Raw genomic sequence first — 115343 nt, forward strand, 5'->3', positions numbered from 1 at the left:
ATACCGACAGATGTGAAGACAGCCTCGCGCCGGAACTGTGGACCGAAGTCGACCTGCACCAGTCGCAACTCGAATTTTCCCTTGCCCCGCGGAGTGGGGCGCTGATCTTGAGCGACCTCGAGCACGCGTTCGGACCGGGTATCGGCGCCTTCAAGCGGGTGACGCTGCTGTCGCCCGGCGCCGATGACGTGGTGCGTAGCGAGGCCCTGCCGCTGGTCGCCCAATCGCTCGCCCTGCGTCGGCGCTTCATGCCGCTGCTGGTTGACCATGTCGAATGGAACGACCCGGCCGACAGGGATAACACCGCCGGTCCGCTGGTCCTTGTGGCCACCGCAGAGCATCTTGCGAGCTTGCTGGGCGCCGAGGCGCCGGCGGTCAATGGGCCGACGCTGGAGATTTCGCACACCCCGGTGGTGAGCGATGAAGCTGGCCGGGTGGTGATGCCGTCGCGTGTGCAACTCATCGTCTCGGGGCGCACAGCGGACGAGGTGCTCGAAGCTGCCCGTGTGCTGTCGATCATGGATGACGCCCTCAACCCGGTGCCGGCCGCGACCGTGGTTGAGCGCGACCAGACGCCGACGCATTTCTCTTCGCTGGCACGCCTGGTGCTGCATCCGGAGCGAACCTACCGCTTCGCCGATCTCGGTCTGCCGACCCAAAGCATGCGCGGATTCGGTGCCCATGGCCTGAGCCTGGACGTGCGACTGCCAAGCGACTTCTACACCCATGACTCGGCCCAGGTGGAGCTGCTGCTCGATCTGAGCTACGGTGCCGGCATGGGTCCGGGCTCGGTTGTGAACATCTTCCTCAACGGTGACTTCGTTCACGGACGCTTGCTCGACGAGTCGCATGGCACGATGTTCCGTCGTTACCGTATCGCGCTGCCGGCGCGTCGCTTCATGCCGGGCAACAACCGGGTCGACTTCGAGTTCATGCTGCGCCCCGAGGTAATCATGGGCGAATGCGCCGGCCTCGATGGGCGCCATCTGGTCGCGCAGGTCATGGGTTCATCGACAATCGAACTGCCCAACTTCGGCAGAGCCTCTTCGCAACCCAATCTCAGGCTGTTCGGCAACACGGGTTTCCCGTTCAACAGCGAGCAGGGCGCAACCCGGCTCGACCTGTTCGTCGCCGATCAGGCACAGGTCGGCCCGGCTTTGACGCTGGTCGGACGCATTGCCCAAGCGGCAGGCGTGGCGCATGATGGCTGGCGTTTGCACAGCGGCAGCCTGGACGAGCTCTCCGGTAGCGCCCGCAGTATCGTCGTGGCACCCACCTCGGCTTTGCCCGAGTCACTGTTCGACGGCTGGTCGGTCGCCTTTGGCCGTGTCACGCGCTGGCCTTATGCCGCCATCAACGACACCCGCAGCGCCACCCAGCCTCCCGGCGGCGGGTTCGCCGCCTGGCTGGTGAACAGCCTGGGCCTGCGACCGGTACCGGAGTACGGGGGGGCGTTCGACGATATGTTGCGCGGCAGTGTGTCACAGGTGTCCGGTCTCGGCCCGATGGGTGGGCTCAGCTTGATGCGTAACCCCCTGCACGGAGCGAGTGGAGCGGTATTGGTGGTCACTGCCGAGGACGATGCACGTCTGGCGGCGCGGATCGAGTCTCTGATCCAGCCGCGGGTGTGGTCGCAACTCGATGGTGGTCTGGTGCTGTGGCACGACATCGACACCCCGGTGGTGAGCGCCCGGGTGGTGGATCGTTTCGAGATAGGCGACGGTTCGGACTGGCTGCTGCTTCGCCTATGGTTGTCGAACAGCCCATGGTACTGGCTGGCGTTGGTGGTGGTCGGTGCGTTGCTGCTGGTGATATCGGCCAGCTGGCTGCTACGGCGGCGTCGCCGTGGCTTTGAGGCGCAAACCTGAGGTCGCACGTATGAGCGCAAGGCTACAGTTTTTTGTGCCGGTGCTGGCGGCGTTGTTCATGATTGCCGGTTGCGACCCACGGGTTGAGACGCCACAACCTGCGGTCGAGCATGTGAGTGCCGGGGCGCCTTTCGAGAGGCTCTGGCACCACTACAAGGCGCGCTTCGTGCGTGATGGGCGGGTACTCGATGTGGACAACGGCAGTATCAGCCACAGCGAGGGTCAGGGGTACGGCATGCTGCTTGCGGTGGCGGCGGATGACCGCGAAACTTTCGATGCCCTAATGGCCTGGACCTTCGACCATCTGTTACGTGCCGACGGCCTGCTTGCTTGGCGCTTCGGCGAGTGCCCGGCCGAGGCCGAGCGTGCGCGGATCGCCAAGGCGATGGAACGGGCACCGGTGGTCGAGGGCGGGGAATGCGTGAATGACCCTAACAACGCCAGCGATGGCGAGATCCTGGTTGCCTGGGCGCTGCTCCGCGCCGCCAAACGCTGGAACGAGCCGGCCTATCTGGCTCTTGCCGATGCTCTGGCACGCGCTACCGTCACCCACTCGCTGGTCGATTGGCATGGCCGGACGATATTGCTGCCTGGCGTGGACGGATTTGTACATGGCGAGGACGGCGACACCCCTGCGCGGCTGGTGGTCAACCTGTCCTACTGGGTATTTCCGGCCCTCGACATGCTTGCGGAGCACTTTCCGGAACAGCCTTGGGCAGCACTGGCCGCGGACGGGCAGGCCCTGATGCGTGAAGCGCGCTTCGGCACGCATGCCCTGCCGCCGGACTGGCTCGCACTCGGCCTGGAATCGGGTGCGTTGCTGGGACCGGCTGCGGATTTTGATCCGGTCTATGGTTTCAATGCGGTGCGTATCCCACTGCATCTGGTGTGGGGTCGGGTTCGCTGGCAGAGCGACGATCTGGCGCCCTTCATGGCCTGGTGGAACGCGCGTGAGGACGGACGTTTTTCCGCTTGGGTGGACCTCGAAACCGGGACGGAAGCGGATTACGATGCATCGGCCGGGGTACGTGCGATCGCGCTCGTCACCCGCGCCCTCGACGACGGGGTATCGGTCGACGCCGATCAATGGCCCGATTTCTCCGACGATGACGGATATTTCTCCTGGAGCCTCGGGCTGCTCGCGCGGGTCGCCGCGCAGGACGCATCGAGATGAAAAAACCCATGTCCCTGGTGTCCCACCCGCAGCTGAAGGCCTGTGCGTTCGCCTTGGCGCTGGTCATCGGCACCGCTGATGCCCGGGCCCAGGTCGAAGTTGAGCGCAAGCCTCCGCGTATCGAACCTCCTGCGGTGATCGATGACGTCGACGGGTTCCAGGAGACGCCGCCGGCGTCCGGTCCGGATGAACGCAGCCTGTGGTACCACCTGCAACGCGGCAACATCCGGATGGTGACGCTCGAACTCGAACGATTGAAGGCGACCCATCCGGGTTGGGTGCCGCAAGGCGACCTCGCCCGTGCAATCGAGGACGCGATGCGGGCTAATGAGCTGCCGGGACGGGTCGCACCCGGTCGACCGCTGGATCCATGCGACGACCCGGCTACCGCGTGGCGTGATGCGCGCGGTTCCCGCAGTGTGCTGATCACGATGCTGGTGCGCTGCAACGATGTCGGCGTGGCGCAGGGCACGTTAGCCGAATTGCTGCGTGGCGGGTCACTGGCTGCTCAACTCACCCAAGTCGAGGATCTGGCGGATCACCGCTTGAGCCGCGCCGGTCGTTCTGTGGTCATGGAGCGTCGCTACAACCTGCGTCTCGAGGCGCTTGGCAGCCCCGACATCACGTTGAGTGCAGTGCAACTCGAGGGTTTGCAAAGCGAAGCTGAATACCGCCAGGATGGCGCAGCCGCCTTGCTACTCGGGTGGTGGGCGCTGGATCTCGGTGCGGCCGACGAAGCGCTCGCCTGGTTTGAGCGCGCACGCCACTGGGGACGCGCCGAATCGGCCCGCGAGGGGCTGGCACTCGCGCAGGGGCAACGCGCCCGAGCCCTGATTCTCGACGCCGGAGATCTGTCGGCGGGCATCGCGGCGATCCGCGCCAGCCAGTCGGCCGGAGGAGCGCCTGCTGAGGCGATCGCGTGGGCACTGTTCGAGCGTGAGCGCTGGGCGGAGGCCAGGGAGGTGTTTGCCCTTGTGGCCGATGCCGAGGTGGCGCGCTACGGCCGTGCAGTGAGTTGGCAGGCCTCTGGTGAGCTTGAGCGCGCCGAGGCGCTTGCCTGCGAGGCCGGCGTGTCGGCGCGCCTGGATGCCTTGTGCAACGATCTGCAGATGAGCGCGTTTTATCGCGCCTGGGAAGCGCACGATATCGATGCCACGATCGCACTTGGGCGAATCATCGAGCAGCGCGGGATAATACTGCCGGAAGTCAGCGAGATCATGGCCTGGGCGCTGCTTGAGGTCGGTGGCTACGACGAGGCCGCGCTGCGTTTTGAGCGTCTTGTTGGTCCGGCCATGCGCGCCGGACTGGAACCTGGCGTGGTGCGTAGTTTCGAGCACGCCGGACGGCAGCGTGAGTTGGATCGACTGGCCGAATCATCGCCGGCGCTCGCGCGATATTTACGCGAGCAGCGTGCCACACGTGCATTCGCACGCGGACAGTACGATCTGCACGAGACCTTGTCCGAGCCCGAGCGGACAGGCATCCGTCACTGGACCCTGAGCACCGGATTCGATGCCTCGGGCAGCCGGGGCACTCGCGGACTGGACCGCGCCGAGATCGGGCGCGCCCATGTCGGCCTCAGTTCGGTGCGCGACGGGTTGCAGGTCGATCTGGGTGCGCGCTACTCCCATTTTGATGCTGGCATGCCGGCGGCCGATGCGGCGTTGGGGTTTCGTGGGCGGGACGGGGTGATCGATGCCTTCAACCCGCATCGCACGGCGAACATCGACGAGTGGCTGCTGCGGTTGCGGCGCGAGCAGCTCGATTACACGCTGCAGGCCGAGATCGGCAGCGGCGGGCGCGGCGGGGCGGTGGATGGCCGTCCAACCTTCGGTGTGTCGGCAACCTGGTTCACCGAGTCAACCACCACCCGGGTCGCCCTCGTCGGCGAGGCGCGCGAAGACAGCCTGCTCTCCTTCACCGGGCAGCGCGATCCGGTTTCCGGCAGGCGCTGGGGAGCAGTGCACGAGACCCGGATCGAACTCAACCCCTACGTTGCCACCGGCGAACATCAGGGGGTGTCGTTCAAGGTCGAGCACGGCTGGCTCAATGGCAGGCACGTCCGCTCAAATCAGCGCTCGGCCGTGCGCATCGACTACAGTCGCGACCTCTGGCCGGGCGACGGGGGGAACCACCTGCGTGCCGGCCCTTTCGCCTCCTGGACCGGCTACCAGCACAACCTGAGCCATTACACCTTCGGCCACGGGGGCTATTACAGCCCCGAACGCGATGTTCGGGTCGGGTTGCAGTTCGACGCGCTCACCGGCGGCGACCGCGACTGGCTCGCCCAGCTGCGGGGCGCGACTGCCTGGGGCAGTGTGCGAGAGGCCGCGGCGCCACGCTTTCCCGGTCAGGGCTTGGACGGTGCGGATTACACTGAGTCACGTAACACCGGGGTGGGCGGTGACGCCGAATTCCGCGCTGCATGGCGGGTGTCATCGCACCTTATTGTCAGCGTCAATGCCGGGGTGGCGAGTGCCCCTCGTTTTGACCAGTGGTGGGTTGGCGCCGGGCTGCGGATTCCGCTGGAAGCCCGACATCGACTACGCCCGGACGATCTCTATGGCGTGTTCGACCGGCGCGACTGAGCCACTCGCGCCCTTGCCGGGTCCAGGGATACAGTGATGGTAGCGGTCTTTTGAGTGCTGGAAGGCGAGGGGGCCAGTTTTCTGGAGCATCTGGCCGCCGGCGTGGCCCGGTTGCAGCAGGTCGGTACCGACCCTGCCGTGGACTGATCCGCCACGGGGAAAGGTTCATGGCTGCGAAATGCCTCATGCCTTGATTTGTCAAACGAAATCAAATCGGCTACGCTAACCGGCCGCCACGGCCGCCCTGATGCGGTCGGTTCATCGTAAACGTAATCATCGCAGCCCATGATCCTCACCCTCAACCAGCTTGAGCGGCACCTGTTCAGGGCCGCCGATATCCTGCGCGGGCGCATGGATGCCTCCGAGTTCAAGGAGTACATCTTTGGCATGCTCTTCCTGAAGCGCTGCTCGGACGTCTTCGAGCAGCGCCGGGAGGAGGTTCGTGACCAACTCAGGCAGGCGGGGGTGGGGGAGGCTGATATGGCCCCGCAGATCGAGATGCCCGACTGGTACCGCGCCACCTTCTATGTGCCGCCCCGGTCCCGCTGGACGTATCTGCTCAAGGAAGCCCATCACGGAGTGGGCAGCGCCCTCAACAAGGCACTGGCCGGCCTGGAAGAACACAACCCCAGCCTGGCCGGGGTGCTGGAGCACATCGACTTCACCCGCAAGGTGGGTTCCACCACCCTGCCGGACAAGAAGCTCCGGGATCTGATCGTTCACTTCAGCGAATACCGCCTGCGCAACGAGGACTTCGAGTTCCCCGACCTGCTGGGCGCGGCCTACGAGTACCTGATCCGCGACTTCGCCGATTCCGCCGGCAAGAAGGGCGGTGAGTTCTACACCCCGCGCCCGGTGGTGCGCATGATGGTGCGGCTGATGAATCCCCAGGAGGGCCACAGCGTGTACGACCCCTGCATGGGTTCCGGTGGGATGCTGATCCATGCCAAGGAGTACCTGGAAGAGCAGGGCGGCAATCCCCGCCTCCTCAACCTCTTCGGCCAGGAAGCCTCCGGCTCGGTCTGGGCCATCGCCAAGATGAACATGCTGCTGCACGGCGTGAATAGCGCCGACCTGCGCAACGAAGACACCCTCACCGACCCACAGCATGTGGAGGGCGGCGAACTCAGGCGTTTCGACCGCATCCTCACCAATCCGCCGTTCTCCATCGGCTACACCCCCAGCCCGCACTTCCCCGAGCGCTTCCACTACGGCAGCGTGCCGGAGGGGGCCAAGAAGGCCGACCTGATGTTCCTGCAGCACATGGTGGCCTGCCTCAAGTCCGATGGCCGCCTGGCCACCGTCATGCCCCACGGCGTGTTGTTCCGGGGCGGTGACGAGAAGCGCATCCGCGCCGGTCTGCTGGAGGATGATCTGGTGGAGGCGGTGATCGGCCTGGCGCCCAATCTCTTTTACGGCACCGGCATCCCCGCCAGCGTCCTGGTGCTGCGGGCCAAGGGGGCCAAGCCCGACGAGCGTCAGGGCCGGGTGCTGTTCATCAACGCCGACCGGGAATTCTTTGAAGGCCGCGCCCAGAACCATCTGCTGCCGGAGCACATCGAGAAGATCGCCAGCACCTATGATGCCTTCGAGGATGTGCCCGGCTTCGCCCGGGTGGTGCCGCTTTCGGAGTTGCGGGACAACGACTACAACCTCAACATCCGCCGCTACGCCGACAACACCCCGCCGCCGGAGCCCCAGGATGTACGCGCCCACCTCCTGGGTGGCGTGCCGGTGGCCGAGATCGACGCCAAACGCCCGCTGTTTGATGCCCAGGGCCTCGACCCCCTGGCGCTGTTCACCCCGAGGGCGGATGACCCCGACTACGTGGATTTTGCCGGGCATCTGACCGAAAAACGCGACCTCAAACCCGCCATCGAGGCCGATGCCGGCCTCACCGCCAAGGAAGCCCGAGTGATGGCCGCCTTCGAGTGCTGGTGGAGCGAGCACGGTGGCAGCATCACCGGCCTGTCCGGTAACGGGGGCCGCCTCACCCAACTGCGGGACGAACTGCTGGGCAGTTTCTCGTCAGCCCTGGAACCCACCGCCATGCTGGATCGTTTTGCGGTGCGCGGCATCATTGCCGGCTTCTGGTTCGACAACAAGAACGAGTTCCGCACCCTGCAGGCCCGTGGTTGCCTGGGCGTGGTGGACGCCTGGCGCACCGCCATCGTGAGCCTTTTGGAAGACGAGCAGAGCAAGGCCAATCCCCTCGACCACCGTTTGGTCCACTTCCTGATGGAGGACTATGTGGCGGAACTGGAAGAGCTGGCCGCCCGCAAGGCCGAACTGGACGCCCGCATCAAGGCGGCCGAGGCCAAGCCCGAGGGCGATGACGGCGACGAGTCAGAATCCGACAACGGCGAGGACGACGACGCCCCGACGCCGGAGCAGATCAAAGCCTGGAAGAGCGAGCGCACCCAGGTCAGGAAGCAGCACAAGGCCAAGGTGGCCAGCTTCGAGGCACACCTGAACGCCGCCGTGGACGCCCTGGACGAGCCGGCCGCCGCCGAACTGGTGGGCACCATCCTGCACAACGACCTCAAGGGCATCCTGGAGCGCTACATTCGCCAGCAGCGCCAGCAGGTGATCGCGGCGTTCGAGACCTGGTGGGACAAGTATCGGGTGACGCTGGGGGAGATTGAGGCCGAGCGGGATGCGGCTGCGAAGGAGTTGCGGGGGTATTTGGAGGGGTTGGGTTATGTCTGATTATCCGCAGCTACTTTCTGAATTGCCAAGTGACTGGAGCATTCTTTTCATCGAGGAGATTGGGGAAGTTATCAGCGGCGGCACCCCTAGTCGAAGTAATCCCCGGTATTGGGGGGGTGATATTCCATGGGTCACTCCTGGTGAGGTGACAGGGCTTGGAAGGAAGTGCTTGGAGAAAACGAATGAAAAGATTACCACTGAAGGTCTGGTGCGAAGTGGCGCAAAGTTGCTGCCGCCCAATAGCCTGCTGATCACAACGCGCGCCTCGTTAGGTGCAGCGGCTCTCAATGCGGCTCCGGCAACGACGAATCAAGGCTTCAAGAGCATAGCTTTTACCAAGGATTTTAGTGCTGACTATTATTATCACTGGTCAACGAAGTTAAAAGATGAGTTGGTGCGCCTCGCATCTGGAACAACTTTCCTTGAAATATCCGGTTCTCAGTTCCGAAAGATCTGTGTGCCGGCGCCACCACATGCTGAACAGCTAAAAATCGCCCGCATCCTCGACACCCTCGACACCCAGATCCAGAAAACCGAGGCGCTGATCGCCAAGCTGGAGAAGGTCAAGGAGGGCCTGCTCCACGACCTGCTGACCCGCGGCATCGACGAGAACGGCCAGCTCCGCCCCAGCCCCGAGCAGGCGCCGGAGCTTTACAAGGATTCGCCGCTGGGGTTGTTGCCAAAGGATTGGTCAATTAATAACGTGGCCTCCATTGGCCAAGTGAAAGGCGGAAAGAGACTTCCATATGGACATGACTACAGCTCGCAAGAAACATGCTTTAGATATTTAAGGGTTACCGATTTTTATGGTAAACCATACTGCGCGGGTCGCCTGGAACCTCTTGACGAAGCCACATTCAATATTCTCTCACGCTACGAGATACAGCCGGGTGACGCATTCGTATCTATAGCGGGCTCCATAGGCTATTTCGGTATTCACTCCCCTGCTGATGCCGAAAGTTATCGAGTGATATTGACGGAAAACGCTGCACGCATCGTGTTGAATAGCAGCATTCACCCCGAATACTTTGCCTTCGCCATGAACTCCGAAACCTCCCAGAAGCAGGTCGAGGCAGAGAAAGGGACAGGGGGTGGCGTGCCAAAGTTGGCTCTTTTTCGCGTTGAGCAAATACTTTTTCCCACTCCTGACTACGGTGAGCAAAAAGAGATCGTCAAGAGAGCTACGTCTCTTTCAAGCCGCATCGCTAACGAGAGGCTTAGATTAGACAAAATGAAGGCTCAAAAACAGGGCCTCATGAACGACCTCCTCACCGGCCGCGTCCGCGTCACCCCGCTGCTCGACCAGGCCCAGACCCCCACCCCGGCATAGACCGAGACACCCGCAACATCAGGATCACATCACACAGGGAGTCGCAATGACCACCTTCGACAGTACCAAGCGCTCTCTCCCGGAACTGCTCAAGGACATCACCACCGGCAAGATCCAGCTCCCCGATTTTCAGCGCGGCTGGGTGTGGGACGACGACCACGTGCAGAGCCTCCTGGTCAGCATTGCCCGCTCCTTCCCCGTGGGCGCGGTGATGCTGATGGAGACCGGTGGCGAAGTGCGTTTCGAGACCCGCCCGGTGGAGGGCATCGACCCGGACAGGGTGACCCAATCCCCGGATCAGCTGATCCTCGACGGTCAGCAGCGCCTCACCAGCCTGACTCAGGCGGTGGGTCTGGACACTCCGGTGAATACCCGTACCAGCAAGGGCAAGCCCATCAAGCGCCACTACTATTTTGATATCCGCACCGCCCTGGAGGGGGAGGATCGCCTGGAGGACGCGGTGATCGCGGTGGACGAGCATCGCCAGACCCGCAAGAACTTTGGCCGGGACGTGGATATCGACCTGTCCACCCGCCAGTTGGAGTGCGAGCAACTGTACTTCCCCTGCGACAAGCTGCTGTCACCCAACGACTGGGCCGGTGACTTGTTCAAGTACAACAAGGACGAGATCGGCACCTACTTCCAGTTCCAGGAAAAGATCATCAGTGCCTTCTCCGCCTATCAACTGCCGGTGATCGAACTGAAAAAGGAGACCTCCAAGGAGGCGGTCTGTCTGGTGTTCGAGAAGGTGAACACCGGGGGTGTGCAGTTGTCGGTGTTCGAGTTGATCACCGCCAGCTATGCCGCCGAGGGCTATAACCTGCGGGACGACTGGTTCGGCTCCGACATCCGCAAGGTGGCCTCCCGCAAGGCCCGTTTCGAGGCCCACGAGTTGCTCCGGGACGTGCAGAGCACCGACCTGCTTCAGGCCATCACCCTGCTGCACACCCGGGAGCGCAAGCTGGATGACCTCCGTGCCGGCAAGACGGGCAAGCAGGTGCGCCCGGTCAGTGCCAAGCGCGCCTCCGTCCTGGACCTGCCCCTGGAAGCCTACCGGCGCTGGGCCGATGCGGTGGAAAAGGGCTTTGTCGAGGCTTCCTATTTCCTCAAGGGCGAATGTTTCTACAGCCGCCGCGAGCTGCCCTATGCCACCCAGCTGGTGCCCCTGGCCGCAGTGATGACCTTGCTGGGCAAGCGCTGGCGGGAGCCGCGTATCCACGCCAAGCTCTCCCGCTGGTTCTGGAGCGGTGTGCTGGGGGAGCTTTACGGCGGCGCCGTGGAAACCCGCATCGCCCTGGACCTGGAGGAGCTGATGATCTGGTTCGAGGATGATGCCGAACTGCCTCGCACCGTGATCGATGCCTCTTTTGATCCCACCCGCCTGGAGTCGCTGCGCAGCCGTAACAGCGCCGCCTACAAGGGCATCAATGTGCTGATCCTTCGCGAAGGCGCCGAGGATTTCTTCTGGAAGGGTGACATCCAGGCACTGGATAACCAGGGCGTCGAACTCGACATCCACCATATCTTCCCCCGCGCCTGGTGCCAGGCTCAGGGCCTCTCCTATCGCGTCTATGATTCCATCATCAACAAGACGCCGATCTCCGCCAGGACCAATCGCATGATCGGCGGTGATGCGCCTTCGGCCTATCTGGCCCGTCTGCAGGGTCATCAGCAGGTCCAGCTTGACGATGGGGCGATGAACGCCATCCTGGAAGGCCACCGCATCCCCGCCGAGACGTTGCGCGCCGATGATTTTGATGCTTTCTACCAGCAGCGCAAGCGCCGTCTGCTGGAGATCATCGAGAAGGCCATGGGCAAGAAGTCGCTGGTGGGGTCGGATGAGGGTGGAGACGTGGTGGAGGATGCTCTCATTCAGTAAAGGTCTAAAGGTCGAGATGGGGTACTTCAGGAGCTACAATCTGATCGAGGTTCATTTTCCGGGAGAGGCCCATGACAACTCTGACCATTGATTTGCCGGATGGCTTGGCCAAAGCGGCCAAGGACGCCGGATTGCTCGACCCGCATGCCATTGAAGCGATGTTGCGCGAGCACTTGCGCCGCCACGCGATCGACGACCTGTTCACCGCCGCCGATAAGCTGGCGGCAGCAAATTTTCCATCAATGACCATGGAAGAGATTCAACAGGAAGTAAACGCGGTGCGGGCGCAGGGGCAGAAACGTGCGTCTGGTGCTTGACACCAACATCGTGGTGTCAGGTTTGATTTGGGGCGGTGTGCCGCGCCAATTACTCACCTGGGCAAGGGATGGTCGCGTAACACTGTATACCAGCAGTGCATTGCTGGATGAACTGGCTGATGTTCTTTCCCGCGACAAGTTCGCGGAGTTACTCGAATCCCAAGAACTCAGTCCGACCTTCCTTATGCAGCGTTACGGCATGTTGGCCAAGTTGGTTACGCCACAACCCATTGAGCGCACCGTCCGGGATGTGGACGACGATGTGGTGATCGCCACGGCATTGGCTGCTCAGGCCGATATCATTGTGACCGGCGACAACGATTTGCTGGTGCTGCATCCCTGGCAGGGAATCCAGATTCTTAATGCCACCAGCGCTTTGAACATTTGCACCACTGGGTCTCAGGGCAGCGCCGCCCCGGTTCAGGTGGCCGGGTGAGGGCCAACAAGCTCGGAACCACCGAACCACGGAGCAGCCGCAACATGACAGGTCCCGAGTATAAGGACGTCGAAAAGCCCTTCATCGACCAGTTGGTGGGGCAGGGCTGGGACTTCCTGGCCGGCTCGGTGGACGACCCGGCCGTGACCCACCGCGACAGCTTCGCCCAGGTGGTGATGGAACCGCTGCTGCGGGAGCAGCTGCGCGCCATCAACCTGCGCGACGGCAAGCCCTGGCTCGATGATGGGCGATTGGACCAGGCGGTGGCGGCCATCACCCGGCTCCCCGCCAGCAAGGTGCTGGAGGCGAATCAGCAGGCCACCGATCTGCTGCTCAATGGTCTGTCGGTGGAGGGCCTGGAAGGGTGGGACGGGGGCCGTGGCCAGACGCTGCGATACATTGACTGGGATGAACCTGCCAACAACGTCTTCACCGTGGTCAACCAGTTCAAGGTGAAGTGCCCGCCCGGCCATGATGGCGCCAAGGGCCATGTGATCCCCGACCTGGTGCTGTTCGTCAACGGCATCCCGCTGGTGGTGGTGGAGTGCAAGAGTCGCAGTGCGCCGGAGGGGATCAGTCAGGCGGTGGACCAGTTGCGTCGCTACCATGATCAGCGCTGGCTGGACGGAGAAGTGGGAGAGCACGAGGGGGCACCGGCCCTGTTTGCCACCACCCAGTGCCTGGTGGCCAGCAACTTCGACGATGCCCGGGTGGGCACCGTCGGTGCCCGCTTTGCCCACTACCTGAGCTGGAAGACGGTGGCTCCCCGGCGCGAAGCGGAGGTGGCCCTGGACCTGGGCGTGGCGGATCTTTCCGCCCAGCAGCGCCTGATCGCCGGGATGCTGACCCAGGCCAATCTGCTGGACATCGTGCGCCATTACACCCTGTTCATGAACCTGGGCGGCCAGACCATCAAGCTGGTCTGCCGCTATCAGCAGTTCCGTGGGGTGACCCGGGCCGTGGAGCGGCTGAAACAGGGCAAGACCCGGCGACAGGATGGAGAAGCGGATCGCCGTGGCGGCATCGTCTGGCACACCCAGGGCAGCGGCAAGAGCCTGTCCATGGTATTCCTGGTCCGTAAGCTACGCACCGACCCCGCCCTGCGCCGCTTCAAGGTGGTGGTGATCACCGACCGCAAGGATTTGCAGACCCAGCTTTCCGATACCGCCAGACTTACCGGCGAGAGCGTGGAGAAAGCAGGCAACACCACCGAACTCAAGAAACTGCTGGCCCGGGATGGCCCCGGTCTGGTGTTCGGCACCATCCAGAAATACCGCGACCCGGATGCCGAAGGGGAGGGCGATGCCTATGAGATCCCCGAGGGCCGGGGGCTGGACTGGGCGCACCGGGATGTGGCCGAGCCTGACCCCTTGAGTGGCGGTCGTACCCCGAAGAAGCCCAGCCTGAGCGCGCCATTCGAAGTGCTCAACACCAGCGAGGACATCCTGATCCTGGTGGACGAGGCCCACCGCACCCAGGCCGGCGACCTGCACGCCAACATGATGCGTGCCCTGCCCAACGCGGCCCGCATCGGCTTCACCGGCACGCCCATCATCATGGGCGACAAGAAACGCACCCACGACATCTTCGGCGAGTACATCGACCGCTACACCATCAAGGAGGCGGAGCAGGACGGCGCCACCGTGCCCATCCTCTATGAGGGACGCACCGCCAAGGGGGCGATCAAGGACGGCGCCAGCCTGGATGGTCTGTTCGAGGACCTGTTCCGGGACCATAGCCCGGAAGAACTGGAGGCGATCAAGAAGAAGTACGCCACCAAGGGGCAGATCTTCGAGGCACCACAACTGGTCCGGGAAAAGGCCCAGGACATCCTGCGTCACTACGTCACCCATATCCTGCCCAACGGCTACAAGGCCCAGTTGGTGGCCTACAGCCGCCGCGCCGCGTTGCGCTACGTGGAGGCCCTGGAGGCAGCCCGCACCGAACTGCTGGAGGAAGCCCTGGCCCTCTCCCCCGAGGACAAGGCACTGGATGATGCCCAACTGCTCACGCGGCCCCCACGGGTGAAGGCGTCGATCCAGGCCTGGCGCCATCGCCAGGTGCTGCGCCAGTTAGCCTTTGCCGTGGTGTTCAGCAGCGGCAACAACGATGACCCCGCCTGGGCAAAGTGGAGCGACCGGGCCGCCGTCGAGCGCCATATCCTGCGCTTCAAGAAGCCCCTGCCGCCGCTGGACGGCACGCCGCCCACCGATGCCGCCAAGCACGATCCGCTGGCCTTTTTGATCGTCAAGAGCATGTTGCTCACCGGTTTCGATGCCCCCATCGAGGGGGTGATGTACCTGGACCGGTCCCTGCGGGAGGCGGAGTTGCTGCAGGCCATTGCCCGGGTCAACCGCACCGGCCACGGCAAGACCCACGGCATCGTGGTGGACTACTTCGGCGTGGCCAACCACCTCAAGGAGGCCCTGGCCGCCTACAGTGAGGAGGACATCGAGGGTGCCCTGCGGAGCCTCAAGGACGAGATCCCGCTGCTGCGGGACCGCCATCTGCGAGTGATTGATGTGCTGCGCGGGCAGGGCGTGGATGACCTGGACGATACCGAGGAAGCGGTGCGGGCGCTGGCGGACGAGCGGGTGCGGGCGGAGTTCGTGGTCAAGCTCAAGGCGTTCAATCGCGGCCTGGACGACGTGCTGCCGCGTCCCGAGGGGCTGGAGTTCGTGAATGATGCCAAGCGGCTTGCCTATATCCACGCCCTGGCCCGCAACCGTTACAAGGACACCCCGGAACTGGGCCGGGACATCGGCAACAAGGTGCGCAAGCTGATCGACGATTACGTGATCTCGCTGGGCATTGATCCGCGCATCCCGCCGGTGCAACTCACCGATGCCGAGTTCGATGCCCACCTGGGCCGCCAGGTGGGCGATCGCGCCAAGGCCTCGGAGATGGAGCACGCAGTTCGCTCTCACGTGCGCAAGCACATGGACGAAGACCCGGTGAAGTACGGGCGGCTCAGCGAGCGCCTGGAGGAGCTGCTTCAGCAACTGGATGGCCAGTGGGCCGAACAGGTGGAAGCCCTGGAGGGCCTGATCCACCAACTCCGTGAAGGCGCCGCCATCGACGGTGAGGCGATCCCGGACATGCCCGCCCATGCCGAGCCCTTCTGGCGGGAGCTGGTGGCCAGTAGCGGCCTGACACCGGAGTCCCTGGACGCGGCCCAGGCCAACAGGCTGCTGGAAGCCACCGAGGAACTGGTGGCCCGGATCCAGCAGGACATCACCATCCCCGACTTCTGGAAGCCCTCGCACATCCCGGATCAGGAAGCCCTGCGTCAGCACCTGTTCACCACGCTGATGATCCGGCGGCTGGTTCCCTTCGACCGTGCCAGCGAGGTGGCGCAGCGGTTGCTGGACCTGGCCCGGAGCAATCACGACAAGCTGGCGAACGCATGATCCGGTTGTCCGTGGATGATCTCACCTTCGAGGTACGGGAAAGCGCCCGCCGCAAGACCCTGGAGATCACCGTGGACCGGGGCGGCGAGTTGATCATTTCGGCGCCCTCGGGCACCGATGAGCAGCACCTGCGCGACTTCGTGGTGGAAAAGCGGCTGTGGATCTACCGAAAGTTGGCGGAGAAGGCCGAGAGCCGCCGCCGGTTGCCGCAAAAGCAGTACGTCAACGGCGAGGGATTCCTCTACCTTGGCCGCAGCTACCGGCTCAAGCGCGTACCCGATGATGCCCAGGACGCCCCGCTCAAGCTCGTGGCGGGGCGCTTCCAGCTTCGCGAGGACGCCCTGCCCAATGCCCGGGAACACTTCATCCGCTGGTACAGCGCCCGCGCCACGGACTGGCTGACCGCCAGGGTGAAGGCGCAGGCCCGGCGCATGGGGGTGGAGCCGGCGGGCGTGAAGGTCCAGGACCTGGGCTATCGCTGGGGCTCCTGCGGCAAGGGAAACCGGGTCTACTTCCACTGGAAGACCATCCTGCTGCCCCGCCCTATCGCCGAGTATGTGGTGGTGCATGAACTGGTTCACCTGCACGAACCCCATCACACCCCTGCGTTCTGGCGTCGCCTGGAGCGGGTCATGCCGGATTATGAGCAGCGCAAGGGCTGGCTGGCCCGGCATGGGATCGAGGTGGAGGGGGTTTGAACAGGTGAGCCGCTTCAGAACGCGTTCCGCCACCCCCCTGGACGGCGCCGATACCGACCCGTGTCAACGGAATCTTGCGCCGGCATGAAAATCCTCCCACAGTCTATGCTATCTTCGGCAACGGGCTTGGCCGTCTGGGACATGGCAGTCTCTCGGGGTGGCCCGAAAGATCCAAAACCATCAAGACATCCCAGGCAACCCTCGATGGTTGCCCGTACTCCCAGGAGGAGTGTTGCCATGTTGAGAAGTTGTTTCCGCTGGGCGGGTGTTGCCGCCCTGAGCTGCATGCTGATGACCGCGGGGGCGGCGTCGGCACAGGATCGTGCCGGGTGGCCGAATTCGGTCAACATTGGTACGGCATCCCAGGGTGGGACCTACTTCATCTACGGTGCCGGCTGGGGCGGCATGATCCAGGAAATGGTGGGTGTCAATGCCTCCGCCGAGGTGACCGGTGGCCCGACCCAGAACATGGTGCTGGTGCATCAGGGTCGTCTGGAATTCGGCATGACCACCATGGGTCCCGCCCGCGAAGGCTGGGACGGTCAGTTGGAAGTGGCCCGTGGTCTGCAGACCCGCGACGTGCGTGCCCTCTTCCCCATGTACCAGACCCCCCTGCAGGTGGTGGCACTGAAGCGCTCCGGCATCAGCAGCATCTCCGACCTGGACGGCAAGCGCGTCGGCGTGGGTCCCCGTGGCGGTACCGCCAGCGTATTCTGGCCCCGTTTCTTCAACGACCTGGGCCTTAACGTGCGTGTCCGCTACGGCGGCGCCGCCGACCAGGTGGGTCAGGTGCAGGACGGCATGCTGGATGCCTTCGCCTTCGCCGCCGGCGTACCCATCTCCGCCTTCAGCCAGATCGAGGCCCAGCAACCGGTGAACATCTTCTCCCTTAACGAGGAAGAGATCGCCAAGGTCACCCAGAATCATCCGGTGAGCCGCTTCGTCATCCCCGCCAACACCTACCGCACCGTGGCTGAAGAGCAGCCCACCGTGGCCCTGTGGAACTTCGCCATTGCCAACAAGAACATGCCGGAGTCCTTCGTCTACGAGATCATGAAGGCGGTGCTGGACAACAACGATCGCATGGTGACCATCCACCGCTCCGCCGAGGAAACCCTGGCCGAGAACATGGTCCACAACACCTTCATGTGGTTCCATCCGGGGGCGGTGCGTTACTACAAGGAGCGGGGCATCGAGGTGCCCGAGCACCTGATTCCGCCCGAGTACAAGGACTGATCGAGGACTGATCGAGAACCCGGAAAGGTTCGCTGCTTTGGGCCGCGCTGAGCGCGGCCCAAAGTGTTTTATCCGGAAAACCGGCTGACTCAACCTGTACGTTCAGAAGATCCTCCCCATGACGAGCTCCGAAAAATCGGGCCCCATTGATGCTGCGTCCCTTGCCGATGCCGAAGAGGGCATGTCATCACAGCGGAATCTCACCCGCTGGCAAAAGGTGCTGCTGTTCTTCCTCGGCCTGACCTATACCAGTTTCCACCTCCTGGTCCTCAACGTCATTCCCATGGAAACCTGGGCTTTCCGCATCGTCCACGTGGCGGGTGCCCTGGTGATCGGTTTTGCCATCGTGGCCGCCTGTGTGCCACCGGCGGATCCACGAAAACGACGATGGTTCCTGGAGTTGCTGCCCATGGTATTGACCGTGGGTCTTGCCCTCTACGCCCTGGCGGCCATGGCCGTCGCGCTGTACATGAAGTTGCGCCTGGGCCACGACACCTACAGTCTGCCCGGGTGGATATTCCAGACTTTCAGCTGGGCGCTGCTGGCCAGCGTCGTGCTGGGCATCGTCTTTGCCTGGATGTTCAAGCCCCGTTCCGATCGCATCGGCTGGTATGACTGGTCCCTGATGGCGGCCAGCATCTCGGTCTGTGCCTACCTGCTGTCCAACCTGGACGTGCTGCAGTTCCGCATGGGCGTGATCCCCGAGCAGACCGATTTCTGGGTCGCCACGGCCGGTATCCTGCTGATCCTGGAGTTGACCCGGCGGGTGGCGGGCATGGCCCTGGTGGTGATCGCCGGTATCTTCATTCTTTACGGTTTCGTCGGCCCCTGGCTGCCGGGCGTCCTGGAGCACAGCGGTTATGATGCCGACCGTTTCATCACCTACATCTACACGGACAACGGCATCCTTGGCCCCACCACGGCGGTGTCCTCCACCTACATCGTGCTGTTCATCGCCTTTGCTGCCTTCCTGCAGGCTTCCAAGGTGGGTGACTACTTCGTCAACTTCGCCTTTGCCGCCGCCGGTCGCGCCCGCGGTGGCCCGGCCAAGGTGGCGGTGTTTGCCAGCGGCCTGATGGGCATGATCAACGGCACCTCCGCGGGTAACGTGGTGGCCACCGGTTCCCTGACCATCCCCCTCATGAAGCGGGTGGGGTACAAGCCCCGCAGCGCCGGCGCCATCGAGGCGGCGGCTTCCACCGGCGGGCAGATCATGCCCCCGGTGATGGGGGCGGGTGCCTTCATCATGGCGGAGGTGACGGGGATTCCCTATACCGACCTGATCATTGCCGCCCTGATCCCGGCCCTGCTGTACTTTGCCTCCGTCTACTTCATGGTGGACATGGAAGCGGCCAAGACCGGCATGAAGGGGCTGCCCTCCAAGGATCTGCCCCAGATCGGTAAATTGCTGCGTCAGGTCTACCTGTTTGCCCCCATCATCATCCTCATCGGTGCCCTGTTCATGGGTTACTCGGTCATTCGCGCCGGTACGGTGGCCCTGATGAGTGCCGTGGTGGTGAGCTGGCTGACGCCGTTCCGTCTCGGGCTGTTCGGGTCCGCCCGCGCCCTGGAACTGGCGGCCCGCATGTCCATCCAGCTGATCGCCGTCTGTGCCTGTGCCGGGATCATCGTGGGTGTGATCGGCCTGACCGGGGTGGGTCTGCGCTTCTCCTCCCTGCTCCTGGGCGTGGCCGAGAACAGCCAGCTGCTGGCCCTGCTGTTTGCCATGTGCATCTCCGTGTTGCTGGGCATGGGCATGCCCACCACGGCGGCCTACGCGGTGGCGGCATCGGTGGTGGCACCGGGTCTGATCCAGATGGGCGTGGCCCCGTTGGTGGCACACTTCTTCGTGTTCTACTTTGCGGTGATCTCCGCCATCACCCCGCCGGTGGCCCTGGCGGCCTACGCGGGGGCGGCGATTGCGGGTTCCGAACCCATGCGCACCTCGGTGACCGCCTTCAAGGTGGGCCTGGCGGCGTTCATCGTGCCGTTCATCTTCTTCTATCATCCGGCCCTGCTGATGGAAGGTGAGTGGACCGAGATCGCCCAGAGCTTTGCCACTGCCATGATCGGCGTCTTCATGCTCGCGGGTGCGGCCCAGGGCTGGTTCTTCGGGGCGGCGGGATGGCCCATCCGCGTACTGCTGTTTGCCGGTGCGCTGATGGCCATCTCCGGGGATCTGCTCACCGACCTGGTGGGTCTGGGGCTGGCGGTGATCCTGTTCCTGTGGCAGCGAAAGATGGCCAGGAGCAAGCCGGCGCCGGCTACTGATTCCTGAGCCATGTCGCCGACGGTCCGGCCCCGTTGCGGGGCCGGACCAGGCACTGAAGGTGTCGCTCCGAATCGAATCCGAATCGAAAAGGAGAAATTAACAGTTGCTTGATTTATTATCAAAGCAATCCATAATTACTCATTATGAGTAGCAGATACAGCATAGGTGAGTTTGCCAAGCGCATTGGGCGGTCAGTACAGACCGTGCGGCGTTGGGAGCGGGAGGGGAAGTTGCAGGCCAAGCGCCTGCCCTCTGGGCATCGGTATTTCGATGAGTCCGATGTTCGCCTGATGCTGGGTGGGGTACCCAAGACGCGCGATGTGGTGGTGTATTGCCGGGTCTCCAGCGCTGGGCAAAAAGCCGATCTTGCCTCCCAGGTCAAAGCAATGGAAACCTACTGCCTGGGCGCGGGGATCGCGGTGGATGAGTGGGTTCATGAGATCGGCGGGGGGCTGAACTTCAAGCGCAAGCGTTTTCTCGGCCTGGTCGATCGGATTCAGCGCGGGGAAGTGCGCCTGTTGCTGATCGCCCACAAAGACCGTCTGATGCGCTTTGGGTTTGATCTGTTTGCGCACATCGCCGAGGAAAACGGCTGCGAAATTGTGGTGGTCAATTAGGACTCCCTCTCCCCCGAGCAAGAGATGGTCGAGGATTTGCTGGCGATTGTGCATACCTTCAGTTGCCGGCTGTATGGAATGGGCAAGTACAAACAACAGATCAAGAAGGATTTTCCTGACGTGTCGATCCATGCACCCAAGGACACCTGCGAATGAAGGTCACGCGGATTCTGCATGCCAAGCGCCCGAACCCGGGCAAGGTCGCTGCCTTACGCGAGCAAGCGCGCAGGCTTGGGCAGGTGCGCTCCGAGGTCTGGCAGCGGTTTGGGTCTGTCGGAGGCGTGGGCATGTCGGATCGCCAGATTCGTGACCAATGGCTGAAGGACAAGCGGGTTTTTCCTGTCTCGGCCAATGCCTGGAAAGAGACTCTGCGCGATGCCAAGGGCGACATCACCGCTTGCATGGAAGCCGCCAAGGTCAAGGCGCGCCGCTGCATCTGGCACCACACCCAAGACAAGACCGAGCAAAAGCGCCTGTTCACCGCGCTCAAGGCCAACGACTGGACGAGCGACGCTTATTTGCGCCGGATCATGCGCCGGACTTGGGCGCGCGGGCACACCCACACCCACAACCAGATCATCGTCCGGTCGGACAACTACACCACCTTTCACCTTGGTGGGCGCGCCTGGATCAAGATTCCCGGCCTCGTCAAAGGCGCTCGCATTGCCATCCCGCTCAACACCACCGTCGAACCCACCGGCACCCTGCGGATCATCATCACTGATGATGACCGCGTGGAAATCCACATCACCATCGAGGCCGAGACCACGCAGGATTGCGGTACGCGTACCATCGGGATCGACAAAGGCTACTCCGAGGTGCTGGTCGATTCCGATGGGGAACATCACGGCCCGGAGTTGGGCCAGGTGCTGCGCGAACAATCCGATCGGCTCAAAGCCAAGTATCAGCGCCGATCAAAGCTGCGCGCGCTTGCCAATAACACGCGCAATCCGCGCAAGCGCGAGCGCATCCGCCACTTCAACCTCGGGCGCAAAAAGCTCAATCGGCAGATGGGTAAAACCCATGCGCGGGTTCGCGACATCGTTTTTCAATCGGTTCACGCCGTTGTCGATAAAGCCGCCGTGATTGCGGCGGAAGACCTCACAGCCCCGATGGCGGGCAAGTCCTTCGGTAAGAACATCAATCGCAGGCTTGCAGCCTGGACGAAAGGTGTCATTGTCGAAGCGCTTGATAGCGTTTCGAGCCGCAGAGGTTCTGCGGTCGTTCTGGTCAATCCTGCCTACACATCGCAAATGGATTCCCGTAACGGATGCCTGTTGGGTAAACGCCAAGGGGATCGGTTTCACTGTTTCGACGGGGTTGTGTTGCAGGCGGACCAGAATGCTGCGCAAAACGTGCTGGCAAGATTGTCCGACCCGGACATCGAGCGGTTCACGCCGCATCGAACGGTGAAGGCGATCTTGCAAGCACGGACTGAGCGCCTCCGGTTGGGACTGCTCAACCAGGACTCCAGTTGCTCGCCCGGATCAAACCGGGTGCTATCAACGGAGAGCGAATGACCGAAAAACCACCATGAGCAACTTTGTTTAGGTTTTTAGGAGCAGGCATGAGATGACGGACAAGGCCTATCTGGTGGCCGTGACCGGTACACCCATGGATGGTGTGGATGTGGCCACTGCCAGAGCCCGACTGGCGACCCTGTTCCGGGTGCCGGAAACCCGGGTGGAAGGGATGCTGGCCGGTAAGCCGGTGGTGGTCAAAAAGGGAGTGGACGAGGCGACCGCACGCCGTTACCTTCAGCTGCTGCGAGAGGCCGGGGTGGTGGCACGGATCATGGCCTGCGCCGCCGAACCGACCACCGAAGGGCAGGATGCCGCCCCTGACGCCCCTGCCACAATAGCCGAGTCCGATGGTGGTGCCGGCGCGGCACCGGATCTGACCCTGGCACCACCGGGGGCTGATCTGAGTGACCGGGTGCCGCCTCCCGATCTGGAAGTGGATCTGTCCGGCCTGACCCTGGCGGAACCGGGGGTCACCCTGGGTGAGCACCGGGAAGTGCCGGAACCGAGGATCGATATCCGTCATCTGAGCCTGACCCCCGGGCCCGACCCGAAACCGGAATCCGACCCGATGGCGTCATTTCAGGATCATCATCACGGATGGAACCGGTAGCCACCGTTTTCCCGAGTAAAGAAATCAACTATGATGCGTCATACCCCATCCCAGAGGTATGACGTGATGTTTTCCTTCCTGCGCAAGACCGCCATGCCTACGCCGGAACAGGCCCTGCCCGGGCGGCAGGAAGCCATGCCGGTTCCCGAACACCATTATGTCCTGGGTACCCCCCTCAAGCCTCCCTTTGCCGAGGGCATGGAGACGGCCCTGTTCGGGATGGGCTGTTTCTGGGGCGCGGAGCGGCGGTTCTGGGGGCTGGCCGGTGTTTACAGCACGGCGGTAGGCTATGCCGGTGGCTTCACACCCAATCCCACTTACCGGGAGGTCTGTAGCGGCATGACGGGTCACAACGAAGTGGTCCAGGTGGTGTTCGATCCCGCCCGGATCCGTTATGCCGATCTGCTCAGGACCTTCTGGGAGTCCCACGATCCCACCCAGGGCATGCGCCAGGGCAATGATGTGGGTACCCAGTATCGCTCGGGTATCTATACCCATGGCGCTCACCAGGCGGCGCAGGCGGAACAGTCCCGATCCGCGTTCCAGGCGGCGCTCAAGACCCGCGCCCTGGGCGATATCACCACCGAGATCCTGCCGGCCCCGGTCTTTTACCATGCCGAGGCCTACCATCAGCAGTATCTGGCCAAGAATCCCGACGGGTATTGCGGTCTGGGTGGTACCGGCGTGGTCTGTCCCCGTTGGGAATCCCCCGATCTGGAGCGGGCGCTCTAGGACTCGGGCCGTCCGTGGAGCGGATCCGGTTCCGCCATTTCCAGGATTGCGGTACCCCGTTCCGCCGCCAGGGGACGATCCAGGATCGCCACCGTTCGCGGTCCTCTGCCGCACCCCCGGGCAGCCAGTCGCCGACTCCCCTCCATCCAGCCCATGCCCAGCGCCAGTTGCAGCAGATACCCGGCCGCGCCCGCATCTCCCAGCACGCCCCTCAGGTCCATGGCGGGAGGGTGCGTGTCGGCCAGGGTAGGGGTGTCGCCATCCCGTAGCGGCCAGATCCTGGCGTGGCATCCGTACCATTCCATGGCGGCATCCCACCCCGGATTGCCCGGCAGCACCACGCCGTCCAGATCGAAGGCATCCAGGCCCGCCTGATCCAGGCTGCCCTGCAGGGCCATGGCCCAGGCCAGGTACTCGCCACCCGATGGGTCGGCATGACGGGGTTCCGGGCATGCATCCCAGGCACGGATGTGCGGACCGGTGCCGGACAGGGAGACGGACATGAAGATGGCCGCCTCTCCGGGCACCAGGCCGTCATCTTCATCCCAGGCCGGCCCCGGCCCCTCCGCCGCCAGCGTGGACAAGACCTCCGGTATCAGCAGACTGTCCACGCAACCCAGCATCCAGTGCTGTGCGGGCTGTTCCTGCAGGGCCTCTAGCGCCCTGTCCATGAGTGCCACGGCGGACCCGTCCTGTACCTCGATCCGCAGCCGGGCTCGATGATGCCGGAGTCCCGTTCTCCCCATCCAGTCCCAGATCCGTTCGGGTGCCAGCCAGGGGTGTTCCAGGGTGTCGGGCCGGCAGGGCCAGAGTACCGTGCAGTCTGCCGGCAGCGGGGTTTGCAATGCCTGCTCCAGCACCCGCCGGACACGGTCACGGCCGTCCGGGATATCCTCAAGGGCCGGGGATACCCGCATCCGCCCCTGGCTGTGGTTTGCGCCGGCGATGAGCGCCGCCAGGTGATCGGAAAACTGCTGTGTCCCCATTCCGGTCTGGGTCGCCGCCCACAGGGCCGACGGATCTCCGCCAACGGCCGTCCACAGCCGTGGGCCATGCAGATGCAGGGGCATGGTCATGTCGCAAGTGGTTCCGTAACGGGTATCCGGGCCATGGCCCGGCGCCGGTCTTCCACGATGACCCAGCCTTGTCCCCGGGTATCTGCCGTGGCGGGTATCCCGGCCCGATGAATGTGGTGCAGCAGGCCGGTACCCCCTTCCAGCCAGAGGGTATCGCAGACCGGGGTCAGGGGTTTCATGTCCTGACCCTGGATCCGGCACCATGCCGTGATGGGTTCGGCCGGCAGCCTGAGTCGAAGGGGCTCCACCCCGGGGTGGCCGGACATGGGTTGCAGGCTCAGGATTTCATGGCCCGCCAGCGGCTCCGCCAGTCGCTGATCAGGGGGCGCTTGGTTGAAGGCGTCGGCGGGCAGGGACTCCTGGAAGGGCAGGGTCATGAGTCGCGTGGGCAGCGGTGCCAGGCCGAGCAGCCTTCGGGTCTGGGGGGCGGCATGGCCGGGCACGGGACCCGATCCCATGCGCCGGGACATGAGGCCGGCCCAGGGTCGCGGCCAGCCCCGTCGCCGGGACGTGACGCCTTGCCGGTGCAGGATCTTGTCCAGCAGTATCCGGCCTTCACGGCACAGGGTCAGTTTCAGTGTGCGTGCATCCAGGCCGTCCATGAGTCCGTCCAGGCCGGTGATCAGGACATCGGCCCCCTGCTTGAAAGGGACGGTTTCCGTGGCCCGCAGCAGGGGGCTGTCGCCCGGTTCGCCCTGATAGGCGTCCGCGGTGATCAGGGGGGCGCAGGGATGCAGGGGTTCCGGGTCTTCCCGTGAAGGTACAAACCGGTGTGTGCGCTTGACGACCAGGGTGTACCGGGGCGTTCCATCCCGTGCCCGGCCGGAAAACAGGCCCACGGACCAGGGGCTGCGATTGTACAGTTCAAGTGTCATGGCGCAGCTGTCTCAGGGCTGGGTGGCGCCGATTCTGCCAGGCGCCGGGGGGGATGCCCAAGGGGCGCCCCAGGCCCAGGGAAAGCAGCAGTTGCGGGCCGTCGGTGTCCCGTCCGGCATGGGCTTCGAGCCAGTTCAGCAGGGTCCCGTGGCTGCGGGGCCGCCCCTGCCACAAGGGGATTGTACCCAGGCCGTCGCGCTGGACACGTCGCCACCAGACCATGGCCTGTTCCTGGGGGGACGGTACCGACAGGGGACGCGGCCCCTGGATTCCGGGTAGCGTCAGGCCGCTCACTGCCTCGAAGGCCGGCAGTGCATGGGGCAGGGCGCGAGGATCGGCAAGGGCGCCGATGAGGATGTCGGTGGCGGCGCGGGTGCCGTGCAATGCCAGCCCCCAGGCGGCGGCCGGGTGTTCGGGCAGGGCATCCAGCAGCCTGGGTAGGACCTGCGGCAGACCGGTGGCGCCCAGCAGGCGCAGTCCCTGGGCGGATCCGGCCAGGGACGCTTCATGGCGCTGAATCCGCGATGGTGGGAGCAGGCCGCGCACCAGGCCGCCCCGCAGTTGCCAGCCCAGGGCCTCGGGGGGCAAGGTCGGGTCCGGGTGCCTGAACCAGTCGGCCGGTGCCCATGGGACATCGGCACCCCAGCGCAGGGCCGCCAGGGCCTCATCCGGTGCCGCCGGGACATGGGCCGGGCAGATTTCCGGGGCCGGCACGGCCAGGTGTGCAAGCATCCGCCACCGCCATGGGGCCAGGGTCGGGCATGGGGTCAGGGCCTCAAGCCAGGGTTGGGGGTGTTCGGGCGGCAGATGTTCCAGCAACCAGCCCCAGGGATGCCCGGGATGCTCCCGCAGGCAATCACGGACTTCCTCGGGCGCGGGCGGCCGGGTCGAGAGCCACCGAGCCGCGCAGCGGGTGACGTGAATCAGGTCGCCGCCGTCATCCGGGCAGACCGACGCGGGGTCCCGCGCCAGGATCAGCCAGTGCGCCAGCAGCCGCCGTTCCAGGCGGGCCAGGGGCGTGGCCGGGCCGAGGGCAAGGGCACGGTGATGGCGCAGCATCCGATAACATTGGACGGCCAGCCGTTCATGATCACGCCACAGGGGGAGGATCATGGTGCCACCTCAGTTGAAATGGATGCGGGCCGCCAGGAAATGCATCACCCGCGCCATGATGCCGTGCAGTTCCCGGCCGCGCATCTCCATGCGACCTTCCGGGTCAAGGCTGATGGAGGAGGCACCGCAGCGCAGGTAGAGCCCCTGTTCCGCGCGCAGATGGACCCGACCGTCCCGTTCCGTGAGGGCGGTGCAGGGTGGGGCTTCCCCGTGGTGTCGCAGGCGGTCCAGGACGATGGGGCCGGTGGCGGCCTGAGTCAGGAGCAGGACCCGGTCCCCCGGACGCAGGGCCGGTACGCCCTGGGCATGGGCCATGGGGGCCAGGGTGGCGCCGTCGGGACACTCCACCCAGCGGGCCTCGCCGGCCTGAGCCTCCAGGACCCGGGCCAGGGTGAAGGGGCCGGTCTGTATCATCGGGTCCGGCGACACGGGCCGGACGGGTTTCACCTGAGCTGCCTCCATGGCATCTTCTCCCTGTGATGGCGGTCACGCCGCCGAAAGCATCCATGGGTTCAATCTTGGACCCGGTATCGGCCAAGATCAAGAGCTGCCCGCCCTGGCTGCCGCCACCAAGCCCCGAAACAGGGCCTGATGTCGTGCCTTGTGGGGCAGGAACTCCGGATGCCACTGCACCCCGATGGCCATCGCGCCGTCCCGGACCTCGATGGCCTGGACCACGCCGCTGGGCTCCCGACCGGCGATGACGACCCCTTCTCCCAGGCGATCCACCGCCTGGTTGTGCAGGGCATTCACTGCCAGGGGTTTTGGCCCCACCAGTTGGGCCAGGTGGCAGTCCGGTTCCAGCGTCACCTGCTTGCGAGGCAGAATGCTGCGTACCTGAGGACATTCCCGGTAGAAACCGCTCAGTTCCTGATGCAGCGTGCCGCCATGCACCACGTTCAGCAGCTGCATGCCCCGGCAGATGCCCAGCACCGGCAGATTGTGTTCCCGGGCGGTGCGGATCAAGGCTTCTTCCAGTCGGTCCCGGCCCTGATCCTCGCCTTCCAGGCGGGTGAAAAGGGTCCGTCGCAGCAGCCATAGCAGGGGGTAGAACACGAACCCCAGCAGCCGCTGTCGTCCGCTGCGTTCAGCGGCCTCGATTTCCTTCATCAGACTCAGCGGGTCCTGACCGTAAAGGCCCGGGTCCACGTCGGCGCCGCCGCCGATCACCAGGCCATCCAGGCCGGTGCCGTCATGGGGACGGGCGGGGGTGATCCGCAGTGGTCTGCCCCCGGCCCGCAGGATGCACCAGGCGGTCATCAGCCAGGCCGCCATGCCCCCCTGGTCGGGGCCGGTGACGCCGATACGAGGTCTGTGTGTCATGTTCCGCTCCGTAGCCAGTCGCTCACCTGGGCAGCCCAGCGGCGTCCCTTGTCCAGCAGGGTTTCCTCGGGCCGGTTCAGGTAGGCGTGGGCCATGGCCGCCAGCCGTGGAGGATCCTCCGCCAGACGCTCCACCGCCACCCAGCCGTTCCAGGGCACGCTCAGGTCCCAGTCCGGCTCGTCGATCCGGCAGTCCGGCAGGCGATAGTGGAAGGTGGGCCGGGGGCGGATCAGGTGATGTTCCACCGGTGCCGCCTCGATCTGCCCGGGGGACAGATGGGCGAACAGGGGCAGCATGTCCAGGGGACGGTTGCGGGTGGGGTTGTCGGTCAGGTAGTCGTCGATGAGCCGTTCCAGATCCGGGGCATAGTCCGGTTGCAGGATGCGTTGCTCCCAGCTGGGAGGGAAGGGCTCCACGAAGGGTGTCAGTCGCCGTGACAGGTCCGTCTGCGCCTCTTCCAGCAGCCAGTCATGGAGCAGCAGGAAGGCTTGCAGGTGCCGCAGGATGGAATCGACATCCTGCCGGGCCAGCTCCAGATTGAGCTGCAGGCCGAAGGCATAGACCAGGGAAGCGTGAGTGCCCCTGGCGCCGGCTGCCCGCAGGCGTGCCCGCAGCTGGTCCAGTTCCGGCAGGGCGTCATGGGGGATGGGCGGGGCCACCACTTCGTGGGGGACGATCAGCCCCGCCACTTCCGCCAGGGCGCGTTCCAGGGTGCCCGGTTCCGCCTCCCGGTCCACCGTGACGCCCATGCTTTCCAGATAATCCAGATACTCACGGCGCTTGAGCAGGCTGCTGTCCAGTTCCAGCTGAAAATCACCGAAACGGGTACCGGTGATTGTCTGCTCGAATGGGGATAGACGTTGCTGCTCGCCGCCGAAACCGTCGATGATGATCCCGGCGATGGCGTCCAGGGAGATGTCGGCCATCTCCATTTCCACGCCGACCCGGCGCAGGCTGCCGTCGGTGGTGCGGGGTTGGGGCAGGGGGGCGAATGCAGTCATGGGATGCTCCCTTGGTCGGGGCCTGTTCACAGGGTGACAAAATTGGGCGCGGTCGTCATCTTTTTGCCCTGCTCAAGTGCTTCCCAGCAGCCCGCCAAGCCTTTAATCTCCCTGCCATGATGATCCGATTCACGAAAATGCACGGCCTGGGCAACGACTTCGTCGTCATCGACGGCGTGCGTCGCCAGGTCCGTCTCACCCCGGACCACGTCCGGTTCCTGGCCCATCGGCGCCTGGGGGTCGGCTGCGATCAGGTGCTCATGGTGGAGCCGCCCACCGATCCCTCCCGGGCGGCCTTTCGCTATCGCATCTTCAATGCCGACGGCAACGAGGTGGAGCAGTGCGGCAACGGCGCCCGCTGCTTTGCCGTGTTCGTCCGGGATCAGGGGTTGACCGGAGAGACCCGGATCCCCGTGGAAACCGCCGCCGGACTCATCACCCTGCAGGTGGAGGCGGACGGACAGGTGACCGTCGACATGGGGCCGCCCCGGCTGACCCCCTGGGAGATCCCTTTCGAGGCCGACAAGGCGGCACCCTGGTACACCCTGATGGTGAATGATCGGGCCCTGGAAATCGGTGCCGTCTCCATGGGCAACCCCCATGCGGTGCTGCGGGTGGATAACGTGCGGACTGCCGAGGTGGCCCGGCTGGGGCCGGCCATCGAGGGGCATCCCCGTTTTCCCCGGCGGGTGAACGCCGGTTTCATGGAGGTGGTGTCTCCCACCCATATCCGTCTGCGGGTCTATGAACGCGGTGCCGGCGAGACCCTGGCTTGCGGCACGGGGGCCTGCGCCGCCGTCGTCGCCGGCCGGATTCAGGGGCTGCTGGAAGACCGGGTGAACGTGGATCTGCCGGGTGGCCGGCTTGTGATACAGTGGGCGGGTCGCGAAGACGACCCGGTCTTCATGACCGGTCCCGCCACCTCGGTCTTTACGGGGACCATCGAACTATGAGCATATCCGACAAGGGGGCTCTCGCGGACGAGACCCTCTCCGAAACGGCCGTGGAATCCTACCTGCGAGCCCATCCCGATTTCTTCGAACGTCATCTTCCCCTGCTGGAGGTGATGCGGGTGCCCCATCCCTGCGGTGACGCGGTGTCCCTGATCGAGCGTCAGATCGGGCTCCTGCGGGAACGCAACCGGGGTCTGGAGCGCAAGCTGATGGATCTGGTGCAGGTGGCGCGGGAGAACGAGCGCCTGAGCCAGCGCCTGCATCAGCTGGCCCTGGGGCTGATGGAGGCGGACAGCCTGGATGCGGTGCTGGCCACCACTCAGGAACAGCTGCGCAACGAATTCCGGGCCGACGCGGTGGTGGTGCGCCTGTGCGGAGATCCTCAAAGGGGCCTTCACTTCACCGCCCCCGATGACCCGGCCATGCGCAGTTTCGACAAGCTCTTCGAAACCCGTCGTCCCCTGTGCGGACGGCTGTCCGCCGTCCAGTTCAAGGCCCTGTTCCCCGAGGACGAGGGCAAGTCGCTGCATTCCGTCGTTGCCGTACCCCTGCTGGAAGGGACCCGTCCCCTGGGGGTGCTGGGGCTGGGCAGCCGGGATGGCGCCCGTTTCCATCCCGGCATGGGTACCCTGTTCCTGGATTATCTGGGCGAGATCCTCTCCCACGCGGTGGGTCATCGTCTGGCCGCGGGATGAACACGCCCGATACCGCTCCCATGGATGGCCGCATCCAGGCCTATCTGAACCATCTGGCCCGTGAGCGGGCCTGCTCTCCCCATACGGTGAGCAATTACCGGCGGGACCTGATCGCCCTGCGCGGTCATGTCCTGCTCCCCGGTGCCGAGCCGGACTGGTCCCGCGTGACCGTCCATGACATTCGCGCCCTGGTGGCGGCCCGTCACCGGGCCGGTGCCTCCGGGCGCAGTCTGCAACGTCTGCTGTCCGCCGTGCGGGGATTTTTCAATTTCCTCATCCGCGAGGGCGTGGTGGGGGCCAATCCGGCCCAGGGGGTGAGGGCGCCCAAGACTCCCCGCAAGTTGCCCGAAGTGCTGGATGTGGAGGAGGTGGGGCGATTGCTGGAGATTCCCGGCGACAGCCTGCCGGCGGTGCGTGACCGGGCGGTGCTTGAGCTGTTCTATTCCTCGGGGCTGCGCCTGTCGGAATTGACCGCCCTGGACTGTACCCAACTGGACCTGGAGGACGGCATGGTGCGGGTGCTGGGCAAGGGCCGCAAGGTGCGCCAGGTGCCGGTGGGCCGCAAGGCGCGGGAGGCGCTGGCGGCCTGGTTGCGGGTGCGCTCCCAGTGGGCCGCGGTGGACGAACCGGCCCTGTTCGTGGCCCGTCATGGACGGCGCCTGACGCCCCGTACCATCCAGCAGCGGATGGCACGCCGCGCCCTGAGCCAGGGACTGGAGCGGCATGTGCATCCCCACCTGCTGCGCCATTCCTTTGCCAGCCACATCCTGGAATCGTCCCAGGATCTGCGTGCGGTGCAGGAACTGCTGGGGCATGCGGACATCGGTACCACGCAGATCTATACCCATCTGGATTACCAGCACCTGGCCCGGGTCTACGATGCCGCCCATCCCCGAGCGCGGCGGCAAAAGCAAAACTCCTGACCGCCCTTCTCCCCTCGTGCCCCAGTTCCGTTACAATGCCCCCTCAGTCGTCGGCATCAAGACGTGAGGAGTCTCCCCTTGGAACAGTTCCGTGGTACCACCATCGTCTCCGTGCGCCGCAACGGGCAGGTCGCCCTCGGTGGGGACGGGCAGGTCTCTCTGGGCAATACCATCATGAAGGGCAATGCCCGCAAGGTCCGGCGTCTGCACCATGATCGGGTGGTGGCCGGTTTTGCCGGGGGCACCGCCGATGCCTTCACCCTGTTCGAGCGCTTCGAGGGCAAGCTGGAAAAATACAGCGGCAACCTGCTGCGTGCCGCCGTGGAACTGGCCAAGGACTGGCGCACCGAACGTTCCCTGCGCCGCCTGGAGGCCCTGCTGGCGGTGGCCGACAAGGACAACTCCCTGATCATTTCCGGCAACGGTGACGTGATCGAGCCGGAAGACGGCATCATCGCCATCGGCTCCGGCGGTCCATTCGCCCAGTCCGCCGCCCGTGCCCTGTACGAGAACACCGAGTTGTCGGCTCGGGAGATCACCGAAAAATCCCTCAACATCGCCGCCGACATCTGCATCTACACCAATCGTCACCTGACCATCGAGGCACTGTGATCCCGGTGGATCGCAGCCCCCCGTGTCAGCGTAAAGAGATGTGCCATGACTGAAATGACTCCCCGCGAAATCGTTCAGGAGCTGGACCGTTTCATCGTCGGTCAGGATGCCGCCAAGAAGGCGGTGGCCATTGCCCTGCGCAACCGCTGGCGCCGCCAGCAGTTGCCCGCGGCCCTGGCCCGCGAGGTCACGCCCAAGAACATCCTCATGATCGGCCCCACCGGCGTGGGCAAGACCGAGATCGCCCGCCGCCTGGCTCGCCTGGCCAATGCCCCCTTCATCAAGGTGGAGGCCACCAAGTTCACCGAGGTGGGCTATGTGGGCCGGGACGTGGAATCCATCATCCGGGATCTGGTGGATGCCGCCGTCAAGATGCTGCGGGAGCAGGAGATGGACAAGATGCGCCACCGGGCCGAGGAGGCCGCCGAGGAACGCATCCTGGATGCCCTGCTGCCGCCGCCGCGCGGCAGCGGCGGCTTCATGGCCGACGATACCCCGTCCCGGGGCGCCGATTCCGAGACCCGGCAGAAATTCCGCAAGCGCCTGCGGGAAGGCAAGCTGGATGACAAGGAGATCGAGATCCAGGTTCAGGCCCTGCCGCCGGGGGTGGAGATCATGACCCCGCCGGGGATGGAGGACATGGCCAGTCAGCTGCAGGGTCTGTTCCAGAACCTGGGCGGGCAGCGTACCCGCACCCGCAAGTTGAAGATCGCCGAGGCCTTCAAGCTGATCACCGACGAGGAGGCCGCCCGCCTGGTGAACGAGGATGACATCAAGCTGCGGGCCGTCTCCCATGTGGAGCAGAACGGCATCGTCTTCCTCGATGAGATCGACAAGGTGGTTCGTCGCGGTGAATACAGCGGCGCCGACGTCTCCCGGGAAGGGGTGCAGCGGGATCTGTTGCCCTTGGTGGAAGGTTGCACCGTCTCCACCAAGTTCGGCTCCGTGCATACCGACCACATCCTGTTCATCGCTTCCGGTGCCTTCCACCTGGCCAAGCCCTCGGATCTGATCCCGGAACTGCAGGGTCGTTTGCCCATCCGGGTGGAACTGGAGGCCCTCACCGCCGAGGATTTCGTGCGCATCCTCACCGAACCCCGTGCCTCCCTCACCGAACAGTATGCGGCCCTGCTGGCCACCGAGGGCGTTACCGTGGAATTCACCGAGGACGGTGTGCGCCGCCTGGGCGAGATCGCCTTCCAGGTGAACGAGCGTACCGAGAACATCGGTGCCCGGCGCCTGCATACGGTCATGGAGCGGGTGCTGGAGAAGATCTCCTACGAGGCCCCCGACTGCAGCAGCCCCCTGGTCATCGATGCCGCCTATGTGAGCGAGCGTCTGGGCGAACTGGTGCAGGACGAGGATCTGAGCCGCTACATCCTGTGAACCCCGCGGGAGGAACGTGCCGTGAAACATCGCCCCACCGACATCCGCCTGCACCGTCAGGCGCGGATGCTGGAAATGGTCTACGCCGACGGTGAGAGCCACCGGCTCAGCTGCGAATTCCTGCGGGTTTACTCCCCTTCCGCCGAGGTGACCGGCCATGGTCCCGGCCAGGAAGTGCTGCAGGTGGGCAAGGAAGCCGTGACCATCACCGGCATCGAGCCGGTGGGCAACTACGGCATCAAGCTGGTGTTCTCCGATGGGCACGATACCGGCATCTACGATTGGGAATATCTTTACCGGTTGGGCGTCGATCAGGCCCGGCTGTGGCAAACCTATCTGGAGCGACTGGAGGCCGCCGGCCACCAGCGCCAGGGCTGATAACTGGAGCATGCATGTCCGACGACAAAACCACTGATTTCGGCTACGAACAGGTGCCGGTGCAGGACAAGGTCAAACGGGTGGGGCAGGTGTTCCATTCCGTGGCCAGCCGGTACGACGTCATGAACGACCTCATGTCCATGGGGATTCACCGGATCTGGAAGCGGTTCACCATCGAGGTGGCCGCGGCGCGTCCCGGTCAGAAGATCCTGGACCTGGCCGGCGGCACCGGCGACCTGACCTCCCGTTTTTCCCGCATCGTCGGTCCCACCGGTCAGGTGGTGCTGTGCGACATCAACGCCTCCATGCTCGCCTGCGGCCGCGCCCGGCTGATCGACGAGGGGTTGGTGGGCAACATCAACTACGTCCAGGGCAACGCGGAATGCCTGCCCTATCCGGACGACTATTTTGATCTCATCACCATTGCCTTCGGCCTGCGCAACGTCACCGACAAGAACGCCGCCCTGCGTTCCATGCTGCGGGTGCTGCGTCCCGGCGGCAAGTTGCTGGTGCTGGAGTTCTCCCAGCCCACCAGCAAGCCCCTGCAGTCGGTCTACGATGTCTACAGCTTCAAGGCCCTGCCGCTGATGGGCAAGGTGGTGGCGGGAGACGCGGACAGCTACCGCTATCTGGCGGAGAGCATCCGCATGCACCCGGACCAGGAAACCCTCAAGCAGATGATGCAGACGGCCGGTTTCGAGCGCTGCGACTACCACAATCTGACCGGCGGCATCGTGGCGCTGCACAAGGGCTACAAGCTCTAGCGCCGCGGGCCTGCCCCACGGGAGAGATGCCCATGCCTACACCGCCCACCCTGGTCACGGCCCTGCTGGAGCAGGCCATCCGTCGTTACCTGGCGCTGGACCCCGACAGCGGGGAGCGCCTGGCGGCCCTGCGGGGCGGCGTGGTGGCGCTGCAGGTCACCGGCGTGGATCTGTGTCTGTATTTCGTGCCGGCGCAGGACTACCTGCAGGTGCTGGGGCAGTATGACGGCGAGCCTGGGGTGACCATCAGCGGTGCCCCCGCCACCCTGGCGAGCCTGATGGCGGGGGAGCCCGGCGCCCGGTTGCCGGAAGGGGTCGGCGTGATCGGCGACCCTCAGCTGGCCCGCCTTTTCAGCGACCTGCTGCGGCAGGTGGATCTGGACTGGGAAGAACTGCTGGCCGGCCTCACCGGTGATCTGGTGGCCCATCGTGCCGGCGAGGCCTGGCGGGGCCTGTCGGCCTGGCTGCAACGCAGCCGTGAATCCCTGCGCCTGGATGTGAAGGAATACCTGCAGGAAGAGACCCGCAGCCTGCCCACCCGGGGCGAGGTGGAGGTCTTCATGGACGAGGTGGACCGTCTGCGCAGCGACGCAGACCGCCTCCAGGCCCGTATCCAGCGCCTGGAACAAGCCCGGGAACGGGCCCAGCGATAAGAACATTCAGGACTCTCGATGCGTCATCTGCACCCCTCCCAGTTGCTTCGACTGATCACCATCAATCGTGTCCTCATCCGCCACGGGCTGGATGACGTGGTGCTGACGATCCGTTTGCTGCGCTCCGTGCGCTTTTTGCGCTACCTGGGTCCGTGGAACTGGTTCCGTACCGTGCCCTATGGACGGGGCGAACGGATTCGCCGGGCCCTGGAAGATCTCGGCCCCATCTTCATCAAGTTCGGCCAGATGATTTCCACCCGGCGGGACCTGCTGCCCGAGGATATCGCGGTGGAACTGGCCAAGCTCCAGGACCGGGTGCCGCCGTTCCCCAACGAGCAGGCCCGGGCCATCATCGAGAAGTCCCTGGGGCGTCCCATCGAGAGCCTGTTTGCCTCCTTCGAGGAGACCCCGATGGCTTCCGCCTCCATCGCCCAGGTCCATGGGGCGGTCATGCATGACGGTCGCCGGGTGGTGGTCAAGGTGGTGCGGCCCAATATCGAGAAGGCCATCCGCCGGGACGTGGAACTCATGTACGTCATCGCCGAGCTGACCGAGCGCTACTGGCCCGAGGGCAAGCGGCTGCGACCGGTGGAGGTGGTGGCCGAGTACGAACAGACCATCCTGGACGAGCTGGACCTGCTGCGGGAGGCCGCCAACGCCTCCCAGATCCGCCGCAACTTCGAGAACTCCAACGTCCTCTACATGCCCGAGGTGTTCTGGGATTACTGCCGCAAGGACGTGATGGTGATGGAGCGCATCCAGGGGGTGCCGGTGTCCGACGTGGCCACCCTCAAGGCCCTGGGGGTGGACCTGAAGCTGCTGGCGGAGCGGGGGGTGGAGATCTTCTTCACCCAGGTGTTCCGCCACAACTTCTTCCATGCGGACATGCACCCGGGCAACATCTTCATCGATGTCTCCGATCCGGCGGACCCCAGCTATCTGGCGGTGGATTTCGGCATCGTCGGCACCCTCTCGCCGGCGGATCAGCGCTATCTGGCGGAGAACTTCTACGCCTTCTTCAATCGGGACTACGCCCGGGTGGCGGAGCTGCACGTGGAGTCCGGCTGGGTGCCGCCGGATGTGCGGATCACGGAGCTGGAGGCGGCCATCCGCACCGTGTGCGAACCCATTTTCGAAAAGCCCCTCAAGGACATCTCCTTCGGTTACGTGCTGGTGCGCCTGTTCCAGACCGCCCGGCGATTCAACATGGAGGTCCAGCCCCAGCTGGTGTTGCTGGAGAAGACCCTGCTGAACATCGAAGGCATGGGTCGGGATCTCTACCCGGAACTGGACCTGTGGCAGACCGCCCGTCCCTTCATCCAGCGCTGGATGGACGAGCAGGTGGGGGTGCGGGCCTTGGTCAAGGGTCTGCGGCGCAATCTGCCCCTGATCCTGGAAAAGGCCCCGGACATGCCGGGTCTGATCCACGAGGCCCTGCGGCTTCAGGCCCGCGGCGTGGGGGTGCGGGGCATGGACAAGGCCCAGTTCCAGGCCCTGCGGACGGAAGTCCGGGAGGGCAACCGGGCCACCATCCTGGCGGTGGCCGGGGGCAGCCTGCTGATCAGCGGCGTGCTGATGCTGACCCTGGCGCCGGAGTTGCCGGCGGTGATGGGCGCGCCCTGGCCGGCCTGGCTGGCCGGCATCGCCGGTCTGGGGATGCTGCTGCTGGCCTGGCTGCGCCGGGCCTGAGAGGTGCCGGCAGCGCCGCTTCGGTCCCTGCCGACTTCACGCGTGATGACAGGTTATGCACAGGCCGCCCCTGGCGGACTTCAGCGTGGAACGGTCCTGGCCATGGCTCGTAATTGTGGTTTTATGATTTATTTAGTGTTTTAAAATCAATGCTTTGTATTTTTTCTTCCATTTCCGGGCATGATGCCGGCGCTGACCGTTGAGCGGGCTGTCGACACGACCTCCACAGTCTTGTCCACAGCCCCGGGGCGCCCATTCAACGGGACTGCCGGAGCAGTGCCTCCAGTCGGGCCACTTCGGTCTGGGCATTCACCAGGTCGGTGACGTCGTACTGCACACCGAGGAAATAGATCAGTTTGCCGGAGGCATCGAACAGGGGCCGGATGCTCAGGCGGTTATGGAACAGGGTGCCGTCCTTGCGGTAATTGCGCAGGGTGACTTCCACCTCCCGTCTTTCCGCCAGTGCTTTGCGGATCTCCTCGATGGCCGGCTGTTCCCGGTCCTCTCCCTGCAGGAAACGACAATTGTGACCGATGATTTCCGCGCGGGAGTAGCCGGTCATGTGCTCGAATACCGCGTTGGCGTAGACAATCGGGTTGTCCGGCAGATCGGGGTCCGAGAGTGTCACGCCGTTGACGCAGGTATCCAGGATCTGGGCGAGTACGGAAGGGATCAGGCCGGAGGCATCTTTTTCGGGAATGAAGTCCATGGAGGCGATGACTCTGAAGGTTGAACGGGGCGGGTTTCAGACCACGGAGGGGGATGGCGGCTCGATCTCCGCCTCGACCAGTCCCTTGAGGTTGCGCACCGTGCGCTCGGTACCCTCCTGTACCGCCAGACGGATGAGTTTCTCGAACGGACGCAGGGGCAGACTGAGCTTCCCCATCTCAAAGCTGAAGTGCAGTTCGGTATGTTGCTCCCGGGGTTCGAACCGGTAGTCGATGCGGTAGGGGTCCCTCACGCCGCGAAAGGTGACCTGTCGCCCCGGCTCCAGTGCGATCACCCTGAAGTCGGATTCCGTGCGCCGCCCCTGGTCCACCCGCACCTGATGCCCAATCCAGCCTACCTGCAAGGGGCCGTGGGTGAGCACCCGCAGGCTCTTCACCTCGGGGGACCAGCGCGGGTAGTTGGTGACGAAGTCTTCCACCACGAAACGAAAGACCTGTTCCAGCGGGCGTCTTATCAGCGTGCGTGTCTGGGCCTTGACCATGGCCGGGGGTCTCCGGAAACCCATATCGAGTTTGTTGAGTATAGCTGCTGCCATTGCAACTGCTTGTGGCGGCATCCTTTCAGGCGGCCAGATCGAAGACCAGCACCTCGGCCCTGTCTCCGCCACTCAGCGCCAGTCGCGTCTCTCCGGTCAGGAGCAGGGCATCGCCGTCCGCCAGGCGATGGTCGTTGGCGGTGAGCGTCCCCTTGATCAGATGTACGTAGTATCTGCGTTGCGGATCCAGATCCAGCGCGGTCTGTTCGGCGCCGTCGAACAGGCCGGCCAGCAGGCGGGCATCCGCGTGGAGGGTCACGGCACCCTGGGCACCGTCCGGCGAGGCCAGCAGGCGCAGTCGTCCACGCTTTTCTTCGTCGCCAAAGTGTTTCTGCTCGTAGCTGGGCGGGATGCCCTTCCGATCGGGAAGGATCCAGATCTGGAGCAGGTGGGTGATGCGGTCCGGGGCGTGATTGAACTCGCTGTGACGGATGCCGCTGCCGGCGCTCATGCGCTGCACGTCCCCCGGGGGAATGGCGGTGCCGTTGCCCAGGCTGTCCCGATGGGCCAGTTCACCGCTGATCACGTAGGTGATGATCTCCATGTCCCGGTGCCCATGGGTGTCGAAGCCGCCCCCCGGTGCGATGTGGTCCTCGTTGATGACGCGCAGATTGCCCCAGCCCATCCACGCCGGGTCGTGGTAATCGGCAAAGGAGAAGGAGTGACGGGACTGCAGCCAGCCGTGATCGGCATGGCCGCGTTCATGGGAACGTCTGATCCTGATCATCGTGGATACTCCGTGAAGGTCTTTCAAGTTTTTGGCAGGCCTGTCTTTCTTTGGTTCACGGAGGTTTGCAATCATGCCCGGTGGCGGTATCGTGACAGCATTTGGAAATGGGATTTCGTCCCGCGGGAGAGGGTATGGGGCATGCCGAACAGGGCGATGACACCGGGCAGCGGGAAAGGCCTGCCAAGCCCCATGCCGGAGTGCGTCGCCTGTGGCGCAGCCTGGGGCTGCGCCACAGGCTGCTGATGGCGTTTCTGCTGGTGGCACTGGTTCCCCAGGGGGTGTTGTTCCTGGCTCAATACCATCACACCCGTGTCCTCACCTTGTCCCTTGCGGAGGCCGGCCTGGAGCGGATTGCCCAGGTTCAGCAGCGGCGCCTGAATCTGGAGTTCCGGCGCATGATCGATCACCTGGATCTGCTGGCCAGCCGGACCCAGATGCGCATCAGCCTGGAGGCTTATCTGCGGACCGGAGATCCCGTCCATCACCGGCTGATTGATCGCATCCTGCGGGATGCACTGGAACCCGTGGAAGCGCTCGGCGGGATCTGGATTCGCGACGGGGAGGGTCGCTCCGTGACGGGTGTATACCATGACGGGCGCCTGGGTGAGACCGGCATGCGACCGCCCGTGTTGCGGCAGCCGGAGATCAGTCTCGAGGTTCACTGGCCGGAAAACGGCGACCGGCCCACGCTCTGGGTCAGCGGCCCTCTGGTGCTTGATGATCGTCATATCGGCAGTCTGCACCTGTTGGTACTGATGGATGATCTGCTGGCCGTGGTGGAAGACTTCCCCTATGAGGATCTGGGCGGGAAAACCTTGCTGCTACTGCGTGAGGGGCAGCAAGGTCTTCGTATCCTCGGTGTCGATGCCGGTCTGGATCACGGTATCTGTGTCGCCTTCGGCGAGGTTCCATTCGTCCCCGATGCCGGACCGGTCCGTGTCTGTGACCATTTGCTGCTGGCGATGCCCCTGGACCATGGCCTGGGCGACGTGGTGGTTTATGTATCGCTCCAGGTGCTGAAGGCGGCGCTCAGGGAACAGACGCAGTTTCTCCTGGCGACGGTAGTGTTCGTCCTGCTGCTTTGTCTGGTCATGGCACTCGTATTGACCCGCATGATCTCCAGGCCGGTGAGCCTGCTGACCCAGGCCACCCGAGCCTTGCGCAGGCATCAGAGCGATGTCTTCGTCAAGGAGCCGTTCTGGGGGGAATTCACCGAATTGACCCGATCCTTCAACCAGTCCGCCGGCATCATCACCCGCCGCACCCGGGACCTGAGCCGGGAGGTGGAGGCACGGCGTCGTTCACAGCAGAAGCTGGCCGATCTTGCCAATACGGATGCACTCACCGGGCTGGTGAATCGGCGCCGGTTCATGGAAACACTCGGACAACGGATGGAGAAGCACCGGCATGATGGGGGGCGTCTGACATTGCTTTATCTGGATCTGGACGGGTTCAAGCCCATCAATGACCGTCTGGGGCACGAGGCGGGAGACATCGTGCTGCAGGTGGTGGCGGAGCGCCTGCGCAACCTGGTGCGTGGTGATGATATCGCGGCCCGTCTGGGCGGGGACGAATTTGCCCTGCTGCTTTCGGAGAACGGCGGCAGGAACGCCGATCCCGGCAAACTGGCACTGCGTGCCGAAGAACAGATTTCCCTGCCCATCGAGGCCAAGGGCCACATGGTGAATGTGAGTTGCAGCGTCGGCGTGGCGTTATTCAGGCACACGGACAAGCCCCAGGACTTTCTCAACCGAGCCGACGAGGCCATGTATCGCATCAAGCAGACGCGTCGCGAGCGGCCCCGGGATCAGAGGTGATCTGCCAGCATTCGGCCGATATCCACCCGCGCCCGCAGCTTCCTGCACAGCATGAAGGTACCCATGAACTTGCGGTGCAGGAACAGGGTGCCGGGGACTGGTGTATTGCGGAAGCGGTCGTCCAGGAACAGTTCGCGGCCGCGGTGATAGACCCGCTCGAACAGGTCCGAGGCACCAAAATCATAAGGCCCTGGGTGGCGGATGGGCTCGGCGGACATGAGCAGCAGGCGGATCATTTCTTCCACATCCCTGGCTGGGGTGTCGTCGCCGATGTAGCCCATGGTGGCGCATGCCTCGTGCAGAGTATCCCGGTCATCTTCCAGCGCCGCCCGCGCCATGCGTCGATAGGTATTCACCCACTGCGGGGCCACTGCCTGGGCGGCACCAAAGTCCAGTAGTGTCACGCGTCGGGTACGGCCATCATAGAGATAGTTGCTGAAATTGGGGTCGGTCTGTACCAGGCCGAACTCGAACAGCTCCCGGAAGCTCAGCATCGCCAGCAGGCCGGCGATGCGGTCCCGGTCTGCACGGGTATAGTCACCCTGCATGACCCGGTCCACAGGCTCGCCCTCGGCAAAGTCCATGGCCAGTACGCATTCGGTGGTGAGATCCCGGTGGGGGCGGGGGACGAAGAGATCGGGATCATCACCTACCCGGTCTGCATAGGCCTCCATGGCATCCGCTTCGGCGGCATAATCCGTTTCCCGATGTAGTTGCAGGCGGGCTTCTTCCAGCAGGGGGGCCGGGTCAATCCCGCTGGGCATGAGGGGGAAATTGCGCAGCAGGAAGGAAAGGTTGCTGATGTCGCTGTCGATGCTGTCGCGCACACCGGGGAACTGGACCTTGAGGGCCAGCTGGCGTCCATCCCGGGTTTCCGCGCGATGGACCTGACCGATGGAAGCCGCGGCGATGGGGGTGAAATGCATGCGCGCAAAGCGAGTCTCCCAGCCCTTGCCGTATTCCCGATTGAGCACGCCGCCCAGCTGGCCCAGTGGCATGGGTTCGGCGCTCTGGCGCAGGACACTCATGATCTCCGCGGCCTCGGGTGTGAAGATATCGGTTCCGTCCATGGACATGAGCTGTCCCATTTTCATGACTGCGCCGCGCATCCGGGCCAGGCGCCGAGTGAAACGTTGGGCATGGGGGCCGGAGAGGGCGATTCGGGCCGGGGTGCTCTCCTGGTCACGGCGACCCAGTTCCATCAGTCCTTTCACACCGATGCCCGCAGCCAGGGAACCGGAAGCCATGCCCAGGTGCCACAGACGACTCAGGCGTGAACTGGGGACGGCGGTACCGCGGGTGGGGCGCTTGTTGGACATGCTGATGGCGTTCCTTCAGTGAGGGCATATCAGCAGACAGTGATATGCCGGATTGGTTTTGTCCCGGTGCAGCCCGGTGGGCGCTTCAATGCCGACAGGCCCCCTCCAGTGGTTGCGGCAGGGGCTCTCCTGCCAGCAGGCTGCGAACGGCGGCGATCGGGTCCGTGGCGCTGGTCACATGGACCCGGATCCCTTGGGCCGCCAGACGGCGAATGAAGCCGGGACCCGCCCCCTGGGTGATCAGGTCGGTGAGTCCCTGCTCGAATAGAGGATGGGATTGGCCCCGATGTTCGTGCAGGGCCATCTCCATAGGAAGATCCAGGCGTTGCAGTTCTTCCGGGGCATCCACCGCGCCCGGCCCGAAGACCAGAAAGCGCCGGCACTTGCCCGCATGGCCGGTGATGGTGCGAAAATTCTGACTTGTCACGGCAATGCGCATATTGGTTTCTCCGTCAAGATTCGTGGCCAATTATGCGCATATGACCATAATAGATACAAGCATCCATCACGGAGCAGCCCATGCCAAGGCCACGCGGTCCACGCCGGATCACCTGTCGTCCCGACTGTACCTACTTCAAGCCGGCCGGCATCCCGCTGCGGGATCTGGAGGAGGTCGTGCTGGCACTGGAGGAGGTGGAAGCCCTGCGTCTGGCGGACCTGGAAGGCCGCTATCAGGCGGATGCGGCGGACAGCATGGGCGTGTCGCGCAGCACGTTTTCCCGCATGCTGGACTCTGCCCGCAAAAAGGTCTCCGAGGCCCTGCTGCAGGGCAAGGCCATCAGGATCGAGATGGCCGATACCCCGCGGACAGGGCCGCCGGAATGAGGCGCCGGATCATTCCTCGACGCAGATCTCCCGCCTTCTGATCGCGATGCCCGTGCGGATCAGCAGGGCGCCGATGATGAAGGTGAGCACGCCGATCATGACCACGCCGATCACGTAATGGAGGGGATCACCGGTCAGGCCGTGCATCTTGATGGCCGCCAGGGTCATGGCCGCCATGGGGAATGAATAGGCCCACCAGGAGATGAAGAACTTCAGTCGTCCGAAGCGACCCACCAGGGAGAACAGCAGCAGGGTCAGGAACAGGCCGGTGTAGAACAGCACCCGGGCAAAGGGATCCAGGCTGTCGGTCAGGCTGAGATAGGAAATGAAGCCCACGGCCGGCGGCGCCACCAGGATGAACAGGGTGGGCACCAGCCTTTCCGGCAGTGGATCATGGAAAATGATCCGGTAGAACACGATGGTCAGCAGCACGATCCAGAACACCAGGCCGATGCTGAAGAACAGCCAGGAGATTTCCGGGCTGGCATGGTGTACGCCGGCGATGGGCACCAGGATGTTACCCACCACGGGGATGAACCAGGCTGGATTCATGTGCTGGATCTGGAAGCTGGTGTGATTGATCCACACCGACATCACGTACAGGGTGAACAGCAGGTGAAGCGCCGCGCCTACGGACCAGAGCACCAGCGACAGGCCGGGGGCGTCCTCCAGGAAGGCAATGGACAGCAGGACCAGGCTGATGGAGATGGTGGCGAAGAAATTGCGCTTGATGGGGTGGTTGAGTTCCTTGACCACGGCTTCCCGGTAGCGGACCAGCTTGGTCAGATAGAGTGCCGCCACTCCCAATAGGGCCACCACGGCGAAGCCCCTCAGGACATCACCGATGACCGGGGGGACGGCCAGCAGGGCATCGGCCCGGTCCCAGACGATGGCGAAGCCCAGCAGGCCCATGATCATGGCGAACCAGGCGACAGGGAAGTGCGGCAGTCTCGGTTGTGATTCCATCGGATGCCCCCGTGAGCAGTTGATCCGGCGACGCCCGAAGCCGGACTCCGGCGCCCTTTGAATGCCGCACACTTTAAGGGAAACGGGCAATATTAGCCATCGCTTAATTTCATCGTGGCAACCCCGTTCCGCTCTCCTTTTCAGGGGTATGCGCGTAAGTCCCTGAAAATGAATCCTGATTCGTGTATACTGCAGCGGTCCTGGGCATGACGACCGGCATCGGGACCCTGTCAAGCGGCATCAAGACCGCCTTACCCCACCTTATCTGCGCTGCATCGGCAGACGCACGACCCCATGGCACAGGCCCACAGGGCCAGGCCGACACTCACTCAGGCCGGACAGAAACGCGGTTCCCTCATGTGTCCCGCCTGACGGAAAGAGAGGTACCCCATGTCCAATAAGGAAGATCTCATCGAGATGGAAGGCACCGTCACCGACGTGATGCCCGATCAGCGTTTTCGCGTGGAACTGGAGAACGGCGTGCAGGTGCAGGCCTACGCCTCCGGCAAGATGCGCCGCTACCGTATCCGCGTGGTCAGCGGCGACAAGGTCAAGCTGGAGATGTCTCCCTACGACCTGACCAAGGGCCGTATCAGCTACCGCTACAAGCATTGATCCGGTTCGTGGGGGCATCCCTGCCCCCTGCCCGCCCCCTGCGCCCGGTGCCTACCGGGTCGCCATCAGGGTCCGATCCAGGGCCTGACGCAGTTCCTCCGCGCCGGCCGGTGCCGGCAATTGTTCCACCAGTGTCCCCTGGGCTGAAAACAGCAGCACGGCCCCGTCCCGAACCCCGTGCCGGTTCGCCAGGCTGCGTCCGTCGGGGGTGCCCACATTGGCCACCAGGAAGTGGACCCGCGGCATGTAGTCATCACGGATCTCGTCCATGTAGCCCATCACCCGCATGCCCGCTAGGAAGGAGGCGTCGTAAGTGAGTACCAGGGCAGGGCGCCCGTCTCCGATGTGGCTCAAATCCGTGGAGTAGGCGCCCTTGGGCAGTTGGCTCCAGATCAGGGCGGCGGCCGCCAGCAGGATCAGGGGCGTCATCAGCAGTCTGGCCCAGCGGGGCAGTCCCTTGCGGGACGGCTTGGCAGTGTCTTGGCTCATCTATCCTTTGCCTCCAGGGTGTTTCGGTTTTTCGGCCGGTCTCAAAGGCCGCTGCGTCGCAAGGTCCAGAGCAGCCACCCGCCGAAGCAGAGGGTCACGGCCAGCGCGCTCAGGTATGCGTGCCAGCCCAGGCCGTGATACAGAAATCCCGGCAGGAACGACCCGGTGGTACCACCCGCATAGTAAAAAGCAATATACAGTCCGTTGACCACCCCCCGCTGCTCGCCGCCGGCCTGATTGAGCACGCCCGGTGCCAGGGAATGGATCAGGAACATGCCGGCGCAGAGCACGAACATGCCCACGAACATCACCCACACCTGGGAACCGGTGAAGAACAGCAGGGCGGCCAGAAACACCGCGCTGCCCAGCAGCATGGTGTTCACCGCGCCGCCGATATGGTCGGCGATGCGCAGGGAGAGCAGGGAAGTGACCACGCCCATCAGGTAACCCGCATACATGAAGGCGATGCCGGTCTCGCTCAGTCCGGTGCCCAGTTCCACCAGGCGGAAGGGCAGGAAGTTGAGTAGCGAGGCAAAGGCACCGAAGGCGCAGAACACCACCAGGTACAGACGCAGGAAGCTGGGTTGCCGCAGCACCTGCAGGATGGTCCGCGGGTCCAGGCGCTGGAAGCTCACCGGCGGGTCGGCCTTCAGGCGCTGCAACAGCAAAGCGCACAGGGCGATGGCCACGGCCAGGAACAGGAATGACCAGCGCCAGCCGAACTGGGTGGAGATCAGCCCGGAGATCATGCGCCCCAGAAAGCCTCCCAGCACGCTGGCGGCAATGTAGATGGCCATCACCCGGGCGATCTGTCCCGGCGGGGCGCTGGCGGCCAGGTAGGTCATCAGGGAAGTGAGCATGGCGGGAATGATCAGCCCCTGGGCCAGGCGAAGGGCCAGCAGCAGTTCAAAGCTGGTGACCAGGTACACCGCCACCTGGGTGACGGCCAGTAGCCAGGTGGCGCCGATCAGCAGGCGCCTGGCCGACAGTCTCTGCAGCAGGAAACCATAGGCCACCGGCGCGATGGCCAGGGGCAGCAGGGCCACGGTGATCAGCAGCGAGGCCCTGGCCTCGCTGACGGCAAATGCCTCCGCCAGCACGGGCAGCAGGGGCTGGGGGGCATAGAGGGATGAAAAGACCAGAATCGCGCAATACTGCACGATAAGAAGATGACTGATATGCAAGGAAGTGCTCCTGACGCAGGCGCAATGCTGCTGGACGGGGCGATGACCGTGGGTTGCATTTTACAGCCGGTCACGTGACAGCGGCAGTAACTGTGCGACAATCAGTGCGACCGGTGCCATGTCAGGGTGGACTGGCGCGCCGAGACAGCAAAGAGCCATGTCCTGCACGAGAGAGATACCATGAAGCTGAGCAAGATCCTGTTTGCCACCGACCTTTCCGCCGGCGCCGACAACGCCGGTCGACGCGCCCTGCAACTGGCCGCTTCGGAAGGCGCCCGACTGCGGGTGGTCAACGTGATTCCTGCCCCGACCCTGGACGAGACCGTCCTCAAGCGATGGCGGGGGGATGCGGATGTCCTCATGTTAGATCTGGTGGAAGCCACCGAGCAGGCCATGGCGGAGCGGATGACGGCGCTGGGTGCCGCCGGCGATCTGGACATGGACATCCGCTGCGTGCGGGGTCAGGGTCACAAGCAGATCCTGGCGGAGGCCCGCGAGTTCGGAGCGGACCTGATCGTGGTGGGCTCCCACGGCCAGCGCAGCTTCAAGGAGATCCTGCTGGGCACCACCACCCAGAACCTGGTCCACCATGCCGATCGCCCCATCCTGGTGGTGAAGAAGCCGGTGCAGGGGGCTTACCGCCATATCGTGGTGCCGGTGGATTATTCCGAACGGACCCGCAGCGCCCTCCGCCTGGCCGCGGCACTTTCCCCCGAGGAAACCCTGCGCGCAGTGCACGCCTACAACATGGATTCCCTGGACGAGGTGCTGCGCAACCGGGTGGTGGCCAGCGAGGTGGCGAGGATCAAGCAGGAAGTGCGCGCCGAACAGGAGCAGGAGCTGAATGATTTTCTGGCCGGTTGCGGTCTGTCTACGGAGCGGTTCTCCGCCGAGCTGCGTCTGGGCTATGCGCCCGATGTGCTGGAGCGGGCCGTGCAGGAGTTCAGGGCCGAGCTGGTGGTGATGGGCACCCACGGCCGCAACCGTCTCCAGGATGCCCTTCTGGGCGGCGTGGCCCGCCGGGTGGTACACCAGGTGCAGGACGCGGACGTGTTGCTGATCCGGGGCTGAGGGGGAACCGCCACCGGCCCCGGGTTCAGCCCCCGGTGCCGGTGCGCCGGCCTGGTTCCGTCAGTCCTTCCTGTCCCTCCCTGAACTGCAGGGCTGCCAGTCGGGCATAGAGTCCTCCCTGGGCCACCAGCTCATCGTGGGTCCCCACGGCGGCGATCCTGCCCTGGTCCATGACCACGATCCGGTCCGCCTTGCGGACCGTGGCCAGGCGGTGGGCGATGATCAGGGTGGTGCGTCCTTCCATCAGGTGTTCCAGGGCTTCCTGGACCAGGCGTTCACTTTCCGCGTCCAGGGCGCTTGTGGCCTCGTCCAGCAGCAGCAGGGCCGGGTCCCTGAGGATGGCGCGGGCGATGGCGATGCGCTGGCGCTGGCCGCCGGACAGGCGTACGCCCCGTTCTCCCAGATGACTGGAAAACCCCTCCGGCAGGCGGTCCAGGAATTCGCTGGCATGGGCCGCATCCGCCGCCTGCCGGATCTGTTCCCGACTTACCCCGTCCATGCCGAAGGCGATGTTTTCCCAGGCATCGGCGCCGAAGATGACCGCATCCTGGGGCACCAGAGCCATGCGTCTTCTTAGCTGGCCCGGGTCCGTTTCCCGAATGTCCACCCCGTCAAAACGGATGCGTCCGGACTCGGGGTCATAGAAGCGCAGCAGCAACTGCAGGACGGTGGACTTGCCGGCCCCCGAGGGCCCCACCAGGGCGACCTTCTCGCCGGGTTCGAGGGTCAGGGTGATCCCGTCCAGGGCCGGAGGCTCGGGGCGGGAGGGATAGCGGAACACCACCTGCTCCAACTGCACCCGGCCCTCGGGTGGGGCCGGCAGGGTCCGGGGCCGGGTGGGCGGGGTGATGGCGGGCTCGGTATCCAGCAGTTCGATCAGGCGTTCCGCCGCACCGGTGGCCCGGAACAGTTCCCCGATGACTTCGCTGATGGCGCCCACGGCACCGGCCACCAGCACGGCATAGAACACGAAGGCCGCCAGCTGTCCATTGCTCATGCGTCCGGCCAGCACGTCGTGCCCGCCGACCCACAGCACCAGGCTGATGCTGGAAAATACCAGCAGCATCACCATGCCGCTGAGCAGGGCGCTGAAGCGGGTGCGCCGGATGGCGGTGTCGAAGGCTTGTTCCACCTGGCGGCCATAGCGCAGCATGTCCACCGTTTCATGGCAGAAGGCCTGCACGGTACGGATGCCGTAGAGGGTTTCGTCCACATAGGCACCGATATCGGCCACCCGGTCCTGGGACTGGCGGGAAAGACGACGCACATGGCGGCCCAGAATCCATACCGGCACGGTGATCAGTGGCACCCCCAGCAACACGCCCAGGGTCAGCTTGGGGCTGGTGATGAACAACAGGACCATGCCGCCGCAGAACAGCAGCAGGTTGCGTACCGCGATGGCCAGGGTGGACCCCACCACCACCTGGACCAGGGAAGTATCCGTGGTCAGGCGGGAGATCACTTCTCCTGTGCGGGTCATCTCGAAGAAGGCCGGGTCCAGGCGCAGTACTTTCTCGAATACTGCCCGGCGCAGGTCCGCCACCACCCGCTCACCGATCCATGTCACCAGATACATGCGTACCGAGACCGCGGTGGCCATGAGCAGCACCACGCCCAGCAGGAGCATCAGGGCCTGGTTCAGAGCGGCGGCATCGCCGGCGGTCAGCCCCTGATCGATCACCAGACGCAGCACGGCCCCGAAAGCCAGTACGGCCCCGGACCCCGCCACCAGGGCCACGGCGGCGGCAATGATGCGGCCCGTGTGGGGTCTGGCAAAGCCCAGCAGACGTCCCAGCACCCGCAGGTTGCGGCTGGTGGGGCGGTTGCTCAGTTCGGTTTTATGTTCCGACACGATCCTGTTTCCTTGACGACCTGAAGGCGGGCCTATCTTAAACCTTTCCGGCCCCGTCAAGACCCTTGGAGATATGTGGGAAAGCGGTCTCAGATCACGCCACGTTCCGCCAGTGACACCAGTTCGTCGCCAACGATGATGTGATCCAGTACCCGCACGTCGATCAGTCCCAGGGCCTCCTTCAGGCGTCGGGTGATGGCCTCGTCCGCCCGTGAGGGTTCGGCGATTCCCGATGGGTGGTTGTGACTCAGGATGACGGCCGCCGCGTTGTGGATCAGGGCGCGGCGCACCACTTCCCGGGGATGGACGCTGGCGCCGTCGATGGTGCCCCGGAACAATTCTTCAAAGGCAATGACCCGGTGGCGATTGTCCAGGAACAGACAGGCGAAGACCTCGTAGGGATAGTCCCGCAGGCGGGCACTCAGGTAGCGCCGGGTATGTTCCGGGCTGGTGATGGCATCACCACGCTTGAGCGTCTCGGACAGGTGCCGCCTTCCCATCTCCAGCACGGCCTGGAGTTGGGCGTACTTGGCCTCTCCCAGGCCGTGGGCAGCGCAGAAATCCGTGAGGTCCGCCTGTAGCAGGGGGCGCAGGCCACCAAAACGGGTGAGCAGGTCACGGGCCAGATCCACGGCGGTGCGGCCCGCCACCCCGGTACGCAGGAAGATGGCCAGCAGTTCGGCATCGGACAGGGCATCGGCGCCGCGGGCAATGAGTTTTTCCCGGGGGCGTTCGGCGGCGGGCCAGTCGGTGATGGGCAAGGTCGACCTCCTTGTGCTGAGTGCTGAACGGACAGTCCGCTGTCCTGGCGCTTGCGGGCATCATGACGTGTCCGGAGGAACGTGTCCATCCCGCTGAAAGCCACCGTTTTGCCCCAATGCCCCATCCACTCGTTGACTCGGGTCAAGCTTTTGTGAGTCTTGGGTCTTTCCGGGGCTTTCGTCTGTATCGAAACCTTGACATCGTGCGGCGTCAGCCTAGACTTACACCCTGACTACGGTCCCTGTCAGGCAGGTCGGCCAGGCCAGGCTGAAGGGGCTGCATCAGAAGTTGATGTTTGCAAGAACGTCCGGATCTCGAAAGGGATCTGTACTTAAACCAAGAGGGTAATATCAATGAGCGAATACAGAGCGAGCAAGCCCAGCAACCCCAGAGACGACTGGAAGCTGTGGCTCGTGGTCAATCCCGGCACCTGGCTGATGCCCATTCTGATGGCTGTCCTGGTTGTTGCCCTGGCCGTTCACGCTTTCGTGTACAGCAACGACAACTACAACCCGCTGACCTTCGACGCCAGCGCCGTTGAAGCTTCCGAGTAAGAGAGGACTAGATCATGAATGAGAACAGCATCTCCGGTCTGACCGAAGAACAAGCCAAGGAATTCCACGAGCAGTTCAAGACCACCTTCACGGTGTTCATGGTTCTGGCTGCCGCCGCTCACTTCCTGGTGTTCATGTGGAGACCCTTCTACTAAGAAGGTCTTTGCAGTAGCGGTACTGCATTAGCAGTGCAGGTGGAGGAGTACCTGTCGGTTCGATCGACGGACGATTGTGACTTTTGCAGAGGCCAATCGTTCGGAGAACCGCCAGGCTCCTCCACCTTCCGTTTTGAGGGCGTGGGTCTAATATTGACCAAAACCCTCGGGTATTGCAACCCCCCGCAGGAAGTATTTTATCGCCTGTTGTCCGTCCGGTCGGACGCTTGTTCTGGTTCCGGCCCCGCGATGACGACCCGGTTCCGGCCCTGATTCTTGGCTTGATAAAGCGCGGCGTCGGCACGCCTTATCAGCGCTTCCGCATCCTCTTCGGGCTCAAGCACGGCGATACCGATGCTGACGCTGAGTCGATGATCCAGCCCGTTGGGGCGAAGCTCCCGGGTACTTGCCCGGATGCGTTCCGCCACCGCCGCGGCCACGTGGCGATGGGTGTCAAACATGTAAAGTCCGAATTCCTCTCCCCCCAGTCGCCCCGGCAGGTCTGACATTCTGACCAGCGCGCGCAGCAACTCCGCAAAGGCAGTCAGCGCTGTGTCACCGGCGGCATGACCGAAGCTGTCATTGATCTGCTTGAGGTGATCCAGGTCCATCATCAGGATGGAGAGGGCATGCTGGCGGCTCTGGGACTGGAGCACTCCCTGTTGGAGTCGCTCCATGAAATACCGGCGGTTGGCCAGGTGCGTCAACGCGTCGGTGCGGGCCAGCTGCTGATTCAGCTCGTTGGCCACGGCCAGATCGTGATTGGCCTTGCGAAGATCCCTGACCAGGCGGGACATTTCCAGTGCCAGATTGCCCATGCGGCCGATCACGTCGTTGTCGTCCGTCTTGGCGGGCTCCCCGATCAGCAGTGTATGGGCATTGAGCGGATAGGCATGGAACAGGTAGTTTTCTCCTCCCATGACGGTGTTGAATATCCGGGCGATGGCGGTACGGTGGGCAAGTCCCGGCTCGATGTCGGGCACCTCGTCATCGCTGGCCAGGAACCGGGACAGGGATTCACCGCGTACATCCGCAAATCCGGCAAAGCGGGAACGGAACGTGACGTTGGCACCCATGATCCGGCCGTCACTGTCCACTTCCACTACCACCAGGCGGCCGGACTCCATGACATAGCTGTGGAGTGCCCGAGCCAGTTCAGGCTGCAGGGTGGGATCAAGTGCTGGTGGGTTCATCGGTTTCCGACTCCAGGGTTCGTGCCCATCGGACCGCCGCATCACAACTTTCCAGGCAAGCATCGGCCCCCAAGGATGCGGCCAGGCGGGGGGCCGTGAGAAACGCCTGCCCACCGACCAGGATGCGGGTGGTGCTGTCACGTCCAAGGGCCTGCCGCAGGTATTCGATGGTACAGCGGGCTTCATGGATGTTGCTGATCAGGGTCACCGATAGGGCCACGAACCTGGGACGTTGCCGCACCGCCGTCGTGATCAGATATTCCCGGGGGGTATCGCCGCCCAGCAGGGTGATGTCCCACCCATCCAGTTCCATGCGGGTTGCCAGCATCCAGGCGCCCATTTCGTGAAACTCGTTTGAAACGGGGCTGACCAGAGCGTGTCCGCGGTGGATGTCGGGGAAGGGTAGATCATGGTAAAGGGAAGACAGGATGCCGTAGGCCATGGCGGTGGCCTGGTGTTCCATGGACACTGAAATCTCACCGTCCTCCCAGCGTGCCCCGACATCCACCATGGCGGGATAGAACAGCTCCTGCAGGATCTCGCCGTAGGACATGCCGCGGCTCAGCAGTTCTCTGCAGCGGCGGGTGATGTCCGGATAATTGCCCTGCAGCAGGTTGGTGGTGATGTAGGTATATTCCTCACGGTACCGCTCGGGGACGTGGAGCCTGCGTGCCTGGTGAGACAGGGCGGCCTTGATGATCGCCGGGTGAATGTCGGCCATCCAGCGGTATACGGGCAGGAGATGTTCCGCGTCGGCTTCGCTGAGCGTGAGACGGATGGCCTGCATCCAGGCTTCGAACTGGGCGGGGAAATAGTCAAAATGCACGCCCTGATGATGATAGGCGGCATACACCCATGGCAGGGTCTCCGCCAGCAGCTGAAAGTCATTGGCCGCAAGCACCTCGGCCATGAAGGCCGCGTGATTGCGGTGATTGCATTCCAGCAAACGCATGCCGTGCCCGCCGCTGAATTCATCGCGCCGGGGATGTCTGGCCATCGCGCATGAAACCAGGCTGGTCATCCGGTTCCTGTGGTGCCGATAACGGTCCGAGGTGCCTTTGGGAACCCGCGGGCATGGTGGCGGCGGCATGATTGGAGGGATCGGCATGGTGACGGTTTTTCAGGCCTGAAAATCTTGCCTCGGTGAGGGTTGACGGGATTGGCGGCGACAGGATTGCATGCCTGATTATAGGGCGCTTGCATGCCCGGACCTCAAAAAGCCGGTAACGCCGGTGGCCGATGGCCGGTGTCGGGCAAGTCGGGCATTGCCCCGTGGACCCCGACCCGCTAAGCTTACCCACCCGCTCCGGCCGCCCCGGCATTGCCCTTCACGCAGTTCACTCGATCCATGCCTCAGACCTACGACTACATCAAGGATGGCGCGGCCATCTATCGTAAATCCTTCGCCACCATCCGCGGCGAAGCCCGACTGGACGGCTTCAGTACCGAGGAGGCCCGGGTGGTGGTGCGCATGATCCATGCCTGCGGCATGGTGGAACTGGCGCCCCAGGTGGTCTTCACGCCCGATGCCGCCAAGGCGGGAAGGGCGGCCCTGCTGGCGGGGAAGCCCATCCTCTGTGACGCCAAGATGGTGGCCCACGGTATTACCCGCGCCCGACTGCCGGCGGACAACGAGATCATCTGCACCCTGGACGACCCCCGTGTCCCCGAACTGGCGCGACGGATCGGCAACACCCGCTCCGCTGCCGCCCTGGATCTGTGGGGGGAACGGCTCGACGGTGCCGTGGTGGCCATCGGCAATGCCCCGACCGCCCTGTTCCACCTGCTGGAACTGATCGATGCGGGGGCGCCCCGTCCAGCCCTGGTGATCGGCATGGCGGTGGGTTTCGTGGGCGCCGCGGAATCCAAGGAGGCCCTGGCCGCCTATCCGGGCCTGGAATCCGTGATCGTCCATGGTCGTCTGGGTGGCAGTGCCATGACCGTGGCGGCCGTTAACGCCCTGGCGAGCGAACAGGAATGAGCGGCCCAGGCACCCTGTTCGGCATCGGTCTGGGGCCCGGTGATCCGGAACTCATCACCCTCAAGGCCCTGCGCCTGTTGCGGACGGCGCCGGTGGTGGCCGCCTTTGCCAAGCAGGGTCGCACCGGGCAGGCCCTGGGGATTGCCGGCCCTCACCTGCTTCCCGAGCAGCGGATCCTGCGCCTGGAGTACCCCTTCACCACCGAAGTCTCCATTCATGACCCCCTGTATGCACGGGACATGGCGCTCTTCTACGATCAGGCCGCGGCGCAGGTGGCTCGCCATCTGGATGCAGGAGAGGATGTGGCGGTGATCTGCGAGGGTGATCCCTTCCTGTACGGTTCCTACATGTACCTGCACGATCGCCTGTCTCACCGCTTCCCGGCCCAGGTGGTCCCCGGCATCAGCGGCATGAGCGGATGCTGGACCCAGGCCGACACCCCGATCACCCATGGTGACGACGTACTCACGGTGATCCCGGGCACCCTGCCGGAGGACACCATGGTGTCCCATCTGAGCCGTACCGATGCCGCCGTCTTCATGAAGGTGGGCCGTAATCTTCCCCGTATCCGCACCGCCCTGGCCCGGGCCGGTCTGCTGGAACGGGCCATTCTGGTGGAGCGGGGCACCATGGAGGGCGCCCATGTGGCGCGCCTGGCCGACTGGCCGGAAGACAGGCCCGCGCCCTATTTCACCATCGTGCTGGTACCCGGCAGGCAGGGGGTTCGATGAGCGGTCGCGTGGATGTCATCGGTCTGGGTCCCGGCGCCGAGGATTTGCGCTGTCCCCGGGCCACCCTGGCCCTGGCCCAGGCCACGGACCTGGTGGGGTATGTGCCCTATGTGGAACGGGTGGTCGCCGAGGGCGGTCAGCGGATTCATGCCTCCGACAACCGCGAGGAGATCATGCGGGCGCGTCTGGCCCTGCAACTGGCCGCGGAGGGCGCCCGGGTGGCCGTGGTCTCGTCCGGCGACGGCGGCGTGTTCGGCATGGCGGCCGCGGTGTTCGAGGCCATGGACCATGGCGAGCCCGGCTGGCGGGATCTGGAGGTGACCGTGCATCCCGGGGTGTCCGCGGTGCTGGCCGCCGGTGCCCGTCTGGGGGCGCCGTTCGGCAATGACTTCTGCGTCATGTCCCTGTCGGACAACCTCAAACCCTGGAGCGTCATCCTGAACCGCCTTGAGTGCGCCGCCCGGGGTGGTTTTGCCATGGCTTTCTACAATCCCATTTCCAAGGCGCGTCCCTGGCAGCTGGGTGAAGCCCTGACCCTGCTGCGTCGTCATCTGCCGGGTCATGTGCCGGTGATCTTTGCCCGGGCCGTGAGCCGCCCGGAAGAGGCGGTGGCGGTGACCACCCTGGCCCTGGCCCGGCCGGAGCAGGCGGACATGCGCACCCTGGTGATCGTCGGCAACGCCGAGACCCGGCTGATCCCCCGTACCGGGCAGGATCCCTGGATCTACACGCCCCGCAGCGTGGGTCGGGAACGGACGTAGTGGGCGCCCAGCCAGTCCAGGGCGGCCTTCGGGTCCGGCACTTCGGCGGGCGCCGGCGGCACCCACGGGCGATCCACCATGATCACCTCCACGTTGCACATCCGTGCCGCTTCCAGCTTGGCGCGGGTGGCCTCGCCGCCGGAGTTCTTGGTCACCAGGGCGTCGATGCGGTGCTGCTGCAGCAGCCGTCGTTCATCCTCCAGCCGGAAGGGGCCGCGTTCCGTGATGCACAGGCAGTCCGGCGGACGTACCGCGGGCAGGTCTACGCTGCGGATGATGTAACGGTGCCAGGGGGCCTCGCAAAAGGTGGCCAGTTCCAGCTGCCCGATGGTGAGAAAGACCCGTCGGGGCCGGGTACCCAGGGCCTGCGCTGCGGCGACCATGTCGGGAACCCCCCGCCAGCGATCCTCCGGGCCGGGCATCCAGGCCGGGCGCCGCAGGGCCATCAGGGCGACGCCTGTCCGTTCCGCGGCCATGACGGCATGGGTGGACATGCGGGCGGCGAAGGGGTGGGTGGCATCCACCAGCACCTCGATGGCCTCCCGGCCCAGGTACTCGGCCAGCCCGTCGGGACCCCCGAAGCCGCCGCTGCGGCAGGGCAGGTCCGGCAGGCGGGGATTTTGCGTGCGCCCGGCCACCGAGTAGGTGGGGGCAAAGCGTGCGTCACCTTCCAGAGCCCGGGCCAGTTGCATGGCTTCTCCGGTGCCGCCGAGGATCAGGATGCGCAGGGGGGTGTGGGTCATGACTCGCTTCAGGCAGAACGGATGGACAGGCCCGGCACCCTGGCCGGTGGGGCAGGGCGCGGGATGTTGCCGGGGCAGAGACTGCCATGACCGGTGAACATATCCGTCAGCCGGTCGGTGATCTCCCCGGCCCCTGGCTGAGCATCATAGGCCTGGGAGAGGAGGGCGTCGAGGCCCTGAGCCCCACCGCCCGCGCCCTGATCGGTGCCGCCGTCCTGGTGGTCGGCGGAGCGCGTCATCTGACCCTGGCCGCGCCCCTGATTCGGGGAGAAACACTGTCCTGGGCCTCGCCCCTGTCCGACACCCTGCCCGGGATCCTCGCCCGGCGGGGACAGCCGGTGGTGGTGCTGGCCTCCGGTGATCCCTTCTTCTTCGGCGTGGGCACCACCCTGCTGCGGCATCTGCCGGCGCGGGAGATGTGCTGCCTGCCTCACCCCTCCAGCGTGTCGCTGGCCGCCGCCCGCCTGGGCTGGGCCCAGCAGGAATGCGCGGTGGTGTCCCTCACCGGTCGCCCCCTGGAGACCCTGCGACCGGCCCTGCAGCCGGGGGGGCGTCTGTTTGTGCTCACCGCCGACCAGGACTCGCCGGGGCAGATCTGCGAGGCCCTGACCCGATGGGGATTCGGTGAGACCGCCGTGACCCTGATGGAGGCCCTGGGCGGTCCACGGGAACGCCGGCGTCATGTCAGGGCACGGGATTTCGACCTCCAGGACGTCCAGCCCCTGAACCTGCTGGCGCTGGAGGTGTTGGCCGAGCCATCCGCCCGCATCATCCCCTTGGCCCCGGGGCTGCCGGATGACTGGTTCGAACACGACGGCCAGATCACCAAGCGGGAGATTCGCGCCGTCACCCTGTCCAGTCTGCGTCCCCGGGCCGGCGCGCTGCTCTGGGACGTGGGGGCGGGTTCCGGTTCCATCGGCATTGAATGGCTGCTGGCCCACTCCGGCACCCGGGCCATTGCCGTGGACGGCCACCCGGAGCGAGCCGCCCGCGCGGCCCGCAATGCCGCCGCTCTGGGTGTCCCCCGGCTGGAGGTGCGGGTCGGTCGTGCCCCCGCCGTGCTGGAGGGGTTGCCCCGGCCGGATGCGATCTTCATCGGCGGCGGCGCCCGCGACGAGGCCGTCATCGACCAGTGCTGGGCCGCCCTGCTCCCCGGTGGTCGCCTGGTGGCGAACGTGGTGGTGCTGGAGACGGAGCAGGTCATCCAGCGGGCCTGGCAGCGCTACGGCGGCACCCTGACCCGTCTGTCGGTGGAACGCCTGGAACCCGTCGGCAGTCTGCACGGTTTTCGTCCCGCCATGCCCGTGGTGCAATGGGCGGTGGAAAAGAGGAACTGATTGATGACCGTACACTTCATCGGCGCCGGTCCCGGCGCGGCGGATCTGATCACCCTGCGGGGCGCGCGCCTGCTGGCCCGTTGCCCCGTGTGTCTCTACGCCGGTTCCATCGTGCCGGCGGAGTTGCTGGAACATTGCCCAGCCGGGGCGCGGTTGGTGGACACGGCACCGATGGATCTGGATGCCATCGAGGCGGAATACGTCCGCGCCCACGAGGCCGGGGAGGATGTGGCCCGCCTGCATTCCGGCGATCTGTCCGTCTACAGCGCCGTGGCCGAGCAGATGCGCCGTCTGGATCGACGGGGCATTCCCTACACCCTCACCCCCGGCGTGCCTGCCTTTGCCGCCGCCGCCGCCGTGCTGGGGCGGGAACTGACGGTGCCGGAAGTGGCCCAAAGTCTGGTGATCACGCGCATGTCCGGACGTGCCTCCGCCATGCCGCCGGGCGAAACCCTGGAAAACTTCGCCCGCACCGGCGCCACCCTGGCCATTCACCTGGCCATCCACCGTCTGGAGGACGTGGTGGCGGCCTTGGTACCCCACTATGGCGAGGACTGCCCGGTGGCGATCGTCGCCCGCGCCAGCTGGCCGGATCAGACGGTGCTGCGTGGCACCCTGTCCGGCATCGTGGCCATGCACCGGGTCGATCCCATCGAGCGTACCGCCCTGATCCTGGTGGGGCCGGCCCTGGGCAGTGAGGATTTTCGCGAAAGTGCCCTGTACAACACGGACTATGTCCGCCGTTATCGTCCCGGTTACGGGTCGTGAGCGGACAGCCCCGGAGCATTCCGATGAACGAAGTCTCACCCAATCGCCCCTTGTCCCCGGAGACCGCTCTGGACACCCTGGGGACCCTGTTGCCAGGCATGCCCCGACTGCGGCAGGGAGAGGTGTGGATCGTCGGAGCCGGTCCCGGTGATCCCGGGCTGCTGACCCTGCATGCCCTGTCGGCCCTGTTGCAGGCGGATGTCCTGGTACATGACGCCCTCATCGATCCCCGTACCCTGGCCCTCGCCCGTCCGGAGGCGGTGCGCATCTTTGCCGGCAAGCGCGGCGGCAGGCCCTCCACCCATCAGGACGACATCACCGCCACCCTGGTGGATCAGGCCCGGCGGGGCTTCCGTGTGGTGAGGCTCAAGGGCGGGGATCCCTTCATCTTCGGTCGCGGTGGCGAGGAAGTGGCCGAGCTGGTGGCCCAGGGCATCCCCCATCGGGTCATCCCGGGGCTGACCTCGGGGCTGGCGGGGCTGAGCGCCGTGGGTATCCCAGCCACCTGCCGGGGGGTGAATCAGGCGCTGTTCCTGGCCACCGGCCATGGTGCTGGCACCCGGCCCACGCCGGACGGCATCGACTGGACCCTGGTGGGGCGTCTGAATCAGCCGGTGATCCTGTATATGTCCCTGCGCAACCTGCCCTTCATCCTGGATGGCCTGGGGCAGGGCGGGATGGCCGACGCGCTCCCGGCGGCGGTGGTCGCCTCCGCCACCACCCTGGAGGAGCGGGTGGTGATCACCACCAAGGGCGAGTTGCTGGAGACCATCCGTCGGGAGGGGCTGGAGGCGCCGGCCATTGTGGTCCTGGGCGAGATCGTCCGTTGTCATCACACCCTGCGGCAGGTAGTGACCCAGGCGGTGGAGTCGGCCTCCGGTCAGGCGTGAGCCTCGACGGGAAAGGCTTGCCCACGACATGCCGCCGTTCAACAATCAGTGCCAGCCCAACGCATCCAGGAGGTTCCATGAGCGATATCCGCAACCGCCTCTCCGCCCTGCAGCGTCGTCTGGATGAACTGCAGGCCGCCGTCGGTGACGACAATCCCCGGGCCACTGAACTCATCGCCGCCCTCGGGGATGATCTGAACCGCCTGTCGGCGGACATGGCCGGTGAAGCCGTCACCACCGAAGACAAGGCCGACGCAAACCCCGAGACCCTGGAGCAGGAAGGCGATGCCCTGAAATGTCCCCGTTGCACCCTGCGGGGACTGTATGCGGTCAAGGGGCGGGTGCGGGAACGTGCTGAAGGGGCCGGGCGCGAAGCCCTGTACCATTGCTGGAGTTGCGGCTATGAGGTGTGGCGGCCGTCATCGGTATCGAACGGCATCTGAGTGCTCATTCCTTATCCGTGATGCCGGTTCCGGGTCCCTGGCGTTGCTCCATGGCGCGACGCAGCAGTGCCGCCCCCCGATAGGCCCCGTGCACGAACTTGCTGTAGGGCACCAGCAGGAAGAAGCCCAGCACCGTGCCCAGGTGCAGGGCCAGCAACAGCCCCATGGCCGCGGTCTCCCGCAGGGCCAGCAGCACCAGGCCGGTGGCGGCCACCGCGAACAGCAGACCCAGCAGGGCGTAATCCGCCGGCAGGGTTTCCGCCGCGGTGGGTGCCGGGTCCCCCCGCCGTTTCACCCACACCAGCCCGGCCGCTCCCGCCATCATGCCGACACCCCCCGCCGTGCCCAGCAGCACCGGCAGGCTGAAGACGGGGTAGGGTGCTTCCAGGGCCAGGAAGTGATGATAGCCGGCCGCCACCGTGGTGGCGGCCAGGCACAGCAGGAAACCGTAGAACAGGGCATGGTGAAAGCCCCGTCGCCATTGGGTAAAGCGCCCGTCCACGTCATTGCAGCCGCCGCCCCCGCCGTCCAGGTTGCGCAGGGTGAGCAGGTCCGCCGCCGCCCGGGGCAGGGCCCGCCACCAGGATGAGGCCGGCGGTGCGCCCCGACCGATGTCCCGCCAGAAACGGGCCACTCCGATCCCCAGGGCCAGCACCGATGCGCCCAGGGTGACCAGGGCCACCGTGGTCATCACCCCCCAGGGGATCACCGCGTAGAAGGCCCCTGCCTCCCGGTGCACGGCAAACAGGGTGTCCCAGGGCACCAGTATCAACGTGAGCAGGGGGATCAGCAGGGTGGCGACCAGGCTCACCATGAGGGTGGCCGGACCGCTGCGGGCCAGCAGGGCGGCGAAGGCACGGGGCCAGGCGTAATGGCGGTAGCTGTCGTGGCGAACCCGGGCCAGGGTGGCGGGCACGTTGATGGCGAATTCGTGGGGCGGAGCATACTGGCAGGCATACCAGCAGGCCCGGCAGTTGTGGCACAGATTGGCCAGATAATGCAGGTCGTCCCGGGTGAGGTCCGGGCGCTGTTCCGAGGCGTGGAACACGGCGCAGTAGCCGGTGCAGTAGCTGCAGACGTTGCACAGGTTCATCACCCGGCGGGCTTCGGCGAGTGTTGTGGAGGCATCCGGGGGACTCAGTTCAGGCATTTTTCTCCCTCGGGGCGCAGTGTCAGGACCCGGCGGGCGGCTTCCTCCCCGGCGATGCGGCCAAACACGGCGCCCACGGTCAGGGCGGCGCCGGCCACGTAGCCGGTACCCAGGACGGTGGGGGCCATGATCATCCCTGCCGCATGAAGACCGTCGCAGGGCCGGCCGTCGACCGTCATGATCCTGGCCCGGGCATCCACCTTGAGGCCGTGGCAGGTGAAGGTGATGCCGGGGGCCATGGTCCAGGCATGGAAGGGCGGGGTGGTCAGGGGCAGGGCGCGGCGGGTCTTGGGCGGTTCCAGGCCCTCGGTGTGGCCGTCCTCCGGGCCATCGGGCCGCAGGGCCGCGTGGTAGCGATCCACCGTGTCCCGCAGGATCGCCGGGTTCAGTGCCAGGGTCCGGGCCAGTGTCTCCACGGTATCCGCCCGGTGGGTGGGATAGATGGAGGGCGGCGCCCGGCGCAGTCCCGCCGCGTCCAGGATCAGGTGGGCCCTGGCACCGGGCAGGCGGGCCACCCGGCGGCCCCAGAAGGAATAGCGGCGCGGGGTGATCTCCGCCCCTTCGTCCTGGAAGCGGCGTCCGTCCCGATCCACCACCAGACCCCAGGGCATGCCGTCCACCCGGGTGACGATACCGCCATCGGCGGCGGGGGCCATGGCATTCACCGCCACCAGATGGCAGGCCCCGGGAACCCCCGCCGGCGCCGCGCCCTGGGCCAGCAGGGACAGCAGGATCTCGCCCCGGACATGGGGGCTGCCCCGGACCAGGAAGGCCGCGGCATCGATGCCCCAGGTCCGGGACAGGGCTTCGGGGTTGGCCTGATAGCCGCCGCTGCAGATCACCACGGTGCGGGCCGAGAGGGTCAACGATGCGCCTTCCCGGCATGCCGGAAGGTGGTGGTGGTCCGCGGCCCGTAGCCGGACATCCAGAACCTTCGTGTCGTGCAGGATCTCCACCCCCAGGTCTTCGGCGGTTCGGGCCAGGGCGTTGATCATGGCCCTGCCGCCGCCCAGGAAAAAGGCGGTCTTGCAGGACCAGGGAAGCATGCCGTCGCCGGTGGGCTGGAACCTCACGCCCTGGGCCTGCAGCCAGTCAGGTAATTCCCGGGAACGCTCCGCCATCAGACGGGCCAGATCTTCATCCATCTGGCCGCCGCCGACCCGCCGCAGGTCGGTGAGAAATTCCTCCACGGTATAACGGCCCGGGAACAGGGGGGAGGGGGCGTCGTGGACCAGACGCAGGTTGCGGGAGTGACGGGCGTTGCCTCCCAGCAGATAGCGGGGGGCGCTGTCCACCAGCTGCACCGAGGCACCGGCCCGGCGGGCGGCGAGGGCGGCACAGAAGGCGGCGATGCCGCCGCCGATGACCAGGACGTCGTTCATGACGGGGGCAGGGCGCCCATGGGGCGGCTGATGTCCCAGAGCCGGTCCAGGTTCAGATCCTCTTCCAGTTGCACTGCCAGGGTGTCCAGGGTGGACTGGGTCTGCCGGGCATGGTGCAGCTCGCCGGCCTCGCCCCCCATGCGCTTGAGCCAGTGGCTGCGGAATCCATCCCCGGCGAAGAGACCATGCACGTAGGCCCCCATGACCCGTCCATCGGCAGACTCCGCCCCTTCCGGCCCCTCATCCAGCATGAGCCAGGGGCGGGCCAGTCCCGCCCCCGTGGTGCGTCCCATGTGCATCTCGTAGCCCTGCACCCGTTGGCCGCTGCGACGATCCAGTTGATCCAGGTCCAGCAGGCGCTTGTCCCGGGTGATGGTGGTCTCCAGATCCAGCAGCCCCAGGCCCGGTGTGTCGCCGGGCGGTCCTTCCAGACCCTGGGGGTCCCGCACGACCCTGCCCAGCATCTGGTAGCCGGCACACAACCCCACCACGCCGCCCCCCTGGCGCACGTGGGCCAGGATGTCGATGTCCCAGCCCTCCCTTCGCAGCATCTCCAGGTCGGTGCGGGTGGCCTTGGACCCGGGCAGCAGGACCACGTCCGCCGCCCGTGGGATCGGTTCGCCGGGATTGACCCAGCACAGGTTTACGCCCGGTTCCGCCGCCAGCGGGTCCAGGTCGTCGAAATTGGCGATGCGGGACAGCCGGGGCACGGCGATCAGCAGACCCGATCCCGTGCGGGATCTGCGTTGTTCCAGGGCCAGGGAGTCCTCCTGGGCCAGCCGGGCGGCGCCGTCGAACCAGCGTACCAGGCCCAGGCAGGGCCAGCCGGTGGCTCCGGTCATGTCCTCGCGGGCGGGATCGAAAATCCGCGGATCGCCACGGAAGCGATTGACGATGTAGCCGCTCACCCGGTCCCGCTCCGAGGCGGTCCACAGCTGATGGGCCCCCAGCACCGAGGCGGTCATGCCGCCGCGGGCATCCTCCCCCAGCAGGGCCACGGGGATGTCCGCCGCCTCCGCCAGACCCATGTTGGTGATGTCCCGGGCCCGCAGATAGCGTTCGGCGCCGCTACCAGCCCCTTCCACCAGCACCAGATCCGCCTCGGCGGCCAGGCGCCGCAGGCTGTCCAGGACAGCGGGCATGAGGCCGGGCTTGAGATCCTGGTAATCCGCGGCGGCCCAGCTACCGAGCACGCGACCGCGCAGCACCACCTGACTGGTCAGGTCGCTCTGGGGCTTGAGCAGGACCGGATTCATATGCACCGAGCAGGGGGCGCCGCAGGCCAGGGCCTGCAGGGCCTGGGCCCGGCCGATCTCCCCCCGGGCAGGGCTGCCATCGGGACCCGGCGGAGCGTCCGCGTCGATGGTGACGGCGGCGTTGTTGCTCATGTTCTGGGCCTTGAAGGGCCGCACGGTCAGACCCCGGCGGGTATAGGCCCGGCACAGGCCCGCCACCAGCAGGCTCTTGCCCACGTCGGCACTGGTGCCCTGGATCATGAGGATGCGGGCGCGGGCCGGTGTGGCGTTCGGGAGTGGGGTGAAGGGTAGTGAGGGCATGGTCTCTACCGAGCCAGGGCCAGCAGGGCATCCAGGTCCAGGTTCTCCTCGCAGTGGTCCGCCAGGGCCTCCAGGGCCGCTTCCACCCGCGCCTCGTAATCCAGGGCGGAGGCCTGGGCACCCACCCGGGACAGCCAGGCGGCCCGGAAGCCGTCATCCCCGAAGATGCCGTGGACATAGCCGCCGGTGACCCGGCCGTCGGCGGACACCGCGCCTTCCGGCCGCGGGTTGCCGTTGCCGTCATCCAGCATCAGCCAGGGCCGTTCCAGGCCGGGGCCGTGGGTGCGCCCCATGTGCATCTCGTAACCGGTGACCCGGCAGCCGCTCAGGGTGTCCCGGGCACCCAGTTCAATGAGCTTTTTCTCGGCGCCGATCTCTGTTTCCACGTCCAGCAGGCCCAGCCCGGGGGTTTCTCCCGGTTCACCCTCGATGCCCCGGGGGTCCCGCACCACCCTGCCCAGCATCTGGAAGCCGGCGCACAGGCCCACCACCCGGCCGCCCTGGCGCGCGTGGGAGAGGATGTCGATGTCCCAGCCTTCCCGTCGCAGCACTTCCAGGTCGGCGCGGGTGGCCTTGGAGCCGGGCAGGATGATCACGTCGGCATCCCGGGGGATGGGATTGCCCGGCTTCACCCAGCGCACGCTCACCCCGGGTTCCGCCGCCAGCGGGTCCAGGTCGTCGAAGTTGGCCACCCGGGAGAGCTGGGGCACCGCGATGTTGAGACCCCGGCCCTCTCCGTCGGCGGGACGTTCCAGGGCCAGGGAGTCTTCCGCCGGCAGGCGGGTGGCCCCCTCGAACCAGCGCAGCACCCCCAGCGAGGGCCAGCCGGTGCGCTGGGTCATCAGTTCGCAGGCGGGCTCGAACAGGGAGAGGTCGCCCCGGAACTTGTTGATGATGTAGCCCACCACCCGGGCCTGCTCGGATTCGTTGAACAGGGCATGGGTGCCGACGATGGCGGCCAGGGCGCCGCCCCGGTCGATGTCCCCCAGGATCACCACCGGCAGATCGGCCAGTTGCGCCAGTTTCATGTTGGTGATGTCGGACTTGCGCAGATACACCTCGGCGCCGCTGCCGGCCCCTTCCACCAGCACCAGGTCCGCCTGGGCGGCGGTGCGGTGGAAGCTGTCCATCACCGCCGGCAGCAATTGGGGCTTCATCTTGTGATAGACCTTGGCCCGGCAGTTGCCCAGCACCCGCCCCCGTAGTACCACCTGGGAGCCGATCAGGGTTTGGGGCTTGAGCAGCACCGGATTCATGTGGATGGAGGGCTCCACCTTGCAGGCCCGGGCCTGCAGGGCCTGGGCGCGACCGATCTCTCCGCGGGGAATCTGTCCGTCAGGCCCCGGCGGCAGGTCGCTGTCCCGGGTGACGGCGGCGTTGTTGCTCATGTTCTGGGCCTTGAAGGGCCGCACAGTCAGGCCCCGGCGGGTATAGGCCCGGCACAGGCCGGCCACCAGCAGGCTCTTGCCCACGTCGGAGCTGGTGCCCTGGATCATCAGCGCCCGGGCCTTGCGGGGACCGGGATCGGGCAGGGCGGGAAAATCGATGGGGGCGGTGGGATCTTCGATCACGGGGGATACCTGGGCAGTGACGATAAAGGCGATGGGTCAAGATACAGGCAGGCATTTGGCTTGGGCAAGGCGATGCCTTGAAACGACGAAGGGCACCCCGGAAGGTGCCCTTGCGTCAATGACGGACCTGGCTGTCGTTAAACGGCGTCTCAGGCGTTTTCCTTGATCTTCTCCTTGATCTTGGCGTCATCCATGCTCTCGGGCAGCTGCTGGTCCCCGCCGCCGCAGATCTTCACCTGCTGGGCGGTGCTGGAGGTGTTCTCCGGCAGCTGCTCGTCGCCGCCGCCGCAGGCCTTGAGGGCGGCGCCCTTGGCACCGGCCCGCTTGCGGGGCGGTGCACTCTTCCACTTGATGACCTGTTCCTCAAGCTGCGGCTCGGGCTTGACCAGGGTGCGGGAGGTGTCGAAGTTCCAGTTCACGGTCTTTCTGGACTGGGGACCCCAGTAACCGGCCTTGCCCAGGTCGTAGAAACGGCGCTCGAAGGCGCTCTTCAGGAACGCCTTGAGGCAGCCCAGCAGGTACTTGCGGCGCAGCGGGTTTCTTTCCCACGGATAGCCGAGGAAGGCCTTCTTCATGTAGAAGCGGCGGTAGTTGTGCATCACCCGGTCCAGCAGTTCGCCGCGGGTCATGGCCTTGGGCTTCATGATGGGGGTCACGAAGTTGTACTTCTCGAAGTCGAAGATCTCCACCTTGTCCTTCATCTCCGTGTACAGGTCGGAGAAGGGCCAGGGGGTGAACATGGCCCAGTTGGCCATGTCCGGGTTCCAGTCCATGCACAGCTGGAAGGTTTCTTCCAGGGTCTCGGCGGTCTCGTTTTCCAGGCCGACGATGAACTGGGCCTCGGTGACGATGCCGGCATTGCGCAGCAGTTCGATGGCCCGCTTGTTCTGGGCCACGGTGGTTTCCTTGACGAACATGTCCAGGTTGAGCTGTGCCGCCGCTTCGGTGCCCAGGGAGATATGGACCAGGCCCGCCTTGCGGTAGAAGGGCAGCAGGTCTTCGTCGCGCATGACGTCGGTCACGCGGGTGTTGATGCCCCAGAGCACGCCCAGATCGCGGTCGATGAGTTCCTGACAGAACTCCACGAACTTGGCCTTGTTGATGGTGGGCTCCTCGTCGGCGAGGATGAAGAAGCCGACGCCGTGTTCCTTCACCAGGATCTCGATCTCATCCACCACCTTCTTGGGATCGCGCACCCGGTAGTCACGCCAGAACTTCCACTGGGAGCAGAAGCTGCAGGTGAAGGGGCAACCGCGGGCCATGTTGGGGGTGGCCACCGGCACGCCCATGGGGATGTAGATGTATTTCTTCCAGTCCAGCACGCCCCAGTCGGGGATGATGGAGTCCACGTCGCGGATGGTGGGCGCGGCGGGGGTGGCGACCACCTTGTCGTCTTCGATGTAGGCGATGCCCTTGATGTCCTGACGGCCCGATTCCCAGCGGCCCTCGTCCACGGCACGGACCACTTCCAGCACCACGGCCTCGCCTTCGCCGCGCACGATGGCGTCGATCCAGGGGGCTTCGGTGAGCACCTGCTGGAACATGAAGGTGGCGTGGATGCCGCCGAGCAGGGTCACGGCGTTGGGGCAGGCCTCCTTGGCGATCTTGAGGGTCTGTTCGGCCTTGTAGATGGCGGGGGTGACGGCGGTACAGGCAATGATGTCGGGCTGAGCTTCGGCAAAGATCTTGCGCAGATCTTCATCCGGGGTATCGTCGGTCATGGCATCGACGAAGACGTATTCGGTGTACCCGTGGGACTTGAGGTAGCCGGCCAGATAGGCCACCCAGGCGGGGGACCACTTGCCGGCGATTTCGGCGCCCCCGGAGTGGTAATTGGGATGGACGAAGAGGATTCGCATACATTGCTCCCGCGAAAGGATTTATCACCCCCGGGTTTCCCCGCAAGTGAAGAAGACAGGCGGGGCGTTCCTAAGTTCCCCGGAATGCCTGATCGTACCCGTGGATTTTTGGCACTGTCAACCTTGATGGACAGCTTGACATGCGCTGCGTCAAGGGCTTGTATCATCCAGGTTCCCGAGGGCACCGGTCTTGCAGACGGTGCGGTTGCGTCCCTCGCTCTTGGCCTGGTAGAGGGCCTCATCGGCCAGGCCCAGCATTTCATCCAGACTGCTGTCCCTGTCGGCGGCGCAGGCGCCGATGCTGAGGGTGACGGGCAGGGCGCCGGCCCGGGTCACGATCGGGGTCCTGCATAGCTGCTGGCGCAGTTTGTCGAACAGTTGCCAGGGATCGGCACCGACCGGCATGGCGGCAACGATCAGGAACTCCTCGCCCCCCAGGCGCCCGACGGCATCGTAGGATCGCACGCTCTCGCGCAGCAGGTGGGCAATCCCGCACAGGACCTCATCGCCGGTCTGATGGCCGTGGGTGTCGTTGATGATTTTGAACCGGTCCACGTCACACATGCCGATGGCCAGCATTTCACCATTGCGAATGCAGCGTTCCCGCTCCCGTTCCAGGTGTTCCAGGATGGCTCGGCGATTGGGAAGACCGGTGAGGGGGTCATGGGTGGCCTGGTAGGCCATGTCTTCACGGCTCTGCAACAGGGCGTCCTGGAGCCGGATGATCCGGATGCCCACGCCCATCCTGGCCCGCAGTTCACCGGCATCGAAGGGTTTGACCAGGTAGTCGTCGGCACCGTTGTCCAGGGCGTGGATCAGGTCGGCCTTGGTATCCCGGCAGGTCAGCATGATGATGAATGTGGGCAGCTCGGTCCGCAGGCCGCGCACCTTGCGCACCACGTCGATGCCGTCCATCTCCGGCATCATCCAGTCGAGGATCGCCAGCCGGGGGGCATCGGGCATCTGCAGTATCCGCCAGGCTTCCATGCCGTCCCGGGTCTCGATCACCTCATGCCCCGCTTTCTCCAGCAGCGATACCAGCAGGGTGCGGGAGGTCAGGTCGTCCTCGGCAATCAGGATGCGCACCGGCGTGTCACCTCGGATGGTCATGCCGTTTCGGCATCGGGTCGTGGATCATGATCGGACATCTCCCGCAGCACAAGCCGCAAGGCCTCCAGCAATTCGTTACATTGCTGTTCAAGATCCGGCAGCAGGGCGGCCGCGGCCCGGATATCGTCGTTTGCGGCCGTCTCCAGTCGTTGGGCAGCCAGGCGCAGGCACTCGCCTCCCGTGCTGGCGGCGGCACCCTTGAGGGCATGGGCTTGCCGACGGACCTGTTCCGGCGTGCTGCCGGGTGTGTTCAGCAGCCGTTGCAGTGTCTCGACCTGACGGGGCAGGTCTGCCCGCGCAGTTTCCAGTACCTTGCGAAGCAGATCCCGATCCCCCTGCAGGCGCCGCTCCATGCCCGGCCTGTCGAAGATCAGAGTACCGGGTGCGGGTGATGGCCGTGTCGATACACCGGATGGGGGTGACTCATTCCCCGGATCCCGGCCGAGCCATGGCCGCAGTGTTCGTGCCACGACCTCGGGGGTCAGCGGTTTGCCCAGGTGTCCATCCATGCCCGCTTCGCGACAAAGGGCCTGATCCTCGGGGTTGCTCTGGGCGGTCATGGCGATGATCGTCATGTTCCGCGCGGTCGGGCCGGCTTCACCGCGGCGGATGCGTCGGGTCACCTCCAGGCCGTCCATGTCCGGCATCTGGATATCCAGCAGCAAGAGATCGTAGTCGCGGTCCCGCAGGGTCGCCAGCGTGTCCCGGCCGCAAGGCACGGAATCCGCCGTCAGCCCCAGCTTGCCCAGGATGCCCATGGCCACTTCGCGATTCACCGGGTTGTCATCGGTGACCAGGATGCGAATGTCGGGATTGCCGGCGCCGTCGAGTTTCCGTTCCGGCGCGGTCTCAAACCTTGCCGGGGTGGCGGCCTGGAGCGGTACCGTGAACTGGAATGTGGAGCCCTGTCCCTCCCGGCTCTCGACCTGGATATCTCCGCCCATGAGCGCCACCAGTTGCCGGCAGATGGCCAGCCCCAGTCCGCTACCGCCGTAGCGGTGGGTGGTGGAGGCATCCACCTGGGTGAATTTCTGGAACAGCAGGTCCAGCTTGTCCGCCGCGATGCCGATCCCGGTATCCGCGACCGCGAATTGCAGCAGCCCGCGTCCCTGTTCCCGTGCCTGTCGGCTGACCGTGATCCGTACGCCGCCTGTGTGGGTGAACTTGACGGCATTGCCGGTGAGGTTGAACAGGACCTGGCGCAGCCGGGTCGGATCCCCGACCAGCCATGCCGGTACATCCGGTTCAACGTGACACTGCAGCGTGAGGCCCCGGGCATGGGCGGTGGGGATCAGGGTTCCGGTCACGCTGTCCAGCAGCTCCTGCGGGGAGAAGGGGATCTCCTCCAGTTCCAGTTTGCCGCTCTTGATGCGGGAGAAGTCCAGGATGTCGTTGATGAGGTCCATCAGCGTTCTTGCGCTGGAGAGCAGGGCACGGACGTATTCGGCCTGCCGGGGTGCCATCGGGGTATCCTTGAGCAGTTCCGCCATGCCGATGATGCCGTTCATCGGGGTGCGTATCTCATGGCTGATGTTGGCCAGGAAATCACTCTTGGCCTGGCTGGCCATGAGGGCGGCCTCCTTGGCCCGCACCAGCGCCTGCTGGGCCTGATGACGGGACGTGGCGTCATGGATGATGGAAAACAGCAGGGTCTGCCCATCCAGGTCCAGTGGCGTGGAATGGATCTCCACATGGCGGATGTCGCCGTCATGCAGACGATGTTGAAATTCAAACTGATTGCAGATTTGTTGCAGGGCCTGCTGCATCGCCAACCTGATTTCCGCCTCCTGCCGGTTGTTGATCTGGAATATGCTCATGGTGCGCAGCGTTGCCGGCTCATGACCGTAGAACCGGACGGCGGCGGGGTTGGCATCGACGATGCTTCCGTCACGGGGGTTGATGAGCAGCATGACGGCGCTGTTGTTCTCGAAAAAACTCCGAAAGCGCCGCTCACTCTCCCGCAGTTCCCTTTGCTGTTCACGGATGCCGGCATCGGTCCGCCGTAGCAGCACAATCAGGAACCCGAGCAGGCCTCCCAGCAGCACCAGGGTCCATGCGCCGGACAGACCCAGAACCCTGCCGTGGGCCGCCTGGAGCTCGGAAATGTCATGCAGCAGCAACAGGTTGCCGATCCGGTACCCGCCGGCGTCCTGGAATGGGAGAGCCGTCAGGCGCCAGTGCCCGTCCCTGAAGGGGATGTCCCGCAAGGCATGCATGGGTGGCGCGGCGACGAAGGGCGCGAGGATCTCCCGCAGCAGCGGGTCGGAGGCATAGAGAAGCGTACCGGACCGGGGGCGATGTCCGCTCGACCCATCGCCGCCCGGTTCGGATGCCGGTGCGATGAAGGCCAGTTCCATGTCCGGTCGCAGATGGCTGCCGGCAAGCACCTGATCGAAGGACAGTGCAAGTTCCAGGGTGCCGAGCCGCCGTTCCCGGGCGTCCAGGATCGGGCGGGTGGCCTGCATGAGCAGGCTTCCTGTCTCGTCCAGCACCAGTCGTGATGGTGCCTGGTCTCCGCTCGGCGGGTATCCCCAAAGGGGTTGGAGTTCGGCGGGCATCCGGGCCGTGCAGGCCCGGCACTCGCCTTGCGGGGTCAGCAGGGCCGCGTAACGAAATGGGTGGAGCGAGGCGAACTGATGCAGCAGATCGCGGGCGTCTCCTGTTGTCGCGGTGTCATCGGGTTGGCGCAGTGCCCGCTCCAGACTCGGGTGCTGGATCAGCAGCCCGGCACTCGTGTTCAGGATGCGCGTCTGCTCGCCCTGGAGATGGCGGATATCCCTCAGCACCCCGGTGTAGGCCTCCCGGCTGGATTCCCGGAGCTGTTCGGACTGGAGCCAGAGGACGATCAGATTGAAGCCGCTCACCAGCAGGATGAGCATCAGCACCAGCGGGATCAGCAGCCGGCCAAGGATGGGTCGGGGGGATTCGTGGAGCCGGTGGGTGGAGACGAGGGCGGCGGCAAATCCGATGAACAGGCTCCAGAAAAAGCCCAGGGGGAGGGCTGCCCGACCGGCAATGTCCTGTTTCCACGCGCCTGCATCCACGTCGATGCCCAGGATGGCCGGTATGTTGTCGGTGTCGGGATCATGGATGGGCAGGATGGCGCTGACCCAGGTGCCCCACTCGTCGGTCAGCGGGCCTTCCACGAAGGGTCTGCCGTGTTCGAATGCGGCGGCAAGCTCTGCCGAGTGCTCTTCAAATATCGAGCCGGGTGGCAATTCAGTCCATTCTTCCCAGGGGGCGAATGGCTGATCCACCAGGAAAACCACCCTGCCGGTCGAATCCAGCCCCAGGAGATAGAGATAGGCATAGCGCTCGTTGTCCAGGCGCGCCCGCATCAGCGCGGACTGCAGCGAGCGGAAGGCTTCCAGTTCGGTGTCGTCGGGGTGGCCGCTCAGGGCGCGGATCTACTCGATGTCCAGGCCAAGCTGGACCCTGCCCGCCTTCTCCAGCAATTCCTGGCGAAGTTTCAGGTCGATATGCTGGATGGCGATGCCGCCCAGCAGCAGGCCGATGCCCATGGTGATCGCCATCACCACCAGGGCGTGGCGGAGAGTCCAGCGATTCATCCTTACCCCGATTGTTGAACCGATGGCTTAACCAATATTTCCGGGGTGGTGCAGACGCACCGGATGATTGAGGACATTGCGCGGAAGAACGGCGCCCAGCCCGTCCATGCGCGGGGTCACGGTTCCGGCTGTGCGTCCTCGGGCCGGGCCACCCGGTAGCGGGTCTGTTCATGACCGTCCCACAGGACCGGACGTTCCAGCCATTTCTGGATGAAGTGCCAGGACTGGCGGTAGCCGTCATGGGGCAGGGTGCAGTCGCTGCAGTCCTTGCGTCGCATGCCCCGTGGGTCGGTGAAGACCGTGTAAGGCCCGGGACATTCATAGGCAATCAGCGGGCAGTAGCAGAACAGACAGTTGAACTCCCGGCTGACACCCTGGTGGCAGGGCATGAACGGGCAGGCGCTATTGGTAAAGCCCTTGTAGGCCTCGTTTTCGGTGCTGTCTTTGGGCTCCATGATCTCCTCCGGGGGCCTGCGCGGGAGGGCAGGTTTGGGGATTGCCGGCCGGTTGTCAAGCCGGCGCGGGTTCGGGGAAAGTCCGACGACTGTACTATGCTTCATGCAGGGCGGATGCCCGTTTCCGTGGCAAAAAGCCGGTCGCGCACAGGAACTGTGCACGGCGGGTGACGTCCAACCGGAAAGACAGGCCACGGGTCAGGCTTGAAAAAGTACCCGGGCAGCTCATCCACCTTCCCGTTCAGGTTGCCGGCAAACCGGGCCCCTGCCCAGGGGCGGTCTGGCGGGTTGAGTGCGACGGATATTCGGCTGTGGTCCCTATCTTGCATAGGTCAACGCAGTGTCATCTGACTCCATAACGAGGGGGTGATTGCGATGGATTCGGCTGAAGCCTTGATTGCGCAGTGCGCACGCGCCTATCAGAAACGCCAGGAGACGGAGATGTCCCTGGGTGAATACCTGGAGGGATGCCCCGATGATCCGATGCGCTATGCCAGTGCCGCCGAGCGACTGGTGGCCGCCATCGGCGAACCCAGGGTGCTGGACACCGCCAAGGATGAACGGCTGGGGCGCATCTTTCTCAACCGCACCATCAAGATCTATCCCGCCTTCGAGGATTTCTACGGGATGGAGGAGACCATCGAGCGCATCGTGGGCTTTTTCCGCTATGCGGCCCAGGGTCTGGAGGAGCGCAAGCAGATCCTCTACCTGCTCGGTCCGGTGGGGGGTGGCAAGTCGTCCCTGTCCGAGCGCCTCAAGGCCCTGATGGAGACGCATCCCATCTATGTGCTCAAGGCCGGTGACGAGATCTCGCCGGTGTTCGAGAGCCCCCTGGGGTTGTTTGACCCCACCGTCATGGGCGAGACCCTGGAACAGCGCTTCAACATCCCCCGGCGTCGGCTCAACGGCCTCATCTCTCCCTGGGCGGTGAAGCGCCTGGACGAGTTCGGCGGCGACATCGCCCGCTTCTCCGTGGTGCGTCTCTATCCGTCTCGCCTGCGCCAGATTGCCGTCTCCAAGACCGAGCCCGGGGACGAGAACAACCAGGACATCTCCTCCCTGGTGGGCAAGGTGGACATCCGCAAGCTGGAGCTCTACAGCCAGAACGATACCGATGCCTACAGCTATTCCGGCGGCCTCAACCGGGCCAACCAGGGGATGCTGGAGTTCGTGGAGATGTTCAAGGCGCCCATCAAGATGCTCCATCCGTTGCTCACCGCCACCCAGGAAGGCAACTACGTGGGCACGGAGAACATCGGCGCCATCCCCTATCAGGGGATCATCATGGCCCATTCCAACGAATCGGAATGGCAGAGCTTCAAGAACAACAAGAACAACGAGGCCTTCATCGACCGCATTTCCGTGGTCAAGGTGCCCTACTGCCTGCGGGTCACGGAGGAGGAGAAGATCTACGAGAAGCTGATCCAGTCCAGCGAACTGGCGGACGCCCCCTGCGCCCCGGCCACCCTGGACATCCTGGCCAAGTTCTCCGTGCTCACCCGCCTGCGGGAGCATGAGAATTCCAACCTGTTCTCCAAGATGCGGGTCTACAACGGTGAGAGCCTCAAGGACACTGATCCCAAGGCCAAGTCCATGCAGGAGTACCGGGACGTGGCCGGGGTGGACGAGGGCATGGACGGGGTCTCCACCCGCTTTGCCTTCAAGGTGCTGTCCGAGACCTTCAACTACGACACCCAGGAGGTGGCCGCCGATCCGGTGCACCTGCTCTACATGCTGGAGCAGTCCATCCGCCGCCAGCAGTTCCCGGAGGACACGGAGCGGCGCTACCTGGAGTACATCAAGGCGGAACTGGCGCCCCGTTATGCCGACTTCATCGGCCACGAGATCCAGAAGGCCTATCTGGAGTCCTACAGCGACTTCGGCCAGAACCTGTTCGAGCGCTATGTCTCCTACGCCGACGCCTGGATCGAGGACCACGACTTCAAGGACCCGGACACCGGCCAGTTGCTGGACCGTCAGGCCCTGAACCAGGAGCTGAGCAAGATCGAGAAGGCGGCGGGCATCGCCAATCCCAAGGACTTCCGCAACGAGGTGGTCAAGTTTGCCCTGCGGGCCCAGGCCAGTCAGGGGGGGAAGATGCCTTCCTGGACCTCCTACGAGAAGATCCGGGAGGTGATCGAGAAGCGCATGTTCAGCCAGGTGGAGGACCTGCTGCCCGTGATCAGCTTCGGCGCCAAGACGGACTCGGACATGGAGCGCAAGCACACCGAGTTCGTCCAGCGCATGGTGGAGCGTGGGTACACCGAGCGGCAGGTGCGCCGTCTGGTGGAATGGTACATGCGGGTCAAGCAGGCGGGCTGACGGCCCTGCCTCGGGAGTGCCACAGTGGTCAATATCGTCGACCGGCGTCTCAATCCGAAGGACAAGAGTCTGGCCAATCGCCAGCGTTTCATCGGCCGCGCCCGGCGTCAGATCCTGGACGCGGTACGGGACGTCTCGGCCCGGCGCAAGGTGGCGGACATCGGTCAGGGGGGCGAGGAGATCAGCATTCCGACCGATGGCCTGCAGGAGCCCGGTTTTCGCAAGGACGGCGGCAAGGGCCTGCGCCGCCACGTGGTGCCCGGCAACAAGCAGTACGTGGCCGGAGACGCCATTGCCCGGCCCGAGGGTGGACCGGGGCAGGGCGGTCGCGGCGGCAGTCCCCAGGGGGAGGGGGAGGATGCCTTCCAGTTCACCGTCAGCCGGGACGAGTTTCTGGATCTGTTCTTCGAGAACCTGGAACTGCCAGACCTGGTGCGTACCCAACTCACCAAGGTGGAACAGCAGGGTCTGCAGCGGGCGGGCTATTCCGTCTCCGGTTCCCCCTCCAATCTCAACCTGGCCCGCACCATGCGCAACTCCCTGTCCCGGCGCCTGGCCCTCAAGCGTCCCCGGCGGGAGGAGACCCGGGCCCTGGACGAGGAGATCGACCGCCTGGAGTGTTCCGGCAAGGATCCGGAGCGTCTGCGGGCGCTGATTCGGCTACGGGAGGAACAGGTCGTCCGTGCCAAGCGGATCCCCTATATCGACCCCATCGATCTGCGCTACAACCGCTTCGACCCGGTGCCCAAGCCCATTTCCCAGGCCGTGATGTTCTGTCTCATGGACGTCTCCGGCTCCATGACCGAGGACATGAAGGACCTGGCCAAGCGCTTCTTCATGCTGCTGTACCTGTTCCTGCAGCGCCGCTACCAGCATGTGGACATCGTCTTCATCCGGCACACCCATATTGCCCAGGAGGTGGACGAGGACACCTTTTTCTACTCCCGGGAAACCGGCGGCACCCTGGTCTCCCCGGCCCTGGAGGAAATGGAGCGGGTGTTGCGGGAGCGCTATGACCCGGCGGACTGGAACATCTACGCCGCCCAGGCCTCCGACGGCGACAACACCCCGGCGGACAACCCAGCGGTGGTGGATCTGATGGAATCGGTGATCCTGCCGGTGTGCCGGTACTTTGCCTACATCGAGGTGGCCGAGGAGCGGGGCTGGGAGATGACCACGGACCTGTGGCAGGTCTACGAGCGCCTGGTGAAGGCCGGCCGGCCCCTGGCCATGCGCAAGGTGAAGTCCCGGGCGGACATCTTTCCCGTGTTCCGGGATCTGTTCACCCCGGTGGAATTGCGGCGGTAGGAGGCGGCACCCGATGACCACGAACACCCCCCTCTACACCGGTGCCGACTGGGACTATCCGCTCATCAAGAAGGCCTTTGACGCCATCGAGCGCGTGGCCATCGACGAGATGGGGCTGGATCCCTACCCCAGTCAGGTGGAGATCATCAGCTCGGAACAGATGCTGGATGCCTATTCCTCCATGGGCATGCCCCTGTTCTATCGTCACTGGTCCTTCGGCAAGCACTTCGCCCGGGACGAGATGTACTACCGCAAGGGCATGACCGGCCTGGCCTACGAGATCGTCATCAACTCCAATCCCTGTCTGTGCTACATCATGGAAGAGAACACCATGACCATGCAGACCCTGGTCATGGCTCACGCCGCCTTCGGTCACAGCCATTTCTTCAAGAACAACCACCTGTTCCGCTCCTGGACCGACGCCGAAGGCATCCTGGACTATCTGGATTTTGCCAAGGCCTACGTGGCCGAGTGCGAGGAACGTTACGGCCTGCGGGAGGTGGAGCGTGTGCTGGATGCCGCCCATGCCCTGATGAGTCACGGGGTGCATCGCTATCCCCGCCGCCAGCCGCTGAACCTGCATCAGGAAATGCAGCGGAAAAAGGAGCGGCGCCGTTACGAGGAGCAGACCTTCAGCGACCTATGGCGCACCCTGCCCCAGCGTACGGGCGGGCCGGCCCCCCGGGAGCGGGCCCTGGACGAGCGCCGGGAAGCCCTTGGCCTGCCGGAGGAAAACCTGCTCTATTTCCTGGAAAAGCGCGCCCCCCGGCTGCAGCACTGGCAGCGGGAGATCCTGCGCATCGTGCGGGTGGTGTCCCAGTATTTCTATCCCCAGAAGCAGACCAAGGTGATGAACGAGGGCTGCGCCACGGCGGTGCACTATCACCTCATGACCCGCCTGCACGAAACCGGTCGGCTCACCGACGGGGCCTTCATGGAGTTCCTGCACCACCACACCAACGTGGTGTTCCAGCCGGAGTACGATGACCCTCGGTTTTCGGGCATCAATCCCTATGCCCTGGGCTTCAACATCCTGCAGGATCTGAAACGGATGTGTCTGAACCCCACCGAGGAAGATCGGCGCTGGTTCCCGGACATTGCCGGCAACGGGGACGTCCTGGGCACCTGGAAGCAGGCCTGGGCCGAGTATCGGGACGAGAGCTTCATCCTCCAGTTCCTGGGGCCGAAGGTGATGCGGGACATGCGTCTGTTTTCGGTGCGGGATGATGCGGACGAGGCGAACCTGGTGGTGGAGGCCATCCATGACGACGGGGGTTACCGGGATGTGCGCAGGGCCTTGTCGGCCCAGTATGATCTGGCCCGCCATGAGCCGGACATTCAGGTGGTGGACGTGGACCTGTCCGGGGACCGGCGGCTGATCCTGGAGCATCGCGTGGTGGACGGTCGCCTGTTGGAGGCGTCCGATGCCCGTCAGGTGTTGCGGCATCTGGCCACCCTGTGGGGGTACGGGGTGAAGCTCCACGAGGTGGATGCGCGCACCGACCAGGTGCTCAACGAGTTTCCCGAGGTGGCCCCGGCCGCGGACTGAGGCAGAACCGTTCCCGCTCCCGCCTCAGACCCATTCCCTGGGGGTGAGATACCGCTCCAGCAACTGCGCCTCCGGGCTTCCCGGCGGCGCCTGATAGTTGTATTCCCACCGTACCAGCGGCGGCAGGGACATGAGGATGGACTCGGTCCGTCCCCCCGACTGCAGCCCGAACAGGGTGCCCCGGTCATGGAGCAGGTTGAACTCCACGTAGCGCCCCCGCCGGTAGAGCTGGAAATCCCGCTGGGCCTGGGTGTAAGGCGTCCCGTGACGCCGGTCCACGATAGGCAGATAGCCGGGCAGATAGCCGTCCCCCACGCCGCGCACGAATTCAAAACAGCGCTCAAAGCCCCATTCGTTCAGGTCATCGAAGAACAACCCGCCGATCCCCCGGTGTTCCCGGCGGTGTTTGAGATAGAAATACTCGTCACACCACTGCTTGAAGCGGGCATGGACCCCCTCGCCGAAGGGCGTGCACAGGGTACGGGCATGAGCGTGCCAGTGAATGCAGTCCTCGTCGTGGCCGTAATAGGGGGTGAGATCGAAGCCGCCGCCGAACCACCACACCGGCGCCTCGCCCTCCTTTTCCGCCAGAAAGAAGCGCACGTTGGCATGGGAACTGGGGACATGGGGATTGAGGGGGTGGATGACCAGGGAGACCCCGGCGGCCTGGAAGCGCCGCCCGGCCAGGGCAGGGCGGTGGGCCGTGGCGGTGGGGGGCAGGTTGCGGCCCGAGACATGGGAGAAGTTGATGCCGGCCTGTTCGAAGATCGCCCCTCGGCGCATCACCCGGCTGCGGCCGCCGCCGCCTTCCTCCCGGGTCCAGGCATCATCCACCCAGGCGGCGCTCGGGTCCCGGTCGGCCAGGACTTGGCAGATCCGGTCCTGCAGGCCACGGAAGTAGTCCAGAACCGGTTCAATCCGGGGGGAGGCCGTGCCGGTCATGGGCTCAGCTGCCCCGGATCTGCCGGCCGGTCTGAAGATCCCGGATCTCGCTGGGGTTTTCCCGGCCGCCGGTGGGGCCTTCCAGGATGCCGTCCAGCAGCGAGCCCAGGGCTGCGTCCACTTCGTCGGCGGATCGCCCCGGGGGCTGGCCGGACAGGTTGGCACTGGTGGAGACCAGGGCCATGCCGGTCGCCCGGCACAGTGCCGCCGCCAGGGGGTGATCGGTGACACGGACCGCCAGGGTGTCATGGACCCCGGTGAGCCAGCGCGGTGTGTCCGGTCGGGCCGGCCACAGCCAGGTGTGGGGGCCGGGCCAGGTGGTCATGGCCTGTTCCTGCAGCCGGGCATCCACCGGCCGCAGGAAGGGGGAGAGCTGGGCGAAGTCGGCGCCGATGAGGATCAGTCCCTGGTCGGGGAGCCGTTGTTTGATCTGCAGCAGCCGGTGGACCGCCACTTCGTTGCGGGGATCGCAACCCAGACCGAATACGGCCTCGGTGGGGTAGGCAATGACGCCGCCCCCACGGATGAGGGCGGCGGCATCGGTGGCGTCCGTCAGTCGTCTGGTCATGGCGAGGGCTGTCAGCGGGAGTTGCCGGCACTACGCCCGGAGGGGGTGTCGCCCCGGTCGCCGGTCTTGGCCGTGGTGGCGGCCTTGCGGGTGCGGGTACCCGTCCTGGCAGCCCCGGATGCGGTGGTTCCGGCCTTGCTCGCGGCGACCTTTTTCCTGGGTTTGGCCTTGTCCTCGGATGTCTCCTTGGCGGTGGCGGCCTTCTTCTTCGGCGCGGCCTTTTTGGTGCCCCGGCCCTTCTTCTCCGGCGCGGCCGCCAGCAGGGTGCGGCACTGCTCCAGGGTCAGGGCCTTGGGGTCCTCGTCCTTGGGAATGCGGGCGTTCTTGCTGCCGTCGGTGATGTAGGGGCCATAGCGGCCGTTGAGCACCTGGATGCCGGCTTCCTCGAATACCTGGATGAACCGGTTGGCGTCGATCTCCTTCTTCTCCGCCACCAGTTCCAGGGCCCGGGACAGCTCGATGGTGTAGGGGTCGTCCTCCTTCTTCAGGGAGGCATAGCGGCTGCCGAACTTCACGTAGGGTCCGAAGCGGCCGATGTTCACGCTCACCGGCTCCCCTTCCGGGGTCTCCCCCAGTTCCCGGGGCAGCTGGAACAGGGCCAGGGCCTCGTCCAGGGTGATGCTGTCCATCTTCTGGCCGGGGCGCAGGCCGGCGAAACGGGGTTTTTCCTCGTCTTCCTTGGTGCCGATCTGGACGAAGGGTCCGTAGCGCCCCATGCGCACGGAGATCGGCCGACCCGACTTGGGATCGGTGCCGATCTCCCGGGCCTGCACCGCCTCCTCGCGGGTGACCGAGGCATCCTTTTCCTTCACCTGCTCATGGAAGCGGCGCCAGAAGCCCTCCATCACCGGAATCCAGTCCTTCTCGCCCCGGGAGATCTCGTCCAGCTCGTCTTCCAGGCGGGCGGTGAAGTCGTAGTCCACGTACTGGGTGAAGTGCTGGGTCAGGAAGGTGTTGACGATGCGGCCGATGTCCGTGGGCACGAAGCGCCGGTTCACCAGCTCTGCATATTCTCGCTGCATCAGGGTGCTGATGATGGAGGCATAGGTGGAGGGACGGCCGATGCCGTGCTCTTCCAGGGCCTTCACCAGGCTGGCTTCCGAATACCGGGGCGGCGGCTCGGTGAAGTGCTGATCCGCCCTTACGTCGCTCAGGGTGACCTGTTCACCTTCCTGAAGCTCCGGCAGCAGGCGTTCATCGTTTTCCACCGGGGCGTCGTCCTGGTCTTCCCGGTAGACGGCCATGAAGCCGGGGTCGCGCACGGAGGAGCCGGTGGCGCGGAAGATATGCTCGGCGCTGCCCGCTTCCAGGTCGGCGGCCACCGTGTCCAGGGTCGCGTGGATCATCTGGCAGGCCACGGTGCGTTTCCAGATCAAGTCATAGAGCTTGAACTGATCGGTGGTCAGATGGCCCTTCACCTCCTCGGGCAGGCGCAGCACCGAGGTGGGGCGGATGGCCTCGTGGGCTTCCTGGGCGTTCTTGGACTTGGTCTTGTACTGGCGTGGGCTGCCGGGGACCTTGTCGCGGCCGTAGCGCTGGGCGATCAGGCCGCGGATCTCCTCCACGGCCTCATTGGCCAGGGTGAAGGAGTCGGTACGCATGTAGGTGATCAGGCCGATGGGGCCGGAGCCCAGATCGATCCCTTCGTAGAGCTGCTGCGCCACGCGCATGGCACGACTGGCGGAGAAGCCCAGCTTGCGCACAGCTTCCTGCTGCAGGGTGGAGGTGGTGAACGGCGGAGCCGGATTGCGGCGCCGCTGTTTCTTTTCCACCTTGGCCACCCGCAGCCGGCCCTGGGCGGCGGCCAGCAGGGTTTGGCGCGCCTGATCGGCGTCGGCCTCGTTGTTGATGTCGAACTGTTCCAGCTTGCGTCCGCCGTAAATCTGCAGACGGGCGGTGAAAGGGCTTTCATCCTTGGCCGCCAGGGCGTCCAGGGTCCAGTATTCCCGGGTGATGAAGCGCTCGATTTCCTCTTCGCGCTCCACGATCATGCGCAGGGCGGGACTCTGTACCCGACCGGCGGACAGACCACGCTTGATCTTCTTCCACAGCAGGGGGGACAGGTTGAAGCCCACCAGATAGTCCAGCGCACGCCGCGCCTGCTGGGCGTTGATCAGATCGTTGGACAGCTCGCGGGGATGCTCAATGGCGTCGCGCACGGCCCGCTGGGTGATCTCGTGGAAGACCACCCGCTCGGTGGTCTTGTTGTCCAGCAGGCCCCGTTCCCGCAGCAGTTCATGGAGATGCCAGGAGATGGCCTCGCCTTCCCGGTCCGGGTCGGTGGCCAGGATCAGGCGATCGGCCTTCTTCAGGGCGCGGGCGATACTCTCCACATGCTTCTCGTTGCGGTCGATCACCTGATAGTGCATGCGGAAGTCGTGGTCGGGGTCCACGGCGCCCTCCTTGGGCACCAGGTCGCGCACGTGGCCATAGGAGGCCAGCACCTCGAAATCGCTGCCGAGGTACTTCTTGATGGTCTTGGCCTTGGCGGGGGACTCGACGATGACCAGGTTCTTGCTCATGTCCTGGCTACCTGTGGTTCTTTGTGGGGTTTCAGTGCAGATACTCCGGCGGGCTGTCGAACATCATGTTCTCCAGCCAGGTGTAGGCGGCTTCCTGCCCGGGCTGGTTGAACAGCACCATGAGCGTGATCCATTTGATTTCTTCCAGGCTGATGTCTTCGGCATCCAGATCCATGATCCGGTTGATGACCACCTCGCGGGTGGCGGGGCTAAGGACACCGTTTTGTTCCAGAAACAGCAGGAATCCGCGGCTCTCGGCATCCATGCGGTTCATCTCGGCCTTGGTGTAGACGCGCAGCGCCGAACCGGCATGGACCGTCTGGGAGTCCTGGGCGGCCAGGTTTTCCAGCCAGTCGAAGGCCTTGTGGATCTCGGCCACCGGAAACCCGGCATCCAGCAGGAGGTCCTGAAGCTGTTCCCGATCCGGCTCCAGCTCGGTATCGTCATCAATATAGTTTTCAAACAAATACATCAGGACATCAAGTACGTTTTCTTTCATTTTCCGCTTTCCGACCGCAGGCGGACATAACGACCACCGGACAAGGAGGCCACCTGGCCGCGCAACTCCATGAGCAGCAGCATGGAGGAAACCGCACCCACGGTCAATGTGGTGCGGGCCACCAGCTGGTCCACCGAGACCGGGTCATGGCCCATGGCCTCCAGCAGACGGACATGGTCTGCATCCGGCGCCGGCGCCGGGTCGGTGGTCGCCGCCGGCGCCATGGCCGGTGTCCGCGGGTCCGGGGGTTGGGGAGGCAGCAGATCACCGAGTTCCTCAAGGATATCATCCGCCGTTTCCACCAGTTTCGCGCCCTCGCGGATCAGGCGGTGACAGCCCCGGGCCAGGGGATTGTGGATGGAGCCGGGGATGGCAAACACCTCCCGCCCCTGTTCCACCGCCAGCCGGGCGGTGATCAGCGAGCCGCTGCGGGTGGCCGCCTCCACCACCAGGGTTCCCACGGCCAGGCCCGCCAGAATGCGGTTGCGGCGGGGGAAGTTCCGGGGTGTGACCGGGGTGCCGGTGGGCAGTTCCGTCACCATGGCCCCTTCGGCCACGATGCGATGGCCCAGGTCGCGGTGGGCGGCGGGATAGATCCGGTCAGGGCCGGTACCCGTCACCGCAACGGTCAGGCCCTGGGCCGCCAGGGCGCCTTCATGGGCGGCGGCATCAATGCCCTTGGCCAGGCCGCTGGCAATCACCAGTCCCCGGCGGGCCAGATGGGCGCTGAAGGCCGCGGCGGTTTCACGGCCGCCGGGCGTGGGATGGCGACTGCCCACCACCGCCAGCATGGGCCAGGACAGCACCTGGGGATCTCCCACCACGTACAGCACCGGGGGCGGCCCCACCGTATCCTTCAGGCGGGCCGGATAGCGGGGATCGTCCAGGGTCAGGATGTGGTGTCCCTCCCGGCGGGACCAGTCCAGGTCCGCCTGCACGCCCGCGGGTGTCTCTTCCTGAAGAAAGGCGATGGCCGCCGCCGACAGGCCCACCCGGCGCCAGGCGGGCGGACCGGCCGCCATCACGCCCTGGGGCGTGGCATGTTGCTGCAGCAGGCGCATGAAGGTGGCGGGCCCCACCCCCGGTGCATGCAGGAGGTGGAGCCAGGCGGTCAGCGCGGACGAATCCATATGTCGTAGCCCTGTCCCTGTGCCCCGCTCAGGGGCGCTTGACGGTGAAGCCTCTCTCGATGGGATGGGTGGACTCCATCACCAGGGCGTAGCTCACCTTCTCAAAGGTGCGGAACACCATGACCAGACCCACCCGCTCGTCGGGCAGGGTGACCTGCTCGCCCAGGCGCCCCGCCATGCGGTCACGGACCACCCGGCCGGACTGATAGGTGGCGAAGACATGGCCTCGCTCGATGCCTTCCCGCTCTCCCAGATTGATGACCGCCACCTGGAAGCGCGCGATCTGGCTGATGGCGTCGAACAGGGAGATGATCTGACCCTCGGCTTCCCGGGGTGGTGCGGCGGGCATGAAGAGGAAGTTCTGCTCCTCGGCTTCCTGGTGCAGCAGGCGATCCCCGATCAGGGCCTCGCGATCACTGCGTACCAGCAGTATCGTAGCCGGGTCTCCTTCCCGGACCAGTTCGGCCTCGCCGACGGGGATGGCCTCGTAGCCCAGCAGTTCCCGGGTCTTGGGATCCCTGAGTTCACCGCCGGGGCGGAAGACGTCGAAGCGCTGGCCCAGGGGCTCGCCCTCCAGGCGGCGGGCGTAGAGGCGATCATGGGCGCCGAACACCAGTCGCTCATCCCGGGCGGCCATCAGGTAGGCGGAATCTTCCAGCTGCTCCTTTGTCACAACCCTTGGGCGGATCAGGAACTGCTGCAGGGCCTGGATGGGCACATCCATCGAGGGCGGCAGGGGTTCCGCCCTGACCTGGGGCGAAAGGCGCAGGGTGGGCCGGACCCGCGGTCCGCCATCCACGGTGAGGTAGGGACGACCATCCACGTAGTACAGGGTGATGATGTCGCCGGGATAGATCAGGTGAGGGTTGGCGATCTGCGGATTGCTGACCCAGATCTCCGGCCAGAACCAGGGGTCGCGCAGGAACCGGCTGGAGATGTCCCACAGGGTGTCGCCCCGCTGGACCACGTAGCGTTCCGGCGCGGTGGGGCGGATGCGGACTTCCGCCGCTGGCGCGGGGGCGGGTTCCGGTGCGGCTGCCGCCGGTGCCGGCGGCAATGGTTCCGGCTCCGGTGGCGTGGTGGCGCATCCTGAGGCCAGGAACGCTAGAATAAGCGTTACGGCGGACAGGCGGCGCCCGATACGCCGCGGATTGGGAGCGGACATGGTTTCCCCTCGTCACTAAGGCATCATTGTTCCGGACCCTTCCGTGGCACTGCCCCGAAGACAGCCCATGGAAGCCCCATGGCTGGAGTAAAGAACCCGACCTGTACGGCAATGATCTAATATGATCCCAACTGTAGCAGAAATGATTTTGAGCCTGCACACATACACCCACTTTAGCGGATGAGCGGTCATGGCCCTGCTAGAAATCTTGCATTTTCCCGATCCCCGGCTGCGTCGTCAGGCCGAAACCGTCAAGGTGGTGGATGACGCCATCCGCAAGCTGGTGGACGACATGTTCCAGACCATGTACCACGCCTCTGGGATCGGCCTGGCCGCGACCCAGGTGGGGGTGCTGCACCGGGTGGTGGTGATGGACGTGGCCGAGGAGGGCTCGGACGAGCGCTCCGGCCAGGGACTGCATCCCATCTGCCTGATCAACCCCGAGATCATTGCCCGCGAGGGGGATGTGGAGACCGAGGAAGGCTGTCTGTCCGTCCCCGGCTTCTATGAGCCGGTGCGGCGTGCCCAGCGGGTGCGGGTACGGGCCCTGAACCGCGACGGCAAGCCCTTCGAACTGGAGGCGGGCGGGCTGCTGGCGGTCTGCATCCAGCATGAGATCGACCACCTGGACGGCAAGCTGTTCGTGGATCACATCTCGACCCTGAAGCGGGGCCGCATCAAGAAGAAGCTGGAGAAGCAGGCCCGGCTGACCGGTACCGCCGGTGCCGCCCGTCACCGGGAGGCGGTCTGAGCCTCCCGTTCACCCTTGCCCTTGATCCAACGCTCATTCACAAGGTTTTCCATTGCCCAGTCCCCTGCGCATCATCTACGCCGGCACCCCCGATTTCGCGGTGCCGGCCCTTGAGGCACTGATTGCCTCCCCCCATGACGTCGTCGCGGTCTATACCCAGCCGGATCGCCCGGCGGGGCGCGGCCGCAAGCTGACCCCCAGCCCGGTGAAACAGGTGGCCCTGGCCCACGGGATCCCGGTGGAACAGCCCGAGCGCCTGCGCCCCGAACCGGTGCAGACGCGACTGCGGGAGTATCGGCCGGACCTGATGGTGGTGGCGGCCTACGGCCTCATCCTGCCCCAGTCGGTTCTGGACATTCCCCGGCTGGGTTGCGTCAACATCCATGCCTCCCTGCTCCCCCGCTGGCGGGGCGCGGCGCCCATCCAGCGGGCCCTGGCGGAAGGGGATGAAAGCACCGGCGTCACCCTGATACAGATGGCGGCCGGCCTGGATACCGGTGACATGTTGCTCAAGGGGGCGTGCCCCATCACCCCCGCCGACACCGCCCGGACCCTGCATGACCGCCTGGCGGCGATGGGGGCGGCATTGCTGCTGCCCTGCCTGGATGACCTGGCCGACGGTCGGCTCCATCCCGAACCCCAGGACGAGACGCTGGCCACCTATGCCCGCAAGCTGGACAAGGCCGAAGCCTTGCTGGAGTGGTCGCTGCCGGCGGCGGTGCTGGACCGTCGCATCCGCGCCTTCAACCCCTGGCCGGTGGCCCAGACCCTGTATCAGGGACAGCCGCTGAGGCTATGGATGTCCCGCTCCCTGCCGGCCGCCGGCACCGGCGCGACGCCGGGCACCGTGGTGGCGGAGGGGCCGGAGGGGATCGACGTCGCCACCGGCGAGGGGATCCTGCGCATCACCTGCCTGCAGTTGCCCGGCGGCAAGCCCCTGGAGGCCAAGGCCTTCCTGAATGCACGATCGCTCCTGGGGACCTGTCTGGGAGACGATGGGGGCAAGGCCCTTTGATCGACCCACGCCCCTCGCGGGCGTCCTGCCGCAATACCACCGGAGTCATGCATGTCCCTGTCTGCCCGTGAAGCCGCCCTCGGCGTCATCCTGCGTGTCCTGCGGGACGGCGTCTCCCTGTTCGAGGCCCTGCCGCCCCGGCTCGATCAGGTCGGCGCCCGTGACCGGGGACTGGTGCAGGCCCTGAGCTACGGCACCCTGCGCTGGCATCGCCGCCTGGAAGCCATGCTGGCGCAGTGGATGGACAAGCCCCTGCGAGGGCGGGATCAGGACGTGGCCTGCGCCCTGGCCATGGGCCTGTTCGAGCTGCTGCACATGAACACCCCGGACTATGCGGCCATCCAGCAGACGGCGGACCTGGGGCGGCGGCTGCGCAAGAAATGGGCGGTGGGACTCATCAACGGGGTATTGCGGCGCGCCCAGCGGGAGATGGACGAGACGGCCCGGCTCGTGGACCAGGATCCCGCCGTGCGCCATGCATTGCCGGACTGGCTTTACCGTCGCCTGGCTTCCGCCCATGGCGAAGACACCGAAGCCCTCTGCCAGGCGCTCAATGCCCACCCCCCCATGACCCTGAGAGTGAATACAGCCCGCGTCAGCCGGGATGATTACCAGGGCGCCCTGGCGGATCAGGGCCTGGCGTCCCAACCCCATCCCCGGGTGGAGACGGCGCTCACCCTGGCGCAGCCGGTGGCGGTGGAACGGCTGCCGGGGTTCGAGCAGGGGATGGTGTCGGTTCAGGATGTCGCGGCCCAGCTCGCCGCGCCGTTGCTGGCCTGCGCCCCGGGCATACGGGTACTGGATGCCTGCGCCGCGCCGGGCGGCAAGACCCTGCACCTGCTGGAGCAGGCCGGGGGGGATCTGGATCTCACCGCCGTGGATGCGGACCCCGCCCGCCTGGAGCGGGTGCGGGAGAATCTGCGGCGGGGCGGGTACGAGGCCCGCCTGATCGCCGCCGACGCGGGCGCCCCCGAGGCGTGGCACCAGGGTCCCGGCTATGACCGCATCCTGCTGGATGCACCCTGTTCCGCCACCGGGGTGATCCGTCGCCACCCGGACATCAAGCACCTGCGCCGGGAGGAGGACATCCGGGCATTGCAGGCTCAACAGGCCCGTCTGTTGAGGGCACTCTGGCCCCTGCTGGCCCCCGGGGGTATGCTTCTTTATGTGACCTGCTCCCTGATGCCGGAGGAAAATGTCATGACGGTTGCCCGTTTTCTGGCCGAAGAGCCCACGGCCCGTGAGCGGCCCATCGAGGCCGCCTGGGGGGTGAGCGTCGAGGCCGGCCGTCAGTTGTGTGCCGGTGAGCAGGGGGGGGACGGATTCTACTATGCCCTGCTGAGCCGATCTTGAATGCCCTGACCCGCCAGCCCCGAACCGCCGCTCCGGCCCTGTTGCTGGCTTTCCTGCTGGCATGGCCGGGCGTGCTGGCGGCCTCGTCGGATGACAATCCCCTCAAGGTGCGCTGGGCCGGGACCGAACTGGTCAGCGGTATCTACCTGCTCAATGCGGATATCGACTACCGGCTTACCCGCAATCTCAATCAGGCACTACACAACGGCGTCAAGCTGACCTTCGAGGTCCAGATCGAGATCACCCGCGGCCGGGACTGGCTGTGGAACGCCACGGTGGCCGAGCTGGTGCAGCGGTATCGGGTGGAGTATCACGCCTTGAGCCGTCTCTACATCGTCACCCACCTCAATACCGGCGTCCAGCGGGCCTTCTATCGACTGGAGTCCGCCCTGTTCACCCTGGGGGACCTACGGGAACTGCCGCTGCTGGATGCCGCCCTGCTGGAGGATGACCAGGACTACACCGTTCGTCTGCGCGCCCGCCTGAAGGCGGAAGACCTGCCCCTGCCGCTGCGGGTGCGGGGGTATCTGTCCCGCGAATGGAGTCCGGTGAGTGAGTGGTTCGCATGGTCGCTGCGCTGAAAAGAGCCCCCGTGGGGCTGATCTTCATGGCCGTGGTGTTCGTGCTGCTGCTGGGTTCCCTGGTGGTGATGGGGGATGCGGCGCAGAATTCCGAGCGCTTCGAGCGGCTCTATGTCTGGGTGCTGCTGTTCAACTCCCTGGCCCTGGTCATCATGGCGCTGGCCATCTGCGTGCGTCTGCTGCGGGTGAGCCGGCAGGTGATCCGCCGGGAGCCGGGATCGCGGCTCACCGCCAAGCTGCTGGTCCTGTTCGTGGGGCTGTCCCTGCTGCCGGTCACCATCGTCTATTACTTCTCCCTCAAGTTCCTCGACGAGGGCATCGACAGCTGGTTCGACGTGCGGGTGGAAAAGGCCCTGGAAGATGCCCTGGAGCTGTCCCGTTCCTCCCTGGACCTGCGGGTGCGCCAGCATGCCCGTCAGACCGAGCTGCTGGCGCGGGAGCTGGTGGACGTGCCCGAGACCCTGGCCGCCCTGAGGCTGCGGGACATGCGGGAGAGCAGCCAGGCCCAGGAGCTGTCCCTGTTCGGGGCCAACAACCGCATCATCGCCTATGCCAGCGGTGAGCGGGTGCAGCGCCTGCCGGTCCTGCCGGCGGGCGAGGTGTTGCTGATCCTGTCCCAGGGCAATACCTACACCGCGCTGGAGCCCGTTTACGAAAGTGGCCTGCACATCCGGGTGGTGACCCAGATTCCGTCCCGGGACCCCACCGGGGACGGCCGCATCCTGCAGGCGGTCTATCCGGTGGCGGCCCGCATGGGCGTGCTGGCGGACAGCGTCCAGGACGCCTTCTCCGACTACAAGGCGTTTGCCTATCTGCGGGTCCCCCTGAAACAGAGCTTCAACACCACCCTCTCCCTGGCCCTGCTGATATCGGTCATGACCGCCATCTGGGCGGCCCTGTATTTTTCCGGGCGCCTGGTGGCCCCCATCCAGGAACTGGCGGAGGGGACCCGCTCGGTGGCGGCGGGCGAATATCACAAGAAGCTGTTGGTCACCCGCAACGACGAACTGGGTTTCCTGGTGGGCTCCTTCAACAGCATGACCGCCACCCTGGCCGCCACCCGGGACGAGGTGGAGCGCAGCCGGCGCCTGGCGGAAAGTCAGCGCATGTATCTGGAGACGGTACTGCAGAACCTGTCTTCCGGGGTCATCACCCTGGACCGGCGCCTGACCTTGCGCACCGCCAACGCCGCCGCCGCGCAGATCCTGGAAGTGGATCTGGAGCGCCATCTGGGACGCTCCCTGGAGGAGATCGGACAGTACTCCCGGGTGGTGGAAACCTTCATCCAGGCCCTGCAAGGCCGCTTCAACCAGCGGGAGCCGGAGTGGACCGAGCAGCTCACCGTTTTCGGGGCCAGTGGTCGCAAGGTGCTCATGTGTCGTGGTGTCTGGCTCTCCTACGGGGGCGGGCTGCGGGGCGGGCCGGTGGTGGTGTTCGACGACATCACCACCCTGTTGCAGGCCCAGCGGGATGCCGCCTGGGCCGAGGTGGCCCGGCGCCTGGCCCACGAGATCAAGAACCCCCTGACCCCGATCCAGCTCTCCGCCGAGCGTCTGCAGAAGAAGCTGCAGCCCCATCTGGGGCCGGAGGAGGAACAGGTACTCCGGCGGGCCACCCATACCATCGTGCAGCAGGTGGAGGCCATGAAGGCCATGGTCAACGCCTTCAGCGACTATGCCCGTCCCCCGGCCATGACCCCCTCGCCCCTGGATCTGAACCGGCTGGTGCGGGAAGTGGTGGAGCTGTATCGGCACGGGGACAGCCCGGTACGATTCACCCTGGCACTGCATGAGTCCCTGCCGACCCTGACGGCGGACGCCGGGCGTATCCGCCAGTTGCTGCATAACCTGATCAAGAACGGCCTGGAGGCCCTGGAAGGCGTCTCCGGGGGCGAGCTGGAACTGGCCACCTGCTGTATCCAGGACGCGCAGCGCAACATGGTGGAGATCCGGGTGCGCGACAACGGGCGCGGCCTGTCCGAGGACATGATGCCGCGTCTGTTCGAGCCCTATGTCACCAGCAAGCATCGGGGCACGGGGCTTGGCCTGGCCATCGTCAAGAAGATCGTCGAAGAACACAGCGGCATGGTCTGGGCGGAGAATCCCGCCGGGGGCGGGGCGCAGATCGTGATCCATCTGCCCCTGTCCGGCCCCGGCAGTCTCCATGTCGAGGACAGTGATGTACGGGAGGTTGTGTGAAAGAGGCCTGTATCCTGGTAGTGGATGACGAACCGGATATCCGGACCCTGGTTCAGGAGATCCTGGAGGACGAGGGTTACGTCGTGGCCGTGGCCGGCACCGTGGAGGAAGCCCGGGAGCAGCGGCGCCAACGCCGTTTCGACCTCATCCTGCTGGATATCTGGATGCCGGACGGTGACGGCATCAGCCTGCTCAAGGAATGGAGCGAGGCCGGCGGCCAGCCCAGTCCGGTCATCATGATGTCCGGCCATGGCTCGGTGGAGACGGCGGTGGAGGCCACCCGCCTGGGGGCCTACGACTTTCTGGAAAAGCCCCTGTCCATGGCCAAGCTCACCCTGACGGTGGAGCGGACCCTGGAAGCGGACCGCCTGACCCGGGAGAACATCGGTCTGCGCCGCCGGTTCGGGCATGGGGTCCACCCGGAGGGGAGCAGCGCGGTGATGCAGGCCCTGCGGGAGCAGGTGCTGCGCATTGCCCAGCATGACACCTGGGTGCTTATCAGCGGCGAGGCGGGGGTGGGCAAGCAGACCTTTGCCCGCTATCTGCACAGTCACAGTGCCCGGGCATCCCGTCCCTTCGTGGAGGTGCCGGTGGGGGCGATGAACGCCGACGAGGCGGCGGTGGAGATCTTCGGCCAGGAACAGGGCAACCGCATCCGCTACGGCCTGCTGGAGCAGGCCGCGGGGGGCGTGCTCTATCTGGACGAGGTGGCGCAGATGGACCTGCATACCCAGGGCCGCCTGCTGTCCGCCCTGGAGAGCCGGCGCATGACCCGGGTCGGCGGCAGTGATCCCATCGCCGTCAATGTGCGGGTGGTGGCCGCCACCCGCGAGGACCTGCGCGCCCTGGTGCGTGCCGGTGGCTTCCGGGAGGATCTGTACTATCGCCTGAGCGTGGTGCCCCTGCACGTCCCGCCGCTGCGCGAGCATCCGGAGGACATTCCCGAGCTGCTGCGCCATCAGGCCGAGTCCCTGCACCAGGAGGAAGGTTTGCCCCGCCGCCGCTTCAGTGATGCCGCCTGCGCCCGTCTGGCCCGGTATCCCTGGCCCGGCAACATCCGTGAGTTGCGCAATCTGGTGCAGCGCCTGCTGATCCTCGGCAATACCGAGGAAGTGGACGCGGACGAGGCACAGGCCGCCCTGGCCGGGCGCGGTCCTCTGGCCCAGGACTGCCGGGACGCCCCGTCGGTGGATGTGGACCTGCCCCTGCGGGAAGCCCGGGAGCAGTTCGAGCGGGACTACCTGCTGCGCCAGATGGAGCAGGTGGACGGCCACATGACCCGGCTGGCGGAGCGGGTAGGGCTTGAACGCACGCATCTGTACCGTAAACTGCGCGCCCTCGGCATCGAGCCCAAGAAGGCGAAAGAATGAAGATCCTGATCCTGGGGGCAGGGCAGGTGGGCAGTTCCGTGGCCCATAACCTGTCCAGCGAGGCCAACGACATCACCATCATCGATACCCGGTCGGACATCCTGCGTGCCCTGCAGGATCGCCTGGACCTGCGCACGGTGACCGGTTTTGCCTCCCATCCGGAGGTGCTGGAAGCGGCCGGTGCCCGTGACGCGGACATGATCATCGCGGTCACCAATTCCGACGAGACCAACATGATCGCCTGCCAGGTGGCCTACACCCTGTTCCACACCCCCACCAAGATCGCCCGGGTCCGCGGTGTGGAATACCTGGGCTATCCGGCCCTGTTCGCCCCCGAAGCCCTGCCCATCGACGTGCTCATCAGCCCCGAGGAAGAGGTCACCAACTACATCCAGCGCCTGATCGAGCACCCCGGCGCCCTGCAGGTGCTGGACTTTGCCGATGGCCGGGTCTCCCTGGTGGCGGTGAGGGCCTATCACGGCGGCCCGCTGGTGGGCAAGGAACTGCGCCACCTGGCCAGCCACATGCCGGGGGTGCAGACCCGGGTGGCCGCCATCTTCCGCAAGGACACCGCCATCTACCCGGACGGCCAGACCGTCATCGAGGTGGACGACGAGGTCTTCTTCATCGCCGCCCGGCGCAACATTCGCGCCGTCACCAGCGAGTTGCGCAAGCTGGACAAGCCCTATCGGCGGCTCATCATCGCCGGCGGCGGCAACATCGGCAAGCGCCTGGCCCAGGCCCTGGGTCCGCGTTTTTCCGTCAAGCTCATCGAGCACAACCCGGTGCGGGCCCGGGAGCTGGCCGAGGTGCTGGACAACGTGGTGGTGCTCGGCGGCGATGCCGCCGACGAGGAGCTTCTGATCGAGGAAAACATCGAAAACACCGATGTCTACGTGGCGGTGACCAACGATGACGAGGCCAACATCCTTTCCGCCATGCTGGCCAAGCGCCTGGGGGCGCGCACGGTGATGTCCCTGATCAACCGCCCCAGTTACGTGGAACTGGTGCAGAGCGGCATCATCGACATCGCCATCTCCCCCCAGCAGGTGACCATCGGCGCCCTGCTCACCCATGTGCGCCGGGGTGACGTGGTGGCGGTGCACAGCCTGCGCCGCGGTGCCGCCGAAGCCATCGAGGCGGTCGCCCACGGCGACAGCAAGACCTCCAGGGTGGTGGGACGCATGGTGGAGGAGATCAACCTGCCCCGGGGCTGTACCATTGGTGCCCTGGTGCGGGGGGACGAGGTCATCATCGCCCACCGCGACACGGTCATCCAGGCGGAAGACCATGTGATTCTTTTCCTCACCGACAAGCGCCGCGTCAACGAGGTCGAGCGCCTGTTCCAGGTGAGCGTGACCTTCCTCTAGGGGGTTCATTCATGAGCAACATTCAGCGTTTTGAAGCCATGCTGGCCGCCGGCCAGGACAATGCCATGCTGCGTTTCACCCTGGGCAATGCCCATCTGGCGGAAGGGCAGCCGGGAGAGGCCGCCATCCATCTGCGGGCCGCCGTGGGCCACGACCCCGGCTATTCCGCCGCCTGGAAACTGCTGGGCCGGGCCCTGGCCGAGGGGGGTGCCCTGCACGAGGCCATCGAGGCCTTCGACGAAGGCATCCGGGTGGCCGGGCAGAAGGGCGACCTGCAGGCGGTCAAGGAGATGCAGGTGTTCCGCAAGCGGGCGGAGAAACAGCTGGCCGGGCAGGATCAATGACGGAAGTGACCGACACCAGCGGGCGGGAACACGCCCCCGGGGGCTACCTGCCCCCCTTTCGCGCCTTCATGCTCCATCCCCGCTACTGGCCCACCTGGCTGGGCATCGGCCTGCTGTGGGCGGTTATGGGGCTGCCGCGTCCCGTGGCCCTGGGGCTGGGCCGGCTGGTGGGCTGGATGGCCTGGCGCAGCGGCGGCAAGCGTCGGCACTTTGCCGACGTGAACCTGCGCTTGTGCTTCCCCGACTGGGACGCCGCCCGCCGGGAACAGGTGCTGCGGGACCATTTCCGCATCGCCGGTCAATGCTTCGTCGACTACCCCCTGCTGTGGTTCGGCAGCCGCCGCCGCCACCGGGAGCGCATCCGGCTGGTGGACGAGGCCGGGGTACTGGCCATGCAGCAGGCCGGTCGGCCGGTGATCCTCTGTGCCGCCCATGCCCCGGCGCTGGATTTCGGCGGTCTGCGGCTGAGCCTGGAGGTGGGCGGCGTATCCTTTGCCAAGCCCATGTCCAACCCGGTGGTGGAGTGGATCAACACCCGCAGCCGATCTCAGTACGGCGCCGCCATGTTCTCCCGGGACCAGGGCCTGCGCCCGGCCATTCGTCATATCCGCCTGGGCAAGGTGTTCTACTACCTGGGCGACGAGGACCTGGGCCGGGAGCACGCCGTGTTCGCTCCCTTCTTCGGCATCCCCAAGGCCACGGTACCGGCCCTGGGGCGTCTGGTGAAACTCACCGGGGCACCGGTGGTACCCGCCATCGGCTTCTACCGCACCGATGAGGACTGCTACGAGCTGGTGATGGCGCCGCCGCTGGAAGACTTTCCCACCGGGGATGACGCGACCGACGCGGCCCGCATGAATGCCGCGCTGGAAGCGCTCATCCGCCGGGATCCGGCCCAGTACCTGTGGACACTGCGTTTCTTCAAGACCCGGCCGCAAGGGGAGCCGCGCGTCTACTAGTGGCGGACGACCCGGGATGGGCGGCACGCAGCGTCTTCGCGGCGGCCACCATCCGGGTCAGGGCCGGGATCACCTCGTTCCACTGGCGGGTCTTGAGGCCGCAATCCGGATTCACCCACAGGCGTTCGGCGGGAATCCGCTCCGCGGCCTTGGTCATCAGGTCGACCATGTGGGCTTCGGTCGGGATGTTGGGCGAGTGGATGTCATAGACGCCGGGTCCGATCTCGTTGGGGTACTTGAAACGGTCGAAGGCATCCAGCAGTTCCATGTCGGAGCGGGAGGTCTCGATGGTGATCACGTCGGCATCCATGGCGGCGATCGACTCAATGATGTCGTTGAACTCCGAATAGCACATGTGGGTGTGGATCTGGGTCTCGTCGCCCACCCCGTTGGCGGTGATGCGGAAGGATTCCACCGCCCAGTCCAGATAGTCTTGCCACTGGGAACGACGCAGGGGAAGGCCCTCGCGCAGTGCCGCCTCGTCGATCTGGATGATGCCCACGCCGGCCTTTTCCAGGTCCAGCACCTCCTCGCGGATGGCCAGCGCCAGCTGCCGGCAGGACACCGCGCGCGGCTGGTCGTCGCGCACAAAGGACCAGTTGAGGAGGGTCACCGGGCCGGTGAGCATGCCCTTCATGGGTTTGTCGGTGAGCGACTTGGCATGGCTGATCCAGTCCACGGTCATCGGCCGCGGGCGGCTGATGTCGCCGAACAGGATGGGCGGTTTGACGCAGCGGGAGCCGTAGGACTGCACCCAGCCGAACTGGCTGAAGGCGTAGCCGTCGAGCTGTTCACCGAAATACTCCACCATATCGTTGCGCTCGGCCTCGCCGTGCACCAGCACGTCCAGCCCAAGCGCCTCCTGCTCGCGCACACAGCGCGCGATCTCCCCGTGCATGATCTCCTGATAGGCTGCCGCGTCGATCTCACCCGCCTTGAAACGCCGCCGCGCCACCCGGATTTCGCTGGTCTGCGGGAACGAGCCGATGGTGGTGGTGGGGAACTTCGGCAGCTGGAGTCGCGCCGCCTGCCGGATGGCGCGTTCGGCATAGGGGCTCCGGCGTTGGCCCATTGCGGCATTGATCCCGGCGATGGCCGCCTTCACGGCCGGATTGTTCACCCGGGGAGAGCGGCGGCGCGCCTCCATGGCGGCGCGGTTGGCGTCCAGTTCGGCCCTGACCGCCTCGCGCCCCTGATTCAGCGCGGTCGCCAGGATGCGCAGTTCCTCCAGTTTCTGCCTGGCGAAGGCCAGCCAGGACTGGATCTCGCCATCCAGCTTGCGCTCGCTGTCCAGGTCCACCGGCACGTGCAGCAGGGAGCAGGACGGCGCGATCCACAGGCGCTCGCCGAGCTGCGCGTGGATCGGCTCCAGCCAGTCCAGCACCCCGTTCAGATCGGTCTTCCAGATATTGCGCCCGTTGATGACACCCAGCGACAGCACCTTGCCGGAAGGCAGCAGGTTCAGCAGCGGCGTGATGTCATCGCGGCCGTTGATGGCGTCGATGTGCAGGCCAGCCACGGGCAGGTTGGCGACCAGATAGCGCTGGTCCTGGAGTTCGCCGAAATAGGTCGCCAGCAGCAGCTTCACGGGCACGCTCTTGAGGGTGTGATAGGCGTCCTCGAAGGCATGGCGCCACGGCGCGTCCAGTTCAGTGACCAGGATGGGTTCGTCGATCTGCACCCACTCGACCCCATGGGCCGCCAGGGTGTTCAGCAGTTCTCCGTACACCGGCAGCAGGCGATCGAGCAGGGCGAGGCGGTCGGCCCCATCCTTCGACTTGCCCAGCGCCAGATAGGTCACCGGACCGATGATGACCGGCTTGGCGCCCACGCCTTGTGCCCTGGCTTCCTCCAGCTGCGCCAGCAGACGGGAGGCATCAAGCCTGAAAGCCGTGTCGGCGGTGAATTCCGGCACGATGTAGTGATAATTGGTGTCGAGCCACTTGGTCATCTCGCCGGCGGCGACGCCTCCGCAACGGGCCCGGGCATCCGCTTCGGGTGCCGAGCGCCCGCGGGCGACGCGGAAATAGTTGTCCAGCGCATCCCCTTCGAAGCCTTGCACGCGCTCGGGCAGGTTACCCAGCGTAAAGCTCATGTCGAGCATCTGGTCATAGAAGGCGAAATCCCCCACCGGTACCAGGTCCAGGCCTGCCTGGTCCTCCCAGTGGCGCGCGCGCAGCTGGGCGCCCACCGCCTTGAGGGCATCCAGGGATGACTCACCCTTCCAGTAAGATTCCAGAGCGAACTTCAATTCCCGCCTGGCACCGATGCGGGGAAAGCCGAGGTTGTGCGTGATGGCCATGCCGATTGTCCTGCGTGGTGAATGGATGACACCATTCTGATCGGCCATTAACATGAATAAAAATGGTTTTATTTCATTAAAGCATGTATGAAATTCATGTGAGGCGTATGCCATGACACACCTGGACCGTTCCCATCTGGCGATCATCCGTGCCGTGGATCAGCACGGCTCCCTGACCGCCGCCGCCGAGCACCTGCATCTCACCCAGTCGGCCCTGAGCCATGCGGTGCGCAAGCTGGAAGCGCAGCTCGGCGTGGCCATCTGGTACCGGGAGGGCCGAAGTCTGCGGCCGACCCAGGCGGGTGAATATCTGCTGGCGGTGGCCCATCGCCTGCTGCCCCAATTTGCCCACGCGGAAGCCCGTCTGCGGCAATTCGCCCAGGGGGAGCGTGGCGCCCTGCGCATCGGCATTGAATGCCATCCCTGCTATCAGTGGCTGCTGAAGGTGGTCGCCCCCTACCTTGACGCCTGGCCGGACGTGGACGTGGACGTGAAGCAGGAATTCCAGTTCGGCGGCATCGGCGCGCTGTTCGGCCACGAGATCGACCTGCTGGTCACGCCCGATCCCCTCTACACCCGCGGTCTGCGGTTCGAGCCGGTGTTTGACTATGAGCAGGTGCTCGTGGTCGGCAAGGGGCATCGCCTCTGCCATGTCCCCTTCGTGGAGCCGGCGCAACTCGCGGAAGAGACGTTGATCACCTATCCGGTGGCCATCGACCGGCTCGACATCTACACCCGATTCCTCCTGCCGGCGGGCATCCGGCCCAAGCGTCACAAGCCCATCGAGACCACCGACATCATGCTGCAGATGGTGGCCGGCGGACGCGGCGTGGCGGCCCTGCCGCGCTGGCTGGTGGAGGAACATGCCCAGCGGCTTGACCTGACCTCGGTGCCGCTGGGGGCGCAGGGCATCGCCAAGCAGATCTTTCTTGGTATCCGGCAAGCCGATGTCGACATTGACTATCTGCGCGCCTTCATCGCGCTGGCGCGCACCCTTCGGGACCGCGCGGAACCGCCGACGGCATGATGCCCGTGGCGGCCCGCATCCGTCTCCTCCGGATCAGAAACGATGATTGAAGAAACCCAACGGCTCGAATCCATCTACCAACAAAAACTCACATCCCTAGCTGAACTCAAACAATCTCTCCTGCAAAAAACCTTCTCCGGCGAACTCACCACAGACAAGGAAGTATCCAATGCAATCCACAACAAGGAGGAAGTTGCATGACCGCTGAAACCCAAGCCCCCATCATCATTTTCGAGGACGCCGGCAAGGCCGTCGAGGTGCGGCTGGATACCGACCGCGAGACTGTCTGGCTTAGCCAGGCGCAGATGGTCGTGCTGTTTGGGCGGGATCAGTCGGTGATCTCGCGCCATGTTGGTAATGCTTACCGGGAGGGTGAGTTGGATCGGGAGACTACTATGCAAAAAATGCATAGTGCAAACTCAGACAAGCCAGTGGAGTTCTACAACCTGGATGTGATCATTTCAGTGGGTTACCGCGTCAAGTCTCATCAGGGTACCCGCTTCCGCCAGTGGGCCACCCGCGTCCTGCGCGAACACCTCACCCAGGGCTGGACCCTGAACCGCCAGCGCTTCGAGGAAAACGCCCGGGAACTGGAGGCGGCCCTGGCGCTGGTGCGCAAGGCCGCGCAAAGCCCGGCGCTGGACGCGGGCAGCGGTCGTGGTCTGGTGGATATCGTCAGCCGCTACGCCCAGACCTTTCTGCTGCTACAGCGCTACGACGAGGGCCTGCTGACCGAGCCACGTGCTCAGCCGGGTGGAAGTCTGCCCACACTGGAACAGGCGCGGGCCGCGCTGGACAGTCTGAAATCCGAGCTCATGGCCCGCAGCGAAGCCACCGATCTGTTCGCCCGGGACCGGGGCGACGGTCTGGCCTCGCTGCTGGGCAATCTGGATCAGAGCGTGTTTGGTGAGCCGGCCTATCCCAGCGTGGAGTCCAAGGCCGCGCATCTGCTGTATTTCGTGGTCAAGAACCACCCGTTTTCCGATGGCAACAAGCGCAGCGCGGCCTTCTTGTTCGTGGACTTCCTCCACCGTAATGGCCGCTTGCTGAATGCGGCAGGTGAGCCGGTGATCAACGACGTGGGCCTTGCGGCCCTGACCCTGCTGGTGGCCGAGTCCGATGCCGCCCACAAGGAGACCATGATCCGCCTGATCATGAACATGCTGGCTGGAGCCCGAGAGTGAAGGAAGCCGGCCTCAACGAAGCCGAAACCCGCGCAGAACTCATCGACCCGGCCCTGAAGGAGGCAGGGTGGGGTGTGATGGAGGCCAGCCGGGTACGGCGTGAGGTGATCACCCTCGGTCGGCTGCAGGGCGGCGGCAAACGGGCCAGGCAGGACATCGCCGACTACGTGCTGATCTATCGCGGCCAGAAGCTTGCGGTGATCGAGGCCGATGCCGTTCAGCGGTAACGATCCACCCCTAGGCCCGTGGGATCGATGTCCGGGGAACGTCCGCTGACCAGATCGGCCACGAATCTTGCCGAGCCCAGGGACATGGTCCAGCCCAGGGTGCCGTGGCCGGTGTTCAGGAACAGGTTGTCGTAGCGGGTCCCGCCCAGGATGGGCACGTTGTCCGGGGTCATGGGGCGCAGTCCGGTCCAGAACTCCGCCGCCTCCACCGCGCCGCCGCCGGGGAACAGGTCGCGCACCACGAATTCGATGGCCGCCCGGCGCTGTTGCGGCAGGTCCTTGTTGTCGCCGGCGATCTCCGCGATCCCGCCCACCCGGATGCGGTGGTCGAAGCGGGTGACGGCCACCTTGTACTTCTGGTCCATCACCGTGGACTGGGGTGCCCGATCCTCGTCCAGGATCGGCATGGTGAGGGAGTAGCCCTTGAGGGGATAGATGGGCAGATGGATGCCGATCCCGCCCAGTACCCTGGGTGATTCACAGCCCAGCGCCACTACGTAGCGGTCGGCGGTCAGGGTGCCGGTGGAGGTCCTGACGCCGGTGATTTTCCCGTTGCCGGTGTCGATGGCCTCGACCGAGGTGTTCATCAGGAAGGTCACGCCCAGGGTTTCACAGGCCTTTGCCAGGGCAAGGGTGAACTTGCGGCAGTCACCGGTCTCGTCTCCCGGCAGCAGCACGCCTCCGGCGATCTTTTCCCGCACGTGGGCCAGGGCCGGTTCATGGCGGATGCAGGCGTCCACGTCCAGCACGGCGTGGGGAATATCCCAGCGCTCCAGGATGGCCACATTGTCGCCGGCCTCCGCCAGATCCTTTTCCGTGCGGAACAGTTCCAGGGTGCCCTTCTGACGGCCATCGTAGTGCAGCGGCAGTTCTTCCCGCAGTGCCTTGAAGCATTCGGCGCTGTAACGGGCCACCCGCAGCATGCGTTCCTTGTTCACCGTGAAGGCCGAGCTGGTGCACTGCCCCAGCATCCTGACCAGAAAGCCCAATGCCCGAATGTCGATGGCCCTTGGGTTGATGTAGAGGGGGGCGAGGTCCTGCGTCAGCCATCGGATGGCCTTGAAGGGGACGCCCGGTGCGGCCCAGGGGGTGGAGTGGTCGAACGACAGCATGCCCGCATTGGCGTGACTGGTTTCCATGGCCGGTTCCTCCAGCCGGTCGATCACCGTCACTTCGTGTCCCGCCCTGGCCAGATACCAGGCGCTGGTGACACCGATCACGCCACTGCCCAATACCAGAACTTTCATGGGTGGAGCCTCATACGCCGGGAAGGGGATGGGTCTTTTCAGGTAAGAATGATTCGGTGCGGGAAAGTTTTCTGTTTGGCGGAAAAGTTGATGAGACGGGGAGCCAGTCACGGACTTTCAGCAGATCAGGGGCGGCGGATGAAAAAAGGGCGCGGCCGGAAGACGGCTGCGCCCGAGGGTTTCAGGGGGAATGATGGAGGCGGGGCCTCCATCACGAGGCTTACTTCAGATCAAAGCGATCCGCGTTCATCACCTTGACCCAGGCCTTGACGAAGTCCTTGACGAACTTCTCCCGGTTGTCGTCCTGGGCATAGACTTCGGCGTAGGAACGCAGGACCGAGTTGGAACCGAACACCAGGTCGACCCGGGTGGCCGTCCACTTCACCTCGCCGCTCTTGCGATCACGGATTTCGTAGAGGTTGTTGCCGGCCGGCTTCCAGCTGTAGCGCATGTCGGTGAGGTTGACGAAGAAGTCGTTGCTCAGCACGCCCACGCGGTCCGTGAACACACCATGCCGGGTGCCGCCATGGTTGGTGCCCAGGACGCGCATGCCGCCCACCAGCACCGTCATTTCCGGGGCGGTCAGCCCCATCAGCTGGGTGCGGTCCAGCAACAGCTCCTCGCCGGTGACCACATAGTCCTTCTGCTGCCAGTTGCGGTAGCCGTCGTGGATGGGTTCCAGCACGGCATAGGACTCGGTGTCGGTCATCTCCTCGGTGGCATCCCCACGGCCCGGTGCAAAGGGCACGGTGATGTCCACGCCGGCATCTCGTGCCGCCTTTTCCACCGCCGCCGTGCCGCCCAGCACGATCAGGTCGGCCATGCTCACCGGCTTGCTCAGGCCGGACTGGATGCCTTCCAGCACGCCCAGTACCTTCTTGAGACGTTCCGGCTCGTTGCCTTCCCAGTTGCACATCGGCGCCAGACGAATCCGGGCGCCGTTGGCGCCGCCCCGGTAGTCGGAACCACGGAAGGTACGGGCACTGTCCCAGGCAGTGGCGACCAGCTCGGAAACACTCAGGCCGCTGGCGAGGATCTTGTTCTTGAGATCGGCGATTTCGCCATCATCCAGGGTGTAATCCACGGTGGGGATGGGGTCCTGCCAGATCAGGTCTTCCTGGGGCACGTCCGGACCCAGGTAGCGGCTCTTCGGCCCCAGGTCGCGGTGGGTCAGCTTGAACCAGGCCCTGGCGAAGACCTCGTTGAAATACTCAGGATCCTTGTAGAAGCGCTCGGAGATCTCCCGATAGATGGGGTCCTTGATCATGGCCATGTCAGCGTCGGTCATGATCGGGTTATAGCGGATGGACGGATCTTCCACGTCCACCGGCTTGTCTTCCTCCTTGATATCGACAGGCTCCCACTGCCAGGCACCGGCCGGGCTCTTCTTCAGCTCCCATTCGTGTTCCAGCAGCATTTTGAAGTAGCCGTTGTCCCACTGGGTGGGGTAGGTGGTCCAGGCGCCTTCGATGCCGCTGGTGATGGTTTCACGGCCACAGCCCTTGCCCTGGGGGTTATGCCAGCCCAGACCCTGTTCCTCGACGCCGGCCCCTTCGGGGTCTGCGCCCAGCTTGGAGGCATCGCCGTTACCGTGGCATTTGCCCACGGTATGGCCACCGGCGGTCAGGGCCACGGTTTCCTCGTCGTTCATCGCCATGCGGGCAAAGGTGATGCGCACGTCATGGGCGGTCTTGAGTGGGTCGGGATTGCCGTCCACCCCTTCCGGGTTGACGTAGATCAGGCCCATCATCACGGCGGCCAGGGGGTTTTCCAGGTCGCGCTCGCCGGAGTAGCGGCTACCTTCGCCGCCGGACTTGGCCAGCCATTCCTTTTCGGAGCCCCAATAGATGTCTTTTTCCGGATGCCAGATGTCCGCGCGGCCGCCGGCGAAGCCGAAGGTCTTCAGACCCATGGACTCGTAGGCCATGTTGCCGGCCAGAATGATCAGATCGGCCCAGGAGAGCTGGTTGCCGTACTTTTTCTTGATCGGCCACAGCAGGCGACGGGCCTTGTCCAGGTTGACGTTGTCGGGCCAGCTGTTGAGCGGCGCAAAGCGCTGGTTGCCGGTCCCGGCCCCCCCGCGGCCGTCTGCAATGCGGTAGGTGCCGGCGGCGTGCCAGGCCATGCGGATCATCAAGCCGCCGTAGTGCCCCCAGTCGGCCGGCCACCAGTCCTGGCTGTCCGTCATCAGCGCCCGCAGGTCCCGCTTTACGGCTTCCAGATCCAGCTTTTTGAATTCCTCTGCATAATCAAAGTCCTCGCCCAGGGGGTCGGTCTTGGTGTCATGCTGATGAAGGATGTCCAGATTCAGTGCATTGGGCCACCATTCCATGTTGGAAGCCCCGCTGGCGGTGTTGCCGCCGTGTACCACCGGGCACTTGCCTCCGCTGCTGACGTTATTTCCGGCCATGTCTATCTCCCCATTTTCTGCTTGGTTGGTTGGTCTTGATCCGTCAATTCAGTCCCCGTTCGGGGCAGGGCAACCCGCTCAGGCGGCTGTGCGAGACCAGATTCCCCGGTGATTGTTGCCGGGAGTGACTCGCGTTAATCCGTTCGCCCTGCTTTCGTTATTAAGTTATAGAGGGTATGGGTAATATATTCAAATAAATGGTTTCCATTTTGGTAATAGTTTTAGTCAATCATTGGCTGTTTGGGTTTTCGGATGGAGGCCGTGCCTCCGGATACCCCGGTCTGCCATTCGCGGGTTATCCTCCCCGCATGTAAAACCTGGGAGATGGCACCCGTGTTGATGGTGCAGGGAATTGCCGGGCTGGTGGTCTTCATCGGTATCGCCTGGTTGCTCAGCGAGGATCGCTGGCGCATGCCCTGGCGGGCGGTGGCGGCGGGCCTGGGACTGCAGTTCGGTCTGGCGGCGTTGTTGCTGTGGGTGCCGGGCGGACGTCATCTGTTCCTGTGGGCCAACGAACTGGTCATTGCCCTGAGCCAGGCCACTCGGGCGGGCACGGCCTTTGTCTTCGGTTATCTGGGTGGTGCCGAGTTACCCTTCGAGGCCGAAGGGGCCGGGCAGGCCTTTGTCTTCGCCTTCCAGGCCTTGCCGCTGATCCTGGTCATGAGTGCCCTGTCGGCCTTGCTGTTCCACTGGCGTGTGTTGCCGCTGATCATTCGCGGGGCTTCCCGGGTGCTGGAGCGCAGTTTCGGCATCGGCGGAGCCCTGGGGGTGGGGACGGCGGCCAATGTCTTTCTGGGCATGGTGGAGTCCCCTCTGCTGGTGCGACCCTATCTGGCGCGCATGACCCGAAGCGAGCTGTTTGCCCTGATGACCGTGGGCATGGCCACTTTGGCGGGCACCATGCTGGTGCTCTATGCCACCTTCATCGGCCATGTGCTGGATGACGCCCTGGGGCACCTGATCATTGCCTCGGTGATCAGCCTGCCCGCGGCGCTGCTGATCGCGGCGGTGATGGTCCCCGCCACCGGCCCGGCCACTCAGGGGGCGCTGGACGAGGGGCTGGATCCGGCGGCCGGGACCATGGACGCCATCACCCGGGGTACCCTGCGGGGACTGGAGCTGTTGCTGCAGATCGTGGCCTTGCTGGTGGTGCTGATCGCCCTCGTGGCCCTGGCCAACGGCCTGCTGGGCCTGCTACCCGCGGTGGGGGGAGCCGACCTGAGCCTGGAACGCCTGTTGGGCTGGATCATGGCGCCGCTGGCGTGGTTGATGGGCATTCCCTGGGCGGAGGCCCAGGTGGCCGGGACATTGCTGGGTGTGAAGACCGTCCTCAACGAAATGCTGGCCTTCCTGCAGCTGGCGCAGCTGGACCCTCAGGTGCTTTCCCCGCGTTCCGAGCTCATCCTGATCTATGCCCTGAGCGGCTTTGCCAACCTGGGCAGTCTGGGCATCCTCATCGGTGGTCTGGGCGCGATGGTGCCGGAGCGGCGTGGCGAGGTGGTGGCACTGGGGATGCGAGCCCTGGTGGCCGGGACACTGGCCACCCTGATGACCGGAGCCGTAGTGGGGTTGCTGACGCCGTTGGGGTGAGTGGGGAAGGACATGGGCCTCTGTTGCCACGGCGTGTTTGGGAGTGTTGGAGTGGTTGGGAGTGAAGGAGCAGAGTGTGGCGGAGTTTCCGATGGAGCATTTCTTCAACAATGTCGGCACCCATGGTGCCGACGAACCGCCGTGCCATTGCCGGCATTGGGGCGACGCCGGTAGCGCGAGGGGGGCTTGAACATTGAAAATCCTCCACACCTCCGACTGGCATCTGGGCCGACGTCTTTTCGGCCGCCAGCGTTATGAGGAATTTGAGGCCTTTCTGGATTGGCTGGCCGTGCTCATCGAGGACGCCGGGGTGGATGTGCTGGTGGTGGCCGGGGATGTGTTCGACACCAGCACCCCCAGCAACCGGGCCCAGTCCCTGTATTACCGGTTTCTGTGCCGACTGGCCGGTTCCTGCTGTCGGCATGTGGTGGTGGTGGCCGGCAATCATGATTCCCCCACCTTTCTGGATGCCCCCCGCGAACTGCTGAAGGTGCTGGATGTGCATGTGATCGGCGCCGTGCCCGACGACCTTGCCGACGAGGTGCTGGTCCTGCATCACCCGGAGACGGGGACGGCGGAACTGGTGGTCTGCGCCGTGCCCTATCTGCGGGACCGGGATATCCGCCGGGTGGAGGCGGGGGAGAGCGTGGAAGACAAGGATCGCAAGCTGATCGAGGGGATCCGTGACCATTACCGCACCGTGGTCGAACTGGCCTGTCGGCGCCGGGCCGAACTGGACGGGCATCCGCCCATGCTCGCCACGGGCCATCTGTTCACCGCCGGTGGCCGGACGATGGACGGCGACGGCGTGCGGGATCTGTATGTGGGGTCTCTGGCCCACGTGGGTCGCGATATCTTCCCTGATGGTCTGGACTATGTGGCCCTGGGCCATTTGCACGTGGCGCAGACGGTGCAGGGCTCGGAGCGGGTGCGCTACAGCGGCTCGCCCCTGCCCATGGGGTTTGGCGAGGCCGGGCAGCGCAAGAGCGTCTGTCTGGTGGAACTGGAGGCGGGCGGCACCCTGACAGTGCGTTGTCCGGAGGTGCCGGTGTTCCAACCCCTGGCCCGGGTGCGTGGCGACTGGGAGGTGATCCAGGCCCGGTTGCGGGAACTGGTTGCCGCCGACTCGCGGGCCTGGCTGGAGGTCATCTACGAGGGGGAGGCGGTGATCGGTGATCTGCGGGCAAGGCTGGACGAGATCCTGGCGGGCAGCCGTCTGGAGGTCCTGCGGCTGAAGAATGCCCGGGTCATCGACCGTGTGCTGGCGCAGTGCCACGACCGGGAAACCCTGGATGATCTGGATGTCCATGATGTCTTCGAACGCTGCCTGACCCGGCATGAAGTGCCGGACACGCAGCGGCCGTCCCTGCGCCTGGCCTATCGGGAGACCGTGGCCGCCCTCCATGATGCCGACCCGCTTGCGGAATAGGACTCTGCCCCGTGCGCATCCTGCAGATACGTTTCAAGAACCTCAATTCCCTGGCCGGTGAATGGGAGATCGACCTGACCCATCCCGCTTTCACCGCCGACGGCATCTTTGCCATCACCGGTCCCACCGGCGCCGGCAAGACCACGTTGCTGGACGCCATCTGCCTGGCCCTGTACGGGCGCACGCCGCGCCTGCACCGGGTCAACCGCAGCGGCAACGAGGTCATGTCCCGGCACACGGGTGACTGCTTTGCCGAAGTCACCTTCGAGACGCCGGCGGGGCGCTATCGTTGCCACTGGAGTCAGCACCGGGCCCGACGGCGGCCCGACGGAGAGTTGCAGGCCCCCCGCCACGAGATCGCCAATGCGGACACCGGGGAGATCTTCGAGGCCAAGGTCCGGGGGGTGGCGGAACAGATCGAACAGGCCACGGGCATGGATTTCGAGCGTTTCACCCGTTCCATGCTGCTGGCCCAAGGCGGTTTTGCGGCCTTCCTGCAGGCGCCGCCGGACGAGCGCGCGCCGATCCTGGAGCAGATCACCGGCACGGAGATCTACAGCCGCATCTCCGTGGCCGTGCATGAGCGTCGCGGCGAGGCCCGCCGCACCCTTGAGCATCTACGGACGGCGCTGGAAGGCATGCGTCTGCTCAGCCCGGAGGAAGAGCAGCAGTTGTCGGCGGAACTGGCGGCGCGGCAGGCCCAGGAGACGGCCTTGCACGCACAGGTGGAACAGCAGCGCAAGGCCGTCGACTGGTTGGAGGGGATCGCGACACTGGAGGCCGCCCAGGCGCGGATCCGGGAGGAGGCAGCGGATCTTGAGGCCCGTATCGAGGCCTTCGCCCCGGATCGGCAGCGGCTGCACCGGGCCCGGCAGGCCCTGGAGTTGGCGGGCGATCATGCCGCCTTGATCCAGTTGCGCCAGGGTCAGGCACGGGATCGGGCGCGGCAGGTTGCCGGTGAGGCCGAGTTGCCCGGTGCCGAGGCGGCGGTCCGGCAGGCGGAAGCCGTCCTGCAGCAAACGCAGGAACAACTGAACACCGCCCGCGAGAGGCTGCGGGCGCGTCTGCCGGTGCTGCAGAAGGTACGGGAACTGGATCTGCAGGTCGCCGACCGGCGCGCCGCCCTGGCTCAGTCCCATGAGGTGTTGACCGCCTCGAAACAGCGTCTGGAGGCTCTGCAGGCGGAACAGACCGGGGCGGAAACGCGGTTGCAGGCGGGTCGGGAACAGATCGAGGCATTGCGTGGTGAACTGGACCGGACCCGTGCCGATGAAACCCTGGTGGGGCGGCTGACCGGCATCCGGGAGCAGGCCAATGCCCTGGAGGCCCTGCATCGACAGCAGGATGAGGGGATCACCGCGTTTCGGCAGTGTCGGGAGGCCCAGGAACGGGCCGAGGCGGAGCGACAGGCCTGCCAGGAGCGGTTTGAAGCCTTGACCCTGGCGCAGCAGGATCTGCAGGCCGGGTGGCAGGAGATCCACCAGGTCATGGAAACCCGGCTGCAGGGCCGGACCCTGGCCGACTGGCGCTTGGATCTGGCGGCGTTGCAGGCGCGGGAGACGCGGATCCGGCAGGCCGGGGAGGCCCTGGCGGCCCGGGATCAGGCTCACTCCCGGCTGGCGGCCCTGGTGGTGGAGGAGCAGGGACTGTCCGCAGACCTTGAGCGTCTGGGCGGGGAGACCGGAACCCTGGCCGAACGGCTCCACGGGCTGGAGGAGAAGGCGACATTGCTGGAGACCCAGCAGGGTCTGCTGCAGCGCATCGAGGCCCTGGAATCGGCGCGTGGGCAGTTACGGGACGGGGAACCCTGCCCCCTGTGCGGCGCCCTTGACCACCCCTATGCACGGGGCAATGTGCCCGCGGCGGACGAGACCCGGGAGGCCCTTGAGCGGGTCAGGACCGAACTGAAGACCCTGCGGCAACAGGACACGGATCTGCGGGTTCGACGGGCCCAGGTGGATAAGGATCTGGAACGGATTTCCCGGGAACGGCAGACCCAGGCCATGGCTCTGGAGGCGTGGACCACCGAACTGGTCCGCCATGGGGAAGCCCTGGCGCCGGCGGACCCCGAGTGGCCCGGGCGACTGGAGTCCCTGGCCGGGGAGAATGCCGATCAACTGAAGGCCGTCGCCTCGCGCATTGCGGCGGTGGAGGCGGACCAGACGGCGCTGGAGGGGCGTCGACAGGCATTGGAGCAGGCCCGGGAGGCGCTGGTCGAGGCGGAAAAGGCCTTGATGGCCGCCGGTCATCGCCGGGATGGGGAAGCGGCGACGGTCCGGCGACTGGACGGGGAGCTGTCGGAGTTGCGGACGCGTCTGGCCCGGCAGCAGGATCTGCTGCTGGGTTCGGTGCAGCCGCTGGGTATCCGGTCCGTCGAGCGGGCATCCCTGCCCGCGCTGCTGGAACAACTGGAACAGCGTCATGATCAATGGCAGTCCCGCCGGCAGGCCCTGGCGACCCTGGAGGGAGAACTCAAGGCCCTGGAGATCGGCATGACCCATCGTGCCGGACAGATCCGGGACAGCGTCGAGGATGTGCATCAGCGGTCCACCCAGGCCGACACCCTGAAACAGTCGACCGAGGCCCTTTGGGCCGAGCGCCGGCGGTTACTGGGGGAGCAGTCGCCGGAGACGGAACAGCAACCGCTGGAGGCCGCCGTGGAAGCGGCGGACGGGGCGCTGGAGTCGGCCCGGGAACAGGCCCGCCGGACGGGGGATGAATGCCGGCAGTTGCGCATCCGGCTGGAGGATCTGCGCACGGCCCTGGCGGAGCGGGAACCCCGGCTGCGGGAGGCGGAGACGGCCTTCCGGCAGCGCCTGGAGGCGCTGGGCCTGGCGGATGAGGCCGACTTCCAGGCCGCCTGTCTGCCGGAACCCGAGCGCCGGGCACTGAGCGAACAGGCCCAGGCACTGGAGGCGGAGCGGGTGGCCCTGGACGCCCGCGCCGAGGACACCCGCCGTCTGCTGGCGACGGCCCGGGAACAGGCTTTGACCGATCAGCCCCTGGTGGTACTGCGGGAACAGCTGACGGAGCAGATCCGTGCCCATCAGGCGGTGCAGCAGGCGATCGGCGGACTGCGTCAGCGCCTGGCGGACAATGATACCCTGCGGCACCGGTATCGGGAGCAGACGGCGGCCATCGAGGCACAGCAACGGGAGTGTGACCGCTGGGATCAGTTGCATGAACTCATCGGGTCCGCCGACGGCAAGAAATACCGCAACTTTGCCCAGGGGCTGACCTTCGACCTGATGATCGGCCACGCCAACCGGCAGTTGCAGAAAATGACGGACCGTTATCTGCTGATCCGCGACGAGGCCCAGCCGCTGGAGTTGAACGTGATCGACAGCTACCAGGGGGGCGAGATCCGTTCCACCAAGAACCTCTCCGGCGGCGAGGGTTTCATCGTCAGTCTGTCCCTGGCGCTGGGCTTGTCCCGTATGGCGGGGCGCCAGGTACGGGTGGATTCCCTGTTTCTGGACGAAGGGTTCGGCACCCTGGACGACGATGCCCTGGATACGGCCCTGCAGACCCTGGCGGGGCTGAGGGAAGAGGGCAAGCTGATCGGCCTGATCTCCCATGTATCCGCACTGAAGGAACGCATTGCCACCCGCATCCAGGTGACCCCCCAGACCGGTGGCACGAGCCGGATCAGCGGTCCGGGGTGTCGTGGGGGCGCATGATTTCGCCATAATGTTCCCCCGGAACCCACGAATGGAGCCTCGCCTTGGATCTCTTCCAGACCCTGGTCCTTGCCCTGGTACAGGGCCTGACGGAATTTCTCCCCATTTCCAGCGCCGCCCACCTGATCCTGGTGCCCGAGCTCACCGCCTGGGAGGATCAGGGGCTCACCTTTGACGTAGCCACCCATGTGGGCAGTCTGGCCGCCGTGATCTTCTACTTTCGCGCCGAGCTGCGGCGCATGGCCACCCACTGGGCCGGCTCGCTGGTGGGGAGGGGCTTTACCCCGGATGCCAAGCTGGCCTGGGCCGTGGGTCTGGGGACCATTCCGGCGGGCCTGGCGGGACTCCTGTTCCACGACGTGATCTCCACCAGCCTGCGTTCGGTGGAGGTGATCATCTTCACCACCATCACCTTCGCCCTGCTGCTGGGGCTGGCGGACTGGGTGGGTCGGCGGCGGCGGGATGAATACCAGATCGGCTGGCTGGATGTGCTGGTGATCGGCCTGGCCCAGGCCCTGGCGCTGATCCCCGGGGTCTCCCGCTCCGGTGCCACCATGACCGCCGCCCTGTTCATGGGGTTCAACCGTCAGGCGGCGGCCCGCTACTCCTTCCTGCTTTCCATTCCCATCATCGCCCTGGCGGGTGGCTATGAGACCTGGGGGCTCATCCAGGCCCCGGAGGAAAACGTCGCCTGGTCGATGATTCTGATCGGCGCCCTGGTGGCTGGGGTCAGCGCCTATCTGTGTATTCACCTGTTCCTCAAGCTGCTGGCCCGCATGAGCTTTTTGCCCTTCGTCATCTACCGGCTGCTGCTGGGGGCATTCCTGATCTTCATGTTCTGGTAAGTCCTGTCCGGGGAGGGGTGGCCATGGCCGATGGGTTTCGTTACGTGAGCAACCGCTTGAAGTTTCTGGTGGTGGTCATGGGGTTTGCCCTGGTGGCCGGGCTATGGCTGCTGCCCCAGGGGGCCCCGGTCACGGGACAGGTGAGCGCGACGGTGCTGGAGGTCAATGAAGGCACCGCCACCGGACTGCGCTCCGGCCAGTCCGTCACTCTGGTGACCCTGCGGGTCCGTCTGGAAACCGGCGAGGAAACCCGGGTCCAGGTACTGGGTCGTCCGCCCGCGGTGGGTGATACCGTCATGCTGCTGGAGTCGGCATACCCGGACGGCAAACGGCGCTATCGCCTGTTGCCGGAGCACGGTGTGGCGGACTGATCGCGGGAAACAACCCGCCGGTCACGGCCTGGTCAGCGGCAGGCAGACGCTGATCCGCAGTCCGCCCAGGGGGGAGGACGCGGCGGTGATCCGCCCCCCGTGACCTTCCACGATGCGCCGGCACAGGGCCAGACCCAGGCCCGCGCCACCGTGGCGCCGGCTGCGGGAAGGCTCTACCCGGAACAGGTGTTCGAACAGCAGGGGCAGGGCATCCGCGGGCACGCCGGGGGCGGTGTCATCCAGGGTGATGATGAGCTGCCGATCCTGTTGCCGGGCCTCCACATGCAGTCTGCCGCCGGGGTCCGTGTAACGCAGGGTGTTTTCCAGCAGGTTGTTCAGCAACTGCTTCAGGCGGGTCGGGTCGGCCTGGACGAAGGCCGGGGCGGGCGGCAGTGCCTGGGTGATGGTCAGCCGTTGCTGGGTGAAACGGGTCTGGTGCTGGACCGCGGTCTCCCGCAGCAGGGCGATCATGTCCACGCTTTCCCGGTGACAGTCAAGGCAGCCCACATCGCACAGGGCCAGCTGATAGAGGTCATCCACCAGTTTTCCCAGCAGGGCCGCCTCCGCCTGCAGTGACTGGAGTGCTTGCATGTCCAGCGTGCGGATGCCGTCTTCCAGCGCCTCCATTTCTCCCCGCAGTACCGACAGGGGGGTACGCAGTTCATGAGAGATGTCGGCGATCCAGCGGCGCTGGGCCGCTTCATTCCGCGCCAGGGTGAGGGCCAGCTGGTTGAAGTCCTCGGCCAGGGTCTGGAACTCATCCCGGGTGCGCAGTCGTACCCGGGCCGAGTAGTCGCCCGTGGTCAGGGCGCGGGTGCCGCCCGTCAGGGCCTGCAGCGGACCCAGCAGGCGGTTGGCCAGCAGGTAGGAGGCGATGGCGGCCACCAGCAGGGCGATCAGGCCGATGAGACCCAGTATCCGTTCCTGCTGGCGCTCGAACTGCTGGGCCAGCCCGTCGGTGATGTGGGTGGACGGCATCACATACAGGATGCCCACGGTGGTGCCGTCCACCTGCACCGGGTAACGCTTGCCCCCGTCCGGGAACGGCAGGGGCGGTCCGATCAGCCTGCGGCCCGTCTCATCCAGCAGGGCAAGACGTCCCGGTCGCCGGATCAGATCCTGAAGTACCGCGTCTTCGGACGGATAGGCCGGCGGCGCGCCGTCGGCCATCCGATGCAGGCGCCCCCACAGGCGCGGATTCTGTACCAGGGACCCCCAACTGCCGTTGACCCGGTAATACGCCGCCAGGGTGCGGGTGAAATTGTGCGCCTGTTCCTGCTCCACCTGCGCCAGATAACCCGCCAGTCCCTGCTGGAAGCTCAGGCGCGTGGCGCCCATGATGGCCAGGGTCAGGATGGCGAAGGTGATCACCATGGCGAGAAACAGCTTGGTGCGCAGCCCAGGGGCGGGTGGGTGAAGTTGAGCCAATGATTCAGGGTGCCAAGGAAGTGAAGCGGTAGCCGACACCATAGACCGCCTGGATCAGGCGGTGTCCCGGCGCAGCCGCCTGCAGTTTCCTGCGTAGGTTCTTGATGTGGCTATCCACCGTGCGTGCCGTTACCACCCTATGGTCATCGTAGAGGCCGTCGAGCAGGCTTTCCCGGCTCAGGACGGTGTTCGGCTGATCATGAAACTGTTGCAGCAGACGAAATTCCACGGGGGTGAGGGTGAGTTCCCGGCCGTTGAACACGGCCCGGTGACAGGCGGGTTCAAGATGCAGTCCCAAGGCATCCCGGGTGTGCATCGACGGTGGTATCGGCCCTTGTCCCACCCGGCGCAGCAGGGCCCGGACCCGGGCCATGACCTCCCGGGGGCTAAACGGCTTGCAGATGTAGTCATCCGCGCCCAGTTCAAAGCCCCTGAGCCGATCGGCTTCCTCGATCCTCGCGGTGAGCATGATGATGGGTACGGCGGATATCTGCCGGATCTCCCGGCACAGGCGCATCCCGTCCATGTCGGGCAGCATGATGTCCAGCAGGATCAGGTTGGGGGGGGTGGCACGAAGCCTGTCCATCACCGGTTGCCCGCTGTCCAGCAGGCTGACCGTGTAGTGGTCCCGATGCAGGTAATCCGAGAGCAGGGCGGCGATCTTGGGTTCGTCTTCCACCACCAGGACATGGGCGCGGGTCATGGGGTGGATGTCGGGCTGGGGGATTGGGATAGCAGACATGCCGTCGAAGGGAAGTCCATGAGGATTGTGGAGATTGTGTGAAGATGCGCCGCCCGGGTCGGTGGAAGGGGCGCGGACGCTGATAATATTAATCAATATTAATTTGCATTCGCACTCTTTTTTGTTTTCGTGTTTTTTGATGCCTTCGCTACCGGCTCGATGTGAACGACGCCCCCGGCGGAACCGCTTCGTGGGAGAAAGCGGCCCCCGGCGGCGAAGGACCTTGCCTGAGGACATCCGACGGTGATCTCCGTCGGCAGTCCGGCGCCCACGGGCCTCATGTATTCGGCCGTGTTTTCTTCGCTTTTCCTTTTCCATGCACAGGCGCATTCTTCCATGCTACGCAAACTCTGGTTCCAGCTTCACTGGTTCATGGGCATCACGGTCGGTGTCGTGCTGATCATCCTCGGCGTGACCGGGGGAATGCTGACCTTCGAGCGCGAGATCATCCGCGCCATCAACAGTGATGTCCTGCGGGTGGAGCCCCTGGACACACAACGCCTGTCTCCGGAGGCCCTGCTGCGACAGGCCCAAGAGGTCCTGCCGGAACGGCAGATCAATGCCCTGAGCCTGTCCTCCGATCCCCGGGATGCGGCCACCGTGAACGTGGCCGGTGATGGGCCGCAGGCACGCCGCGGGGTCAATCACTACTTCAATCCCTACACGGGTGAACTGATCGGCGCCGAACTCAAGGGGCAGGCCTTCTTCCGTACCCTGCAGCGCCTGCATCGCTGGCTGCTGATGGGGGACGTGGGCAAGCAGATCACCGGGGCGGCCACCATCATGCTGATCATCCTGGTGCTGTCGGGCATCTATCTGCGCTGGCCCCGGTCCTGGAAGGCCCTGGCCGGTTGGTTCACCTTCAGTTTTCGCCGCTCGGGGCGCGGGTTCGTCTCCAGCATGCATGGGGTGGTGGGTACCTGGGTGCTACCCCTCTATCTGCTGGCAGCCCTGACGGGGCTGTATTGGTCCTATGACTGGTACCGGGCCGGCCTGCATGATCTCAGCGGCGTACCCATGCCGGTGCGCCCGGGTCCCCCGCAACCCGCCCAGGAGGGCAATGCCGATGCCCGGCCGGGCAGTGCCCGAGGCGGAGAAGCGGGTCCCCGTGGCCCCATGGGCCGTGAGGCGTCTTCGCCCCGGGAGCCGGCGGCTGACCGTTTTGCGCAGGTGGACAGGGTCTGGCGGCTCTTCGAGCAGGCGGCACCGCTGGGCTATTCCACTGTCAACCTGCGTCTGCCCCAGCCGGGGGGAGATTACCAGTTCATGTATTTTGACCCCCGGCCGGCCCACGAGCGGGCCTGGAACCGCCTGACCCTGGCGGCCGGCACCGGCGAAGTGCAAAGCCATATCCGCTATGCGGACCGTCCCCTGAATGAAAAGCTCATGTCCAGCATGCTGCCGCTGCACAGCGGCTCGTTCTTCGGCATGCCCGGCCGCATCGCCATGATGGTGGCCAGTCTGATCATGCCCCTGTTCGCCATCACGGGGCTGGTGCTGTATATCGATCGCCGCCGCAAGGCCCAGGTGGCCCGGTCGGCCCTGCTTCAGGCCGGGCTGAAGCCCACGGGCGAGCGCGGGACCGGGGAGGGAGAGCGTATCCATGTGGTCTTCGCCAGCCAGACCGGCAACGCCGAGACCCAGGCCTGGAAGACGGCGGGGGCGTTCCAGGCTGCCGGCCTTGCGGTGGCAGTCCATCCGCTGGGCACGCTGACCCCGAATGACCTCAAGGGCATGGGACGCGTGCTGTTCATCGCCTCTACCTACGGGGAGGGGGCGGCGCCTGCGTCGGCCCGTCCCTTTGTCAGCCTGATGAAACAACCCTGCCCGGATCTGAGCATGCTGGGGTATGCGCTGCTGGCACTGGGTGATCGCGGCTATCCCCATTTCTGCGCCTTTGGCCGGGATCTGGATGCCTGGCTGCAATCCTGTGGCGCAAAAGCCCTGGCACCCCGCATTGAAATGGACGGCAGCAGTCCCGAGGCCGCCCTGGCTCAATGGCAGACCCTATTGCGTTCCCTGGGGGCCGCCGAGGAAGCATTTGCTCAAACACCTGTCAACGGATGTCCGGCATCGGCGTAATGGATATTGAAGGGGGGGGAGCCCCCCGTAGCCGACGATCCCGCCATCCGGAGCCTGAACCGCCCCATGAATCCGCCCATCCGTTCCCAACGGCGTCGGCCGCGCCGCCGTGCCTTCATCCTGCTGATGGTCCTGCTCCTGCTGGCTGGTGGGGCCTATGGTGCCTGGAACTGGTTCGGCGGCGGCAAGGACGAGGAAACCACCCGGCTGACCGCCAAGGTCAGTCGGGGTGACATCGAGAATCTGGTGACTGCCACCGGCACCCTGCAGCCCAGGCGTTATGTGGATGTGGGGGCGCAGATCTCCGGTCAGGTGATGGCCATCCATGTGGAGGTGGGCAGCCAGGTGGAGGAGGGGCAGTTGCTGGCGGAGATCGATCCCACGGTCTATCTGGCCCGGGTGGATGCCAGTCGCGCCCAGCTCCGCTACCAGCGTGCCCAGCTGCAGGACCGGGAGGCCCAGCTGGCCCTGGCCCGAATCACCCACACCCGGCAACGCAACCTGTATGCGGAGGACGCCACCACCCTGGAGTCCCTGCAGACCGCCGAGGCCGGTCTGAAGTCGGCCCAGGCCCAGATCGAGATGCTCAAGGCCCAGATCGAGCAAACCGAATCCAGCCTGCGGGCCGACGAGGCCAATCTGGAGTACAGCCGGATCCTGGCCCCCATGGCCGGTACGGTGGTGTCCATCACTGCCCGTCAGGGGCAGACCCTCAATGCCAACCAGCAGGCCCCCATCATTCTGCAAATTGCGGAACTGTCCACCATGACCGTGCAGACCCAGGTCTCGGAAGCGGATATCTCCCGTCTGCAGCCCGGCATGGCGGTCTATTTCACCACCCTGGGTGGGGGGGAACGTCGTTGGTACGGCAGTCTGGAACGTATTGAGCC

Annotated in this window: 98 protein-coding genes and 2 pseudogenes (1 of these 100 running past the window's edge); 61 read left to right on the forward strand and 39 right to left on the reverse strand. The window is 65.4% G+C overall.

The window, feature by feature from the left end; genetic code table 11:
- From ECTPHS_RS00770 to msrA, 16 genes and pseudogenes are all read left to right on the forward strand, one after another.
- On the forward strand, window positions 1–1868 hold a 1868-nt coding region (locus ECTPHS_RS00770), incomplete at its 5' end, for a cellulose biosynthesis cyclic di-GMP-binding regulatory protein BcsB (RefSeq protein WP_008930755.1).
- Window positions 1869–1878: 10 nt separating this feature from the next.
- Window positions 1879–3042: a glycosyl hydrolase family 8 gene (locus tag ECTPHS_RS00775; RefSeq protein ID WP_008930756.1), complete on the forward strand. Its 1164-nt coding sequence runs from the start codon at window positions 1879–1881 to the stop codon at window positions 3040–3042.
- A complete protein-coding gene (locus ECTPHS_RS00780; RefSeq protein WP_008930757.1) occupies window positions 3039–5630 on the forward strand; it encodes a cellulose synthase subunit BcsC-related outer membrane protein in 2592 nt (863 codons plus the stop codon). The genes ECTPHS_RS00775 and ECTPHS_RS00780 overlap by 4 nt, the downstream gene beginning before the upstream one ends.
- Before the next feature lie 285 nt (window positions 5631–5915).
- Entirely contained in the window at window positions 5916–8339 is a 2424-nt protein-coding gene (locus ECTPHS_RS00785) for a class I SAM-dependent DNA methyltransferase (protein WP_008930759.1), read from the forward strand.
- Complete coding sequence (locus ECTPHS_RS00790) at window positions 8332–9669, forward strand: restriction endonuclease subunit S (protein WP_040404676.1); 1338 nt, start codon at window positions 8332–8334, stop codon at window positions 9667–9669. Before ECTPHS_RS00785 ends, ECTPHS_RS00790 begins: the two co-directional genes overlap by 8 nt.
- Before the next feature lie 46 nt (window positions 9670–9715).
- Window positions 9716–11548, forward strand: a complete 1833-nt coding sequence (locus ECTPHS_RS00795; RefSeq protein ID WP_008930761.1) for a DUF262 domain-containing protein — start codon at window positions 9716–9718, stop codon at window positions 11546–11548.
- A 71-nt stretch (window positions 11549–11619) separates the two neighbouring features.
- On the forward strand, window positions 11620–11865 hold the full coding sequence (locus ECTPHS_RS00800; protein ID WP_008930762.1) for a hypothetical protein: 246 nt from the start codon (window positions 11620–11622) through the stop codon (window positions 11863–11865).
- Window positions 11849–12301 carry a putative toxin-antitoxin system toxin component, PIN family gene (locus ECTPHS_RS00805; RefSeq protein WP_050814177.1) on the forward strand — a complete coding sequence of 151 codons (453 nt, stop codon included), beginning with the start codon at window positions 11849–11851 and terminating at the stop codon, window positions 12299–12301. Before ECTPHS_RS00800 ends, ECTPHS_RS00805 begins: the two co-directional genes overlap by 17 nt.
- 44 nt (window positions 12302–12345) lie before the next feature.
- Entirely contained in the window at window positions 12346–15711 is a 3366-nt protein-coding gene (locus ECTPHS_RS00810; RefSeq protein ID WP_008930764.1) for a type I restriction endonuclease subunit R, read from the forward strand.
- On the forward strand, window positions 15708–16409 hold the full coding sequence (locus ECTPHS_RS00815) for a M48 family metallopeptidase (protein WP_008930765.1): 702 nt from the start codon (window positions 15708–15710) through the stop codon (window positions 16407–16409). The genes ECTPHS_RS00810 and ECTPHS_RS00815 overlap by 4 nt, the downstream gene beginning before the upstream one ends.
- 237 nt (window positions 16410–16646) lie before the next feature.
- Window positions 16647–17645: a TAXI family TRAP transporter solute-binding subunit gene (locus ECTPHS_RS00820; RefSeq protein ID WP_008930766.1), complete on the forward strand. Its 999-nt coding sequence runs from the start codon at window positions 16647–16649 to the stop codon at window positions 17643–17645.
- 181 nt (window positions 17646–17826) lie between these two features.
- Window positions 17827–19923 carry a TRAP transporter permease gene (locus ECTPHS_RS00825; protein ID WP_246828286.1) on the forward strand — a complete coding sequence of 699 codons (2097 nt, stop codon included), beginning with the start codon at window positions 17827–17829 and terminating at the stop codon, window positions 19921–19923.
- A 137-nt stretch (window positions 19924–20060) separates the two neighbouring features.
- Window positions 20061–20690, forward strand: a pseudogene (locus tag ECTPHS_RS00830) (IS607 family transposase).
- Window positions 20687–22054 carry an RNA-guided endonuclease TnpB family protein gene (locus ECTPHS_RS00835; RefSeq protein ID WP_008930770.1) on the forward strand — a complete coding sequence of 456 codons (1368 nt, stop codon included), beginning with the start codon at window positions 20687–20689 and terminating at the stop codon, window positions 22052–22054. Before ECTPHS_RS00830 ends, ECTPHS_RS00835 begins: the two are co-directional and overlap by 4 nt.
- Window positions 22055–22106: 52 nt before the next feature.
- On the forward strand, window positions 22107–22667 hold the full coding sequence (locus tag ECTPHS_RS00840) for a hypothetical protein (protein WP_008930771.1): 561 nt from the start codon (window positions 22107–22109) through the stop codon (window positions 22665–22667).
- A 66-nt stretch (window positions 22668–22733) separates the two neighbouring features.
- The gene (gene msrA / locus ECTPHS_RS00845) at window positions 22734–23399 is read left to right on the forward strand and encodes a peptide-methionine (S)-S-oxide reductase MsrA (protein ID WP_040404712.1); all 666 of its coding nucleotides are present in this window, start codon (window positions 22734–22736) and stop codon (window positions 23397–23399) included.
- On the opposite strand, the gene ECTPHS_RS00850 is transcribed toward msrA, so the two are convergent.
- The 6 genes from ECTPHS_RS00850 to ECTPHS_RS00875 all read right to left on the reverse strand — a co-directional run bounded on the left by ECTPHS_RS00850 (window position 23396) and on the right by ECTPHS_RS00875 (window position 28788).
- Complete coding sequence (locus ECTPHS_RS00850; protein WP_008930773.1) at window positions 23396–24475, reverse strand: hypothetical protein; 1080 nt, start codon at window positions 24473–24475, stop codon at window positions 23396–23398. The genes msrA and ECTPHS_RS00850 overlap by 4 nt on opposite strands.
- Window positions 24472–25350 carry a DUF2169 domain-containing protein gene (locus ECTPHS_RS00855; RefSeq protein ID WP_008930774.1) on the reverse strand — a complete coding sequence of 293 codons (879 nt, stop codon included), beginning with the start codon at window positions 25348–25350 and terminating at the stop codon, window positions 24472–24474. The genes ECTPHS_RS00850 and ECTPHS_RS00855 overlap by 4 nt, the downstream gene beginning before the upstream one ends.
- On the reverse strand, window positions 25340–26464 hold the full coding sequence (locus ECTPHS_RS00860) for a hypothetical protein (protein WP_008930775.1): 1125 nt from the start codon (window positions 26462–26464) through the stop codon (window positions 25340–25342). The genes ECTPHS_RS00855 and ECTPHS_RS00860 overlap by 11 nt, the downstream gene beginning before the upstream one ends.
- A gap of 9 nt (window positions 26465–26473) precedes the next feature.
- Entirely contained in the window at window positions 26474–26926 is a 453-nt protein-coding gene (locus ECTPHS_RS00865) for a hypothetical protein (RefSeq protein ID WP_008930776.1), read from the reverse strand.
- Between the two features lie 78 nt (window positions 26927–27004).
- The gene (locus ECTPHS_RS00870; RefSeq protein WP_008930777.1) at window positions 27005–27787 is read right to left on the reverse strand and encodes a gamma-glutamyl-gamma-aminobutyrate hydrolase; all 783 of its coding nucleotides are present in this window, start codon (window positions 27785–27787) and stop codon (window positions 27005–27007) included.
- Window positions 27784–28788 (reverse strand): amidoligase family protein, encoded by a 1005-nt coding sequence (locus ECTPHS_RS00875; RefSeq protein ID WP_008930778.1) that lies wholly within the window; start codon window positions 28786–28788, stop codon window positions 27784–27786. The genes ECTPHS_RS00870 and ECTPHS_RS00875 overlap by 4 nt, the downstream gene beginning before the upstream one ends.
- Window positions 28789–28904: 116 nt before the next feature.
- Here ECTPHS_RS00875 and dapF point away from each other — a divergent pair, with 116 nt between their 5' ends.
- The 9 genes from dapF to ubiB all read left to right on the forward strand — a co-directional run bounded on the left by dapF (window position 28905) and on the right by ubiB (window position 36841).
- Window positions 28905–29741, forward strand: coding sequence for a diaminopimelate epimerase (dapF, locus tag ECTPHS_RS00880; RefSeq protein ID WP_040404683.1), 837 nt, complete (start codon window positions 28905–28907; stop codon window positions 29739–29741).
- Window positions 29738–30436: a DUF484 family protein gene (locus tag ECTPHS_RS00885; RefSeq protein WP_008930780.1), complete on the forward strand. Its 699-nt coding sequence runs from the start codon at window positions 29738–29740 to the stop codon at window positions 30434–30436. The genes dapF and ECTPHS_RS00885 overlap by 4 nt, the downstream gene beginning before the upstream one ends.
- Window positions 30433–31359, forward strand: a complete 927-nt coding sequence (xerC, locus tag ECTPHS_RS00890) for a tyrosine recombinase XerC (RefSeq protein ID WP_050814178.1) — start codon at window positions 30433–30435, stop codon at window positions 31357–31359. The genes ECTPHS_RS00885 and xerC overlap by 4 nt, the downstream gene beginning before the upstream one ends.
- A gap of 78 nt (window positions 31360–31437) precedes the next feature.
- A complete protein-coding gene (gene hslV / locus ECTPHS_RS00895) occupies window positions 31438–31971 on the forward strand; it encodes an ATP-dependent protease subunit HslV (RefSeq protein WP_008930782.1) in 534 nt (177 codons plus the stop codon).
- 45 nt (window positions 31972–32016) lie between these two features.
- Entirely contained in the window at window positions 32017–33357 is a 1341-nt protein-coding gene (hslU, locus tag ECTPHS_RS00900; RefSeq protein WP_008930783.1) for an ATP-dependent protease ATPase subunit HslU, read from the forward strand.
- A 21-nt stretch (window positions 33358–33378) separates the two neighbouring features.
- The gene (locus ECTPHS_RS00905; protein ID WP_008930784.1) at window positions 33379–33735 is read left to right on the forward strand and encodes a gamma-butyrobetaine hydroxylase-like domain-containing protein; all 357 of its coding nucleotides are present in this window, start codon (window positions 33379–33381) and stop codon (window positions 33733–33735) included.
- Between the two features lie 14 nt (window positions 33736–33749).
- Entirely contained in the window at window positions 33750–34499 is a 750-nt protein-coding gene (gene ubiE, locus ECTPHS_RS00910; RefSeq protein ID WP_008930785.1) for a bifunctional demethylmenaquinone methyltransferase/2-methoxy-6-polyprenyl-1,4-benzoquinol methylase UbiE, read from the forward strand.
- A 32-nt stretch (window positions 34500–34531) separates the two neighbouring features.
- Window positions 34532–35152, forward strand: a complete 621-nt coding sequence (locus tag ECTPHS_RS00915) for an SCP2 domain-containing protein (RefSeq protein WP_008930786.1) — start codon at window positions 34532–34534, stop codon at window positions 35150–35152.
- Between the two features lie 18 nt (window positions 35153–35170).
- Window positions 35171–36841: a ubiquinone biosynthesis regulatory protein kinase UbiB gene (gene ubiB, locus ECTPHS_RS00920; RefSeq protein WP_008930787.1), complete on the forward strand. Its 1671-nt coding sequence runs from the start codon at window positions 35171–35173 to the stop codon at window positions 36839–36841.
- 256 nt (window positions 36842–37097) lie between these two features.
- On the opposite strand, the gene ECTPHS_RS00925 is transcribed toward ubiB, so the two are convergent.
- From ECTPHS_RS00925 to ECTPHS_RS00935, 3 genes are all read right to left on the reverse strand, one after another.
- The gene (locus ECTPHS_RS00925; protein ID WP_008930788.1) at window positions 37098–37550 is read right to left on the reverse strand and encodes a PAS domain-containing protein; all 453 of its coding nucleotides are present in this window, start codon (window positions 37548–37550) and stop codon (window positions 37098–37100) included.
- Window positions 37551–37586: 36 nt separating this feature from the next.
- Window positions 37587–38051: an SRPBCC family protein gene (locus tag ECTPHS_RS00930; RefSeq protein WP_008930789.1), complete on the reverse strand. Its 465-nt coding sequence runs from the start codon at window positions 38049–38051 to the stop codon at window positions 37587–37589.
- A 79-nt stretch (window positions 38052–38130) separates the two neighbouring features.
- Window positions 38131–38832, reverse strand: coding sequence for a pirin family protein (locus ECTPHS_RS00935; RefSeq protein ID WP_008930790.1), 702 nt, complete (start codon window positions 38830–38832; stop codon window positions 38131–38133).
- A 107-nt stretch (window positions 38833–38939) separates the two neighbouring features.
- Between ECTPHS_RS00935 and ECTPHS_RS13825 the strand changes: the two genes are divergently transcribed.
- Window positions 38940–40652 carry a diguanylate cyclase domain-containing protein gene (locus ECTPHS_RS13825; protein ID WP_083838730.1) on the forward strand — a complete coding sequence of 571 codons (1713 nt, stop codon included), beginning with the start codon at window positions 38940–38942 and terminating at the stop codon, window positions 40650–40652.
- Here ECTPHS_RS13825 and ECTPHS_RS00945 read toward each other — a convergent pair.
- Complete coding sequence (locus tag ECTPHS_RS00945; RefSeq protein WP_008930792.1) at window positions 40643–41971, reverse strand: AarF/ABC1/UbiB kinase family protein; 1329 nt, start codon at window positions 41969–41971, stop codon at window positions 40643–40645. The genes ECTPHS_RS13825 and ECTPHS_RS00945 overlap by 10 nt on opposite strands.
- 85 nt (window positions 41972–42056) lie before the next feature.
- Window positions 42057–42410: a nitrogen fixation gene (locus tag ECTPHS_RS00950; protein ID WP_008930793.1), complete on the reverse strand. Its 354-nt coding sequence runs from the start codon at window positions 42408–42410 to the stop codon at window positions 42057–42059.
- Window positions 42411–42490: 80 nt separating this feature from the next.
- Between ECTPHS_RS00950 and ECTPHS_RS00955 the strand changes: the two genes are divergently transcribed.
- Window positions 42491–42796, forward strand: coding sequence for a DUF134 domain-containing protein (locus tag ECTPHS_RS00955; RefSeq protein WP_008930794.1), 306 nt, complete (start codon window positions 42491–42493; stop codon window positions 42794–42796).
- A 9-nt stretch (window positions 42797–42805) separates the two neighbouring features.
- Here the strand turns inward: ECTPHS_RS00955 and ECTPHS_RS00960 are convergent, their stop codons facing one another.
- Window positions 42806–43762 carry an SLAC1 anion channel family protein gene (locus ECTPHS_RS00960; protein ID WP_040404686.1) on the reverse strand — a complete coding sequence of 319 codons (957 nt, stop codon included), beginning with the start codon at window positions 43760–43762 and terminating at the stop codon, window positions 42806–42808.
- 390 nt (window positions 43763–44152) lie between these two features.
- Between ECTPHS_RS00960 and infA the strand changes: the two genes are divergently transcribed.
- The gene (gene infA / locus ECTPHS_RS00965) at window positions 44153–44377 is read left to right on the forward strand and encodes a translation initiation factor IF-1 (protein ID WP_008930796.1); all 225 of its coding nucleotides are present in this window, start codon (window positions 44153–44155) and stop codon (window positions 44375–44377) included.
- Between the two features lie 51 nt (window positions 44378–44428).
- Here the strand turns inward: infA and ECTPHS_RS00970 are convergent, their stop codons facing one another.
- A complete protein-coding gene (locus ECTPHS_RS00970; RefSeq protein ID WP_008930797.1) occupies window positions 44429–44866 on the reverse strand; it encodes a hypothetical protein in 438 nt (145 codons plus the stop codon).
- 41 nt (window positions 44867–44907) lie between these two features.
- The gene (locus ECTPHS_RS00975; RefSeq protein WP_008930798.1) at window positions 44908–46050 is read right to left on the reverse strand and encodes an MFS transporter; all 1143 of its coding nucleotides are present in this window, start codon (window positions 46048–46050) and stop codon (window positions 44908–44910) included.
- A gap of 180 nt (window positions 46051–46230) precedes the next feature.
- Between ECTPHS_RS00975 and ECTPHS_RS00980 the strand changes: the two genes are divergently transcribed.
- Window positions 46231–47121, forward strand: a complete 891-nt coding sequence (locus ECTPHS_RS00980) for a universal stress protein (RefSeq protein ID WP_008930799.1) — start codon at window positions 46231–46233, stop codon at window positions 47119–47121.
- 25 nt (window positions 47122–47146) lie between these two features.
- Here the strand turns inward: ECTPHS_RS00980 and ECTPHS_RS00985 are convergent, their stop codons facing one another.
- Both ECTPHS_RS00985 and radC read right to left on the reverse strand, forming a co-directional pair.
- Window positions 47147–48973 carry an ABC transporter transmembrane domain-containing protein gene (locus ECTPHS_RS00985; protein WP_008930800.1) on the reverse strand — a complete coding sequence of 609 codons (1827 nt, stop codon included), beginning with the start codon at window positions 48971–48973 and terminating at the stop codon, window positions 47147–47149.
- A gap of 89 nt (window positions 48974–49062) precedes the next feature.
- A complete protein-coding gene (gene radC, locus ECTPHS_RS00990) occupies window positions 49063–49734 on the reverse strand; it encodes a DNA repair protein RadC (RefSeq protein WP_008930801.1) in 672 nt (223 codons plus the stop codon).
- 354 nt (window positions 49735–50088) lie between these two features.
- Here radC and pufA point away from each other — a divergent pair, with 354 nt between their 5' ends.
- Together pufA and pufB are read left to right on the forward strand one after the other, a co-directional pair.
- Complete coding sequence (pufA, locus tag ECTPHS_RS00995; protein WP_008930802.1) at window positions 50089–50289, forward strand: light-harvesting antenna LH1, alpha subunit; 201 nt, start codon at window positions 50089–50091, stop codon at window positions 50287–50289.
- Window positions 50290–50303: 14 nt separating this feature from the next.
- Window positions 50304–50444: a light-harvesting antenna LH1, beta subunit gene (gene pufB / locus ECTPHS_RS01000; RefSeq protein ID WP_008930803.1), complete on the forward strand. Its 141-nt coding sequence runs from the start codon at window positions 50304–50306 to the stop codon at window positions 50442–50444.
- A 197-nt stretch (window positions 50445–50641) separates the two neighbouring features.
- Here the strand turns inward: pufB and ECTPHS_RS01005 are convergent, their stop codons facing one another.
- Entirely contained in the window at window positions 50642–51637 is a 996-nt protein-coding gene (locus ECTPHS_RS01005) for a diguanylate cyclase (protein WP_008930804.1), read from the reverse strand.
- On the reverse strand, window positions 51618–52634 hold the full coding sequence (locus tag ECTPHS_RS01010) for a B12-binding domain-containing protein (RefSeq protein WP_246828287.1): 1017 nt from the start codon (window positions 52632–52634) through the stop codon (window positions 51618–51620). Before ECTPHS_RS01010 ends, ECTPHS_RS01005 begins: the two co-directional genes overlap by 20 nt.
- A 351-nt stretch (window positions 52635–52985) precedes the next feature.
- Between ECTPHS_RS01010 and ECTPHS_RS01015 the strand changes: the two genes are divergently transcribed.
- The 3 genes from ECTPHS_RS01015 to cobJ are packed head-to-tail and all read left to right on the forward strand — an operon-like array spanning window position 52986 to window position 55110.
- Window positions 52986–53618 (forward strand): precorrin-8X methylmutase, encoded by a 633-nt coding sequence (locus ECTPHS_RS01015; protein WP_008930806.1) that lies wholly within the window; start codon window positions 52986–52988, stop codon window positions 53616–53618.
- On the forward strand, window positions 53615–54349 hold the full coding sequence (locus ECTPHS_RS01020; RefSeq protein WP_008930807.1) for a precorrin-2 C(20)-methyltransferase: 735 nt from the start codon (window positions 53615–53617) through the stop codon (window positions 54347–54349). Before ECTPHS_RS01015 ends, ECTPHS_RS01020 begins: the two co-directional genes overlap by 4 nt.
- The gene (gene cobJ, locus ECTPHS_RS01025) at window positions 54346–55110 is read left to right on the forward strand and encodes a precorrin-3B C(17)-methyltransferase (RefSeq protein WP_008930808.1); all 765 of its coding nucleotides are present in this window, start codon (window positions 54346–54348) and stop codon (window positions 55108–55110) included. Before ECTPHS_RS01020 ends, cobJ begins: the two co-directional genes overlap by 4 nt.
- On the opposite strand, the gene ECTPHS_RS01030 is transcribed toward cobJ, so the two are convergent.
- The gene (locus ECTPHS_RS01030) at window positions 55074–55853 is read right to left on the reverse strand and encodes a cobalt-precorrin-6A reductase (RefSeq protein ID WP_008930809.1); all 780 of its coding nucleotides are present in this window, start codon (window positions 55851–55853) and stop codon (window positions 55074–55076) included. The genes cobJ and ECTPHS_RS01030 overlap by 37 nt on opposite strands.
- Before the next feature lie 86 nt (window positions 55854–55939).
- Between ECTPHS_RS01030 and ECTPHS_RS01035 the strand changes: the two genes are divergently transcribed.
- The 4 genes from ECTPHS_RS01035 to ECTPHS_RS01050 all read left to right on the forward strand — a co-directional run bounded on the left by ECTPHS_RS01035 (window position 55940) and on the right by ECTPHS_RS01050 (window position 59291).
- Window positions 55940–57190, forward strand: a complete 1251-nt coding sequence (locus ECTPHS_RS01035; RefSeq protein WP_008930810.1) for a bifunctional cobalt-precorrin-7 (C(5))-methyltransferase/cobalt-precorrin-6B (C(15))-methyltransferase — start codon at window positions 55940–55942, stop codon at window positions 57188–57190.
- 3 nt (window positions 57191–57193) lie between these two features.
- The gene (gene cobM / locus ECTPHS_RS01040; protein ID WP_008930811.1) at window positions 57194–57958 is read left to right on the forward strand and encodes a precorrin-4 C(11)-methyltransferase; all 765 of its coding nucleotides are present in this window, start codon (window positions 57194–57196) and stop codon (window positions 57956–57958) included.
- A 23-nt stretch (window positions 57959–57981) separates the two neighbouring features.
- Entirely contained in the window at window positions 57982–58848 is an 867-nt protein-coding gene (gene cobA, locus ECTPHS_RS01045) for a uroporphyrinogen-III C-methyltransferase (protein WP_008930812.1), read from the forward strand.
- Window positions 58849–58925: 77 nt separating this feature from the next.
- Window positions 58926–59291: a hypothetical protein gene (locus ECTPHS_RS01050; protein WP_008930813.1), complete on the forward strand. Its 366-nt coding sequence runs from the start codon at window positions 58926–58928 to the stop codon at window positions 59289–59291.
- 4 nt (window positions 59292–59295) lie between these two features.
- On the opposite strand, the gene tcuB is transcribed toward ECTPHS_RS01050, so the two are convergent.
- The 9 genes from tcuB to ECTPHS_RS01090 all read right to left on the reverse strand — a co-directional run bounded on the left by tcuB (window position 59296) and on the right by ECTPHS_RS01090 (window position 71943).
- The gene (gene tcuB, locus ECTPHS_RS01055) at window positions 59296–60441 is read right to left on the reverse strand and encodes a tricarballylate utilization 4Fe-4S protein TcuB (protein WP_008930814.1); all 1146 of its coding nucleotides are present in this window, start codon (window positions 60439–60441) and stop codon (window positions 59296–59298) included.
- Window positions 60429–61823, reverse strand: a complete 1395-nt coding sequence (gene tcuA / locus ECTPHS_RS01060; protein ID WP_008930815.1) for an FAD-dependent tricarballylate dehydrogenase TcuA — start codon at window positions 61821–61823, stop codon at window positions 60429–60431. The genes tcuB and tcuA overlap by 13 nt, the downstream gene beginning before the upstream one ends.
- Window positions 61820–63379, reverse strand: coding sequence for a cobyric acid synthase (locus tag ECTPHS_RS01065; protein ID WP_040404691.1), 1560 nt, complete (start codon window positions 63377–63379; stop codon window positions 61820–61822). Before ECTPHS_RS01065 ends, tcuA begins: the two co-directional genes overlap by 4 nt.
- A gap of 5 nt (window positions 63380–63384) precedes the next feature.
- Window positions 63385–64875, reverse strand: a complete 1491-nt coding sequence (locus ECTPHS_RS01070) for a cobyric acid synthase (protein ID WP_168044632.1) — start codon at window positions 64873–64875, stop codon at window positions 63385–63387.
- Between the two features lie 224 nt (window positions 64876–65099).
- A complete protein-coding gene (gene bchE / locus ECTPHS_RS01075; RefSeq protein ID WP_008930818.1) occupies window positions 65100–66809 on the reverse strand; it encodes a magnesium-protoporphyrin IX monomethyl ester anaerobic oxidative cyclase in 1710 nt (569 codons plus the stop codon).
- 150 nt (window positions 66810–66959) lie between these two features.
- On the reverse strand, window positions 66960–67919 hold the full coding sequence (locus ECTPHS_RS01080) for a diguanylate cyclase (RefSeq protein WP_008930819.1): 960 nt from the start codon (window positions 67917–67919) through the stop codon (window positions 66960–66962).
- Entirely contained in the window at window positions 67916–71257 is a 3342-nt protein-coding gene (locus ECTPHS_RS13830; protein ID WP_008930820.1) for an ATP-binding protein, read from the reverse strand. The genes ECTPHS_RS01080 and ECTPHS_RS13830 overlap by 4 nt, the downstream gene beginning before the upstream one ends.
- Window positions 71258–71326: 69 nt before the next feature.
- Window positions 71327–71488 carry a hypothetical protein gene (locus ECTPHS_RS14740; RefSeq protein WP_008930821.1) on the reverse strand — a complete coding sequence of 54 codons (162 nt, stop codon included), beginning with the start codon at window positions 71486–71488 and terminating at the stop codon, window positions 71327–71329.
- 116 nt (window positions 71489–71604) lie between these two features.
- A complete protein-coding gene (locus ECTPHS_RS01090; RefSeq protein WP_008930822.1) occupies window positions 71605–71943 on the reverse strand; it encodes a cysteine-rich small domain-containing protein in 339 nt (112 codons plus the stop codon).
- 375 nt (window positions 71944–72318) lie between these two features.
- Here ECTPHS_RS01090 and ECTPHS_RS01095 point away from each other — a divergent pair, with 375 nt between their 5' ends.
- Genes ECTPHS_RS01095 through ECTPHS_RS01105 form a run of 3 tightly spaced genes read left to right on the forward strand, consistent with a single transcriptional unit; the run spans window position 72319 to window position 77122 of the window.
- The gene (locus tag ECTPHS_RS01095) at window positions 72319–74265 is read left to right on the forward strand and encodes a PrkA family serine protein kinase (protein ID WP_008930823.1); all 1947 of its coding nucleotides are present in this window, start codon (window positions 72319–72321) and stop codon (window positions 74263–74265) included.
- A gap of 24 nt (window positions 74266–74289) precedes the next feature.
- Window positions 74290–75573, forward strand: a complete 1284-nt coding sequence (locus ECTPHS_RS01100; protein WP_008930824.1) for a YeaH/YhbH family protein — start codon at window positions 74290–74292, stop codon at window positions 75571–75573.
- A gap of 13 nt (window positions 75574–75586) precedes the next feature.
- Window positions 75587–77122, forward strand: coding sequence for a SpoVR family protein (locus tag ECTPHS_RS01105; protein ID WP_008930825.1), 1536 nt, complete (start codon window positions 75587–75589; stop codon window positions 77120–77122).
- Between the two features lie 24 nt (window positions 77123–77146).
- Here the strand turns inward: ECTPHS_RS01105 and hemF are convergent, their stop codons facing one another.
- Genes hemF through ECTPHS_RS01135 form a run of 6 tightly spaced genes read right to left on the reverse strand, consistent with a single transcriptional unit; the run spans window position 77147 to window position 83948 of the window.
- Entirely contained in the window at window positions 77147–78064 is a 918-nt protein-coding gene (hemF, locus tag ECTPHS_RS01110; RefSeq protein ID WP_008930826.1) for an oxygen-dependent coproporphyrinogen oxidase, read from the reverse strand.
- A gap of 4 nt (window positions 78065–78068) precedes the next feature.
- Window positions 78069–78632 carry a Sua5/YciO/YrdC/YwlC family protein gene (locus tag ECTPHS_RS01115; RefSeq protein WP_008930827.1) on the reverse strand — a complete coding sequence of 188 codons (564 nt, stop codon included), beginning with the start codon at window positions 78630–78632 and terminating at the stop codon, window positions 78069–78071.
- 11 nt (window positions 78633–78643) lie between these two features.
- A complete protein-coding gene (locus ECTPHS_RS01120; RefSeq protein WP_008930828.1) occupies window positions 78644–81154 on the reverse strand; it encodes a DNA topoisomerase I in 2511 nt (836 codons plus the stop codon).
- A gap of 31 nt (window positions 81155–81185) precedes the next feature.
- Entirely contained in the window at window positions 81186–81653 is a 468-nt protein-coding gene (locus ECTPHS_RS01125; RefSeq protein ID WP_008930829.1) for a DUF494 family protein, read from the reverse strand.
- Complete coding sequence (dprA, locus tag ECTPHS_RS01130; RefSeq protein ID WP_008930830.1) at window positions 81650–82783, reverse strand: DNA-processing protein DprA; 1134 nt, start codon at window positions 82781–82783, stop codon at window positions 81650–81652. Before dprA ends, ECTPHS_RS01125 begins: the two co-directional genes overlap by 4 nt.
- 28 nt (window positions 82784–82811) lie before the next feature.
- The gene (locus ECTPHS_RS01135) at window positions 82812–83948 is read right to left on the reverse strand and encodes a LysM peptidoglycan-binding domain-containing protein (protein WP_083838731.1); all 1137 of its coding nucleotides are present in this window, start codon (window positions 83946–83948) and stop codon (window positions 82812–82814) included.
- 190 nt (window positions 83949–84138) lie between these two features.
- Between ECTPHS_RS01135 and def the strand changes: the two genes are divergently transcribed.
- Genes def through ECTPHS_RS01180 form a run of 9 tightly spaced genes read left to right on the forward strand, consistent with a single transcriptional unit; the run spans window position 84139 to window position 93889 of the window.
- Window positions 84139–84699 (forward strand): peptide deformylase, encoded by a 561-nt coding sequence (def, locus tag ECTPHS_RS01140; protein ID WP_008930832.1) that lies wholly within the window; start codon window positions 84139–84141, stop codon window positions 84697–84699.
- A gap of 52 nt (window positions 84700–84751) precedes the next feature.
- Window positions 84752–85714 (forward strand): methionyl-tRNA formyltransferase, encoded by a 963-nt coding sequence (gene fmt / locus ECTPHS_RS01145; RefSeq protein ID WP_008930833.1) that lies wholly within the window; start codon window positions 84752–84754, stop codon window positions 85712–85714.
- A 51-nt stretch (window positions 85715–85765) separates the two neighbouring features.
- Window positions 85766–87067 carry a 16S rRNA (cytosine(967)-C(5))-methyltransferase RsmB gene (gene rsmB / locus ECTPHS_RS01150; protein WP_008930834.1) on the forward strand — a complete coding sequence of 434 codons (1302 nt, stop codon included), beginning with the start codon at window positions 85766–85768 and terminating at the stop codon, window positions 87065–87067.
- Complete coding sequence (locus tag ECTPHS_RS01155; RefSeq protein ID WP_008930835.1) at window positions 87064–87648, forward strand: DUF4390 domain-containing protein; 585 nt, start codon at window positions 87064–87066, stop codon at window positions 87646–87648. The genes rsmB and ECTPHS_RS01155 overlap by 4 nt, the downstream gene beginning before the upstream one ends.
- Window positions 87633–89846 (forward strand): ATP-binding protein, encoded by a 2214-nt coding sequence (locus ECTPHS_RS01160; protein ID WP_008930836.1) that lies wholly within the window; start codon window positions 87633–87635, stop codon window positions 89844–89846. The genes ECTPHS_RS01155 and ECTPHS_RS01160 overlap by 16 nt, the downstream gene beginning before the upstream one ends.
- Window positions 89843–91216, forward strand: a complete 1374-nt coding sequence (locus ECTPHS_RS01165) for a sigma-54 dependent transcriptional regulator (RefSeq protein ID WP_008930837.1) — start codon at window positions 89843–89845, stop codon at window positions 91214–91216. Before ECTPHS_RS01160 ends, ECTPHS_RS01165 begins: the two co-directional genes overlap by 4 nt.
- Window positions 91213–92586, forward strand: coding sequence for a Trk system potassium transporter TrkA (gene trkA, locus ECTPHS_RS01170; protein WP_008930838.1), 1374 nt, complete (start codon window positions 91213–91215; stop codon window positions 92584–92586). The genes ECTPHS_RS01165 and trkA overlap by 4 nt, the downstream gene beginning before the upstream one ends.
- A gap of 11 nt (window positions 92587–92597) precedes the next feature.
- Window positions 92598–92930, forward strand: coding sequence for a tetratricopeptide repeat protein (locus ECTPHS_RS01175; protein ID WP_008930839.1), 333 nt, complete (start codon window positions 92598–92600; stop codon window positions 92928–92930).
- The gene (locus ECTPHS_RS01180) at window positions 92927–93889 is read left to right on the forward strand and encodes a lipid A biosynthesis acyltransferase (RefSeq protein WP_008930840.1); all 963 of its coding nucleotides are present in this window, start codon (window positions 92927–92929) and stop codon (window positions 93887–93889) included. The genes ECTPHS_RS01175 and ECTPHS_RS01180 overlap by 4 nt, the downstream gene beginning before the upstream one ends.
- Here the strand turns inward: ECTPHS_RS01180 and metE are convergent.
- Window positions 93852–96191: a 5-methyltetrahydropteroyltriglutamate--homocysteine S-methyltransferase gene (gene metE / locus ECTPHS_RS01185; RefSeq protein WP_008930841.1), complete on the reverse strand. Its 2340-nt coding sequence runs from the start codon at window positions 96189–96191 to the stop codon at window positions 93852–93854. The two genes, ECTPHS_RS01180 and metE, sit on opposite strands and share 38 nt — an antisense overlap.
- Before the next feature lie 112 nt (window positions 96192–96303).
- On the opposite strand from metE, the gene ECTPHS_RS01190 reads away from it, so the two are divergent.
- The 4 genes and pseudogenes from ECTPHS_RS01190 to ECTPHS_RS01200 all read left to right on the forward strand — a co-directional run.
- On the forward strand, window positions 96304–97218 hold the full coding sequence (locus ECTPHS_RS01190) for a LysR family transcriptional regulator (protein WP_008930842.1): 915 nt from the start codon (window positions 96304–96306) through the stop codon (window positions 97216–97218).
- 42 nt (window positions 97219–97260) lie between these two features.
- The gene (locus tag ECTPHS_RS14745) at window positions 97261–97419 is read left to right on the forward strand and encodes a hypothetical protein (protein WP_008930843.1); all 159 of its coding nucleotides are present in this window, start codon (window positions 97261–97263) and stop codon (window positions 97417–97419) included.
- On the forward strand, window positions 97416–98402 hold the full coding sequence (gene rhuM / locus ECTPHS_RS01195; protein WP_008930844.1) for a Fic family protein: 987 nt from the start codon (window positions 97416–97418) through the stop codon (window positions 98400–98402). Before ECTPHS_RS14745 ends, rhuM begins: the two co-directional genes overlap by 4 nt.
- Window positions 98399–98617: pseudogene (locus ECTPHS_RS01200) on the forward strand (hypothetical protein); the annotation flags it as partial. The gene rhuM and the pseudogene ECTPHS_RS01200, both read left to right, overlap by 4 nt.
- 2 nt (window positions 98618–98619) lie before the next feature.
- Here ECTPHS_RS01200 and ECTPHS_RS01205 read toward each other — a convergent pair.
- Window positions 98620–99876: a D-amino acid dehydrogenase gene (locus ECTPHS_RS01205; protein WP_008930846.1), complete on the reverse strand. Its 1257-nt coding sequence runs from the start codon at window positions 99874–99876 to the stop codon at window positions 98620–98622.
- Between the two features lie 220 nt (window positions 99877–100096).
- Window positions 100097–102286: a catalase/peroxidase HPI gene (gene katG / locus ECTPHS_RS01210; protein WP_008930847.1), complete on the reverse strand. Its 2190-nt coding sequence runs from the start codon at window positions 102284–102286 to the stop codon at window positions 100097–100099.
- A 324-nt stretch (window positions 102287–102610) separates the two neighbouring features.
- Between katG and ECTPHS_RS01215 the strand changes: the two genes are divergently transcribed.
- The 5 genes from ECTPHS_RS01215 to ECTPHS_RS01235 all read left to right on the forward strand — a co-directional run bounded on the left by ECTPHS_RS01215 (window position 102611) and on the right by ECTPHS_RS01235 (window position 110201).
- Window positions 102611–103876: a NupC/NupG family nucleoside CNT transporter gene (locus ECTPHS_RS01215; protein WP_008930848.1), complete on the forward strand. Its 1266-nt coding sequence runs from the start codon at window positions 102611–102613 to the stop codon at window positions 103874–103876.
- A gap of 193 nt (window positions 103877–104069) precedes the next feature.
- Window positions 104070–105305 carry an exonuclease SbcCD subunit D C-terminal domain-containing protein gene (locus ECTPHS_RS01220; RefSeq protein ID WP_008930849.1) on the forward strand — a complete coding sequence of 412 codons (1236 nt, stop codon included), beginning with the start codon at window positions 104070–104072 and terminating at the stop codon, window positions 105303–105305.
- A gap of 11 nt (window positions 105306–105316) precedes the next feature.
- Window positions 105317–108985, forward strand: a complete 3669-nt coding sequence (locus ECTPHS_RS15350) for an AAA family ATPase (RefSeq protein ID WP_008930850.1) — start codon at window positions 105317–105319, stop codon at window positions 108983–108985.
- Between the two features lie 44 nt (window positions 108986–109029).
- Complete coding sequence (locus tag ECTPHS_RS01230) at window positions 109030–109830, forward strand: undecaprenyl-diphosphate phosphatase (protein WP_008930851.1); 801 nt, start codon at window positions 109030–109032, stop codon at window positions 109828–109830.
- A 23-nt stretch (window positions 109831–109853) separates the two neighbouring features.
- The gene (locus tag ECTPHS_RS01235; protein ID WP_008930852.1) at window positions 109854–110201 is read left to right on the forward strand and encodes a hypothetical protein; all 348 of its coding nucleotides are present in this window, start codon (window positions 109854–109856) and stop codon (window positions 110199–110201) included.
- Window positions 110202–110222: 21 nt separating this feature from the next.
- Here the strand turns inward: ECTPHS_RS01235 and ECTPHS_RS01240 are convergent, their stop codons facing one another.
- On the reverse strand, window positions 110223–111575 hold the full coding sequence (locus tag ECTPHS_RS01240) for an ATP-binding protein (RefSeq protein WP_008930853.1): 1353 nt from the start codon (window positions 111573–111575) through the stop codon (window positions 110223–110225).
- A gap of 58 nt (window positions 111576–111633) precedes the next feature.
- Entirely contained in the window at window positions 111634–112371 is a 738-nt protein-coding gene (locus ECTPHS_RS01245; protein ID WP_246828288.1) for a response regulator, read from the reverse strand.
- Between the two features lie 336 nt (window positions 112372–112707).
- Between ECTPHS_RS01245 and ECTPHS_RS01250 the strand changes: the two genes are divergently transcribed.
- Both ECTPHS_RS01250 and ECTPHS_RS01255 read left to right on the forward strand, forming a co-directional pair.
- Window positions 112708–114453: a PepSY domain-containing protein gene (locus tag ECTPHS_RS01250; RefSeq protein WP_168044630.1), complete on the forward strand. Its 1746-nt coding sequence runs from the start codon at window positions 112708–112710 to the stop codon at window positions 114451–114453.
- Between the two features lie 66 nt (window positions 114454–114519).
- Window positions 114520–115343: the 5' portion of an efflux RND transporter periplasmic adaptor subunit gene (locus ECTPHS_RS01255; RefSeq protein WP_008930856.1), read on the forward strand. It continues 478 nt past the right edge of the window; 824 of the gene's 1302 nt are visible here — the first part of the coding sequence; it begins with the start codon at window positions 114520–114522; its stop codon lies off the right edge, out of view.

The organism is Ectothiorhodospira sp. PHS-1 (assembly GCF_000225005.1).
Lineage (GTDB): Bacteria > Pseudomonadota > Gammaproteobacteria > Ectothiorhodospirales > Ectothiorhodospiraceae > Ectothiorhodospira.

Bases quoted from the DNA above. Each gene is read 5' to 3' on its own strand.
- ECTPHS_RS01020 (WP_008930807.1), top strand. From the start codon at position 53,615: ATGAGCGGCCCAGGCACCCTGTTCGGCATCGGTCTGGGGCCCGGTGAT.
- ECTPHS_RS01125 (WP_008930829.1), bottom strand. From the start codon at position 81,653: ATGAAAGAAAACGTACTTGATGTCCTGATGTATTTGTTTGAAAACTAT.
- ECTPHS_RS01135 (WP_083838731.1), bottom strand. From the start codon at position 83,948: ATGTCCGCTCCCAATCCGCGGCGTATCGGGCGCCGCCTGTCCGCCGTA.
- metE (WP_008930841.1), bottom strand. From the start codon at position 96,191: ATGGCCATCACGCACAACCTCGGCTTTCCCCGCATCGGTGCCAGGCGG.
- ECTPHS_RS00855 (WP_008930774.1), bottom strand. From the start codon at position 25,350: ATGACACTTGAACTGTACAATCGCAGCCCCTGGTCCGTGGGCCTGTTT.
- ECTPHS_RS00935 (WP_008930790.1), bottom strand. From the start codon at position 38,832: ATGATCAGGATCAGACGTTCCCATGAACGCGGCCATGCCGATCACGGC.
- hemF (WP_008930826.1), bottom strand. From the start codon at position 78,064: ATGACCGGCACGGCCTCCCCCCGGATTGAACCGGTTCTGGACTACTTC.
- ECTPHS_RS00795 (WP_008930761.1), top strand. From the start codon at position 9,716: ATGACCACCTTCGACAGTACCAAGCGCTCTCTCCCGGAACTGCTCAAG.
- xerC (WP_050814178.1), top strand. From the start codon at position 30,433: ATGAACACGCCCGATACCGCTCCCATGGATGGCCGCATCCAGGCCTAT.
- ECTPHS_RS00800 (WP_008930762.1), top strand. From the start codon at position 11,620: ATGACAACTCTGACCATTGATTTGCCGGATGGCTTGGCCAAAGCGGCC.
- ECTPHS_RS00825 (WP_246828286.1), top strand. From the start codon at position 17,827: ATGTCATCACAGCGGAATCTCACCCGCTGGCAAAAGGTGCTGCTGTTC.
- ECTPHS_RS00970 (WP_008930797.1), bottom strand. From the start codon at position 44,866: ATGAGCCAAGACACTGCCAAGCCGTCCCGCAAGGGACTGCCCCGCTGG.
- katG (WP_008930847.1), bottom strand. From the start codon at position 102,286: ATGGCCGGAAATAACGTCAGCAGCGGAGGCAAGTGCCCGGTGGTACAC.
- ECTPHS_RS00820 (WP_008930766.1), top strand. From the start codon at position 16,647: ATGTTGAGAAGTTGTTTCCGCTGGGCGGGTGTTGCCGCCCTGAGCTGC.
- ECTPHS_RS01015 (WP_008930806.1), top strand. From the start codon at position 52,986: ATGCCTCAGACCTACGACTACATCAAGGATGGCGCGGCCATCTATCGT.
- dapF (WP_040404683.1), top strand. From the start codon at position 28,905: ATGATGATCCGATTCACGAAAATGCACGGCCTGGGCAACGACTTCGTC.
- ECTPHS_RS00790 (WP_040404676.1), top strand. From the start codon at position 8,332: ATGTCTGATTATCCGCAGCTACTTTCTGAATTGCCAAGTGACTGGAGC.
- hslU (WP_008930783.1), top strand. From the start codon at position 32,017: ATGACTGAAATGACTCCCCGCGAAATCGTTCAGGAGCTGGACCGTTTC.
- ECTPHS_RS01070 (WP_168044632.1), bottom strand. From the start codon at position 64,875: ATGATCCAGGGCACCAGCTCCGACGTGGGCAAGAGCCTGCTGGTGGCC.
- ECTPHS_RS01160 (WP_008930836.1), top strand. From the start codon at position 87,633: ATGGTCGCTGCGCTGAAAAGAGCCCCCGTGGGGCTGATCTTCATGGCC.
- ubiB (WP_008930787.1), top strand. From the start codon at position 35,171: ATGCGTCATCTGCACCCCTCCCAGTTGCTTCGACTGATCACCATCAAT.
- cobA (WP_008930812.1), top strand. From the start codon at position 57,982: ATGAACGAAGTCTCACCCAATCGCCCCTTGTCCCCGGAGACCGCTCTG.
- pufB (WP_008930803.1), top strand. From the start codon at position 50,304: ATGAATGAGAACAGCATCTCCGGTCTGACCGAAGAACAAGCCAAGGAA.
- ECTPHS_RS01180 (WP_008930840.1), top strand. From the start codon at position 92,927: ATGACGGAAGTGACCGACACCAGCGGGCGGGAACACGCCCCCGGGGGC.
- ECTPHS_RS01005 (WP_008930804.1), bottom strand. From the start codon at position 51,637: ATGAACCCACCAGCACTTGATCCCACCCTGCAGCCTGAACTGGCTCGG.
- ECTPHS_RS00875 (WP_008930778.1), bottom strand. From the start codon at position 28,788: ATGACTGCATTCGCCCCCCTGCCCCAACCCCGCACCACCGACGGCAGC.
- bchE (WP_008930818.1), bottom strand. From the start codon at position 66,809: ATGCGAATCCTCTTCGTCCATCCCAATTACCACTCCGGGGGCGCCGAA.
- ECTPHS_RS00850 (WP_008930773.1), bottom strand. From the start codon at position 24,475: ATGACCATGCCCCTGCATCTGCATGGCCCACGGCTGTGGACGGCCGTT.
- ECTPHS_RS01205 (WP_008930846.1), bottom strand. From the start codon at position 99,876: ATGAAAGTTCTGGTATTGGGCAGTGGCGTGATCGGTGTCACCAGCGCC.
- trkA (WP_008930838.1), top strand. From the start codon at position 91,213: ATGAAGATCCTGATCCTGGGGGCAGGGCAGGTGGGCAGTTCCGTGGCC.
- cobM (WP_008930811.1), top strand. From the start codon at position 57,194: ATGACCGTACACTTCATCGGCGCCGGTCCCGGCGCGGCGGATCTGATC.
- cobJ (WP_008930808.1), top strand. From the start codon at position 54,346: ATGAGCGGTCGCGTGGATGTCATCGGTCTGGGTCCCGGCGCCGAGGAT.
- ECTPHS_RS01175 (WP_008930839.1), top strand. From the start codon at position 92,598: ATGAGCAACATTCAGCGTTTTGAAGCCATGCTGGCCGCCGGCCAGGAC.
- ECTPHS_RS14740 (WP_008930821.1), bottom strand. From the start codon at position 71,488: ATGAATCGCTGGACTCTCCGCCACGCCCTGGTGGTGATGGCGATCACC.
- ECTPHS_RS00915 (WP_008930786.1), top strand. From the start codon at position 34,532: ATGCCTACACCGCCCACCCTGGTCACGGCCCTGCTGGAGCAGGCCATC.
- ECTPHS_RS00835 (WP_008930770.1), top strand. From the start codon at position 20,687: ATGAAGGTCACGCGGATTCTGCATGCCAAGCGCCCGAACCCGGGCAAG.
- ECTPHS_RS01120 (WP_008930828.1), bottom strand. From the start codon at position 81,154: ATGAGCAAGAACCTGGTCATCGTCGAGTCCCCCGCCAAGGCCAAGACC.
- ECTPHS_RS00865 (WP_008930776.1), bottom strand. From the start codon at position 26,926: ATGGAGGCAGCTCAGGTGAAACCCGTCCGGCCCGTGTCGCCGGACCCG.
- ECTPHS_RS00860 (WP_008930775.1), bottom strand. From the start codon at position 26,464: ATGATCCTCCCCCTGTGGCGTGATCATGAACGGCTGGCCGTCCAATGT.
- ECTPHS_RS01065 (WP_040404691.1), bottom strand. From the start codon at position 63,379: ATGCCCTCACTACCCTTCACCCCACTCCCGAACGCCACACCGGCCCGC.
- ECTPHS_RS01190 (WP_008930842.1), top strand. From the start codon at position 96,304: ATGACACACCTGGACCGTTCCCATCTGGCGATCATCCGTGCCGTGGAT.
- ECTPHS_RS01035 (WP_008930810.1), top strand. From the start codon at position 55,940: ATGACCGGTGAACATATCCGTCAGCCGGTCGGTGATCTCCCCGGCCCC.
- ECTPHS_RS00815 (WP_008930765.1), top strand. From the start codon at position 15,708: ATGATCCGGTTGTCCGTGGATGATCTCACCTTCGAGGTACGGGAAAGC.
- dprA (WP_008930830.1), bottom strand. From the start codon at position 82,783: ATGGATTCGTCCGCGCTGACCGCCTGGCTCCACCTCCTGCATGCACCG.
- infA (WP_008930796.1), top strand. From the start codon at position 44,153: ATGTCCAATAAGGAAGATCTCATCGAGATGGAAGGCACCGTCACCGAC.
- tcuA (WP_008930815.1), bottom strand. From the start codon at position 61,823: ATGAACGACGTCCTGGTCATCGGCGGCGGCATCGCCGCCTTCTGTGCC.
- tcuB (WP_008930814.1), bottom strand. From the start codon at position 60,441: ATGCCTGAACTGAGTCCCCCGGATGCCTCCACAACACTCGCCGAAGCC.
- ECTPHS_RS00945 (WP_008930792.1), bottom strand. From the start codon at position 41,971: ATGTCCAACAAGCGCCCCACCCGCGGTACCGCCGTCCCCAGTTCACGC.
- ECTPHS_RS01090 (WP_008930822.1), bottom strand. From the start codon at position 71,943: ATGGAGCCCAAAGACAGCACCGAAAACGAGGCCTACAAGGGCTTTACC.
- ECTPHS_RS01105 (WP_008930825.1), top strand. From the start codon at position 75,587: ATGACCACGAACACCCCCCTCTACACCGGTGCCGACTGGGACTATCCG.
- ECTPHS_RS01030 (WP_008930809.1), bottom strand. From the start codon at position 55,853: ATGACCCACACCCCCCTGCGCATCCTGATCCTCGGCGGCACCGGAGAA.
- ECTPHS_RS00955 (WP_008930794.1), top strand. From the start codon at position 42,491: ATGCCAAGGCCACGCGGTCCACGCCGGATCACCTGTCGTCCCGACTGT.
- ECTPHS_RS01250 (WP_168044630.1), top strand. From the start codon at position 112,708: ATGCTACGCAAACTCTGGTTCCAGCTTCACTGGTTCATGGGCATCACG.
- ubiE (WP_008930785.1), top strand. From the start codon at position 33,750: ATGTCCGACGACAAAACCACTGATTTCGGCTACGAACAGGTGCCGGTG.
- ECTPHS_RS00870 (WP_008930777.1), bottom strand. From the start codon at position 27,787: ATGACACACAGACCTCGTATCGGCGTCACCGGCCCCGACCAGGGGGGC.
- ECTPHS_RS01215 (WP_008930848.1), top strand. From the start codon at position 102,611: ATGGCACCCGTGTTGATGGTGCAGGGAATTGCCGGGCTGGTGGTCTTC.
- ECTPHS_RS01010 (WP_246828287.1), bottom strand. From the start codon at position 52,634: ATGGCCAGACATCCCCGGCGCGATGAATTCAGCGGCGGGCACGGCATG.
- ECTPHS_RS01080 (WP_008930819.1), bottom strand. From the start codon at position 67,919: ATGACCATCCGAGGTGACACGCCGGTGCGCATCCTGATTGCCGAGGAC.
- ECTPHS_RS00810 (WP_008930764.1), top strand. From the start codon at position 12,346: ATGACAGGTCCCGAGTATAAGGACGTCGAAAAGCCCTTCATCGACCAG.
- ECTPHS_RS00960 (WP_040404686.1), bottom strand. From the start codon at position 43,762: ATGGAATCACAACCGAGACTGCCGCACTTCCCTGTCGCCTGGTTCGCC.
- ECTPHS_RS00885 (WP_008930780.1), top strand. From the start codon at position 29,738: ATGAGCATATCCGACAAGGGGGCTCTCGCGGACGAGACCCTCTCCGAA.
- msrA (WP_040404712.1), top strand. From the start codon at position 22,734: ATGTTTTCCTTCCTGCGCAAGACCGCCATGCCTACGCCGGAACAGGCC.
- ECTPHS_RS00950 (WP_008930793.1), bottom strand. From the start codon at position 42,410: ATGCGCATTGCCGTGACAAGTCAGAATTTTCGCACCATCACCGGCCAT.
- ECTPHS_RS01115 (WP_008930827.1), bottom strand. From the start codon at position 78,632: ATGACCAGACGACTGACGGACGCCACCGATGCCGCCGCCCTCATCCGT.
- ECTPHS_RS00780 (WP_008930757.1), top strand. From the start codon at position 3,039: ATGAAAAAACCCATGTCCCTGGTGTCCCACCCGCAGCTGAAGGCCTGT.
- ECTPHS_RS01050 (WP_008930813.1), top strand. From the start codon at position 58,926: ATGAGCGATATCCGCAACCGCCTCTCCGCCCTGCAGCGTCGTCTGGAT.
- ECTPHS_RS00775 (WP_008930756.1), top strand. From the start codon at position 1,879: ATGAGCGCAAGGCTACAGTTTTTTGTGCCGGTGCTGGCGGCGTTGTTC.
- def (WP_008930832.1), top strand. From the start codon at position 84,139: ATGGCCCTGCTAGAAATCTTGCATTTTCCCGATCCCCGGCTGCGTCGT.
- pufA (WP_008930802.1), top strand. From the start codon at position 50,089: ATGAGCGAATACAGAGCGAGCAAGCCCAGCAACCCCAGAGACGACTGG.
- rhuM (WP_008930844.1), top strand. From the start codon at position 97,416: ATGACCGCTGAAACCCAAGCCCCCATCATCATTTTCGAGGACGCCGGC.
- rsmB (WP_008930834.1), top strand. From the start codon at position 85,766: ATGTCCCTGTCTGCCCGTGAAGCCGCCCTCGGCGTCATCCTGCGTGTC.
- ECTPHS_RS00980 (WP_008930799.1), top strand. From the start codon at position 46,231: ATGAAGCTGAGCAAGATCCTGTTTGCCACCGACCTTTCCGCCGGCGCC.
- ECTPHS_RS00930 (WP_008930789.1), bottom strand. From the start codon at position 38,051: ATGGTCAAGGCCCAGACACGCACGCTGATAAGACGCCCGCTGGAACAG.
- ECTPHS_RS00840 (WP_008930771.1), top strand. From the start codon at position 22,107: ATGACGGACAAGGCCTATCTGGTGGCCGTGACCGGTACACCCATGGAT.
- ECTPHS_RS00925 (WP_008930788.1), bottom strand. From the start codon at position 37,550: ATGGACTTCATTCCCGAAAAAGATGCCTCCGGCCTGATCCCTTCCGTA.
- ECTPHS_RS01095 (WP_008930823.1), top strand. From the start codon at position 72,319: ATGGATTCGGCTGAAGCCTTGATTGCGCAGTGCGCACGCGCCTATCAG.
- ECTPHS_RS00785 (WP_008930759.1), top strand. From the start codon at position 5,916: ATGATCCTCACCCTCAACCAGCTTGAGCGGCACCTGTTCAGGGCCGCC.
- ECTPHS_RS13830 (WP_008930820.1), bottom strand. From the start codon at position 71,257: ATGCGGGCGCGCCTGGACAACGAGCGCTATGCCTATCTCTATCTCCTG.
- ECTPHS_RS14745 (WP_008930843.1), top strand. From the start codon at position 97,261: ATGATTGAAGAAACCCAACGGCTCGAATCCATCTACCAACAAAAACTC.
- ECTPHS_RS01245 (WP_246828288.1), bottom strand. From the start codon at position 112,371: ATGTCTGCTATCCCAATCCCCCAGCCCGACATCCACCCCATGACCCGC.
- ECTPHS_RS01235 (WP_008930852.1), top strand. From the start codon at position 109,854: ATGGCCGATGGGTTTCGTTACGTGAGCAACCGCTTGAAGTTTCTGGTG.
- ECTPHS_RS01240 (WP_008930853.1), bottom strand. From the start codon at position 111,575: ATGGTGATCACCTTCGCCATCCTGACCCTGGCCATCATGGGCGCCACG.
- ECTPHS_RS13825 (WP_083838730.1), top strand. From the start codon at position 38,940: ATGGGATTTCGTCCCGCGGGAGAGGGTATGGGGCATGCCGAACAGGGC.